The 115,343-nt window shown below is 54.2% G+C and carries 100 protein-coding genes, 1 tRNA gene, 3 rRNA genes and 2 pseudogenes (2 of these 106 only partly in view); 44 read left to right on the top strand and 62 right to left on the bottom strand.

All coding sequences use genetic code 11. The features are described from left to right. A protein-coding gene (locus tag ACMYSL_RS25510; protein WP_434660345.1) for a histidine phosphatase family protein crosses the window boundary here: on the bottom strand, positions 1-763 show its 5' portion. Its footprint begins 17 nt before the window's first position; only the first 763 of its 780 coding nucleotides appear in the window; its start codon is at positions 761-763; its stop codon lies off the left edge, out of view. A 493-nt stretch (positions 764-1,256) separates the two neighbouring features. Between ACMYSL_RS25510 and surE the strand changes: the two genes are divergently transcribed. Then, complete coding sequence (gene surE / locus ACMYSL_RS25505; RefSeq protein ID WP_434660344.1) at positions 1,257-2,132, top strand: 5'/3'-nucleotidase SurE; 876 nt, start codon at positions 1,257-1,259, stop codon at positions 2,130-2,132. Positions 2,133-2,325: 193 nt separating this feature from the next. Here surE and ACMYSL_RS25500 read toward each other — a convergent pair whose 3' ends face one another. After that, positions 2,326-3,450, bottom strand: a complete 1,125-nt coding sequence (locus tag ACMYSL_RS25500) for a cupin domain-containing protein (RefSeq protein WP_182235961.1) — start codon at positions 3,448-3,450, stop codon at positions 2,326-2,328. 614 nt (positions 3,451-4,064) lie between these two features. On the opposite strand from ACMYSL_RS25500, the gene ACMYSL_RS25495 reads away from it, so the two are divergent. From ACMYSL_RS25495 to ACMYSL_RS25470, 6 genes are all read left to right on the top strand, one after another. Then, positions 4,065-5,604 (top strand): 16S ribosomal RNA (locus ACMYSL_RS25495). An 87-nt stretch (positions 5,605-5,691) separates the two neighbouring features. Continuing rightward, positions 5,692-5,766 (top strand) — tRNA-Glu (locus ACMYSL_RS25490). Positions 5,767-5,983: 217 nt separating this feature from the next. Next, positions 5,984-8,889: ribosomal RNA gene (locus ACMYSL_RS25485) — 23S ribosomal RNA — on the top strand. Between the two features lie 65 nt (positions 8,890-8,954). Beyond that, positions 8,955-9,070, top strand: a 5S ribosomal RNA gene (gene rrf, locus ACMYSL_RS25480). Together the 16S, 23S and 5S rRNA genes with 1 tRNA gene alongside form the textbook arrangement of a ribosomal RNA operon. A 193-nt stretch (positions 9,071-9,263) precedes the next feature. Continuing rightward, entirely contained in the window at positions 9,264-9,539 is a 276-nt protein-coding gene (locus ACMYSL_RS25475; RefSeq protein ID WP_182235963.1) for a DUF2574 family protein, read from the top strand. 436 nt (positions 9,540-9,975) lie between these two features. Next, positions 9,976-10,293 (top strand): hypothetical protein, encoded by a 318-nt coding sequence (locus ACMYSL_RS25470; protein WP_181483803.1) that lies wholly within the window; start codon positions 9,976-9,978, stop codon positions 10,291-10,293. Between the two features lie 34 nt (positions 10,294-10,327). Here the strand turns inward: ACMYSL_RS25470 and ACMYSL_RS25465 are convergent, their stop codons facing one another. From ACMYSL_RS25465 to ACMYSL_RS25455, 3 genes are read right to left on the bottom strand one after another with little or no spacing between them, the layout of a single operon-like run. Further along, on the bottom strand, positions 10,328-11,452 hold the full coding sequence (locus ACMYSL_RS25465) for an ABC transporter permease (protein ID WP_181483802.1): 1,125 nt from the start codon (positions 11,450-11,452) through the stop codon (positions 10,328-10,330). Then, on the bottom strand, positions 11,452-14,181 hold the full coding sequence (gene rbbA / locus ACMYSL_RS25460) for a ribosome-associated ATPase/putative transporter RbbA (protein ID WP_434660341.1): 2,730 nt from the start codon (positions 14,179-14,181) through the stop codon (positions 11,452-11,454). The genes ACMYSL_RS25465 and rbbA overlap by 1 nt, the downstream gene beginning before the upstream one ends. Next, positions 14,178-15,245 (bottom strand): HlyD family secretion protein, encoded by a 1,068-nt coding sequence (locus tag ACMYSL_RS25455; RefSeq protein ID WP_304255609.1) that lies wholly within the window; start codon positions 15,243-15,245, stop codon positions 14,178-14,180. The genes rbbA and ACMYSL_RS25455 overlap by 4 nt, the downstream gene beginning before the upstream one ends. A gap of 536 nt (positions 15,246-15,781) precedes the next feature. Here ACMYSL_RS25455 and ACMYSL_RS25450 point away from each other — a divergent pair. Further along, positions 15,782-17,179 (top strand): diguanylate cyclase, encoded by a 1,398-nt coding sequence (locus ACMYSL_RS25450; protein WP_434664264.1) that lies wholly within the window; start codon positions 15,782-15,784, stop codon positions 17,177-17,179. 158 nt (positions 17,180-17,337) lie between these two features. Here the strand turns inward: ACMYSL_RS25450 and trpS are convergent, their stop codons facing one another. The 21 genes and pseudogenes from trpS to ACMYSL_RS25345 form a co-directional block, all read right to left on the bottom strand. Continuing rightward, entirely contained in the window at positions 17,338-18,345 is a 1,008-nt protein-coding gene (gene trpS / locus ACMYSL_RS25445) for a tryptophan--tRNA ligase (RefSeq protein WP_434660338.1), read from the bottom strand. Positions 18,346-18,551: 206 nt separating this feature from the next. Continuing rightward, positions 18,552-19,808, bottom strand: coding sequence for a tryptophan permease (gene mtr, locus ACMYSL_RS25440; RefSeq protein ID WP_434660337.1), 1,257 nt, complete (start codon positions 19,806-19,808; stop codon positions 18,552-18,554). Positions 19,809-20,096: 288 nt separating this feature from the next. Further along, the gene (gene tnaA, locus ACMYSL_RS25435) at positions 20,097-21,485 is read right to left on the bottom strand and encodes a tryptophanase (protein WP_434660335.1); all 1,389 of its coding nucleotides are present in this window, start codon (positions 21,483-21,485) and stop codon (positions 20,097-20,099) included. 123 nt (positions 21,486-21,608) lie between these two features. Next, positions 21,609-21,704 (bottom strand): tryptophanase leader peptide, encoded by a 96-nt coding sequence (tnaC, locus tag ACMYSL_RS25430; protein WP_004098218.1) that lies wholly within the window; start codon positions 21,702-21,704, stop codon positions 21,609-21,611. Between the two features lie 207 nt (positions 21,705-21,911). Further along, positions 21,912-24,281: pseudogene (cutC, locus tag ACMYSL_RS25425) on the bottom strand (choline trimethylamine-lyase); the annotation flags it as partial. Positions 24,282-24,398: 117 nt separating this feature from the next. Beyond that, on the bottom strand, positions 24,399-24,728 hold the full coding sequence (locus ACMYSL_RS25420) for a DMT family transporter (protein WP_102804055.1): 330 nt from the start codon (positions 24,726-24,728) through the stop codon (positions 24,399-24,401). A gap of 17 nt (positions 24,729-24,745) precedes the next feature. Then, positions 24,746-25,159 (bottom strand): DMT family transporter, encoded by a 414-nt coding sequence (locus ACMYSL_RS25415; RefSeq protein ID WP_110277410.1) that lies wholly within the window; start codon positions 25,157-25,159, stop codon positions 24,746-24,748. Between the two features lie 19 nt (positions 25,160-25,178). After that, positions 25,179-25,865, bottom strand: coding sequence for a hypothetical protein (locus ACMYSL_RS25410; protein ID WP_434660332.1), 687 nt, complete (start codon positions 25,863-25,865; stop codon positions 25,179-25,181). A 12-nt stretch (positions 25,866-25,877) separates the two neighbouring features. Further along, the gene (locus tag ACMYSL_RS25405; RefSeq protein WP_434660331.1) at positions 25,878-26,498 is read right to left on the bottom strand and encodes a phosphate propanoyltransferase; all 621 of its coding nucleotides are present in this window, start codon (positions 26,496-26,498) and stop codon (positions 25,878-25,880) included. Then, a complete protein-coding gene (locus ACMYSL_RS25400) occupies positions 26,495-26,953 on the bottom strand; it encodes a BMC domain-containing protein (protein ID WP_434660329.1) in 459 nt (152 codons plus the stop codon). The genes ACMYSL_RS25405 and ACMYSL_RS25400 overlap by 4 nt, the downstream gene beginning before the upstream one ends. A gap of 11 nt (positions 26,954-26,964) precedes the next feature. Then, positions 26,965-27,912: a choline TMA-lyase-activating enzyme gene (gene cutD / locus ACMYSL_RS25395; RefSeq protein ID WP_434660327.1), complete on the bottom strand. Its 948-nt coding sequence runs from the start codon at positions 27,910-27,912 to the stop codon at positions 26,965-26,967. A 57-nt stretch (positions 27,913-27,969) separates the two neighbouring features. Further along, positions 27,970-31,356, bottom strand: coding sequence for a choline trimethylamine-lyase (cutC, locus tag ACMYSL_RS25390; protein WP_434660325.1), 3,387 nt, complete (start codon positions 31,354-31,356; stop codon positions 27,970-27,972). Positions 31,357-31,381: 25 nt separating this feature from the next. Then, positions 31,382-32,536 (bottom strand): 1-propanol dehydrogenase PduQ, encoded by a 1,155-nt coding sequence (locus tag ACMYSL_RS25385; RefSeq protein WP_434660323.1) that lies wholly within the window; start codon positions 32,534-32,536, stop codon positions 31,382-31,384. 15 nt (positions 32,537-32,551) lie between these two features. Continuing rightward, positions 32,552-32,809 (bottom strand): EutN/CcmL family microcompartment protein, encoded by a 258-nt coding sequence (locus ACMYSL_RS25380; RefSeq protein ID WP_110277403.1) that lies wholly within the window; start codon positions 32,807-32,809, stop codon positions 32,552-32,554. Between the two features lie 26 nt (positions 32,810-32,835). Next, positions 32,836-34,443 carry an acetaldehyde dehydrogenase (acetylating) gene (locus ACMYSL_RS25375; RefSeq protein WP_434660321.1) on the bottom strand — a complete coding sequence of 536 codons (1,608 nt, stop codon included), beginning with the start codon at positions 34,441-34,443 and terminating at the stop codon, positions 32,836-32,838. Positions 34,444-34,496: 53 nt separating this feature from the next. After that, positions 34,497-34,775, bottom strand: a complete 279-nt coding sequence (locus ACMYSL_RS25370) for a BMC domain-containing protein (protein WP_015585230.1) — start codon at positions 34,773-34,775, stop codon at positions 34,497-34,499. 14 nt (positions 34,776-34,789) lie between these two features. Continuing rightward, on the bottom strand, positions 34,790-35,074 hold the full coding sequence (locus ACMYSL_RS25365; RefSeq protein ID WP_112215164.1) for a BMC domain-containing protein: 285 nt from the start codon (positions 35,072-35,074) through the stop codon (positions 34,790-34,792). A gap of 16 nt (positions 35,075-35,090) precedes the next feature. Then, positions 35,091-35,369 carry a BMC domain-containing protein gene (locus ACMYSL_RS25360; protein WP_110277400.1) on the bottom strand — a complete coding sequence of 93 codons (279 nt, stop codon included), beginning with the start codon at positions 35,367-35,369 and terminating at the stop codon, positions 35,091-35,093. A gap of 406 nt (positions 35,370-35,775) precedes the next feature. Further along, positions 35,776-36,294: a FidL-like protein gene (locus tag ACMYSL_RS25355; RefSeq protein WP_182235992.1), complete on the bottom strand. Its 519-nt coding sequence runs from the start codon at positions 36,292-36,294 to the stop codon at positions 35,776-35,778. Beyond that, positions 36,291-37,094 carry a winged helix-turn-helix domain-containing protein gene (locus ACMYSL_RS25350; RefSeq protein ID WP_434660319.1) on the bottom strand — a complete coding sequence of 268 codons (804 nt, stop codon included), beginning with the start codon at positions 37,092-37,094 and terminating at the stop codon, positions 36,291-36,293. Before ACMYSL_RS25350 ends, ACMYSL_RS25355 begins: the two co-directional genes overlap by 4 nt. Before the next feature lie 145 nt (positions 37,095-37,239). Further along, positions 37,240-37,824, bottom strand: coding sequence for a TetR/AcrR family transcriptional regulator (locus ACMYSL_RS25345; RefSeq protein WP_434660317.1), 585 nt, complete (start codon positions 37,822-37,824; stop codon positions 37,240-37,242). A 262-nt stretch (positions 37,825-38,086) separates the two neighbouring features. Here ACMYSL_RS25345 and ACMYSL_RS25340 point away from each other — a divergent pair, with 262 nt between their 5' ends. Genes ACMYSL_RS25340 through ACMYSL_RS25330 form a run of 3 tightly spaced genes read left to right on the top strand, consistent with a single transcriptional unit; the run spans position 38,087 to position 41,459 of the window. After that, positions 38,087-38,746 (top strand): vWA domain-containing protein, encoded by a 660-nt coding sequence (locus tag ACMYSL_RS25340; protein ID WP_112215159.1) that lies wholly within the window; start codon positions 38,087-38,089, stop codon positions 38,744-38,746. Next, positions 38,743-39,504: a PP2C family serine/threonine-protein phosphatase gene (locus tag ACMYSL_RS25335; RefSeq protein ID WP_434660315.1), complete on the top strand. Its 762-nt coding sequence runs from the start codon at positions 38,743-38,745 to the stop codon at positions 39,502-39,504. The genes ACMYSL_RS25340 and ACMYSL_RS25335 overlap by 4 nt, the downstream gene beginning before the upstream one ends. After that, positions 39,501-41,459, top strand: coding sequence for a helix-hairpin-helix domain-containing protein (locus ACMYSL_RS25330; RefSeq protein WP_434660314.1), 1,959 nt, complete (start codon positions 39,501-39,503; stop codon positions 41,457-41,459). Before ACMYSL_RS25335 ends, ACMYSL_RS25330 begins: the two co-directional genes overlap by 4 nt. Before the next feature lie 61 nt (positions 41,460-41,520). Here ACMYSL_RS25330 and ACMYSL_RS25325 read toward each other — a convergent pair whose 3' ends face one another. After that, positions 41,521-42,303, bottom strand: a complete 783-nt coding sequence (locus ACMYSL_RS25325; protein ID WP_434660312.1) for an NAD(P)H-dependent oxidoreductase — start codon at positions 42,301-42,303, stop codon at positions 41,521-41,523. Between the two features lie 87 nt (positions 42,304-42,390). Between ACMYSL_RS25325 and ACMYSL_RS25320 the strand changes: the two genes are divergently transcribed. From ACMYSL_RS25320 to ACMYSL_RS25305, 4 genes and pseudogenes are all read left to right on the top strand, one after another. Next, positions 42,391-43,299, top strand: coding sequence for a LysR family transcriptional regulator (locus ACMYSL_RS25320; RefSeq protein ID WP_434660310.1), 909 nt, complete (start codon positions 42,391-42,393; stop codon positions 43,297-43,299). Then, positions 43,293-43,715, top strand: a complete 423-nt coding sequence (locus ACMYSL_RS25315) for a FosA family fosfomycin resistance glutathione transferase (RefSeq protein WP_434660308.1) — start codon at positions 43,293-43,295, stop codon at positions 43,713-43,715. Before ACMYSL_RS25320 ends, ACMYSL_RS25315 begins: the two co-directional genes overlap by 7 nt. 219 nt (positions 43,716-43,934) lie before the next feature. Further along, positions 43,935-44,030 (top strand): annotated as a pseudogene (locus ACMYSL_RS25310) (BrnT family toxin); the annotation flags it as partial. Beyond that, positions 44,017-44,319, top strand: a complete 303-nt coding sequence (locus tag ACMYSL_RS25305; RefSeq protein ID WP_434660306.1) for a BrnA antitoxin family protein — start codon at positions 44,017-44,019, stop codon at positions 44,317-44,319. The pseudogene ACMYSL_RS25310 and the gene ACMYSL_RS25305, both read left to right, overlap by 14 nt. A gap of 232 nt (positions 44,320-44,551) precedes the next feature. Here ACMYSL_RS25305 and ACMYSL_RS25300 read toward each other — a convergent pair whose 3' ends face one another. Together ACMYSL_RS25300 and ACMYSL_RS25295 are read right to left on the bottom strand one after the other, a co-directional pair. After that, complete coding sequence (locus tag ACMYSL_RS25300; RefSeq protein WP_181483779.1) at positions 44,552-45,895, bottom strand: APC family permease; 1,344 nt, start codon at positions 45,893-45,895, stop codon at positions 44,552-44,554. After that, positions 45,892-46,803, bottom strand: coding sequence for an acetamidase/formamidase family protein (locus tag ACMYSL_RS25295; RefSeq protein ID WP_434660304.1), 912 nt, complete (start codon positions 46,801-46,803; stop codon positions 45,892-45,894). The genes ACMYSL_RS25300 and ACMYSL_RS25295 overlap by 4 nt, the downstream gene beginning before the upstream one ends. A 64-nt stretch (positions 46,804-46,867) precedes the next feature. Here ACMYSL_RS25295 and ACMYSL_RS25290 point away from each other — a divergent pair, with 64 nt between their 5' ends. Both ACMYSL_RS25290 and ACMYSL_RS25285 read left to right on the top strand, forming a co-directional pair. Continuing rightward, positions 46,868-47,116 (top strand): hypothetical protein, encoded by a 249-nt coding sequence (locus ACMYSL_RS25290; RefSeq protein ID WP_434660303.1) that lies wholly within the window; start codon positions 46,868-46,870, stop codon positions 47,114-47,116. Positions 47,117-47,373: 257 nt separating this feature from the next. Beyond that, positions 47,374-49,473, top strand: coding sequence for a GmrSD restriction endonuclease domain-containing protein (locus ACMYSL_RS25285; RefSeq protein ID WP_434660301.1), 2,100 nt, complete (start codon positions 47,374-47,376; stop codon positions 49,471-49,473). Positions 49,474-49,519: 46 nt separating this feature from the next. Here ACMYSL_RS25285 and symE read toward each other — a convergent pair whose 3' ends face one another. The 4 genes from symE to hsdR form a co-directional block, all read right to left on the bottom strand. Then, a complete protein-coding gene (symE, locus tag ACMYSL_RS25280) occupies positions 49,520-49,867 on the bottom strand; it encodes an endoribonuclease SymE (protein WP_434660300.1) in 348 nt (115 codons plus the stop codon). Positions 49,868-50,082: 215 nt separating this feature from the next. Continuing rightward, positions 50,083-51,846 (bottom strand): restriction endonuclease subunit S, encoded by a 1,764-nt coding sequence (locus ACMYSL_RS25275; RefSeq protein ID WP_434660298.1) that lies wholly within the window; start codon positions 51,844-51,846, stop codon positions 50,083-50,085. Continuing rightward, complete coding sequence (locus ACMYSL_RS25270; RefSeq protein ID WP_434660297.1) at positions 51,846-53,315, bottom strand: N-6 DNA methylase; 1,470 nt, start codon at positions 53,313-53,315, stop codon at positions 51,846-51,848. The genes ACMYSL_RS25275 and ACMYSL_RS25270 overlap by 1 nt, the downstream gene beginning before the upstream one ends. A gap of 74 nt (positions 53,316-53,389) precedes the next feature. Beyond that, positions 53,390-55,819, bottom strand: a complete 2,430-nt coding sequence (gene hsdR / locus ACMYSL_RS25265) for an EcoAI/FtnUII family type I restriction enzme subunit R (RefSeq protein ID WP_434660295.1) — start codon at positions 55,817-55,819, stop codon at positions 53,390-53,392. Positions 55,820-55,961: 142 nt separating this feature from the next. On the opposite strand from hsdR, the gene ACMYSL_RS25260 reads away from it, so the two are divergent. Beyond that, positions 55,962-56,930, top strand: coding sequence for a hypothetical protein (locus tag ACMYSL_RS25260; protein ID WP_434660294.1), 969 nt, complete (start codon positions 55,962-55,964; stop codon positions 56,928-56,930). A 95-nt stretch (positions 56,931-57,025) separates the two neighbouring features. Here the strand turns inward: ACMYSL_RS25260 and ACMYSL_RS25255 are convergent, their stop codons facing one another. After that, entirely contained in the window at positions 57,026-58,450 is a 1,425-nt protein-coding gene (locus tag ACMYSL_RS25255) for a PLP-dependent aminotransferase family protein (RefSeq protein WP_434660292.1), read from the bottom strand. Between the two features lie 177 nt (positions 58,451-58,627). Between ACMYSL_RS25255 and ACMYSL_RS25250 the strand changes: the two genes are divergently transcribed. The 9 genes from ACMYSL_RS25250 (at position 58,628) to ACMYSL_RS25210 (ending at position 67,855) form a co-directional block, all read left to right on the top strand. Further along, positions 58,628-58,792 carry a DUF1127 domain-containing protein gene (locus tag ACMYSL_RS25250; protein ID WP_182236013.1) on the top strand — a complete coding sequence of 55 codons (165 nt, stop codon included), beginning with the start codon at positions 58,628-58,630 and terminating at the stop codon, positions 58,790-58,792. A 226-nt stretch (positions 58,793-59,018) separates the two neighbouring features. Next, complete coding sequence (locus ACMYSL_RS25245; RefSeq protein ID WP_434660290.1) at positions 59,019-59,483, top strand: MarR family winged helix-turn-helix transcriptional regulator; 465 nt, start codon at positions 59,019-59,021, stop codon at positions 59,481-59,483. A gap of 6 nt (positions 59,484-59,489) precedes the next feature. Beyond that, positions 59,490-60,557, top strand: coding sequence for an HlyD family secretion protein (locus ACMYSL_RS25240; protein WP_434660289.1), 1,068 nt, complete (start codon positions 59,490-59,492; stop codon positions 60,555-60,557). Continuing rightward, the gene (locus tag ACMYSL_RS25235; protein ID WP_434660287.1) at positions 60,547-61,611 is read left to right on the top strand and encodes a DUF2955 domain-containing protein; all 1,065 of its coding nucleotides are present in this window, start codon (positions 60,547-60,549) and stop codon (positions 61,609-61,611) included. The genes ACMYSL_RS25240 and ACMYSL_RS25235 overlap by 11 nt, the downstream gene beginning before the upstream one ends. 562 nt (positions 61,612-62,173) lie before the next feature. After that, positions 62,174-62,542, top strand: a complete 369-nt coding sequence (locus ACMYSL_RS25230) for a winged helix-turn-helix domain-containing protein (RefSeq protein ID WP_434660286.1) — start codon at positions 62,174-62,176, stop codon at positions 62,540-62,542. A gap of 196 nt (positions 62,543-62,738) precedes the next feature. After that, the gene (locus tag ACMYSL_RS25225; protein ID WP_434660285.1) at positions 62,739-63,299 is read left to right on the top strand and encodes a fimbrial protein; all 561 of its coding nucleotides are present in this window, start codon (positions 62,739-62,741) and stop codon (positions 63,297-63,299) included. Positions 63,300-63,371: 72 nt separating this feature from the next. Then, on the top strand, positions 63,372-64,067 hold the full coding sequence (locus ACMYSL_RS25220; protein WP_434660283.1) for a fimbrial biogenesis chaperone: 696 nt from the start codon (positions 63,372-63,374) through the stop codon (positions 64,065-64,067). Positions 64,068-64,131: 64 nt separating this feature from the next. After that, a complete protein-coding gene (locus tag ACMYSL_RS25215; RefSeq protein ID WP_434660281.1) occupies positions 64,132-66,648 on the top strand; it encodes a fimbria/pilus outer membrane usher protein in 2,517 nt (838 codons plus the stop codon). A 19-nt stretch (positions 66,649-66,667) separates the two neighbouring features. After that, on the top strand, positions 66,668-67,855 hold the full coding sequence (locus ACMYSL_RS25210) for a fimbrial protein (RefSeq protein WP_434660279.1): 1,188 nt from the start codon (positions 66,668-66,670) through the stop codon (positions 67,853-67,855). Here ACMYSL_RS25210 and ACMYSL_RS25205 read toward each other — a convergent pair. From ACMYSL_RS25205 to ACMYSL_RS25190, 4 genes are all read right to left on the bottom strand, one after another. Beyond that, positions 67,842-68,108 (bottom strand): DUF3343 domain-containing protein, encoded by a 267-nt coding sequence (locus ACMYSL_RS25205; protein ID WP_182236032.1) that lies wholly within the window; start codon positions 68,106-68,108, stop codon positions 67,842-67,844. The two genes, ACMYSL_RS25210 and ACMYSL_RS25205, sit on opposite strands and share 14 nt — an antisense overlap. Then, the gene (gene yjiL, locus ACMYSL_RS25200; RefSeq protein WP_142462172.1) at positions 68,105-68,872 is read right to left on the bottom strand and encodes a putative 2-hydroxyacyl-CoA dehydratase activator YjiL; all 768 of its coding nucleotides are present in this window, start codon (positions 68,870-68,872) and stop codon (positions 68,105-68,107) included. The genes ACMYSL_RS25205 and yjiL overlap by 4 nt, the downstream gene beginning before the upstream one ends. 9 nt (positions 68,873-68,881) lie before the next feature. Then, on the bottom strand, positions 68,882-70,033 hold the full coding sequence (locus tag ACMYSL_RS25195) for a double-cubane-cluster-containing anaerobic reductase (protein WP_304255668.1): 1,152 nt from the start codon (positions 70,031-70,033) through the stop codon (positions 68,882-68,884). Between the two features lie 110 nt (positions 70,034-70,143). Beyond that, on the bottom strand, positions 70,144-70,383 hold the full coding sequence (locus ACMYSL_RS25190; RefSeq protein WP_304255670.1) for a DUF2164 domain-containing protein: 240 nt from the start codon (positions 70,381-70,383) through the stop codon (positions 70,144-70,146). A gap of 373 nt (positions 70,384-70,756) precedes the next feature. On the opposite strand from ACMYSL_RS25190, the gene ACMYSL_RS25185 reads away from it, so the two are divergent. Both ACMYSL_RS25185 and ACMYSL_RS25180 read left to right on the top strand, forming a co-directional pair. Beyond that, positions 70,757-71,968 (top strand): phosphoadenosine phosphosulfate reductase, encoded by a 1,212-nt coding sequence (locus tag ACMYSL_RS25185; RefSeq protein ID WP_434660277.1) that lies wholly within the window; start codon positions 70,757-70,759, stop codon positions 71,966-71,968. Then, positions 71,968-72,594, top strand: coding sequence for an IbrB-like domain-containing protein (locus tag ACMYSL_RS25180; RefSeq protein WP_112215137.1), 627 nt, complete (start codon positions 71,968-71,970; stop codon positions 72,592-72,594). Before ACMYSL_RS25185 ends, ACMYSL_RS25180 begins: the two co-directional genes overlap by 1 nt. A gap of 148 nt (positions 72,595-72,742) precedes the next feature. On the opposite strand, the gene ACMYSL_RS25175 is transcribed toward ACMYSL_RS25180, so the two are convergent. Next, positions 72,743-73,669, bottom strand: a complete 927-nt coding sequence (locus tag ACMYSL_RS25175; protein WP_287855513.1) for a LysR family transcriptional regulator — start codon at positions 73,667-73,669, stop codon at positions 72,743-72,745. A gap of 224 nt (positions 73,670-73,893) precedes the next feature. On the opposite strand from ACMYSL_RS25175, the gene ACMYSL_RS25170 reads away from it, so the two are divergent. After that, positions 73,894-75,126, top strand: a complete 1,233-nt coding sequence (locus ACMYSL_RS25170) for a dicarboxylate/amino acid:cation symporter (protein ID WP_142512599.1) — start codon at positions 73,894-73,896, stop codon at positions 75,124-75,126. A gap of 37 nt (positions 75,127-75,163) precedes the next feature. After that, entirely contained in the window at positions 75,164-76,354 is a 1,191-nt protein-coding gene (gene metC, locus ACMYSL_RS25165) for a cystathionine beta-lyase (protein ID WP_434660276.1), read from the top strand. A gap of 86 nt (positions 76,355-76,440) precedes the next feature. Here metC and mdtM read toward each other — a convergent pair whose 3' ends face one another. Both mdtM and ACMYSL_RS25155 read right to left on the bottom strand, forming a co-directional pair. Next, positions 76,441-77,685 (bottom strand): multidrug efflux MFS transporter MdtM, encoded by a 1,245-nt coding sequence (mdtM, locus tag ACMYSL_RS25160; RefSeq protein WP_434660275.1) that lies wholly within the window; start codon positions 77,683-77,685, stop codon positions 76,441-76,443. Positions 77,686-77,844: 159 nt separating this feature from the next. Beyond that, positions 77,845-79,134, bottom strand: coding sequence for a DUF445 domain-containing protein (locus tag ACMYSL_RS25155; protein ID WP_434660273.1), 1,290 nt, complete (start codon positions 79,132-79,134; stop codon positions 77,845-77,847). Positions 79,135-79,446: 312 nt separating this feature from the next. Between ACMYSL_RS25155 and ACMYSL_RS25150 the strand changes: the two genes are divergently transcribed. Next, positions 79,447-79,881 carry an RICIN domain-containing protein gene (locus tag ACMYSL_RS25150; protein WP_182236049.1) on the top strand — a complete coding sequence of 145 codons (435 nt, stop codon included), beginning with the start codon at positions 79,447-79,449 and terminating at the stop codon, positions 79,879-79,881. 90 nt (positions 79,882-79,971) lie between these two features. Here the strand turns inward: ACMYSL_RS25150 and ACMYSL_RS25145 are convergent, their stop codons facing one another. Then, complete coding sequence (locus tag ACMYSL_RS25145) at positions 79,972-80,613, bottom strand: LysE family translocator (RefSeq protein ID WP_434660271.1); 642 nt, start codon at positions 80,611-80,613, stop codon at positions 79,972-79,974. A 46-nt stretch (positions 80,614-80,659) separates the two neighbouring features. After that, on the bottom strand, positions 80,660-81,475 hold the full coding sequence (locus ACMYSL_RS25140) for an AraC family transcriptional regulator (protein WP_434660269.1): 816 nt from the start codon (positions 81,473-81,475) through the stop codon (positions 80,660-80,662). Positions 81,476-81,680: 205 nt separating this feature from the next. Between ACMYSL_RS25140 and ACMYSL_RS25135 the strand changes: the two genes are divergently transcribed. Continuing rightward, entirely contained in the window at positions 81,681-82,619 is a 939-nt protein-coding gene (locus tag ACMYSL_RS25135; RefSeq protein WP_434660267.1) for an Rpn family recombination-promoting nuclease/putative transposase, read from the top strand. A 179-nt stretch (positions 82,620-82,798) separates the two neighbouring features. Then, positions 82,799-84,169: an NAD-dependent succinate-semialdehyde dehydrogenase gene (locus ACMYSL_RS25130; protein ID WP_434660265.1), complete on the top strand. Its 1,371-nt coding sequence runs from the start codon at positions 82,799-82,801 to the stop codon at positions 84,167-84,169. 190 nt (positions 84,170-84,359) lie between these two features. On the opposite strand, the gene yjiA is transcribed toward ACMYSL_RS25130, so the two are convergent. From yjiA to ACMYSL_RS25060, 14 genes are all read right to left on the bottom strand, one after another. Continuing rightward, positions 84,360-85,316, bottom strand: a complete 957-nt coding sequence (gene yjiA, locus ACMYSL_RS25125; protein ID WP_181483754.1) for a GTPase — start codon at positions 85,314-85,316, stop codon at positions 84,360-84,362. An 11-nt stretch (positions 85,317-85,327) separates the two neighbouring features. Next, on the bottom strand, positions 85,328-85,531 hold the full coding sequence (locus tag ACMYSL_RS25120; protein ID WP_112215127.1) for a YbdD/YjiX family protein: 204 nt from the start codon (positions 85,529-85,531) through the stop codon (positions 85,328-85,330). 108 nt (positions 85,532-85,639) lie between these two features. Next, the gene (btsT, locus tag ACMYSL_RS25115) at positions 85,640-87,790 is read right to left on the bottom strand and encodes a pyruvate/proton symporter BtsT (RefSeq protein WP_110272745.1); all 2,151 of its coding nucleotides are present in this window, start codon (positions 87,788-87,790) and stop codon (positions 85,640-85,642) included. Between the two features lie 298 nt (positions 87,791-88,088). Next, a complete protein-coding gene (locus ACMYSL_RS25110; protein ID WP_434660264.1) occupies positions 88,089-88,601 on the bottom strand; it encodes a 4-hydroxyphenylacetate 3-monooxygenase reductase subunit in 513 nt (170 codons plus the stop codon). A 19-nt stretch (positions 88,602-88,620) separates the two neighbouring features. Then, entirely contained in the window at positions 88,621-90,183 is a 1,563-nt protein-coding gene (gene hpaB / locus ACMYSL_RS25105; RefSeq protein ID WP_181483750.1) for a 4-hydroxyphenylacetate 3-monooxygenase, oxygenase component, read from the bottom strand. A gap of 298 nt (positions 90,184-90,481) precedes the next feature. Continuing rightward, positions 90,482-91,372 (bottom strand): 4-hydroxyphenylacetate catabolism regulatory protein HpaA, encoded by an 891-nt coding sequence (hpaA, locus tag ACMYSL_RS25100; RefSeq protein ID WP_434660262.1) that lies wholly within the window; start codon positions 91,370-91,372, stop codon positions 90,482-90,484. A 9-nt stretch (positions 91,373-91,381) separates the two neighbouring features. Beyond that, positions 91,382-92,758 carry a 4-hydroxyphenylacetate permease gene (gene hpaX, locus ACMYSL_RS25095; RefSeq protein ID WP_182236071.1) on the bottom strand — a complete coding sequence of 459 codons (1,377 nt, stop codon included), beginning with the start codon at positions 92,756-92,758 and terminating at the stop codon, positions 91,382-91,384. Positions 92,759-92,868: 110 nt separating this feature from the next. Then, the gene (gene hpaI, locus ACMYSL_RS25090; protein ID WP_434664262.1) at positions 92,869-93,660 is read right to left on the bottom strand and encodes a 4-hydroxy-2-oxoheptanedioate aldolase; all 792 of its coding nucleotides are present in this window, start codon (positions 93,658-93,660) and stop codon (positions 92,869-92,871) included. A gap of 10 nt (positions 93,661-93,670) precedes the next feature. Beyond that, on the bottom strand, positions 93,671-94,474 hold the full coding sequence (gene hpaH / locus ACMYSL_RS25085) for a 2-oxo-hept-4-ene-1,7-dioate hydratase (protein WP_182236073.1): 804 nt from the start codon (positions 94,472-94,474) through the stop codon (positions 93,671-93,673). A 224-nt stretch (positions 94,475-94,698) separates the two neighbouring features. Further along, entirely contained in the window at positions 94,699-95,079 is a 381-nt protein-coding gene (locus ACMYSL_RS25080; RefSeq protein ID WP_434660259.1) for a 5-carboxymethyl-2-hydroxymuconate Delta-isomerase, read from the bottom strand. 12 nt (positions 95,080-95,091) lie between these two features. Next, entirely contained in the window at positions 95,092-95,949 is an 858-nt protein-coding gene (gene hpaD / locus ACMYSL_RS25075) for a 3,4-dihydroxyphenylacetate 2,3-dioxygenase (protein WP_110272737.1), read from the bottom strand. Between the two features lies 1 nt (position 95,950). Further along, positions 95,951-97,417, bottom strand: coding sequence for a 5-carboxymethyl-2-hydroxymuconate semialdehyde dehydrogenase (gene hpaE, locus ACMYSL_RS25070; RefSeq protein ID WP_434660257.1), 1,467 nt, complete (start codon positions 97,415-97,417; stop codon positions 95,951-95,953). Then, complete coding sequence (locus ACMYSL_RS25065; RefSeq protein WP_434660255.1) at positions 97,417-98,178, bottom strand: fumarylacetoacetate hydrolase family protein; 762 nt, start codon at positions 98,176-98,178, stop codon at positions 97,417-97,419. The genes hpaE and ACMYSL_RS25065 overlap by 1 nt, the downstream gene beginning before the upstream one ends. After that, on the bottom strand, positions 98,175-98,807 hold the full coding sequence (locus ACMYSL_RS25060) for a fumarylacetoacetate hydrolase family protein (RefSeq protein WP_304255706.1): 633 nt from the start codon (positions 98,805-98,807) through the stop codon (positions 98,175-98,177). Before ACMYSL_RS25060 ends, ACMYSL_RS25065 begins: the two co-directional genes overlap by 4 nt. A 287-nt stretch (positions 98,808-99,094) precedes the next feature. Between ACMYSL_RS25060 and hpaR the strand changes: the two genes are divergently transcribed. Continuing rightward, complete coding sequence (gene hpaR, locus ACMYSL_RS25055; protein WP_434660253.1) at positions 99,095-99,535, top strand: homoprotocatechuate degradation operon regulator HpaR; 441 nt, start codon at positions 99,095-99,097, stop codon at positions 99,533-99,535. Between the two features lie 294 nt (positions 99,536-99,829). Here the strand turns inward: hpaR and ACMYSL_RS25050 are convergent, their stop codons facing one another. Then, positions 99,830-101,044: an amino acid deaminase gene (locus tag ACMYSL_RS25050; protein ID WP_434660252.1), complete on the bottom strand. Its 1,215-nt coding sequence runs from the start codon at positions 101,042-101,044 to the stop codon at positions 99,830-99,832. Positions 101,045-101,245: 201 nt separating this feature from the next. Here ACMYSL_RS25050 and ACMYSL_RS25045 point away from each other — a divergent pair, with 201 nt between their 5' ends. The 5 genes from ACMYSL_RS25045 to ACMYSL_RS25025 all read left to right on the top strand — a co-directional run bounded on the left by ACMYSL_RS25045 (position 101,246) and on the right by ACMYSL_RS25025 (position 106,232). Then, complete coding sequence (locus ACMYSL_RS25045) at positions 101,246-102,685, top strand: N-acyl-D-amino-acid deacylase family protein (RefSeq protein WP_434660250.1); 1,440 nt, start codon at positions 101,246-101,248, stop codon at positions 102,683-102,685. 10 nt (positions 102,686-102,695) lie between these two features. After that, complete coding sequence (locus ACMYSL_RS25040; protein WP_139539310.1) at positions 102,696-103,088, top strand: RidA family protein; 393 nt, start codon at positions 102,696-102,698, stop codon at positions 103,086-103,088. A 187-nt stretch (positions 103,089-103,275) separates the two neighbouring features. Continuing rightward, positions 103,276-104,763, top strand: a complete 1,488-nt coding sequence (locus tag ACMYSL_RS25035) for a sodium:solute symporter family protein (RefSeq protein WP_434660249.1) — start codon at positions 103,276-103,278, stop codon at positions 104,761-104,763. Positions 104,764-104,773: 10 nt separating this feature from the next. Next, positions 104,774-105,646 (top strand): 2-dehydro-3-deoxygalactonokinase, encoded by an 873-nt coding sequence (locus tag ACMYSL_RS25030; protein ID WP_434664261.1) that lies wholly within the window; start codon positions 104,774-104,776, stop codon positions 105,644-105,646. Beyond that, positions 105,633-106,232, top strand: a complete 600-nt coding sequence (locus tag ACMYSL_RS25025; protein ID WP_434660248.1) for a 2-dehydro-3-deoxy-6-phosphogalactonate aldolase — start codon at positions 105,633-105,635, stop codon at positions 106,230-106,232. The genes ACMYSL_RS25030 and ACMYSL_RS25025 overlap by 14 nt, the downstream gene beginning before the upstream one ends. Here the strand turns inward: ACMYSL_RS25025 and ACMYSL_RS25020 are convergent. Both ACMYSL_RS25020 and ACMYSL_RS25015 read right to left on the bottom strand, forming a co-directional pair. Beyond that, the gene (locus ACMYSL_RS25020) at positions 106,229-107,092 is read right to left on the bottom strand and encodes a MurR/RpiR family transcriptional regulator (RefSeq protein WP_110272796.1); all 864 of its coding nucleotides are present in this window, start codon (positions 107,090-107,092) and stop codon (positions 106,229-106,231) included. The two genes, ACMYSL_RS25025 and ACMYSL_RS25020, sit on opposite strands and share 4 nt — an antisense overlap. 70 nt (positions 107,093-107,162) lie before the next feature. Beyond that, positions 107,163-107,696, bottom strand: coding sequence for a GNAT family N-acetyltransferase (locus tag ACMYSL_RS25015; RefSeq protein ID WP_434660246.1), 534 nt, complete (start codon positions 107,694-107,696; stop codon positions 107,163-107,165). A gap of 32 nt (positions 107,697-107,728) precedes the next feature. Between ACMYSL_RS25015 and ACMYSL_RS25010 the strand changes: the two genes are divergently transcribed. Continuing rightward, positions 107,729-108,565, top strand: a complete 837-nt coding sequence (locus tag ACMYSL_RS25010; RefSeq protein ID WP_434660245.1) for a GNAT family N-acetyltransferase — start codon at positions 107,729-107,731, stop codon at positions 108,563-108,565. A gap of 3 nt (positions 108,566-108,568) precedes the next feature. On the opposite strand, the gene ACMYSL_RS25005 is transcribed toward ACMYSL_RS25010, so the two are convergent. Further along, positions 108,569-109,930: an MFS transporter gene (locus ACMYSL_RS25005; protein WP_304255723.1), complete on the bottom strand. Its 1,362-nt coding sequence runs from the start codon at positions 109,928-109,930 to the stop codon at positions 108,569-108,571. Between the two features lie 180 nt (positions 109,931-110,110). Continuing rightward, a complete protein-coding gene (locus ACMYSL_RS25000; protein ID WP_112215104.1) occupies positions 110,111-111,025 on the bottom strand; it encodes a GntR family transcriptional regulator in 915 nt (304 codons plus the stop codon). 140 nt (positions 111,026-111,165) lie between these two features. Between ACMYSL_RS25000 and ACMYSL_RS24995 the strand changes: the two genes are divergently transcribed. The 3 genes from ACMYSL_RS24995 to ACMYSL_RS24985 all read left to right on the top strand — a co-directional run. Further along, positions 111,166-112,188 (top strand): zinc-binding alcohol dehydrogenase family protein, encoded by a 1,023-nt coding sequence (locus ACMYSL_RS24995; protein ID WP_304255725.1) that lies wholly within the window; start codon positions 111,166-111,168, stop codon positions 112,186-112,188. A gap of 11 nt (positions 112,189-112,199) precedes the next feature. Then, entirely contained in the window at positions 112,200-113,645 is a 1,446-nt protein-coding gene (locus ACMYSL_RS24990; RefSeq protein ID WP_434660243.1) for a tagaturonate reductase, read from the top strand. A 284-nt stretch (positions 113,646-113,929) separates the two neighbouring features. Next, positions 113,930-115,343: the 5' portion of a sigma 54-interacting transcriptional regulator gene (locus ACMYSL_RS24985; RefSeq protein ID WP_434660241.1), read on the top strand. 1,352 nt of this gene lie beyond the right edge of the window; only the first 1,414 of its 2,766 coding nucleotides appear in the window; it begins with the start codon at positions 113,930-113,932; the stop codon falls past the right edge of the window.

Below are 115,343 nucleotides of genomic sequence, written 5' to 3'. Positions count from 1 at the left end.
ATTGTTTTCCGGCTTCGACATATTTCATGGTGCCGATTTCAGGAACGGTATATTTCCCGTTTTTATAAACAATTTTAACCACTGCAGCATTGGCGAGTGGTTTGTTTTTCGCGCTATCGTCCGTTAAATCTGAAATCATTATCTGCATTGCAGTGCCGGATGAAATCGCCAGCACGTTTTTATCACCGCGGGCCTGCGCGTTTTCAACGATTGTATGCAGGGCTGCCTGAGTACGCGTTTTGACCTGCTGATAATCTTCCGCCATCCCTTTAGGGTCGGCAGCCGCTAGTGCATTCTGGTTGGTATCAACAGATAGAGTGCCGGCCTTCATTTGGCTGAAAAGCGCGGCGCCATCTTTAAGACCCAACTGTTTTGCCCCTGCGTCGGCCATATCTTTGTTATAGCCACCTTCGAAACCGCCGAAGAACGCTTCGCGCAGGCCGCTTAGTTCAGTAAGTTGGTAATTGCTCACTCCGGCTTGCTTAAGGATTACCTGCATGGTCTCACGCTGGCGTCCGGCATCGCTGGAATAGAAGCTATCAAATGGAATGTCTTTTAACCCTTCGCCAAGATAGCGTGCGACGCGGATACCGTCTTCGGTAAGCGGTGAATCTACCCAACCCTGAACGCGATCGAAAGTATTCAGCAGCGTTTTGCCATGGCGGGCAAAATAGATATTTACTCCGTCATCATTTTTGACCTCAGCGGCGGAACAGGTTGCCGCTCCTGCCGTCATCATTAATGCGATTAGCCACTTCTTCATATTATTCTCCATTTGCATGGTCTTTTTATAAGCAAAAAAAAACCTACCTCAGATATCCGATGCGAAGCATAAATAACATCATGCGTGCTCGAACTTTCTGACGTAGGTTTCGCCTGTTCTTTAACAGTAACAATCCAACATCGACTACGGTATCACCAAATATTCTAAAAAACATCCCTTGTGATTATTGATGTCAATAAATGTGATCATCTTCATGGAGTTGATTTTGTGATTGAGAAGTTTCTCATGATTAAATTTCGGATTAATTGGTGGTTTTTTATTGAAATAACATTCAGTGCTTGAAGTCTGTCACAAAATACAGCGTCATACGCTGGACTCTTCACTCATCAGGCGTTATTTTTCCTTCACTTTGGGATTGTTACTGACCACAGGCAAAACCTAAGCCCCCTGTACGCCAATTTGGCTTGCGGCAGGGGGCTTAGGTTTTTTTTTGCGCCTAAGAAATATCTCTGCTACCCAATAAGGAATGAATATGAGAACGAAAATCCTGACTGCCGCCATTCTGGCGCTATCCGCCGCCTCAGTTCAGGCTGCTGAAAAACCGCTGAAAATACTGCTGGTTAATGACGATGGTTGTCAGTCTGTTGGCACCACTTCGTTGCAGGAAAAATTGGCGGCAAAAGGGTATGACGTCTGGATGGTGGCCCCGGCAACCAACCAGAGCGGTATCGGTTCGGCAATCACCTTTAAGACGGGGAAAGTTTTTGACGTTAAAAAAACTGCTGACAAGCGCTACTGCTTCCCCGGAACACCCGCTGATGCGCTGGATTTTGGCCTGTGGGGCGTGCTGAAAGACGCGCCGCCGGATCTGGTGATTTCGGGCGTCAATGATGGCCCTAATACCGGCATGGCACAGGTTAACTCCGGTACTGTGAGCGCGGCGGTTCGCGCCTTGCGCTACGGTTTCCCGGCGATTGCCGCCAGCATCGGCTATCGTTTCACAGAAGAAGAGATGAAAAACAAGTGGCCGAGTACTCATAAATATTGGCCTGACTCGGTGGATTATGTCGTTACGCTGGTGGATAAACTTAATGCCGCCCATAAACCGGGTAGTCCAATTTTGCCGCAGGGATCGGGGTTGAGTATCAACTATCCGCCGCTGCCGTCGGCTGAAATCAAAGGTGTTCATTATATTGAGAATGAACAATACCCTGCGCCGCAGATTGGCTATGAACTGCTGGCGGACGGAACGGCAAAACAGACGATGAACCCGGAAGCGATGAAACCAGCAGAAGGGGATAATGACTCGGGCTGGTTGAATAAAGGATATATCACATACACCCTGTTTGATGGTTCATGGAACGCGCCGCAGTTCCAGGCTCAGTACGAGACTTTGCTTGGAAAATGATGCTATAGCGATATAAAAGAAGAAGGCGCTTTATTCGCGCCTTCTATACCCGTCATACTTCAAGTTGCATGTGCGTTGGCTACGTTCGCTCACCCCAGTCATTTACTTAAGTAAGCTCCCGGGGATTCACTTACTTGCCGCCTTCCCGCAACCCGAATTATTTAGGGTATATATATGAACTGATGTTGAAATGCTATTCGTCGAAGAACCAGTAGCCCTGGTTAATCAAACGGGTCAGGTCGGCAGTGAAGGCAGGATTTTTCAGCGCAGCTTCACCCAGTTCATCTTTGCCCAAAAGGGTATAGCGGCAAAGCGCATCCAGGGCATTGGGTTCTGTAGGCTCCAGTTGCTCACTATTCACAAAGAAGCTCTCGCCGATGTGCAATACGCGCAGGCCGCTCAGGCGAGTGAGCATTTCACCGCCCATTAACGCATCGACAATCTCTTCTTCTTCAAAAGGCGGTTCAGCAGGCGCAATATCCAGTTCGTGACGCGGTGTGGTGGCAAAGCGCCCAAACCACTGCCTGAAGTCCTCCGGCTGGCTAATCATCTCGATCATCATGTCGCGCAGACGTTCGAGCTCATACTCTTCTACCCGGCCCGGATGCTCACGGCAGGTTAAATCAGGATCGCTGTAGTGCTCGCCGCCAAGATCGTTCTCTAGCGCATAATCGGCAAAGCTGCTGATCAGATCGCGGCCATTAGGGCCACGGAAGCCGACGGAGTAGTTCAGCGCCGTTTCATGGGTAATACCGTCGTGCGGGAATCCCGGTGGAATATACAGAATATCGCCAGGCTCCAGATCCTCATCAATAATCGGTGCGAACGGATCAACATGCAGCAGCGCGGGATGCGGACAGAACTGACGCATCGGCAGTTTGTCGCCCACGCGCCAGCGCCGGCTACCCATACCCTGAATAATAAAGACATCGTACTGGTCGATATGCGGGCCAACGCCGCCGCCCGGTACGGAAAAAGAGATCATAAGATCGTCTAAGCGCCAATCCGGCAGCACGCGGAAAGGACGAACCAGTTCAGCAGCAGGCATGTGCCAGTGATTTACGGCCTGCGCCAGCAATGACCAGCCCGTTTCGCCGAGACCATCAAAATGTTCAAATGGACCGTTGCTGGCCTGCCATTGCCCGTTCGTCAGGCTCACCAGTCGGCTATCGACTTCCGGCTCCATGGCCAACCCTGCCAGCTCATCTGGCGTAATCGGATCGATGAAGTCTGTGAAAGCCTTCTTTAATACTACCGGCTGCTTTTGCCAGTACTTTTCTAAAAACTCGGGCCAGTTAATGTTGAGTTGATAAGCCATAGGTTCACACCAATAAGAAGAAACGGGCCTGATTATAGAAAGCCGCGACCTCGCGCTGCCTTGTCATGGGTCAAGGGTGTTGCTTAATTCATCACTTGAGGTAGCTACATAAGAAAAGAAAAGGGAGGTCTGGAGGGGGGGGGCGAGATTAGCGTTAATTTTCGCGAAAATTCATGTTTGACGATGAATCTCTCCAGACCGCATGGAGCCTGGGTTTTCTTTGCTTTTATCGATATGGCTTCACTCTGAAAGTTCAAATTATGAACGCTTGATAAGTTTTTTGTATTTTAAGGGTTGCTATATCCGGGGAGCTCCCTATAATGCGCTCCCACTGACACGGCGGATGTGAATCACTTCACACAAACAGCCGGGTTGGTTGAAGAGAAAAACCTGAAAATAAGAGGTTGACTCTGAAAGAGGAAAGCGTAATATACGCCACCTCGCAACGGTGAGCGAAAGCCGCGTTGCACTGCTCTTTAACAATTTATCAGACAATCTGTGTGGGCACTCAAAGTGACATGGATTCTTAACGTCGCAAGACGAAAAATGAATACCAAGTCTCTGAGTGAACATACGTAATTCATTACGAAGTTTAATTCACGAGCATCAAACTTAAATTGAAGAGTTTGATCATGGCTCAGATTGAACGCTGGCGGCAGGCCTAACACATGCAAGTCGAGCGGTAGCACAGAGAGCTTGCTCTCGGGTGACGAGCGGCGGACGGGTGAGTAATGTCTGGGAAACTGCCTGATGGAGGGGGATAACTACTGGAAACGGTAGCTAATACCGCATAACGTCGCAAGACCAAAGTGGGGGACCTTCGGGCCTCATGCCATCAGATGTGCCCAGATGGGATTAGCTTGTTGGTGAGGTAACGGCTCACCAAGGCGACGATCCCTAGCTGGTCTGAGAGGATGACCAGCCACACTGGAACTGAGACACGGTCCAGACTCCTACGGGAGGCAGCAGTGGGGAATATTGCACAATGGGCGCAAGCCTGATGCAGCCATGCCGCGTGTATGAAGAAGGCCTTCGGGTTGTAAAGTACTTTCAGCGAGGAGGAAGGGGATGTGGTTAATAACCGCATTCATTGACGTTACTCGCAGAAGAAGCACCGGCTAACTCCGTGCCAGCAGCCGCGGTAATACGGAGGGTGCAAGCGTTAATCGGAATTACTGGGCGTAAAGCGCACGCAGGCGGTCTGTCAAGTCGGATGTGAAATCCCCGGGCTCAACCTGGGAACTGCATTCGAAACTGGCAGGCTAGAGTCTTGTAGAGGGGGGTAGAATTCCAGGTGTAGCGGTGAAATGCGTAGAGATCTGGAGGAATACCGGTGGCGAAGGCGGCCCCCTGGACAAAGACTGACGCTCAGGTGCGAAAGCGTGGGGAGCAAACAGGATTAGATACCCTGGTAGTCCACGCTGTAAACGATGTCGACTTGGAGGTTGTTCCCTTGAGGAGTGGCTTCCGGAGCTAACGCGTTAAGTCGACCGCCTGGGGAGTACGGCCGCAAGGTTAAAACTCAAATGAATTGACGGGGGCCCGCACAAGCGGTGGAGCATGTGGTTTAATTCGATGCAACGCGAAGAACCTTACCTACTCTTGACATCCAGAGAACTTTCCAGAGATGGATTGGTGCCTTCGGGAACTCTGAGACAGGTGCTGCATGGCTGTCGTCAGCTCGTGTTGTGAAATGTTGGGTTAAGTCCCGCAACGAGCGCAACCCTTATCCTTTGTTGCCAGCGGTTCGGCCGGGAACTCAAAGGAGACTGCCAGTGATAAACTGGAGGAAGGTGGGGATGACGTCAAGTCATCATGGCCCTTACGAGTAGGGCTACACACGTGCTACAATGGCATATACAAAGAGAAGCGACCTCGCGAGAGCAAGCGGACCTCATAAAGTATGTCGTAGTCCGGATCGGAGTCTGCAACTCGACTCCGTGAAGTCGGAATCGCTAGTAATCGTGGATCAGAATGCCACGGTGAATACGTTCCCGGGCCTTGTACACACCGCCCGTCACACCATGGGAGTGGGTTGCAAAAGAAGTAGGTAGCTTAACCTTCGGGAGGGCGCTTACCACTTTGTGATTCATGACTGGGGTGAAGTCGTAACAAGGTAACCGTAGGGGAACCTGCGGTTGGATCACCTCCTTACCTTAAAGAACCTGCCTTTGTAGTGCTCACACAGATTGTCTGATGAATGTAAAGAAGCAAGACGGCTGCGAAGTCGCGACACCTCGTGTCCCCTTCGTCTAGCGGTTAGGACTCCGCCCTTTCACGGCGGCAACAGGGGTTCGAATCCCCTAGGGGACGCCACTTGCTGGCTGTGAGTGAAAGACACAACCCACCGATATCTCAAAACTAACTCAGTGAGTTACGTTTGAGATATTTGCTCTTTAAAAATCTGGATCAAGCTGAAAATTGAAACGACACGCTGCGTCTGTTCTCCGTAATAAGAACAGCATGACGGTGTGTTCGAGTCTCTCAAATTTTTGCAGCACGAAGTGTTTTACGAAACATCTTCGGGTTGTGAGGTTAAGCGACTAAGCGTACACGGTGGATGCCCTGGCAGTCAGAGGCGATGAAGGACGTGCTAATCTGCGATAAGCGTCGGTAAGGTGATATGAACCGTTATAACCGACGATTTCCGAATGGGGAAACCCAGTGTGATCCGTCACACTATCGTTAAGTGAATACATAGCTTAACGAAGCGAACCGGGGGAACTGAAACATCTAAGTACCCCGAGGAAAAGAAATCAACCGAGATTCCCCCAGTAGCGGCGAGCGAACGGGGAGGAGCCCAGAGTCTGAATCAGTTTGTGTGTTAGTGGAAGCGTCTGGAAAGTCGCAGGGTACAGGGTGATACTCCCGTACACAAAAACGCACAGGCTGTGAACTCGAAGAGTAGGGCGGGACACGTGGTATCCTGTCTGAATATGGGGGACCATCCTCCAAGGCTAAATACTCCTGACTGACCGATAGTGAACCAGTACCGTGAGGGAAAGGCGAAAAGAACCCCGGCGAGGGGAGTGAAACAGAACCTGAAACCGTGTACGTACAAGCAGTAGGAGCCCACTTGTTGGGTGACTGCGTACCTTTTGTATAATGGGTCAGCGACTTATATTCTGTAGCAAGGTTAACCGTATAGGGGAGCCGCAGGGAAACCGAGTCTTAACTGGGCGTTAAGTTGCAGGGTATAGACCCGAAACCCGGTGATCTAGCCATGGGCAGGTTGAAGGTTGGGTAACACTAACTGGAGGACCGAACCGACTAATGTTGAAAAATTAGCGGATGACTTGTGGCTGGGGGTGAAAGGCCAATCAAACCGGGAGATAGCTGGTTCTCCCCGAAAGCTATTTAGGTAGCGCCTCGTGAACTCATCTTCGGGGGTAGAGCACTGTTTCGGCTAGGGGGTCATCCCGACTTACCAACCCGATGCAAACTACGAATACCGAAGAATGTTATCACGGGAGACACACGGCGGGTGCTAACGTCCGTCGTGAAGAGGGAAACAACCCAGACCGCCAGCTAAGGTCCCAAAGTCATGGTTAAGTGGGAAACGATGTGGGAAGGCACAGACAGCCAGGATGTTGGCTTAGAAGCAGCCATCATTTAAAGAAAGCGTAATAGCTCACTGGTCGAGTCGGCCTGCGCGGAAGATGTAACGGGGCTAAACCATGCACCGAAGCTGCGGCAGCGACGCTTATGCGTTGTTGGGTAGGGGAGCGTTCTGTAAGCCGTTGAAGGTGGCCTGTGAGGGTTGCTGGAGGTATCAGAAGTGCGAATGCTGACATAAGTAACGATAAAGCGGGTGAAAAGCCCGCTCGCCGGAAGACCAAGGGTTCCTGTCCAACGTTAATCGGGGCAGGGTGAGTCGACCCCTAAGGCGAGGCCGAAAGGCGTAGTCGATGGGAAACAGGTTAATATTCCTGTACTCGGTGTTACTGCGAAGGGGGGACGGAGAAGGCTATGTTAGCCGGGCGACGGTTGTCCCGGTTTAAGCATGTAGGCGGATGTTCCAGGTAAATCCGGAACGTTATTCAACGCTGAGGTGTGATGACGAGGCACTACGGTGCTGAAGTAACAAATGCCCTGCTTCCAGGAAAAGCCTCTAAGCATCAGGTAACATCAAATCGTACCCCAAACCGACACAGGTGGTCAGGTAGAGAATACCAAGGCGCTTGAGAGAACTCGGGTGAAGGAACTAGGCAAAATGGTGCCGTAACTTCGGGAGAAGGCACGCTGATGGTAGGTGAAGTGACTTGCTCATGGAGCTGAAATCAGTCGAAGATACCAGCTGGCTGCAACTGTTTATTAAAAACACAGCACTGTGCAAACACGAAAGTGGACGTATACGGTGTGACGCCTGCCCGGTGCCGGAAGGTTAATTGATGGGGTTATCCTCGCGGAGAAGCTCTTGATCGAAGCCCCGGTAAACGGCGGCCGTAACTATAACGGTCCTAAGGTAGCGAAATTCCTTGTCGGGTAAGTTCCGACCTGCACGAATGGCGTAATGATGGCCAGGCTGTCTCCACCCGAGACTCAGTGAAATTGAACTCGCTGTGAAGATGCAGTGTACCCGCGGCAAGACGGAAAGACCCCGTGAACCTTTACTATAGCTTGACACTGAACACTGGTCCTTGATGTGTAGGATAGGTGGGAGGCTTTGAAGTGTGGACGCCAGTCTGCATGGAGCCATCCTTGAAATACCACCCTTTAATGGCTGGTGTTCTAACGTGGACCCGTAATCCGGGTTGCGGACAGTGTCTGGTGGGTAGTTTGACTGGGGCGGTCTCCTCCTAAAGAGTAACGGAGGAGCACGAAGGTTAGCTAATCCTGGTCGGACATCAGGAGGTTAGTGCAATGGCATAAGCTAGCTTGACTGCGAGCGTGACGGCGCGAGCAGGTGCGAAAGCAGGTCATAGTGATCCGGTGGTTCTGAATGGAAGGGCCATCGCTCAACGGATAAAAGGTACTCCGGGGATAACAGGCTGATACCGCCCAAGAGTTCATATCGACGGCGGTGTTTGGCACCTCGATGTCGGCTCATCACATCCTGGGGCTGAAGTAGGTCCCAAGGGTATGGCTGTTCGCCATTTAAAGTGGTACGCGAGCTGGGTTTAGAACGTCGTGAGACAGTTCGGTCCCTATCTGCCGTGGGCGCTGGAGAATTGAGGGGGCTGCTCCTAGTACGAGAGGACCGGAGTGGACGCATCACTGGTGTTCGGGTTGTCATGCCAATGGCATTGCCCGGTAGCTAAATGCGGAAGAGATAAGTGCTGAAAGCATCTAAGCACGAAACTTGCCCCGAGATGAGTTCTCCCTGACTCCTTGAGAGTCCTGAAGGAACGTTGAAGACGACGACGTTGATAGGCCGGGTGTGTAAGCGTAGCGATACGTTGAGCTAACCGGTACTAATGAACCGTGAGGCTTAACCTTACAACGCCGAAGATGTTTTGGCGGAATTGAGAGAATTTCAGCTTGATACAGATAAACAGAATTTGCCTGGCGGCGACAGCGCGGTGGTCCCACCTGACCCCATGCCGAACTCAGAAGTGAAACGCCGTAGCGCCGATGGTAGTGTGGGGTCTCCCCATGTGAGAGTAGGGAACTGCCAGGCATTAATTAAGTGAAGAGCCCATCCTGACGGATGGGCTTTTTGCGTTTTTATGGTATGAGGAATCTTCAAGCCAGTTGGTGGCATGAATGTTTTATCTGGCACTACAGCACGACTATATTCCTTATAACGTCTGGTTTTATCATCACTTTACTTCTATCTTTCTATTACTATCCTGTTACGAGCTACAAAACCAATGAAAATGGCGCTGATTGGGATTTTGACTTTAGCTCATGGAGTGAGTTCAGCAACTTTTGCTGCTGATACCGCAACACTCACCATCACTGGGCAAGTTGTATCACTTACCTGTCATACTGATATTGTTGCCGGGCAACTGCGACAGTTATGCGGTCATGACTTGTATCCTGTTGATGCGAAATATGTTTCTTCTATTTCACGTGGTGTAGTCACCAAAACAGTTAATGTTCCAGGAGATTTAACTCGAAAGGTTATCGTTAGTAGTTACGATTAAGGGAAATTTTTACTTCAACATCATTTTTATCGGAAAATAATCGCCCAATAAGTAATGAAATGAATAAACTCATTGAGCGAGGACTGTTTTATTTATTATTTTAATTTTATTAATATAATTTAAATAAATATAAACCCATTCCTTAATGTTTTGTTTAAATTAAATAGACCGTAAGTTTTATTAAAATATTCAGTTGCGTTAATGTAATTATATTAACAAACTGATGCGATATTCTCATTCTATACCTGGTAATGGCTATAATGGCTGGACTTTTTCAGGCAAATGACTTAGTGTTCTTAACACTTTGTTAACTCGATCTGGTTTAAGTTAATTCAAATTTGATAAAAATATAGGGTGCATTGCCTGTATGGAAGCTAACCCGGTAACGTCTTCAGACGAATAATGCATGTTACCGGCTGGCAATATGAGAATATAAATGAAAATTCTGATCAACTGGCCTCCTTTGCGCCAACTTATAAAATATATACAAGAGCGCTTCACCTTTCTGGTTTTGCTCTGTTGGCCAGCTATCATCTGGTTGGTTTGTCGGGCGCTTGTCTGGTTAGCTGATGGGATAATGATGCTGCTGGGAAAACCTGTTGAGCACTCATTTACCGTGTATCTTCAGCCATTTATGACGATGAGTACGTTACTGCGAATCTCGGTCTGCTGGGTGCTGCTGCTGGTCATTCTGTTCAGCATGGCTATGGGGTTTACCTGGCTACTGCGTCGCTTTATGAACCGCAATAAATAAATCGATAGCCGCTACCAGCGGTAGCGGCATAAACTCAGGCCATCTCGCCGATAGTCTTACGAAAACGCAGCAGTGCAATCGTAAAAAATACGCCACCGATAGCCAGCAGCGTCAGAAACTGCGGCCAGACAATCGCAAAATCTGCGCCTCGATATAGAATTGCCTGCGCCAGGCTGACGAAATGAGTTGTCGGCATGGTGAGCATGATGTCCTGCACCGCCTGCGGCATACTTTCTCGTGGCGTTGATCCCCCGGATAGCATCTGAAGTGGTAGCAGCACCAGAATCATCAACAGTCCTAACTGCGGCATCGAGCGGGCCACTGTTCCCATAAATATTCCAATTGAGGTAGTAGCAAACAGGCTCAGAGCTACTCCAAGCATAAACAGCGGTATAGAGCCTTCAATCGGTACCTGCAACACTCCCTGGACCATCAATATAAGCGATAATCCAGAAACGACCAGCACCACCAAACCCATTGACCAGATCTTTGCCATCATAATTTCAAACGGCGTCACCGGCATCACCAGCAGGTGCTCCACGGTTCCATGCTCTCGTTCACGTATCAACGCCGAACCGGTAAGCACGATGGCCAGCATAGTAATATTGTTTATAATCGCCATTACGGCCCCGAAACGTTCCTGTTCCAGATTCGGGTTAAAACGCATCCTGACGGCTAGCTCGACTGGCAACGTGCTGTTATCCCGATAGCGGGCGACAAAGCTATTCACCTCACCAGTTACGATATTCTGGATATAGCTATTGCCGGTAAACGCCTGGCTCATTCGCGTCGCGTCAACGTTTACCTGCAGTTCCGGCTGGCGTCCGGCTAAAACATCACGCTGAAAATTAGGGGGAATATTAATCGCGAATGTATATCGCCCGGCATCCAGCCCAGCGTCCATTTCATCAGCGGTAATCAGCTCAGGGGGTAAAAACCAGGGACGATAAAAACCGTTGATAATGCGCGATGAGAGCTGTGATTTATCCATATCCGCAATAGCGATAGGGGCTAAATGTAACGACCCCGGCATAACGGTAGCGGAGGAGTAAACCGAGACGGTAAAGGCGAAGACAATTAATGTCAGCATCGCCTTATCGCCAAGCAGGCTGCGTAGCTCTTTCATGCCTAAATTATAAATATTGCGTAATCCGCGCATTATCCCTCCTGTTTTTTCAGCAGCCACACGCTCAGGCCCAGCACCAGCGGAACCGCAATAAGCAGTGGTATGAAGGATGCCCACAGGTCCGTCAGATTTAGCGCTTTGGAAAACGTTCCTCGCGCAATGGTCAGAAAGTGGCTGGTTGGATAAATCTGGCCAATCCAGCGGCCCGGTCCTTCCAGAGACGCGACGGGATCGATCATCCCCGAGAACTGCGTCGCCGGGATAAGCGTAATAATCGCGGTACCGAAAATCGCCGCAATCTGGCTTTTCATAAAGGTTGAGATCAGTAGGCCAAGCCCGGTGGCAATAGTGACATAGAGTAGTGCGGCCAGCGTAAGCGTCAGGAAGCTCCCTTTATGCGGTACGCCAAAGACAAACACCGACAGTGCACATAGTAGAAAGAAGTTAAACATCCCCAGCACGATATACGGCACCTGTTTGCCCAGAAGAAATTCACTGCGGGTGGTCGGCGTCACGTACAGATTGATGATCGAGCCCAGCTCTTTCTCACGCACTACGCTGAGCGCGCTGAGCATCGCCGGGATCATCATCAACAGCAGCGGAATAACCGCTGGAACAATCGCCGGCAGACTCTTCACGTCCGGGTTATAGCGATAGCGGGTTTCAATAGAAATCAGCGAGGTATCGCGATTGGGGCTGGCCTGGCGACCGGCCATCTCCTGAAGCCAGGCCAAATGCATCGCCTGCACGTAGCCGCGCACCGTTTCCGCCCGGTTTGGCATTGCGCCATCAACCCACACGCCGATTTGCACTGGCGTTCCCCGAGCGATGTCGCGGCCAAAATTAGGCGGAATTTCGATAGCCACCGCTAGCTCGCCGTTGCGCATCCGCCGATCCAGTTCACTGTAGCTTTGCAGCGGCGGCTGTTCGATAAAATAGCGTGAACCGGCGATATTCTGCGACCAGCCCTGGCTGCTGACGGTTTGATCGCGGTCGAGTACCGCAAATCGCAGATCCTCGACATCCATACTGATCCCATAGCCCATAATAAACATCAGGATCACCGTGCCCAGCAATGCCAGAGTCGATCGTACCGGATCGCGACGTAGCTCCAGCGCTTCGCGACGGCTGTAGCTAAACAGGCGGCGCAAGCTAAACGCCTGACGCGGAGCAATGGTTTCGGTTTTGTGTTCAATCATGGGAATCGGCGCAGCCTCAGCAGTTGGCGGCTGTGCGGCATCTGCTGCCTCCTGTAGCCAGGCGATAAAGGCCTCTTCGAGACTGGCCGACCCGCGCTGTTCGACCAGCGCCTGCGGCGTATCGCTGGCCAGCACTTTGCCAGCATGCATCAGCGAAATGCGATCGCAGCGCTCGGCTTCATTCATAAAGTGGGTGGAGATAAAGATTGTCACCCGATCCTGACGGGCCAGATCGACCATCAGCTGCCAGAACATATCTCGGGCCACGGGATCGACGCCAGAGGTGGGTTCATCAAGAATTAACATTTCCGGACGGTGAATTACCGCGACCGCCAGCGATAGCCGCTGCCGAATACCTAACGGCAGCGAGGCGGGCAGGGTGTCTTCAACGTCTTGCAGCATAAAACGCTGGCTCATTTCGGCGACCCGGCCGGGGATCTCCGCATCCGGAATATGGAACAGCCGGGCATGTAGCTCGAGGTTTTGCCTAACGGTCAGTTCACTGTAGAGGGAAAAGGCCTGCGACATATAGCCGACGCGGCGGCGGGTTTCAATATCCTTCGGGTCGACCGGCTGGCCAAATAGCCAGGCCTCGCCCTCGCTGGCCGGCAGCAGCCCGGTCAGCATTTTCATGGTTGTTGATTTACCGCAGCCGTTGGAGCCGAGGAAACCGAAGATTTCGCCGCGGGCGATACGAAAGTTCACGTGATCAACGGCGACAAAATTGCCAAAGCGCATCGTCAGGCCGCGAGCTTCAATGGCGATTTCGCTCTCCTCTGCGTTGCGCGGTGGAATGATCACCTCTTTATGCGCCAGGCGCTGGGCTTCGGGAAGCAGGGCGATGAATGCCTGCTCCAGCGTCTGGCTCGCCGTTTGCACTTTTAGCTCTTCTGCGCTGCCGGTCGCCAGAACTTCTCCCGCATTCATGGCGACCAGCCAGTCAAAACGTTCAGCCTCTTCCATATAGGCGGTGGCGACCAGCACGCTCATCTCCGGCTGGCGCTGGCGAATGCTGTCGATCAGATCCCAAAACTGCGCGCGGGAGAGGGGATCGACGCCGGTGGTTGGTTCATCAAGGATCAGCAACTGTGGGTCGTGAATGAGCGCGCAGCACAGGCCAAGCTTTTGCTTCATTCCGCCGGAGAGCTTCCCCGCTGGACGGTCGCGAAACGGTGCCAGACCGGTACTTTGCAAAAGCTCATTGATTCGGTTTTCGCGCTCGGCTTTATCATGACCAAACAGGCGAGCGAAGAAGTCGACGTTTTCATAGACCGACAGGGTGTGGTAGAGGTTTTTCCCCAACCCCTGCGGCATCCAGGCGATTTTCGGGCACACGTCCTGGCGGTGACGCACATCGCTCATGTCGCCGCCGAGCACCATCACGTTACCGTGCTCAATGACTCGCGCGCCGGAAATCAGCGAGAGCAGGCTGGACTTGCCGACGCCGTCTGGCCCGATCAGGCCCACCATACAGCGGGCGGGAATGTTCAGCGTAATATCCTTTAGCGCGGTGGTCGTGCCAAAGTGCTGGCTCACGTTTTCCAGACGGGCGACGGTTTTCATTGCGGCAACCTCACCATCAGCGCTTCAGGCCACGCCTTCTGGCTATCCAGACGCACCCAGGCCATGCCGGGAAGGCCGGTTTTCACATACTCAAGATGCTGTTCCAGCAGCTCCGGCGGAATGCGGGCTTTGACGCGGAACATCAGCTTCAGCCGTTCGTCGCTGGTTTCCACCGTTTTGGGGGTAAATTGCGCCACGCTAGCGACAAAACTGATATTGGCAGGAATAACCAGATTCGGCGCGGCATCGAGGATAATGCGTGCTTCGCTGCCGAGCGCCAAAAGGCCCGCCTGTTCGGTCGGCAGGAAGAAGGTCATATAGACATCAGATAGGTCGACCATATTCAGCACCCGACCGCCCGCCGCCAGCACTTCTCCCGGTTCGGCAACACGATACTGAATGCGGCCATCACGTGGCGCTTTCAGTTCGCTATCGTCGATATCGGCGATAATCCGCCGCTCGGTAGCCTGAGCTGCCTCAACGCGGGTTTGCGCCTGAATAATACTGGTGCGGGCTGCCTCAATGGCTGCTCTGGCCGCAGAGACCTGCGCTTTCGCTGATTCCAGAGCAGCCCTGGCGCTTTCCGCCGCCGCCTGGTCATCATCAAGCTGTTGAGCGGAGACCGCGCCACGCTGCGACAGGGTGTTGGAACGGACATGGCGTTTGGCGGCGGAATTGAGTTCAGCCTGCCGCTGCTTCACGACCGCCTCGGCAGCGCGCATTTCGCTTTGACGCTGATCGAGCAGCGCTTTTGCTGCGGCAATCGAACTTTCCGCTTCCTTAATTTGCGCGGCGGCCTCCAGTCGTTGTTCATTGAGAACGCGGATGTCCATGCGGGCTAAGACTTCGCCCTGACGCACAAACTGTCCCTCTTTGACCAGAATCGAGTCGATACGACCGGCGGTTTTGGTGGCTATATCGACTTCGGTCGCCTCGATTCTACCGTTGCTGTTGGCAAAGCCTGCCGGAAGCCCTGGTGGGCGCAACATCCACCATGCCGCGGCGGCAATGACCACCAGTAAACCAATAACGTATCCTGTCCAACGCCGTTTGATTTTGTCCATACGCGACTCGCTTTGCTCCGTTTGCTGAGTGGTGCGCGTTTCTCCTCCGCGTAGCGAAGTATCGTCTTTCCAGGAAAAGAAGGGATGGGGGAAAAGGCCAACCGGCGCATGACGTCGTGTGACGCTGCTGGCCAGTCAGAAAGAGGTGCGATTAATGTGGTCATCATCAGCAATCCTCGCCTTAAATGAAACACGCATATCTATTGCTACCGTCAATGCAATACTAACACCCGCAATGAATATGTCCATATACAAAACATGGACTTGTCGCAGAGTTAACATAAAAAAAACAGCTGAGGCGCGGTGAGGCAATATTACCCATGATGCTTATTGGGTTTAATGCTCTGGGCCTTGCTCATACAATCTTCATCGTTCTTCATTAAATCATCATACTTATAAGCCATTTCTCAATGCTAATAACCAGAGGGTATTATTGGTGGGGGGCTGTCGCATTTTTAATCTGGTTGCTCCCGGAGAACTGTTGTATGATCTTCGGCCCTGAAAATACACTAACGCCAGGCGAGCGCTTTATTCAAATGAAAGATGAAAGCCAGAAATATATCTCCATTATTTTTAAGGAATGGTTGCCGCTGTACGACAGCCTGACGCCGGAAGTGAAGGCTGTTCTTAAAAATATTGCTGAGCAGCAGGCGGAGGCGTTAGCGACCCGTTTTTATGACTTTATTTTTCAGGACCCGGATATCGCCAGGCATCTCACCTATGATTTAGTCCAGGAGCGGCTAAGTAGCTCGCTCGCTGGGTGGGTGAGAGATATCCTGATGAGCGAGAAGGAAAATCTGCAGGCGCTGGCGGAGCGGCAGTACCTGATCGGCAGCATCCATTCGCGAATTGGCATTCCGGCTGAGGCCGTCCTGCGCGGCGCGCGGCAGCTTAAGGCCGGGCTGATTGAAAATATCCGCGATAGCGAGATTGACCGTGATACCAGCGTCGCCGCCATCTACTACGCCATCATGGCTATTAATATGGCGGTCGAGATGATGTGCCACGCCTATACCCTATCGCACTACCGTGCGACGAAAAATGAAGAGGCTTATCGCCTGTATAGCCTGATGGATAATGTGCCATTGGAATATGGTAAGCAGCAGGCTTCGCTCTCTGGGTGGGAAAATACCGCAATTTTTAATATCGTCAGCGATAATAAGACAGATATTAACGGAGCGTTATTATCTGAGTCAGAATTTGGCCTGTGGTTCCGCCATAAATGCGTGCGTTATTTTAATAAAAATCCGCAAATGCAGGAAATCGCCGACTTAATTAGCAAGGTGGATGCCCTGTTATCCGCCTGGAAATCTTCGGTAGACGATTCAGAGTACAAAAATACGCAAAGTCTGCTACAGGGTATCCATATCCATTGTCAGCAGATTGGTAGCCAGCTTGGGGTTCTGTTTAGCAGCCTGTCGCAGATGCAAAGCGGCAAAGATACGCTGACCAGCCTGTTGAATCGCCGCTACCTGCCGGTAGTCCTTAAGCATGAAGTGACGCTGGCGATGGAGTATGAGCTGCCGATGACGGTGGCGATCATTGATATCGACCACTTTAAAGAAATTAACGACAGCTGGGGTCATATGGTCGGTGACCGGGCGATCAAGCACGTTGCGGAGCTGCTCAGCGATAACATTCGTTCCAGTGACTACATTTTCCGCTACGGCGGTGAGGAGTTTCTGCTGGTGCTGGTGGAAACCGGCGCGGCGGAAGCCTTTACTATCCTCGAGCGGCTGCGTAAAAAAATCAGCCAACTGGCGTTTAGCGTCGGTGCTGAGACCGAAATTTCGATCACCGCCAGCATTGGCTACGCCGTCCACACCGGTCATCCGGATTACAACCTGCTGCTGCGCGACGCCGACAGCGCGCTGTATGTCGCCAAACGTGATGGGCGAAATTGTGTGAAGATGCATGAAGGCGACGGCAATTAAGCGGCTGAGTTCTTCCCGGAGGCGGCGCGTTGCGCCTGTCCGGGCTATCAGTCCGCAGACAGCTAGGAACCCGTAGCCCGGTAAGGCGTCAGCCGCCACCGGGGAGATAGCCGCATCAGGCTGCGAGCTCGTGGAGCCTGCGAAGATATCTCTGACTCTCAAAACAGCACCGGCAGCCCCAGACCTCGTTTTACCTCATGCAACGTTTGTTGAGTCAACTGGTGTGCCCGTTCGCTTCCCCGGCGCAGTAGTTCCAGCAGCATGCCTTTATCCTGAATATAGGTCGCCCGGCGTTCGCGTATCGGTGCCAGCAGCTCCTGTAAACAGGACTCCAGCTCATTCTTGCACTGTCGGTCCCCAAGACCACCACGCTGATAGTGTGCTTTCATATCCGCAACCAACGTTTTATCGGGATGAAAGGCGTCGAGATAAGTAAAGACCACGTTACCTTCAATCTGGCCCGGATCGGCAACTCGCAGGTGATTCGGATCGGTGTACATGGCGCTGACCGCGCGGTGGATCTCCTCTTTGCTGGCTGAAAGCGTGAGCGTATTTCCCAGCGATTTCGACATTTTTGCATTGCCGTCGATGCCCGGCAGGCGGCTGACATCGCTGAGTAGCGCTTTGCAGTGCTGTAAGATCGGCGTCGTCGTCAGGCTATTCATTTTGTGCACGATCTCGTTGGTCTGTTCAATCATCGGTAGCTGATCGTCGCCAACCGGCACCAGTTCGGCTTTAAAGGCGCTGATATCGGCAGCCTGGCTGATGGGATAGGCCAAAAAGCCCACCGGTAGCGAGCGGGAAAATCCCTTCTGGGCGATTTCGTTTTTGACCGTCGGATTACGCTCAACGCGGGCGACGGTGACGATATTCATATATAGCGCGCTGAGCTCCGCCAGCGCCGGTAGGGCCGATTGCAGACAGATGGTCGTCTTTTGTGGGTCGATGCCGACGGCCAGATAATCCGCCATCACTTCAAAGATGTTACTGCTGATTTTTTGCGGATTGCTGCCGTTATCGGTCAGCCCCTGCAGATCAGCAACAAGGATAAATTGCTGGTGATCATGTTGGAGCTGCACGCGCTGGCGCAGGGAACCGACGTAGTGGCCGAGGTGCAGCTGGCCGGTTGGACGGTCGCCGGTCAGAATAGTTTGTGTCGTACTCATGAGTGACTCCTTATGCTGTGATTAAGCCGAAAGGCGCCACTCAGAAACAACAAAGCCGCCTTCCGGCGGCTCTGAATATGGGAAACGTTAAATCATGCCGCCTGTTATGCAGGCAGCCACCAACGACAAGGGTGAGTTACGACAACGTTTCTGTTCATCTTTTTATCCTGCCACGAAAAGCAGTAGCAGTAAAAGCGGTTTTTTATTTAGCGATAAACCGGCAGCAGGTTAAAACTGGATAAGATATGAATTATCGCGTTAGCGCCTCCGAAGCATAAAATCAGGATAATCATGGCATTGCCACCCCATACCCGATAGTTTGGGCTACCAAACCGTTTTCGTGAGGCTCGTGCCAGAAGAGCGGGAACGATAGCAGCCCACACGGTGGCGGCGAGACCAGCGAAGCCGATGGCGTAAATAAAGCCGTTTGGCCACAGCAGCCCACCGACAATCGGCGGCACAAAGGTAACCAGCGCGGTTTTAAAACGCCCCTTAGGGCTGTCGTCGAACTTAAACAGATCCGCCAGGTAATCGAACAGGCCGAGAGTCACGCCCAGAAACGAACTGGCGACGGCGAAGTTGGAAAAGACGGTCAGTAGTAAGTCCAGCGTGGAGCTGTTCAGCAGGCCGCTTAAGGTCTGCACCAGTACGTCAATATTGCCGCCTTTCTCGGCGATATCGATAAACGCCGGGCGCGGAATATTGCCCATGGTACCGACCAACCAGATGATATACAGCACTAGCGCCATCAGTGTGCCAAGCAGCAGGCAGCGACGAATGATTAGCGGATCTTTACCGTAATACTTCATCAGGCTGGGGACGTTACCGTGATAGCCAAATGAAGCCAGGCAGAACGGCAGCGTCATCAGCACGTAGGGCAAATATGACGCATTGGCTTCCGAGCGGTTAAACAGAATCGCGGGCTCGACGTGCCACATCAGCCCGCCGAAGGTCATAAAGAAGGTGAGGATTTTGGCGCCCAGCACGATAGTGGTCATCCGGCTTACCGCTTTGGTGCTCAGCCAGACAATAAAGGCGACCACCAGTGCGAACGCCAGGCCGCCTAAGCGCGCCGGTACCGCGAGATTCATTTGTGCAAAAGTATGCTGGATAACCGAACCGCTGGCGGATATATAGGCGTAGGTCAGAATATATAATACGAAGGCGACGGTGAGACCATTAATAATATTCCAGCCGTTACCCAGTAAATCTTTAGTGATAGTATCGAAGCTGGCGCCAATATGATAATTCAGGTTTGCTTCCAGAATCATTAATCCGGAGTGCAGCATACAAAACCAGGTAAATATAAGCGCCAGCAGCGACCAGAAAAACCAGGAGCCAGACATGACGACCGGTAAAGAGAACATACCTGCGCCAATAATGGTACCACCGATAATCATCGCCCCGCCAATCAGCGATGGTGTATTTTTTGAGACCGCTTTTGAGACCGATAATGTAGCCATAAGGTTATTCCTCACGTGGCTATCTATTAAGAGCCTATCCCATTAGGGCTATTTTGCTTGCCATTTTGAACCTGGGCAGTGCTCAGAATCCTCACGTACTACGTGTACGCTCCGGTTCTTGCGCGCTGGCCGTGTTCAAACTGTCGGCGCCAATTACGCCTACTGGGATAGGCTCTAAGTAACGGGCTGCGGGCAAACGGCTACCCAAGCGCAACCCGAGTGATTGAGCTAATTAGTCGTTATTTGAAGTTTAAGGCGCTCCCGTTGCGAGAGCGCCGAGGGCTTGGGTTATTTCACCGGTTTCAGTCTGGCGACGAAGTGGCGCAGCACAGGCGGTTCATAGGTAAAGGTCAGACCCTTAATATTTGCGGCGCGGGACTTAACGGCAATCAGCGCATCAGCGATATAGTCCATATGATCGTTGGTATAAACGCGGCGCGGAATGGTCAGACGCAACAGCTCCATCGGCGACGCTTTCTGCTTACCGGTTTCCGGGTCGCGGCCCAGTAGCAGCGAGCCGATTTCCACGCTGCGAATACCCGCTTCCAGGTACAGCTCGTTATTCAACGCGTGGGCCGGGAACTGCTCTGCCGGGATATGCGGCAGCAGCAGTTTGGCATCGACGAATACCGCATGGCCGCCGGTCGGATACTGAATCGGAATGCCGCCTTCGCGCAGGCGTTCGCCGAGGTACTCCACCTGATTGATGCGATAAGCAAGGTAATCCTCATTGGTCCCTTCTTCCAGACCGATAGCCAGTGCTTCCATATCGCGTCCCGCCAGACCGCCGTAGGTGACGAAGCCTTCCATCGGCACGCAGCGGATGCGCACTTCGTTAAATAAGTCTTCATCATCGCGGAAGCAGCACAGCCCGCCAATATTGACCATCGGGTCTTTCTTAGCGGACATCGTCAGCATATCGCCGTATTCGTACATCTCGAGAATAATCTCTTTCACCGATTTATCCGCGTAGCCCTCTTCGCGCTGTTTAATAAACCAGGCGTTTTCGCAGAAGCGGGCGGAGTCGATCACCACTGGAATATTATTTTGGCGGGCAATTTGATACACCTCGCGCATATTGGCCAGCGATACCGGCTGTCCGCCGGAGCTATTACAGGTAACAGTAGTAATAATCGCCGCGACGTTTTCCGCGCCGTGTTCGGCAATGGTCGCCTTCAGCAAATCAATATCGAAATTACCTTTCCAGTCGTACCACGAGGTGGTATCGAAGGCTTTTGGCGTCACTACGTTAATCGCTTTCGCGCCGTTAAGCTCGACGTGGGCGGCGGTGGTGTCGAAGTGGAAGTTGGAAATAAATACCGGATGCGCCGACTTGCGGCGGGCAATCAAGCTCGGAAACAGGATCTGCTCCGCGCCGCGCCCCTGGTGGGTCGGAATGGTATACGGATAGCCAATGATCTCTTTGACTTTTTCGCACAGGTGCTGATAGTTGCGCGACCCGGCATAAGCCTCGTCGCCCATCATCAGGCCAGCCCACTGATGGTCGCTCATTGCTCCGGTACCGGAGTCGGTCAGCAGGTCGATATAAACATCCTGGCTATTGAGTAAAAACGGGTTATATCCCGCTTCTTCCAGGGCTTTGACGCGATCGTCAAAGGTGGTCATGCGAATGTTTTCGACCATTTTAATACGGAACGGTTCAGGAATACGTTTCATTTATTTTCTCCATGGGGATGCTGTGCCGCGTTTGGCTATTCGGCGACAAATGACAGGCGCAACAAATAGCGAATAAACGCAGTGTTGATATAAATTTTTTAGGGAGCAGGCAGCAGCGGAGAATTAACGAGGGAAGTCGTTGGAGATACGATGATCCAAATTATACCAGTCGTCCAGGCCACCCTGGGCAATGAGGCGATAAATCGATTTTTGCGTCATTACATCGTCCTCTGTGTGTGATGGGGTGTGATAAAAATAAAGAAAAATGAGAAAATAACCACGATTAAAATCACAAAATATTATTTATGGATAAGCGTATTCTTAAACTTTGACGCTGGTCTTGTTTTTTTAAATAGCAGGCTTTGTTATAACATTTTGTGTTTTTAAATCCATCGTGGTTATTGAGGATCAATTCCCATTGAGTTTTTAATGATTTACGGTACGGCTAATAATCTCATCCTGAACGTCTTTGCAAAGCTCAACAAAAAACGCGCTATAGCCCGCGACGCGAACGATAAGGTCACGATATTGTTCCGGACATTTCTGTGCTTTAACCAGAGTTGCGTTATCAATACAGTTAAACTGCATCTGCCCATTTCCCATCACCGAGGCCGTCCGCAGCAGAGTAATAATGCCATTGCGACTTTCCGGAGTATCCAGCGCGCTTTGGCTGAGCTTAAAGTTATGCGCCATCCCCAGGCTCATGGATTCGACGTTGATTCTGGAGACGGATTTGATGACCGCCGTAGGGCCTTGGGTATCGGCTCCCTGGGTTGGGCTCATGGCATCAGAGAGCGGCGCAAAAGCCTCTCGACCATCCGGCGTTGCGCCGATCATGCCACCCAGCGGCGTATTAAACGATTGTGACAGCGTTCCGTGGATATGTCTGGCATAAAGGGAGCGATGCTGATTCATTCTCTTTTCAGTGTAATCAACAATATCTACGGCAATATCATCGGCATAGCTATCATCATTGCCATATTTAGGCGCATGTTTACAATCGCGTCGGATATGTTCATATCCTTCCCAATTTGCATCGAGCGCTTTCCTGAGTTCGGTCAGGGTATATTTTTTGTCGTCATACACCAGTTTCTTAATGGCCGCCATGCTGTCCACAAAAGTGCCCAGACCAGCGAAAATCGTTCCTGGCCCGTCATACAACACTGCGCCTCCGGCGGTGACATCCTGCCCATTTTGCATACAGCCATCAACGAAGAGAGACATATACGGCGTAGGGGTGATATCGCGGAAGACGCGCTGAATAATATTGGTGCCTTTTGCATTCATCTCGATCAGGTAATCAAGCTGGCGCTTGACCACGGCTGCAAATTCGTCCCAGGTCGCCAGGGCATCGACATCACCGGTATCCAGCCAGCGCTTGTCACTATAAGATTTGAGTACGCCGCGGTTGAGCGCCATTTCAAGGGTAATAGGCCACTGGGTAAAACCGCCAGCAGTCCATTGGTGGATGCGCCCCGATCTTTGCGGTTCCACGCAGCCCATCAGGCAGTAGTCGCGGGCATCTTCAAAATCGAAGCCTTTTCTGAGCATGATTTTTATATGCGCATCGTCAAAATGACACGCGGGCATGCCGATGCCGGTTTTAATAATATCGACAATCTTATCTAAATAACGTTGCGGAGATTGATTATGGATCCGACAGGCGAGGGATGGCTGATAAACCTTCACTTTTTCAACCGCTTCCATAATAAGATATGTCAGGTCGTTAGTGCCGTCACCGCCTTCTCTTTTCAGACCGCCAACGGTCATATTAATGAATGGCATATAACCCGCGAAATACTTGGCTGTCGCACCTGGAGTATACCAAATCATTTCGGAGCACTTGATAATGAAACAGCCCATTAATTCCAGCGCCTGCTGGTTATCCATTTTGCCTGAGGCTATTCCTGCGGCAAAGTACGGATAAACATACTGGTCAATGCGTCCGAGTGAGGTGCTGCACTGGTTCTCTTCCAGTAAAAAGAGCGATTGAATCGTCCATATTGCCTGCAATGCCTCATGGAATGTTTCAGGAGGATGCGCGGGCACGCGGGCATTCACCGCCGCAATCGATTTTAATTCGTCTTTTCTCTTTGGGTCGGTTTCTTTTGCTGCGAGTTCAAGGGCATGGGCTGAGAGCCTGGCAGCATAGGTTAAAATGCCTTCGCAGCACTCTATCGCCGCCTGGTAGAAAGCGATTTTATCCTGGTGTTGTTTATTCTCTGGGGATAATTCAGCGAGAGAGAGCTCCGCTTCTCTTTTTAAGCCGTAAATCCCTTTTGGGAATAAGATATTGTCATAACCTGGGCTGGTGTCGCCGCCGCCGCTGGTAATATGGTAAGTCAGGTCGCTAATGGTTGCCTGTGCGCCAAATTCCCATAACTCTTCATTCTCTTTGCGTATTATTTTTTCGCACTCTTCGGCCAGAGATTTACCCTGCCAGAAAGGGAATAGCTCCTCCCGCATCATCCGTTTATCTTCTTCACTGATAAAATAAGGATCCTGCGGCCGGGTACCGATAGTTTCTAATTCATCCGCGACCCATTGCCACGCTGTATCCGGCGAAAAGGAGCCTGCGCGCGGTTTACCACAGGGGTGACCGACAATCAGCTCGCGATCCTGAATAAGCAGCGGTGCGGTTTCGCAGGCGCGGCGAAAACCTTTTGCCCGCAGTAAATTCCTCGGCAGTTCGGGATGGCTCTTGAATACTTCGGTATAGGCCAGCGCTCTGTTGATCGTAATGCTGGGTTTTGCCGACAGGTACGCATCCTTAAGGATTTGCAGCCGCTGTGGCAGGAGGGAGTTTGTACCAATCATAAGGAGAATTTCCGAAGCGTTAACGACTATTTGACGACGTTGCAGGCGTTTTCGGACTGCTTCTTTGCATGTTCGCTCAAAGCAGCCCGAATCTCGTTACATACTGGAGAAGACGTTCATAATGATGCCGCCGGAAATAATCAGCACCATGGCGAGGATTGCCGGGATATCCGGTTTTTGTTTATAGAGGATCATTGAGCAAATCGTGACGCCGACGATGCCAAAGCCGCACCACAGCGAGTAGGCGACGCCCACCGGAATGGTGCTCATCGCGCGGGTGAGGGCGAAATAGCATAGCCCATAGGCGCAAATCACCAGCACCGACGGGGCCAGCTTGCTAAAGCCATTGGTCTTTTTGATCATTGACGTACCGGTGATTTCGGAGCCGATAGACAGCGCCAGCCATAAAAATCCGAGATTAAACATATGCTTTTCCTTTCCTGTTAGTTGGCGACTTTTTTGTCCATAGATGAAGCGACCGGCTCAGCAGGCGCTTCCGCGCTCTCTTCGCTGCCCATTTTGGAAAACAGGTTCATGATCACGATGCCGCTGGCGATGATTGCCATGCCGATAATGGCGGCGGTGTCCGGATGCTGACCGTAGAAAGCCATACCCAGGGTGGAGACGACCAGAATGCCGGTGCCGGACCAGGTGGCGTAGGCCAGGCCAACAGGGATATCTTTGACCGCCCGTGATAGCGAGTAGTAGCAGGTGCAATAGAGAACAATCAGCAGCCCGAGCAACAGTATTTTGGTGGTACCTTCGCTGCTACCGAACATTTTGAGCGTGGATGTGGCTGAGGTTTCGGAAACAATAACCAACAGCATCCATAGCCAACACTTTGTTTTTGAAGACATAAGTTAAACTCCGGGTTTACTATTTAAGGTAAGGTTCTTTTTTTCTGTTTTTTAAAAAATCGATCGCGGCATCGGTCAGCTGAGCTTCGGGTGCGCAGGCCAGCGCCGGATTATTCACCACGTCTGTGACAGTGAGATAACGCCGCGTGGTACTCGTCAGTACCGGTGCTGCTTCGCTACCTGACGCCAGTCTTTCCAGCAGCTCATTCATGGTACACAGCGTGACGCCGCAGTCCGCCAGGCGGGCCAGCGTGGCCTGCATATGCCCGGCGTAAGCGGAGTTCGGCTGCGCGCCCAGAAGTTGGTTCAGTTCGCTGGCAGGGTCGCAATGGTAGCGCAGGGCCAGCACCGGCAGGCCGCTCAGCAGGGCGTCATGCACGCGCCGGGCAAGCGGGCTGCGCAGGGAGCCATTCACCAGATCTGCTGCCAGCGGATAATCGAGAAACGGCAGCAGCAGCGCTTTGTATGGGACCAAGGGTAGCGTATCTTGCCAGTCGGCCGCAGGCAGCGTTTTACCCAGAGCCTGCCACTGCTCACCGTCTTCAATTCCACTATCCAGCGCCAGATGCAGACTTTCGCCGCAGCTCGCCAGCCGCTGGCGAATGGCATGCCGATATCCCGTTGCGGCGGCCACCATTACCAGTACCGGCGGTTTCAGGCGCTGGAGTATGCGTTCAACCAGGCATTCAATCTGTTGGTCAGTCATGGCGGGCCTCCGTTAACCGATGAGCGTGACCTGCGCGCCGTTTTTCAATCCGGCGGCGTTGGCCTCTTCGGTATCAATATGAAACTCCAGCGCAAAGTCTTCGCGCACCCGCACCACCACTTCATCGAAAGTCAGCTGGCGCTCGCCGTCGCTGCGCACGCTGACCTTTTGACCGTTAGCAACGTTCAACTGGCGGGCGTCCTGCGGTGACATATGAATATGCCGCCAGGCGCAGATCACCTGAGAGCGCAGTTCGACGTGGCCAGCGGGGCCTATCAGCAATGCGCTACCCGCGTTCTCCAGTTGACCCGATTCGCGAACCGGCGCTTTGACGCCGAGGGTAAAGCAGTCTGCACGAGAGATTTCCAGCTGCGAAACCGGGCGCGTCGGGCCGAGGACGCGAACGTTAGTCAGCGAGCCTTTCGGACCAACCACAGTGACGCACTCCTGGGCGGCGAACTGCCCCGGTTGGCGCAGCGGCTTAAACGGCGTCAGGGCATAACCCTTACCGAACAGGGCTTCGACGTCCTGCTGCGCCAGATGCACGTGGCGATTAGAGATGCCGACCGGGATAGCCGGAGAAACATGGCTCAGGCGGGCGGCGATTTTTTCATGTAGCAGAGTATCGATCATGCCTTCTTCCCTTTCCTCATCGCCGGGTTTTTATCTTCCGACGGGACCGGTGCGGGCTGCGCTGTGGGCGGGGCGACGGGTTCTTCCGCATCCTTTTTTTCTGCCGGGAGCGGCTCAGCAGTTCCGACTTCATCTTTCATTTCAACCGGCGCGTCGACTTTGACCTCAGCGCGCGGCGGGTGGCCTTTTAAACTGCTCAGGGCTTCGACCACGCTGCGCTCAGGGCGGGCGATCACCAGCGAGCGGGCCTGCGGATCGATAGCGATAGAGACGGCCACGCCGCGCTCGATGGCGGTGTGAATCGCGCTGATTTCCCCTTCAAAGCAGACGCTCACCAGCCCTGAACCGACTTTACGGTAGCCGATGCAGGCCACGCCTGCGCTTTTACAGGCGGCGTCCACGGCCTGAACGGCGGCAACTAACCCTCGCGTTTCAATTACGCCTAAACTTTTCATTATCGGCTCCTTTAGTGACGAACTAAGCGAATATCAAAATCAAACTGCGTGAAGAACGTTTCCAGCCGGTTCAACTCATCGGCGGAATAAGTCGGGTCCTGGGTAATGGGATAGGGCATCTCCAGGCGCTCATATTTTTTGCGCCCGAGCTGGTGGTACGGCAGCATGTCGATGCGGCGGATATTGCCGCGCTTCGCCAGCTTCTGCACATAATCAATTGCTCCGGTAATGGCTTCCCATGAGTCGTTATAACCGCGCACCAGCGGCATCCGCACAATCACGTTAGCGCCCGAATCAACCAACCATTCCAGATTGCGGCGAATCCCTTCGTTGCCAATGCCAAATAAGGCTTTATGGTGCTCGCTGTTAATTTGCTTAATATCGAACAGGAAGGTATCGGTTACCGGCGCCAGCTTTTGATAATTAGCCAGTGGGGTTGTACCCTGGGTTTCAACAGCGGTATTGAGCATCATCTTTTTGCATTCGCTAAATAGCGCGACGGCAAAATCGGTTTGCAGGCTCATCTCGCCGCCGCCGATGGTGACGCCGCCGCCGGAAGCGATATAAAAATCATAATCCTGCATGATTATCTCCATCAGCTCGCTGACGGTGACATCTTTGCCCATAATATCCAGCGCGCTCTGGGTGCAAATTTCTTCGCACTTGCGACAGCCGATGCAATCTTTATTGCGGTTGACGAAGTGCTTCATTTCGCCATTATCTTCTGCCCGATAATGAATACCCGCCGGACAGACGTTGACGCAGTCGCCGCAGTTAATGCATTTATCCTGCGAAAACATCACCTGAAACTGGCTATTAAGCCCTTCCGGGTTGGCGCACCACGGGCAGCGTATATTGCAGCCTTTAAAAAAAACCAGCGTGCGAATTCCATCACCGTCATAAATCGAATATTTCTGAATATTGAAAATTCGCCCGGTTAATTCTTGTTTTGCGCTCACATTTACCTCCAGAAATACGATCGGGACATCCGTGTCCAAAAACGTCCGTGTTTTTTATCAGAACTTCTCAATTACCGTACGGCTGATAATCTCGTCCTGAACTTCTTTGCACAGTTCCACGAAGTAGGCGCTATAGCCCGCTACGCGGACGATCAGGTCACGGTATTTTTCCGGCTCCTGCTGCGCTTTTTTCAGCACTTCGTTGTCGACATAGCTGAACTGCATCTGGCCGTTGCCAAGAATCGACGCGGTGCGCAGCAGCGTAATCAAGCCATGGCGTCCTTCTGGAGTATCCAGCAGCCCTTTGAGGAACTTGAAGTTGTGCACCATGCCGATGTTCATGGTCTCCACGTTCATCTTGCTTACTGACTTAATGACCGCTGTCGGGCCTTGCTTATCCGCGCCCTGAGTCGGGCTGATACCATCGGAGAGCGGCATCCACGCCAGGCGGCCGTTCGGTGTGGCGTTGGTCAGCTCGCCAATTGGCGTATTGTTGGAGATAGACAACGTGCCGTGGCTCAGGGTCGAGTAGAGCATCTGGTACTTGCGGCACTCGCGCTCGGTCCACTCGGTGATGTCCAGCGCGTACTGGTCAACGTAGTTATCATCGTTGCCATATTTCGGCGCGTTCAGGCAGTCGCGGCGCAAGTCTTCATAGCCTTCAAAATTCGCCAGCATCGCGTCGCGCATCTGCTCAAGGGTGTATTTTTTATCTTCATACACCAGCTTGCGGATCGCGGCGAGGGAGTCGACGTAGGTCGCCAGACCGGAGAAGATCAGCCCCGGACCGTGGTTGACCATCGCGCCGCCGGCGGCGACGTCTTTACCTTGCTCCATGCAACCTTCCACCAGCAGCGACATCAGCGGCTTCGGTGCCACGTCGCGGTGTACACGTTGGCTGATAACCGTACCGATAGCCGACAGGCGCACGATGTGGGCAATCTGCTTTTTCACCGCTGCATCGAACTCTTCGAAGGTGTGCAGGTCGCGCAGATCGCCGGTATCCAGGCCCTGATAGCTATCAAACAACACCATGCGACCACGGTTTAAGACGAACTCGATGGCAATCGGCCACTGGGTATAACCGGTTGATGTCCACTGGTAGATGCGGCCGGATTTCTGCGGTTCCACGCAGCCCATCAGGCAGTAGTCGCGCGCGTCTTCGAAATCAAAGCCTTTGCGCAGCATCATCTTGATATGCGAGTCATCGAAGTGACAGGCCGGGAAGCCCATACCCGCTTTCACCACATCGACGATTTTTTCCATGTACTTCTGCGGCGACTGGTTGTGAATACGGCAGGCCAGCGACGGCTGGTAAACCTTCACAAAGCGCACGGCGTCCATAATCAGGTACGTCAGGTCGTTACAGGCATCGCCGCCGGAACGTTTTTGACCGCCGACGGTCAGGTTGATAAATGGCTGATAACCGGCGAAGTATTTCGCGCCCAGCTCGCTGGACATCCACATCAGCTCGGCGCACTTGATGATAAACGCCTGCATCATCTCCAGCGCGCTATCGTGAGTCAGGCGGCCTTCACGGATATCGGCTTCGAACATCGGATAGCAGTACTGGTCGACGCGACCCAGCGACAGGCCGGTCTGGTTCTCTTCGATTTCAAACAGTGATTCCACGGTCCAGATACTTTGCAGCGCTTCCTGCAAAGTTTTCGGCGGGTTAGCCGGAACGTTCTGGTTCACTTCGGCGATGGTCAGCAGTTCGGCGCGACGCTGGGCGTTCTGCTCGATAGCTGCCAGTTCACGGGCGCGCGCGGCGATGCGGTGAGAGTAGTTAATGACCCCCTCGCAGGTTTCAATCGCCGCCTTGTAGTAGTAAATGCGGTCGATATCTTCCGGGTTCTCCATGCTCAGGCTGGCGAGATGCGCCTCGGCATCGGCTTTAATGCCGTTCATCCCTTTGGTGAACAGCAGCACGTCGTAGCCTGGGCAGGTGTCGCCGCCGCCGTTGATCTGATGATAGGAGAGGTCGCTGACGAAGGTTTCGCCGCTGAACGCCCACACGCCCGCTTCACGGTACTGTGCTTCACAGATCTCATCCAGCGAGCGGCCTTCCCAGAACGGCACGATCTCTTCGCGGATGGTCTTTTTGTCTGCTTCACTGATCTCAAACGGATCCTGCGGACGGGTGCTCATGGTATCGAGCTCGTCGCGTACCCAGCGCCAGGCGATATCCGGCGAGAACGCGCCCGCACGCGGCTTGCCGCATGGATGGCCGACGATCAGTTCGTCGTCCTGAATCAGAATTGGCGCGGTTTCACAGGCGTGGCGGAAGGCTTTGGCGCGCAGCAGAATGGTTGGCATCCCTGGGTTGGCTTTCACCACTTCGGTAAAGGCCAGCGCGCGGTAGATGGAGACGCTTGGGCGCACGGTCAGGTAGTGGTTGCGCAGGCGCTGCATACGCGGGGTTAAACCTTCAGCCGTCGACGTTTCGCTACAGGCAGCGAACGGTGCGGCGGAAACTGGGTTCGCGCCGTTGAACAGACGTACCGGCAGATGCAGGGCGCTGAGATTTTGCTGGGCGCTCTGGAACATGTCAGAGAGTTCGTTGATGCGCGCATTCTCAAGGCTTGCGCCGTGCAGCATGGCATCGAACATCGGGTAGCCGTCGATAGCGCAGGCGGCGCGGACTTCACTCAGTTCAGCCAATTTGAACCACAAAGACTCGACGATTTCATACGCCTGCTGCTGAGACAGCGCACCGCTGTTGATATCGTGTTGGTAGTAAGGATGCAGGGCTTTATCGGCCCCTTCCGGGTTGACCGCGTAGCTGCCGTTGTCCAACTGGAGCGCCAGCTGGAACAGGTAGAATGCCTGGCAGGCTTCTTTGAAACTGCGCGCCGGGTGAGCCGGAACGTGGTGCAAAATGGCGGCGCTCTCTAATAACTCCGCCTTGCGGTAAGCGTTGGTTTCGCCAGCAGCGAGCGTTTCGGCACTGTTAGCCAGGTTTTGCGCCAGCGCCATCAGCGCGTCGCAGGCGTAAATCGCTGCACGACATCCGTTAACTTCGTCCATGCCGCTGCGGCTGACGGCGCTGCCCAGCGCGCGGGTTTTCTCTTCCAGTTGGTGTTTAATCGCCAGCACGCCTTTTTCGACCACCAGTTTGTAGTCCGGTGAATCCAGGTCGTTACTAAGATTAAGGAACTGGAATGCTGAAGGGCGCTGGGCGGCGCTTTCGTCGTGGAAAATCGCCCCGTGCGGCTTGCGGGTCTGGTTGCCGACGATCAGTTCGTCGGCGCTGATGCACAGTGGTAATTGGCGCATCAGCTCATAGAAACGGCGCGCCGGTTTGACGGCGGCGGGAATGCCCGCGATATCGCCATCAAGGGCGCTCAGCGTGGTGGCATGTTCGGTGCACAGGGTGCTTTTTTGTGAGAGTAAACGTTCTGCCAACACTTTGACGCGCGGCGTTAAGCTGTAGTGTGCCATGGGTAAGGTTCTCCAAATCTTGTTATCAGTGGCCCTGAACGGCGTTGCCGGTCCACGCCCGGCGATAGAGTTCGGTAAGTGCGTGAGCGTCCGGCGCGCGTGGGTTCGTCGGCGTACAGCTGTCGCGCAGTGCCTGGCCGACCATCTCTGCCAGACGACGGTCAAAATCAGCCGCATCAACACCGGTATCACCAATGCCGACCGGCATGGTCATTTCGTCTTTTAGCGCCTGAATGGCGACCAGCAGGCTGCCGACGCCCTGGCGGGTCGTGGCCGCAGGCAGGTCCAGCAGATGGGCTAGTCGGGCGTATTTGCGGGCGGCATCGGTATCGCACAGCCCGTGATAATCCGCATTCCAGGCCACCACTTCCGCCATCAGCAACGCGTTGGCACGGCCATGCGGTACGCGGAAAACACCGCCGAGCGCGTGGGCCAGGCTGTGGGTAATACCGAGTGATGCGTTGGTGAAGGCCATGCCCGCCATGCAGGAGGCGTTGTGCATTTTTTCTCGCGCCAGCAGATCGTGACCGTTACGCCAGCAGGTCGGCAGGTAGCGAAACACCTGCTGCACCACTTTCTCTGCCAGCGCATCGGAAAAGTCGCTGGCGGCGCGGGAGACATAGGCCTCCAGCGCATGGCACAGCACGTCCATTCCGGTATCGGCGGTGATTGCGGGCGGCACCGAGGCCACCAGCGCCGGGTCGAGAATAGCGATATCCGGCAGCAACGACGGGTCCACCAGCACCAGCTTCTCGGCGTGGGCCTTCACTACCGAAAAGGCGGTGACTTCCGAGCCAGTGCCGCTGGTGGTGGGGATCGCCACGAAGCAAGGCGGCTCGCGGTGAGCGTCCGGACGGGTTTGCGCCAGGGCGAAAATAACCGCTTTGGCTGCATCAATCACCGAACCGCCGCCCAGCGCGATAACCAGATCCGGATAGCTGTTATCCATCCGTTTCATCCCGCGCACCACGGTGGCGATATCCGGGTCGGCGACCACGTCGTCCCAGACCTGGAAGGCGATGCCGCGCGCATTGAGGATCTGCGTGACGTGATCGGCGAGGCCAAATTTGACCATCGCCTGGTCAGTGACCAGCAGCACGTTGCGGGCGGGCAGCTCGTTCAGGATGGAAAGCGCGTCCTGACCAAAGCGGATCCGGGGTTTCAGCAAAAATTCACTCATTGGGTTATTGACTCCTTAAGCGTCCCGAAACACGTTCTCGACAATGGCGACCACCGACATGGCCTTGTAGCGGTCTTTGTTGAGCGCCAGATACTCTTCCGCCAGCACGATGTCGTGCATACCGGCACCGACGCTATCAACGGCAACCCAGGTCTGGTCTTTCATCGGCTGCTGGTCATCATCTAATTTGCTGATCAGCAGCAGGTTGCTTCCGCGTAGCTCATCGCACTTCTGCGTGGCGACGACATGTCCAACTACCTTTGCGAGAATCATTGTTTTTATCGCCTTATATCAATGTGTTACTTACCGAGGCGCTCCAGCACCTGGCGAATGACTCGCTCCACGTTTTGCTCGTTGATCTCGCTTTCTGCGCCAGCGGTCGCTGCGGTAGCAAAACGGTCATCCGCGCTGCTGGCGGCGTGAGCCACTGGCGCTACAGCTGCCGGGGAGTTAAAGCGATCGTCGTCAAAGATGCTGCGGTTCGGGTTATCTGCCGGACTGACGATGGTGGGCTGCGGTTCCGGGCGGCTGCTCGGGGCGCGCAGTTCATCAATGGAGCGCACGCCGTAGCCCACTTTGCGAATATTGAGCAGATTCATCGGCCCGACGTTATCGGAGCTGGAACCGCCGCCTACCGCGCCGCAGCCCAGAGTCAGGGCCGGAGTAATATTGGTGGTCGCGCCGATACCGCCGAGGGCCGCCGGAGTGTTGATCAGGATGCGGTTAACCGGTTTTTCGAGGCAGAACTGGCGGATAACGTCCTGGTTGCGGGTGTGGATCACCAGCGTGTGGCCGAGGCCTTCGTTGGTCAGCAATTCCACCACGCGGTGACAGGCCGCTTTCCAGTCTTCTTCCACGTACAGGCCGAGGACCGGGCACAGTTTTTCGCGCGAATAGGGGTTGGAGTGCGATACCGTGGTCTGCTCGGCAATCAGCACGCGGGTGCTGGCCGGAACGCAGAATCCGGCCATCTGGCTCAGATACAGCGCGGTTTTACCGACTGTTTTCGGGTTGATCGCGCCGTTCGGACGCAGCAGCAGGGCCGCCATTTTTGCCGCTTCGCTTTCGTTCATAAAGTACGCGCCCTGGGCTTCCAGCTCGCGGTGAACGTCGTCGTAAATGCAGCGTTCGACGATGATTGACTGCTCGGAGGCGCAGATCACGCCGTTATCGAAGGTTTTGCTGGTGATGATATCTTTCACCGCATGGTGAATATCGGCGCTGCGCTCGATAAATGCAGGGCCGTTACCCGGACCGCCGCTGATGGTTGGGGTGCCGGAGGCGTAGGCTGCGCGCACCATGCCTTCACCGCCGGTGGCCAGAATTAGCGACACGTCTTTGCTGTGCATCAGTTCTGAAGTGGCTTCGAGGGTCAGCTGACTAATTGCGTCGACGCTGCCTGCCGGAGCGCCTGCCGCTTCGGCTGCGCGTTTGACGATTTCAATCGCTTTCCAGCTGCACTGACGTGCGCCCGGATGCGGGGAGAAGATAATCGCGTTACCAGCTTTCAGGGCGATCAGTGTTTTGTAGATAACAGTGGATGTCGGGTTGGTGGACGGCACCAGTGCACAAATCACCCCCAGCGGCACGCCCACGTCCATCACCTTTTGCACCTGATCGTCATGAATGATGCCGACGGTCTTCATATCTTTGATGGCGTCGTAAACGCGCAGCGAGGCGAAGCGGTTCTTCAGCACTTTGTCCTGCCAGTTGCCAAAACCGGTCTCTTCCGCGGCCATTTTCGCCAGCGCTTCGGCATGATGCGCCGCTTCCTGGGCCACGTTCTTCACGATGGCGTCGATTTGCTGCTGCGAAAAGGTGGCCAGAATCGCCTGCGCCTTTTTGGCATTGCGCACCAGCTCCCGGGCGTTTTGCCGGGACTGCAAATCGTTATCCAGTTCAATCATGAGTCTATCCTTCATCAGACTAAAAGAGTGGAGACGGGGCGCGCCCTGTCAGGTCATGCTTTGTGCTGCGACGCGATTTTTTCGATATCGTTATGCGGTCGCGCGATGACGCGAGAGGTGACGACTTCGCCAATGCGTTTTGCCGCTTCCACACCGGAATCCACGGCGGCATTCACCGCACCGACGTCGCCTTTCACCATCGCGGTGACGAGGCCTGAGCCGACGTTTTCATAGCCAATCAGCTCGACGTTGGCGGCTTTGCACATCGCATCTGCCGCTTCGATACAGGCCACCAGACCTTTGGTTTCGATAAGCCCTAGTGCTTCTTTCATCAGGTTTTCTCCGGTTATTCGGCCATTTTGTAATGCGAGACGATTTTGTTGATGTCGTTATGTGGGCGGGCGATAACCAGTGAGGTCACCACTTCGCCGATGCGCTGCGCAGATTCCACGCCGGAATCAACCGCCGCCTTCACCGCGCCGACGTCGCCTTTCACCATCGCGGTGACGAGGCCGGAGCCGACGTTTTCATAACCAATCAGCTCAACGTTGGCGGCTTTGCACATCGCATCTGCCGCTTCAATGCAGGCCACCAGACCTTTGGTTTCAATCAAACCTAATGCATCACCCATTTGCGTTCTCCTGGCCTTAAGCCCTGTGTTTAATGACAATTTTGTTGATGTCGTTATGTGGACGCGCAATCACCAGCGACGTCACCACTTCCCCTATGCGCTGCGCGGATTCCACACCGGAATCTATTGCTGCTTTCACCGCGCCGACGTCGCCCTTCACCATCACGGTGACCAGACCGGAGCCGATGTTTTCATAGCTAATCAGCTCGACGTTGGCGGATTTGCACATGGCATCCGCTGCGGCAATACAGGCCACCAGACCTTTGGTTTCGATAAGCCCTAATGCATCACCCATGTTTTCTCCTCCAGAACAGGTTTTGTGATTCGGGAAAACCGTCCGCGTAACGGCGTCAGGACGCGGAAGCGGTGTTCGGGGTTCACTATAGGGCGTGGGCGGTGAAGTGAAATTTAAATCCGTGAGGCGGGTATTTTTAGTTTTTTACTCTGTGATTTAGGTTGTATGAGGTTGGTATTTATCTGTTTGTGCTGCAGTTGAGGGGAAGATTTGGCGACGGTTATGGCGTTTTTTTCACCATTTAGTCGGAAGCCGATAGATGTTAACAGGTTGCTAATTTATTGCAGGAGAGGGGTAATTTAACCCTTCGTGAAGTGCGGGAAAGATCGTGTTTTGGCGGTGAGGCTAAATGCAAAAAGTGCGGTTTTAGTGGGAGAGGCGGAGCAGGAAAAAAGACACTGTGAGCTTAATCAAGTTTACTGCCGGACTTCAGCGTGCAGACGTAGAGCGGCGAGTTAATAGAACTGAGCAGAATCGCTTTCTCATTGAGCTTCTGGGCGTTGAGGAACAGACCATCGTGGCTGTCGGACATCTCACGCATAAAGTAGTCGAAGATAACGTCCGGTGACTCATCGATGGATGAGGCGCTGGATTCCCATTTGCTGATGCGGTAGTGGCGCTCGGTGGTGGAGATGCGCTTGCTGGTGTAGCTGAATTTGACGTAGCGTTGCAGATAAAGCCAACCGGCGGCGGAGTCGGTATAGCCTTCAACCACCATCGAGCCTTTACCGTTGGCGGCAAAATTGAAATGGATATTGCCGTTCACGTTCTCTTTTTCCATGTTTTCAAAGCGCATAATCGCCTTCGTGGAACAGCTCATGATCCCGCCATTGTCTACGGGCAGCAGCTTCCAGGCACAGAACCCAGTGGCGGCAATAAACACCAGGCTGGAAAGAGCGAAAAAAGGGCGAGGGGCGAGTCTCATTGCGGCTTCCATGAATAGTAAAAATAGTTATCGCAGTAGCTGAACGGGTTATCTTCGTGCATCGCGCAGTGGGCGAGGAATACGCGACCCAGGCCGTTGGTTTCCAGCCGGTCGCCATAGAAGAAGACGAAGCGTTCGCCGGGTTTGCACTCCAGCTTCAGGCGCTGGCGTACGGCATCAAAATTCTTGCCATAGGCGGTTCCGGCAACGGAGCGCAGCATCTCATCGCTGGCCAGCAGCTCGCACTGGCTGTGGCTCATTTGCGTTAGCATGATGGGGCGCGACTCGCTGGTGCCAAGAAAGCTACACACCACCAGCAGCAGGGCGATGGTCAGCAGGCAGCCTCCGGCGAGATACCAGCAGGTGCCGCGCGCGTGCCGCGTGGAAACAGGCTTTTGTTCTGGCGGCGCGGCGGTTTGGTCTGGCTCAGGATCGATAGCGGGCTGCGGCGGTGCTGGTTCAGGGATAGCGTCCAGCATCTCGATGGTGAGATCCGGATTGAGCTGCAGCAGGCCGCGCGACACGGTGACAATAATGTTATCGATATCGTAGTGGCGAAAGGTTTTGCGCAGCATGCTCAGATACTGATTGAGATTGCTGTTCGACGAAGTTAACCCGTTATCATCCCAGACCTTTTTAAGCACCTCATCACGGCTAACCACGGCGGTATGGCGCAGGAAAAACCACAGCAGCGCGTTGGCGGTAATTGACAGCTGGCTGTCCGCCTCATCGCTTCCCGGTAGAGTTAGTGTGCCGTCCGTTGCATCATAAATAAGACGGCCATGGATGTTATAACGCATCGCGGCCTCAATCTATCACGTCATACTTCACGTTGCAGGTGCGTTGGCTGCGCTCGCTCACCTTGGTCACATAGTTATCTATGCTCCCAGGGATTCGCTCCCTTGCCGCCTTCCTGCAACGCGAATTATTTAGTGTATATATGCTTCACGCAGGAAGCGTCATCTTCGTCAGATCGCTGACCAGCGACTGCCGGTGCCCGGCGCTCATCGTGCGCCCCTCAGTTAACTCCGATAGCCAGATGCCGTCCGCCGCATAGCGCACCAGAGTGCCGGTATGGCTATTGTCCAGCTCATCGCCCTTCGCCAGATGGTCAAGCATCCAGTCGCGCCAGCATTTTCGCAGTACCGGTTCATCCGGCATTGCCAGCGACAGCACCATTAACTGGCGGCTCTCCTGGGTGTCCGTCAGCTCAGGGGCCGACAGATAGCGCAGATACGCGCGGGTAAAGCGGCCATAAGAGATATTATCCGCAGCCATCAGCTCGGCGATCGCCTCTTCCATAATCGCCAGCAGACGAGCAAATAGGGCAAAAATCAGCGCCTGTTTGTTGGGAAAATGGTGCAGTAGACCGCCTTTACTCACTCCAGCCTCGCGCGCAACGGCGTTCAGCGAGAGAGCGGCGATGCCGTCACGACCGGCAATGGTGGCCGCTGATTCCAGCAACTGCTTGTATAAACGAACGGGGTCTTTCTTTCGATGTTGGGCTTCTGTATTCATGGCCCGAATCATACCGACCAGACGGTATGATTATTCTTGATCGCTATCAATATGCGAAGAGGCGCACCGGGACGGGATTCGGTTATTGCGTGGAGGCTCACAATTCACCTTATTAATTGTGGTGGTATTCTTCGCCGCCTGCTCTGCGCTAACCCATTTATTATTTACTGTTTTTTTAATTTCCCAGGTTATTATCACCTCTGCCAACGTTAGGTATGGGATGGATTATCCACCTCGTTGTGATGACACCACTCAAATAAAGAAAGGAATTCTCATGAGCGAACAAATTACCTTTGGTACCAGTGATTTTGCCAGTAATCCAGAGCCACGCTGCCCTTGCGTACTGCTGCTGGATGTCTCAGGGTCGATGATCGGCCGCCCTATCAATGAACTCAATGCCGGTCTGATGACCTTTCGCGATGAACTGCTTTCAGATGCGCTGGCGATGAAGCGTGTGGATTTAAGCATCGTGACGTTTGGCCCGGTAAAAGTGGAACAACCGTTCACTAGCGCGGAAAGCTTCTTCCCGCCAATTCTCTACGCGCAGGGAGATACGCCAATGGGGGCGGCTATCACTCAGGCGCTCAACATGGTTGAAGAGCGCAAGCGCGAATATCGTGCCAACGGTATTTCATATTATCGCCCGTGGGTCTTTCTGATCACCGACGGCGGGCCGACGGATAGCTGGCAGTCGGCGGCGGCCATGGTCAGCGAAGGCGAAGCCGCCAAAAAGTTCGCCTTTTTCTCCATTGGCGTACAAAGCGCGGATATGAACACGCTGGCGAAAATTAGCGTACGGCAGCCGCTATCGTTACAGGGACTGCAGTTCCGTGAACTGTTTAGCTGGCTTTCCAGCTCGCTGCGTTCCGTTTCCCGCTCCACGCCGGGAACCGAAGTCGCGCTTGAATCGCCAAAAGGTTGGGCGTCAGTGTGACCTGGTGTCTGGTTTATGGTTCCAACGTCGGTACGTCTCATCTCAGCACCCAAACCCCTTGCCAGGACCGCAGCCTGGCAAGGGTTGATATGCTCAACGATGGGCAGCCGCTGCTTTCAATGTTTGTCTCCGACGGCGCAGGCAGCGCGCAGCGGGGCGGTGAAGGGGCGGAACTGGCCGTTGAAGCTGCATCGGCCTGGCTGACTAACCGAGTACGTCAGGGCGCGTTTGAGCTTAATGAAGCGTTAGCAGTTGATATCGTACTGGTCATAAAGGAACGAATTCTGGCGGTGGCCGCCGCCCACTCACTGATAGCGCGCGATTATGCCTGCACTTTTTTAGGCGTACTTTCTATGGAAAACGCGACGCTTATCATGCAGATTGGCGACGGCGGCGTAGCCGTGGATTGCGGCGAAGGGCTGGAGGTTCCGCTGGTACCGATGACCGGCGAGTATGCCAATATGACCTGGTTTGTGACGGATGAAGACGCGGTGAACGTACTGGAGACGCATTTCATGCCAGCGCGGGCGCTGAAGGTCGCGGCGTTTACCGACGGTATCCAGCGGCTGGCGCTTAATCTTACGGACAATACTCCTCATGAGCCTTTTTTTACGCCATTTTTCAACGTGATGGCCAGCGTTTCACCGCAGCAAGCGGCAATGTTACCGGACCTGTTGGTCGAATTTTTGGGCAGCCCGTCGGTTAATGAACGCACGGATGATGATAAAACGCTGGCGCTGGCGTTGTGGGTGCCATGAAAGGACATTTATATACATCCACCGGCGATGCGGTGACGCTGGGGAGGAAGTTAGGCAAGGGTGGTGAAGGCTCGGTATTTGAGGTTAAGGATTTTCGCGACAGCGTTGCCAAGATTTATCACACGCCGCCGGATAACCTGAAGCAGGCTAAGCTGAGCTTTATGGCGGCAACAGCAGACGAGCAGCTATTTAGTTATATTGCCTGGCCGCAGACGACCTTGCACGCCGGGCACGGAGGTAAGGTGGTGGGCTTCCTGATGCCTAAAGTCACAGGAAAAGAGCCGATCCATATGGTCTATAGCCCCGCGCATCGGCGGCAGCATTACCCTGATTCAGCATGGGATTTTTTGCTGTATGTTGCTCGCAATATCGCCGCCTCTTTCGAAACTGTCCACGCTCACGGGCATATTGTCGGTGATGTGAATCAGAACAGCTTTATGGTGGGGAAAGACAGCAAAGTTGTTCTGATAGACAGTGATTCGTTCCAGATTAATGAACAGGGCACGCTGCACCTTTGCGAGGTCGGCGTGGCGCATTTTACTCCGCCGGAGCTGCAATCATTACCTTCCTTCTCCGGTTTTAGCCGTACGCCAAATCATGATAACTTCGGTCTCGCGCTGCTTATTTTTCATGTTTTGTTTGGCGGTCGGCACCCTTATTCCGGTATCCCGTTGTTAAAAAAGGCGGGTAATGCGCTGGAATCGGATATTGCGCATTTTCGTTACGCTTACGCCAGCGATAATCAGCAGCGCGGCTTTCGGCCGCCTCCGCGCTCTATTCCCATATCGATACTTCCCCATTCGCTGGCCTCTATGTTTCATCTGGCGTTCACCGAACAAGGGGTTGAAAAAGGGCGCCCGACGGCGCGGCAGTGGGTTAGCGCGCTGGATGAGCTGCGCCAGCAATTAAGAAAATGCGCCGCGTCCGCAATGCATGTTTTCCCCCGCCATTTAACCCACTGCCCCTGGTGCGAGCTTGAAGATCAGGGAATAAGCTATTTTATCGATTTGAATGTTACCGTTAGAACGTCAGCGGGTAATTTTGTTATGGCCAGGGTGATGGGCGCGATCGCGGCAACATCGCCGCCGCGGCCGTTGAATCTTCCCTCCGCTTTACATTATCAGGTCACGCCTCGCCCGTTACCGCAGAATATCCCAGGGAAAAAAGCGGTTACCGTCGCTCAATTCGTGGTGGCGTTTATTGCCATCGTGATAATGGTTGTGACGATGAAAGTTTTCTATATGTCGCAGGGATGGCTCTGGTCGCTGATTGGCGGCGCTCTGGCGGTCTGGGGGGTAAAAAATATCGGTGAGCTGATGCGCAAAGAGGAAGTACGGCAGCGCCGTACGGCGATGGATCTTGCTGAAAATGAGTATCGGCAGCTCGTCAATCAGGCGCAGCACTCTTGCGGGCCCGAAGGTTTTATGGCCAAACGCGCGGCGCTGATGCTGCGCAAAGAAGAACTTGATGGTCTGCCGGCAGCGGAAAAGGCAGAGCTCGACGATCTGCAAAAAACGGCGCGGGAACGCCAACGGAATAAATTTCTCGCAACATGCCTGATTGCCTCTGCGTCGATCCACGGCGTCGGCCCTACACGCAAGGCGGCGCTGCTTTCGTCCGGTATTAAAACTGCGGCAGATGTCAGCAAACGAAAGTTAATAACAGTTAAAGGTTTTGGAAATCATCTGGCCCAGGCGGTTCTGGAGTGGAAGGCCAGTTGCGAACGGCGCTTTTTCTTCAACGCGGCCGAAGCGGTACCGCTCAGCGACACCAACGCGGTGAAGGCGAAGTTCGCCGCACGGCGGGTGGCGCTGGAGGCTGTCTTAACTCAAGGTGCGTTAGAGCTGCAGCGTTTTAGCCTAGAGTCTGAGCGGCAGATGTCGATGCTGCGCGAGCCTTTGCAAGAGGCCGCGAAAAAGCTGGCGCAGGCGCAGGCCGATTTTAGCTTATGCTAACTTCCCACCTCGTGAGTTGGCCTGCGGGGGTTAGCGCAGGCCGAATTATTTCGCGTATAGATCAATTATGGTGTAGATGAACCCCTAAGCCGCTTTCACCCGGAGCTAGCTCCGGGCGCAGAGCCAAAGAGGGGATCAGATAGTCGCCGTGGTTTTGACGGCGAAAGGGAATTGGCGCGGTTTCGGTGAGTGTATCCAGCCGCTGAGCCAGTTCGTCGCGCAGCGTATTAAAGCGATGTTCATCGAGTTTGTCGGTACGGTAAAACACCAGCGGCGGCAGCACGTCAAAACCGGGGTAGAACAGCATCCCGTGCTGAATAGGGAACAGTATATCGTCGATAGGACCGTTAATCCCGCGCGGTGCGTAGTGTTCCGCCCATCCTCCGGCGGTGACGATCAGCATCGCCCGTTTGCCCGCGAACGTCCCTTCGCCGTAGCGATCGCCCCAGTGCGTTTCGCTATGTTCGCCGACGCCGTAGGCAAACCCATAAGCGTAAACCCGGTCAATCCAGCCTTTCATAATGGCGGGCATGGAAAACCACCACAGCGGGAACTGAAAAATCACCGTATCGGCCCACAGCAGCTTCTCCTGTTCGCCAGTGATATCCGCGCTTTGCGTGCCGTGGGCAAAGGCATATTGTGAATCCCGCGTTGCCCGCCAGGCATCTCCGACCGGCAAAGCGCTGCTGTCATCGGCATCAAATCCCGCCTTCCAGCGCATGGCGTAAAGATCGGAAACCTGTACTTCGTGACCGGCATTTTGCAGATGCTGGACGGCAAAATCTTTCAGCGCGCCGTTAAGCGAATGCGGTTCGGGATGGGCATAAATCAGTAACACTTTCATTGAGATCACCTCTGAGTCATGGAGAGCTGCAGAGTAGAGGGCACGGCGTTATAGTAGAAATGAATTACCTCAATGACAGGTATAGTGATGATTAATATTCAGCGTCTGGACCTCAATCTGCTGCGCACTCTCGACGTTCTGCTCAGCGAACATAACGTCACCCGAGCGGCGCAGCGTCTTAATTTGTCGCAGCCCTCGGTCAGCGTTCAGCTGGCGAGGTTGCGGGAGATTTTTGCCGATCCGCTGCTGCTGCCGGGGCCGCGTGGGATGCAGCCTACCGCCCGCGCTGATGAACTGCGCGGACCGCTGCGCGATGCGCTGCTGGCGCTGGAGCTGGCGGTCGCGCCAGTTCAGACTTTTGACCCGGCGACGGCGGCGCAGACCTGGCGGGTGGCGGCAACGGACTATATGGCCTCGGCGATCCTGCTGCCAGCGCTCAACGCGCTGCGTACTGCTTCTCCAGCCAGCCGCCTGGCGGTGTTTGAACTACAACCCTCGCGGTTGATTCAGCAGGCGGATCGCGATGAAGTAGATCTGTTTTTCCATACTCACGATGGTGCGCCGCCGGGGTTGCATCAGCGTCTGCTGTTCCGCGAACGCTACGTGCTGGCGGGCAGAGCGGGGCATCCGGCGTTGCAATCCGCGTTAAGCCTGGAGCAGTTCTGCCAGTTGGATCAGGTGATCGTCTCGCCGGACGGCGGGGGATTCAGCGCGGCAACCGATACCGCGCTGGCGAACCTCGGTCTGGCGCGGCGGGTTGTCCTTTCGGTGCCACATTTCCTGTTTATGCTGGAGACGCTGCGCAATAGCGAGCTGGTGGCGGTGCTGCCGGAGCGCCTGGTGCGTGGAGCAGGCGGCCTGACGGTGGTTGAACTGCCGCTGGCGGTGGCCGGGTTTGATATGCTGATGCTGTGGCACGAGCGCTGGCACCGCGACCCGGCGCATCGGTGGCTGCGTCAGCAAATCGTCATGTCATTAGAGGATAAGCCATGTTAAGCGGATTAAATCACCTGACCCTGGCGGTCAGCGAGCTGGCGCCGAGCGTGGCGTTTTATCAGCAGCTTTTGGGGATGACGCTGCACGCGCGTTGGGACACCGGCGCGTATCTCTCCTGCGGCGATCTGTGGCTGTGCCTGTCGCTGGACCCGCAGCGGCGCGTTATCCCGCCCGAGGAGAGCGATTACACCCATTACGCGTTTAGTATTGCGCAAGAAGACTTTGTGGCGTTTTCCGAGCGTTTGAATGCGGCTGGCGTCCCGGTATGGAAGGTGAATAAAAGCGAAGGCGCATCGCACTATTTCCTCGACCCGGACGGCCACAAGCTGGAGCTGCACGTCGGCAGCCTCGCCCAGCGCCTGACCGCCTGCCGGGAGAAACCCTATAAAGGCATGGTGTTTTTTGGCGAGGACTAACAGTAGCGCCTTCCTGAAGCTGCATTGCGCATTGTTTCCCCGGAGGCGGCGCTCAACGCGCCTGTCCGGGCTACCTGTCCGCAGACGGCTGGGAACCTATAGTCCGGCTAAGCGCAGTGCCACCGGGGAGAGAATCTTTACAAACTTGCCTCTGAATATGTGAAGTTTTTTCCAACGTTGAGAGTGTTATCTCCAGATAATTGTATGTACTTTTTTGTATATACAATCCGTTTTGAAAGTGGAACAGAGGTCGTTCGTATTATCAGTGCCCGGAAGGCGAGCAGCAAAGAGAGGAGTCGTTATGAACATGGTTAAACATAAACGCGATAACCCGGTTGCGCTTACAGCCGAGCGAGATGCTGAACTTAAAGCGCTGGCGAAGAAAACGGATGATGAAATTGATTACAGTGATATCCCGGCAACGGAGGATGAACAGTGGTCAGATGCGGTACGCGGCAAATTTTATCGACCGCTAAAAACGCAGACTTCCGTGCGCATTGATGCCGATGTCATGGAGTGGCTTAAACGCCCTGGGAAAGGCTACCAAACCCGCTTGAATACAATCTTAAGAGAAGCGATGATTCGCGATCTTAATAAGAAATAACCTGCCTTATGTTTCCCCGGAGGCGGCGCTTGACGCGCCTGTCCGGGCTACCGTTTTGCAGACGGCTGGGAACCCGTAGCCCGGTCAGCGCAGCGCCATCGGGAAGATAATCTGAAGCTGCATTGCGCGTTGTTTCCCCGGAGGCGGCGCTTGACGCGCCTGTCCGGGCTACCGGTCCGCAGACGGCTGGGAACCCGTAGCCCGGCTAAGCGCAGCGCGAGCCGGGGAGAGGCTACCCTTCCAGATTTAGTTCGATATTACGTTTGAGCACCAGGCGCATCATGACGTAATAGACGACGCCCACTGCCAGCCAGCTCAGCCCGAGCACCTTCGCCTGAGCGTCCATCTCATAGATAACAAAGCCGATGATACACAGACCCACCACCGGGAACAGCAGATGCATCACCAGATTGCGTGACTTATTGCGAATGATGTAATGGTTGATCACGGCGATATGCAGCACCAGGAAACCCATCAATGCGCCGAAGTTCACCAGGCGGCTAAGATTATCGATATCACCATAGAACCAAAGGCCGGAAACCAGGGAAATCAGCGCCACAAACAGGGTGCTGACGTAAGGCGTTTTCAGCCGCGGATGTACTTTCGCCAGCAGTTTCGGCAGCTGCTTATCACGCGCCATCGCAAACAGAATGCGCGACACGGCAGCCTGCGCCACCAGCGCGTTGGCAATCCCCCAGGAGATCACCGTTGACCACATAGTGACGTACTTCAGCCAGTTGCCTCCCGCCAGATTCGCGGTGTCGTAAAAAGCTGTATCGAGGCTGCTGAACGTCATCCCCTGCGCCAGATCGGCGGCAATCCAGGTTTGCAGGATAAACAGCGAACCCACCAGCATTAATGCGCCCAGCGAAGCCTTGCCCACGGTATCGACGCCGCCTTTCGTTTCTTCCGAAAGCGTGGAGATCCCGTCGAAACCCAGGAACGAGAGGACGGCGATAGAGACCGCGCCCATCACCAGCGGCAGGCTGAACTTATCGGCGTTATACAGCGGGTCGAGCGTCAAATGGCCTGCGCCCGCGCCGGAATAGAGCGCGATCAGCCCCAGCACGACGAACACCGACAGCACCACGATTTCGGCGATCAAAATCGTGTTATTGGCGCGCGCGGTAAAGGTAATGCCGCGCAGGTTAATCAGGCTGTTGATGGCGATAAAACCGACGATCCACAGCCAGCCCGGAACGCCAGGCAGCATGGGCGCAAGGGCGGCTGCGCTGACGATATAGAGCAGCGACGGCACCAGAATATAGTCTAGCAGGATCAGCCAACCGGCAAAAAAGCCGACAATGGGATGAATGCCGCGCTGGGCATACGCGTATACCGAACCGGAAACCGGGAAGGCGCGCGACATCGACCAGTAGCTCATGGCGGTAAAGAACATTGCCACCATGCCGATGAGGTAGGCCAGCGCCACCATTCCCTGCGCGCCGTCCCAGACGTAGCCAAAGACGCCAAACGGCGCGATGGGCACCATAAAAATCATGCCGTAGACCAGCAGGTCGCGGAACGTCAGCGCTCGGTGCAGCTCCTGCTTATAGCCAAACTGTTCGACGCTCATGCCTGCTCCCCTTCAATACGCAGGGAGAGCTGTTCAGCCACTGATTTCGGTAAGGCATAACGACAGGTTTTCAGCGGGTCGACCACCTGACAGATTTGCAGATCGCCTGCGATGCTCAGGATGCTGATGGCTTCCGCCAGCGTCAGGGATGTGTTATCCGCGATAAAGTGCGCCATATGGCGAGTCGCCATCGCGGCGGCCTCATCAAGCGTCAGGGCGGAGGCAAGGGTGAAAAGCGTCTCGCTGTTTTCGAGCATCGGCAGCGGCAGCTTGCGGTTTTTGACCACCGTCAGCTCCACCAGCACTTCACCGGGGATTTCCAGACCGCAGACCGAGACTTCGCCATCGCCCATGGCGGCGTGTAAATCTCCCAGTCCGAACAGCGCGCCGGGCACGTTGACCGGCAACCACAGCGTGCTGCCTGCGGTAATCATTTTGCAGTCCATATTGCCGCCGTGGCTATCCGGCGTGCCGCAGGAGAGGGCTTCACCAGCCGGGGCGACACCGATCACGCCAACCATCGGATTGAGCGGAACGCGCACGTTACCGGGCAGTACGGCATGGTCGTTTTCAATGGGGACGATAGTGACCTTCGGGGCATCGAGTTCGTCGCCAATCACGCCCAGCTGCGGCGCGGTGACCATCACCGCTTGCTGACCTGTCAGGGTAATACGCTTGATCGTAACCTTAAGCGCATCGCCCGGCTCGGCACCCTCAACGTACACCGGCCCGGTCGCCGGGTTAATACGCTGCCAGTCCAGCTCGTTGAATACGGCATCGGCAGAGGTGATTTGATCAGAGAAGCAGTCGCAGGTTTCGAACAGCACCTCACTACCGCTACTTACGGAGGCGACAGGGGCGTTATCCCGCGACATGGCGTAAACCACCTGGTCTTTGGTTATTTTCATGACATTCATCCCGATTATATTGTTGTGTTTTTATATTTAGAATTCCCTTGCAGGGAGAAGGTGAATGTATCGGGATTATGATGGGAAGGCAATTACGCAAGATTTTATAAACACAAATGATATGTATTTTATGATAAATCATATATTTAAGTATATTGGCGGTGGTGATGATTTATATGCTGATTATTTTAATTTTGGTTGTCATTTGTTAATTGTTTACTGCGATGAATTGATTATTCAGCATATTGCTCTGCTGACACACTGTAAGGATTTTTGTTCTCAGGGAAGGGAAAATCCCGGAGGCGGTGCTTGACGCACCTTTTCCGGGCTACCGGTCCGCAGATGGTTGGATACCTGTAGCCCGGTCAGCGCAGCGCCACCGGGAAGGAAACCTGAAGCTGCATTGTGCGTTGTTCCCTTGAGGTGGCGATTAACGTCCAGACCTGCAGACAGCTGAAATGCTCTGTGCCGGTTCACAATCCTGCCCTGTATTCAGTATTTACATTTAACTTATTAATGGGCGTGGTTATTATTGTTGTACTTAATGCTTCACGGAAGAGAATGCTAAAAATGAAAGCCACAGAAGCCCGATTACTTGATTTTCTCAAACGCTCACAGCAATTTGTTATCCCGATCTATCAACGCACCTATTCATGGTCTGAGCAGCAATGCCGCCAGCTTTGGGACGATATTCTTCGTGCCGGGCAGCGTGATGATATTTCGGCCCATTTTATTGGCTCCGTTGTTTATATTGAGCAGGGGCTGTATCAGGTTTCGGGGATTTCTCCGTTGCTGGTTATTGATGGTCAGCAGCGTCTGACCACCGCAATGCTGCTGCTCGAAGCGCTATCCCGCCACCTTGGTGATGAAGAGTTAATTGATGGCTTCTCCGCCATGAAATTACGTAATTACTATTTGCTCAACCCTTATGAATCCGGGGAGAGAGGCTATAAGCTGCTGCTGACGGAGACCGATAAAGACAGCCTGCTGGCGCTGATTAAGCAAAAACCGCTGCCTGAAAACGGTTCGCAGCGTATCGCGGCCAATTTTGAATTCTTCGATGAGCAAATCAGTAAATTAGGCGATGACCTGATTTCGCTGTGTCGCGGGTTATCAAAGCTATTGATTGTCGACGTGGCGCTCAATCGTGGGCAGGACAATCCGCAGCTGATCTTTGAAAGCATGAACTCCACAGGGAAAGCGCTCAGCCAGGCCGATTTAGTGCGTAACTTTATTCTGATGGGGCTGGAGCCGGAGCATCAGGCGCGGCTGTATGATGACCACTGGCGGCCGATGGAAATTGCCTTCGGGCAGAAAGGCTACAGTGAATATTTCGATAGCTTTATGCGCCATTATCTGACGGTCAAAACAGGGGATATTCCCCGTACTGATGAAGTTTATGACGCCTTTAAACTGCATGCGCGTAGCCAGGCTATCGCCGAAGCGGGTGTCGATGCGCTGGTGGCGGATATTCAACGCTATGCGGAATATTTTTGTGCGATGGCGCTGGGCAAAGAAAGCGATAAACTACTCGCGATTGCGTTTCAGGATTTGCGGGAATTAAAAGTGGATGTTGCCTATCCGTTCCTGCTGGTGCTGTATCACGATTACCGTGAGGATGATTTATCGCGCGATGATTTCCTGGATGCAATAAGACTGATTGAGTCGTATGTTTTCCGCCGCGCGGTGTGCGCCATTCCCACTAACTCGCTAAATAAAACCTTCGCCACGTTTTATCGGGTACTGGATAAAGAAAACTATCTGGAAAGTATTCAGGCGCATTTAATGGAACTGCCGAGCTACCGACGATTTCCGGATGATGATGAATTCAGTCTTAAATTAAAAGAGCGCGATCTGTATAACTTCCGCAGCCGCAGTTACTGGCTACGTCGCCTGGAAAATTATCAGCGTAAAGAGCGCGTAGCGGTGGATGAATATACGATTGAACACATTATGCCTCAGAATGAAAATCTGCCGGCAAAATGGCGTGAAGAATTGGGCAGCGACTGGCAGCGGATACATAAAGAACGGCTGCATACGCTGGGGAATCTGACGTTAACCGGCTATAACTCGCGTTACAGTGATAAAGCCTTTGTGGAAAAACGCGATATTGAGGGTGGCTTTAAACAAAGTCCGTTGCATTTAAACGCCGGATTGGGGCTGTGCGAGAAATGGGATGAAGCAGCGATGGATGCGCGGGCTGAGCGTCTGGCGAAGCGTGCCGTTCAGGTCTGGTGCGCGCCTGCGCTGAGTGAAGAGGTGCTGAGCCAGTATCGCCAGCAGCCAGAAAAAACCATGAACTACAGCCTGACGGACTTCCATCAACTGGAAGTAGGTTCGCACAGCCGGATGCTGTTTGACCAGCTGGCGCCGGAAATTTTAAAGCTGGATGCAAGCATCACCCAGGACGTGCTGAAGCTGTATATTGCTTTCAAGGCAGAGACCAATTTTGTCGACGTGGTACCGCAGAAAAGCCGACTGCGCCTGTCGCTGAATATGCCATTCCATGAGCTGGTTGACCCGAAAGGGATGGCAAAAGATGTAACGGATCTTGGTCGCTGGGGCAATGGTGATGTAGAGGTCGGTTTCAGCGATATTGCCCAGTTGCCGTATGTTATGGGGCTGATTCGCCAGGCGTTTGAAAAACAGATGGATAGCGCGGCGGCGTAGCCTCGAGCGTCAACCCGGCAGCGCGGAGGTTGCCGGATGGCTGATTTTATGGTTTCCGCTTGCAGGGCTTATCGGCAATGACGGCGATAAACTCCTGCACCTGACGCTGCTTACGCGCGGATAATTTAGACACCCGGCGCAGCGACTGTAGCAATGCGGGCTCTTCCGGCTCCGGCTGCTTTGCCGTCAGTACGATACAGCCGTCCATCACTTTGATATCAATTTTGGTGCCGGTGGCAAAACCGGCGGCTTCCAGCCACTGGCCTTTCATGATAATCGCCGGGATACGCTGATGATCTTCAAAGCGGCTCGCGTAACTGACGGTACCTTTACGGTTATTTTCCGGGGAGACTTCTGGATCGGTGAATTCTGCAATAGAATGCGGGGTAGTCATGGTCTCTATTCCTTTTCAATAGGGATTGTGATTAGCGAGGCGCTCGTGTTGCAGCACGGGCGTCTTGCGAAAAATACCTGTACATATCATCAGGGAATAGAAGGAAAGTCCAGCTGAAAATGAATGAAAATAAGGGCGTGGATGCGGGGATGGATTATTTCTGGTGATGGGAATAAAGCGGCTATTTAGCCGCTTTATTGGTTTCTGGGGGCGGGTTAATTTATGGCGGCGTCGGTGAGAGCGTCGGCCAGGTGGAGCTGGGTTTGTTGGGCAGATTGAATTTTTAATTTAAGTTTTTCACATAATTCATTAAAATCATTCAATTTGAGCATGATTTTATCTGCTTCACTACTTGGAGGGATCGCTACAGGGCAACCTCTTAACTGAGTCTTATTAATAGATGCTAAGTTGGTTGTTTGCTTGCTTGCACTAGCAAAATAATCTCTTGAATAAGGACTATTCATGTATGTCTCAAGCCAGTAAGGATCAATGTCTTGTCCTATAATTCTTCCTTTGAAAACATGGTTTTGATTTGCTATATACCAATCATGGCACCACACAGTTGTTCTACCAACAGTATCCCAGTCACCACCTTCTGTTATTAAAAGGTCTCCTTTAATAACATGATATTTATCCTTCTCTTCCTCAGGGATATCAATCTCTTTAACTTCTGAAAGGTCAAGATAACCACGCTGAACGTTAGCCACACGTAGATAAGGGATTGAAATCAGCTTTCGGTTGGCTAAATTTCTTCCTTTAGTTATACCACTTTGGATATCAACGACGTCTTCGAATAGGCACCATCCCCATCCATCTGGCAATTCAAATGGTTTTTCCTCATCACTAATCGGTGGCAACGGTTTTTGTTTTTTAATTTTCCCGTCTTTCACCAGTTGCGCTTTTTCCTGCGCAATACGTTTGAGCAGTTCAGAGACCGGTTCGTCGTTCGGATCCTGCGGCACCAGTTTGCCCATCACCGCCAGTTGCAGAATGGTCTGTTTTAAGGCGTCAATGCTGGCTTCGGTGGTAAACAGCGTGTCGAAATGCTCGCTGATACGCGCCCAGCTTTCGGCCAGTTCATCGGCGTTCTGGCTGTCGGTTAGTGTGGTTAGCAGGGTTTCAACCAGCTGTTGATGGGCGTCCAGGCTAGCTAGGGATGATTGCTCCAATTGATTGCAGAGGGAAATAAGTGATTTAACTCTGGCGGTTATTTTAATTTGTTCATTTGATGGGGGTATTGGAATAATAATACTATTTATTTGTGCTGTGCTAATATTTGGTATTGCACTGCCTAAAGAAATAGATAGATTCGCTTCAATTCTTGTAGATAAATAGTGATAAATGAACTCTTTATCAACTGAGTAAGGCGCAATTTTACCGACTCGTTGGTTTAGAAGGAACGTGTTTTTTGTTTTATTAAACCCTAGCTTCCCTGTTGTCGCTCCAGACATAGCAATAACCATATCGCCAGGATTAACCCTCATTTCTTCCGGTAATACATTTATATTTTTTTCACTAACATATGACATGCCTCCAGTAGAAATAAATCCTGAAATGTCAATATCACCTATTTTGACTATACCAACTCCAGAATCTTGAAACTCACTACTCTTAAATGCATATCCATTTGTAAATAAAGCAATATCATTGATTCTTGCCCAGTCCCACCCCTCCGGTAGCTCAAATGGTTTCTCCTCTTCGCTAATCTCCGGCAGCGGCTTCTGCTTCTTAATTTTCCCCTGCTTCACCAGCTCGGATTTTTCCTCCGCAATACGCTCCAGCAGCACCGACGCCGGTTCGTCGTTCGAGTCCTGCGGCACCAGTTTCCCGCGCACTGCCAGCTCCAGAATCAGCTCGCGCAGCTTCTTAATGCCGTACAGGTCGATCTTACCCGAGTTGCCGCGCCCCGCCGTGGAGCGGGTTTGCAGCGCCGTGGTCCAGGTGTCGATATGGTCGACAATCAGTTTTTCCACCGCCATCAGTTGGCCTCCTTACCGGAGAGCGCCGCGCCGAGGATATCGCGCAGCTGGTGGCGCAGGGTCTGGATTTCATCCTGCTGCTTGGCGTACTGCGCCAGTAGTTCGTCGGGATCGTGGCTGACAGTTTCCGCCTGGTGCGGGTTCTTGATATCGAGATTGAAGTTGCGGGCAATCACCTCGTCGATGCTGACCTTCCACGCCTGCTCGTTCTCGACGCGGCTGGCGAAGCCGTCAGCCTCGTTGCCCCACCAGTCGATCTCGGCCTGGAATTCTTCAAACTTCATCGGCTTGGTTTTGCTGTAGTTCTTCACCCCCGCCGGGTACGGGTGCTCGTAGAACCAGATCGCTTTGGTCGGCTGGCCTTTGGTAAAGAACAGCAGGTTGGTTTTGATCCCGGTGTACGGGTTAAACACGCCGTTCGGCAGACGCACGATGGTGTGCAGGTTGCACTCCTCGGTGAGCAGCTTTTTAATCTTGGTTTTCACGCCTTCGCCAAACAGCGTGCCGTCCGGCAGTACCACCGCCGCGCGGCCGTTTTTCGCCAGCACTTCAATAATCAGTTGCAGGAACAAGTCCGCCGTTTCGCGGGTCTGCATTTCTGCCGGGAAGTTCTTCTCGATGCCGTCTTCTTCGGTGCCGCCGAACGGCGGGTTGGTGACGATCACATCCAGCTGTTCATCCCACGACGACAGCGGCTTGTTGAGGGTGTTGTCGTGACGAATTTGCACCGGCACTTCGATGCCGTGCAGCAACATATTGGTGGTCGCCAGCAGGTGCGGAAGCTGTTTTTTCTCCACGCCGTGGATCTGCTGTTGCAGCGTCTGGTGATCGGCCACGCTCTGCACGTAGTTGTTTTTTACGTGATCGAACGCGCAGGCGAGGAAGCCGCCGGTGCCGCAGGCCGGGTCCATAATCGACTCGCCGAGCTTCGGATCGACACGATCGACCATAAAGCGGGTGACGGCGCGCGGGGTATAAAACTCACCGGCATTGCCCGCCGATTGCAGATCTTTGAGGATCTGTTCGTAAATGTCGCCGAACAGGTGGCGCTCGCTGGCGCTGGTGAAGTCGATTTCGTTGAGCTTGTTGATCACCTGACGCAGCAGGGTGCCGTTTTTCATGTAGTTATAGGCATCGCTGAACGCCTGTCTGACCACAAAGCCGCGCGGGTTTTTATCGATAGGCGCGGTGAGGTTTTTCAGCGCCGGGAACAGGTCGTCGTTGACGAATTCCAGCAGGGAATCGCCGGTAATGCCCTCGGCGTTTGCCGCCCAGGTGCGCCACAGGTAGCGCTGCGGGATCGGGTACTGATAGTTATCCTGCTCCAGTTCCAGCGCCTCTTCCTGGGCGTCAAAGATTTTCAGAAACAGCAGCCAGGAGAGCTGGCCGAGACGCTGCGCATCGCCGTCCACGCCAGCGTCTTTGCGCATAATGTCTTGTAAGGATTTGATAACCGAGCTGATTGACATGATGTGTTCCATGTTTCATTAACAATAAGGCCTTCTGCTACGCGGTGGCAGCAGAAGGCACAAAAGGGGAGTGGTTACGCGGAGCGGGGCGGTAAGTGGTAGATTTCGCTCTCCAGCTCGCTGATGGCCTGATTATACCCGTTACGGTCGCCGAATCCGCTTTTAATGATCTCCGGCAGCGTACCCATGCTGTCGAACGGCTTGAGCTTCAGCACCTGAATACTCTCTATTTCCTGCACGCCCGCGTCGGCGTATTTATCCAGCAGCGTATTCAGCACCGTCTGCGCGGCGTCGGAGTATTTGGTGAAGTAGTTGCGCTTACGCACGTTCTCCGCCCGCTCTTTGCGGGTTAACGGCGGCTGACCATACACCACGTGGCACAGCATGTCGAACGGGTCGAGCTCTTTACCGACCTCTTCCGCCAGCACTTCCCAGATGATCCCCTGCTGCTCCAGTTCCTTGATGATGGCCTCTTTGCGCTCGGCGTTCTGCCACTTGCGGGTGAAATCATCCAGCGAGGCGTACTCTTTGAGCAGCGTTTTGCGGGTGTAGTCTTTGAAGGATTCGGTGACCAGCTTGCCGTCGGCATCGTAATACTGCACGCGCTGGGCAATCACGCCGACGGCGACGCCGTTGACGTGAAACTTGCGCACTTTGTTCTCGTCATCTTCCGGCAGCGGGCCGACATCGTCTGAACCGGTGACGGTATACGGCGCGGGATCTTCATCGGCACCGGTGATGTCATCTTCAGTCTCTTCTTCGTGCTCGTCGAACTGCTCTTCAAAATCAGACTCCGGGTCGGCGATATCTTCCGGCGTGGTGTCCATCACCTTTTCCGGGATACCGTCGAAGCGCTCATCGGCGAACAGTTCGGTAGCCTTTTTGAAGTCGAGGATGGTGAACCATAGCTTGCCGTAGCGTTCATCGATGCGGGTGCCGCGGCCGATGATCTGCTTGAACTTGGTCATCGACTGAATGTTTTGGTCCAGTACCACCAGTTTGCAGGTTTTGGCATCGACGCCGGTGGTCATCAGCTCGGAGGTGGTGGCGATAACCGGATAGGCCTTTTTGGGGTTAATAAAGTTATCCAGTTGGGCTTTGCCAATGTCGTCATCGCCGGTGATTTTCATCACGTACTTGTCGTTCTTCTTGACCTGTTCCGGGTTGAGATTGACCAGCGCGCGGCGCATCCGCTCCGCGTGATCGATGTCGTTACAGAAGATGATGGTTTTATCCATCGGGTTGGTGCGCTTGAGGTAATCGGTGATGGTTTTCGCCACCAGTTCGGTACGCTCATCAATCACCATCGTGCGATCAAAATCTTTCTGGTTGTAAATACGGTCGTCGATCAGCTCGCCGTTTTTATCCGTCTGGCCTTTGGTGGGACGCCAGCCCTGGAGGTCGACGTCGATATCGACGCGCACCACTTTATAAGGGGCAAGGAAGCCGTCTTCGATACCTTCTTTCAGCGAGTAGATATAGACCGGGTCGCCGAAGTAATCGGTGCTGGAGACTTCATGGGTCTCTTTCGGCGTGGCGGTTAAGCCAATCTGCGTGGCGGCGCTGAAATAGTCGAGGATTTCGCGCCACGCGCTGTCTTCCGAGGCACTGCCGCGATGGCATTCGTCGATCACAATCAGGTCGAAGAAATCCGGCGCAACTTGCTTAAAGGCTTTCTGCTCTTCTTCCGTGCCGGTAATGGCCTGATACAGCGCGAGATGGATTTCAAATGCCGGGTCGATGGTGCGCCCGGTGACCTTGGTCATCGCCGTGCCAAAGGGCAGGAAATCGTTGTTTTTGGTCTGATCGACCAGAATGTTGCGATCGGCGAGGAACAGGATCCGCTTCTTACTTTTCGCTTTCCATAAGCGCCAGATAATCTGGAAGGCGGTGTAGGTTTTCCCCGTTCCGGTCGCCATTACCAGCAGAACGCGGTTCTGCCCGGCGGAAACGGCTTCAATGGTTTTATTGATGGCCTGTAGCTGGTAATAACGCGGCGCTTTGCCGCTGCCGTCGTCGTAGTAGTCCTGAGTAATCACCGGGAGCTGGGCTTCGGTGTAGCCTTTCCAGACGCAGAGCTTGTGCCAAAGTTCGGCTGGGGATGGAAACTCATCCAGGGTAATGTGTTTTTCGAGCAGCTCGCCTTCAGTTGCCGTGGCATCACGGAAAATAAAACCGTCGCCGTTAGTGGCGAAGACGAAAGGAACGTCCAACAGGCGCGCGTACTCGATGCCTTGCTGCATCCCTTTGCCGATTTCGTGTTTGTTGGCTTTGGCTTCAATGACCGCCAGTGGAATCCCCGGCTTGTGATACAGCACGATATCGGCGGATTTCACCGTTCTACGCGCCGCGACTTTGCCGCGCACGATGACCTTACCGTCCCGGAGTTTGACCTCTTGTCTGATTTGCGTTGTGTCGTTCCAGCCAGCATCAAGGATGGCGGGCATAACGCGTTTGGTGATGATGTCTGCTTCCGTCAGGGTACTCAGGTTCAGGTCAGCCATTGGGTTGTCTCATCAAATAGCAATGGACAAATTCTACACAGAAAATTAGGAGAAATCATTACGGTCTGTGTGCATTATTGGTGTTAACTCACTGTTTTAGAAACATTCGTGAATGTTATGTTCAAATAAATGAGGTTTTAATATGGAAATTATTCAAGTATGGAGGATGTTTTTTCAGCATTTTAAACGGAAAAAATTGGATGCTGCGGTGGTTGTTTACGGCATGATCGCAATCTATTTAATTCCCTATAAGTTTCCTTTAAAAAGTTACCTGGTTGCATTTCTTTTTATATCTATTTTAATATTCTCTTGCACTCAAGAAATTCGAATCAGGGAATATATCAGTTTCTTTGTACGCACAGGCAATGACCATTTATTGACTCGGTTTGCTGGTATTCTATCGCTAACTGCATGGTCAATTTTTTTGCTTTTATTGTTGTCTGCTAATGTGTTTGTCAACACCATAACGTATTGGTTAGCAATTTTATTTTCAGTCTCTATCCTCATTAGCAGCATTTTGACGGTTTTAGATCTTGCTAGAAATAATACAGCAAAAACCCTTAAAATTATCGGCTTGGCAGTTACCGTGTTTTCAGGTGTTTTTACATTTACCAGTAGTTATTCAGCCAGTATTTTCTGGCAAATCAGCAATCTGGCGCTATCTTCCTCGCCATGGTTAGAATATTGCTGGAAAGCCACGGCGTTCCTTATGTTCTTCTTATGGCTATCACAACCAATTTGTTATGGATTATTTATCACTTACGGTGATAAAGCGAAAGGGTATCGAATATTTACATTAACGGGTGCCTTTATTATGTCAGTTTTTTTGTTTCTACTCGTTCCTAAGTTGATTGGTGATGTTGCTTACTATGTGTTAAACAGAACCATCAACTATGAATGGCATGATGAAGCAAAATGCGGTGATCTAAAAGTGAATAATAAAAATGAAAAATACTTTGGATTTAATTCTGATAAATATACCGTTTTTTATTCAGATAAAAATGATAAATGGGGTTTCTATGAGCTTACTTGCCAAAAAGGTAGCAACAGGAAAGATTCTTATGCAGTCGAATACTTACCTGAATATAATATTCCTGCGTGGTTAAAATAATAGAAACATCTTCCCCGGAGGCGGCGCTTGACGCGCCTTGTCCGGGCTACCGGCCCGCAGACGACGGGGAAGCTGTAGCCTCCGTCTGCGCAGTCTCACTCCGCTTCCCACTCCATCGCCACCTTCACCGCCATGCCCAGCTGCACCATCACCTCCCGGTGCTTCTCAATCGGCGGCAGGGCGCAGTTGATCCTTAAGCAGTTACGATACTTCCCCGATGCCGAAAATAGCGATCCCGGCGCGACCTGGATCTTCATGCGGCACAGCTGTTTGGCGACGCAGACCATATCCACCTGCTCGGGCAGTTCGACCCACAGCATAAAGCCGCCGGTTGGACGGGTGACGCAGATGCCGCAGGGAAAATATTCTCGCAGCCAGCAGGTGTAGATCTCCATATTGCGCTGGTAGATCTGCCGCATTCGCCGCACGTGGCGGTGATAGTGGCCTTCGCGAATAAAGATGGAGGCCGCCAACTGAGTCGAGGGAACGTTAGTGCCGCTGGCGGCGTATTTCATCTGTAAAAGCCGGTCATAGTAGCGGCCCGGGGCGACCCAGCCGATGCGCAGGCCGGGCGCGATGGTTTTGGTAAACGAGCTACAGAGTATGACCCTGCCGTCGATATCCCACGAGTGGATGGTGCGCGGGCGCGGGTAGTCGGTCGCCAGCTCGCCGTAAATATCATCCTCAAAAATCACGATATCGTGGCGCTGGGCGAGGCACAGCACGGCGCGTTTGCGGGCGTCCGGCATGATAAATCCCAGCGGGTTGTTGCAGTTCGGCACCAGAATGACCCCTTTGATCGGCCACTGCTCCAGCGCCAGCTCCAGGGCTTCGACGCTGATCCCGCTATTCGGATCGGTGGGGATCTCAATGGCTTTTAGCCCTAAGCCGCGCAGCATCTGCATGGTGCCGTAATAGCAAGGGGATTCGACGGCAACGATATCGCCGGGCTGGCACACCGCGAGCAGGGCTAGCGACAGCGCGCTGTGGCAGCCACTGGTGATCACCAGCTCGTCGGCGGTGACGACTGAACCGCCATCGAGCATCAGGCGGGCGATCTGCTCGCGCAGTTCGCGGCGTCCGGCCAGCTCATCGTAGCTCAGCACGTCGATAATATTATGCTGGATCACCCGGCTGAGCTCGCGCCATAGCGGTTTTAAACTTGGCTGAGATACGTCCGGGGAGCCGCCGCCGAACGGGATAATGGTTTTGTCATTGCGGGCGTCAAGCATGTTCAGCACCTGATCCCACTGGGTTATTTCCACCGGGCGTTGTACCGGGCGTGACATCGGCGGTACCGGCGGCTGGGCTTTTTGCGGGGCAACAAAATAGCCGGATCGCGGCTGCGGGGTGATGAGCTGGCGCTGCTCCAGCGTCTGATACGCCTGCTGGACGGTGCTGATGCTGACGCCGTGCTCCTGGCTCAGGCTGCGCACGGAGGGCAGCTTCTCGCCGTGGCGATACAGACCTTGTTCAATACGTTCAGCCAGCAAATTGGCCAGATGTTGGTAGCGAGTCATGCTGTATCCCTTTTTGTTGCCATACAGATGGATAAACCAGTACAGATAGGCGGTGAAAACCGCACGCAGATATCGTTTTAATCAATCTGTATGTTAAAGAAAAGTGTTTTGTGAATCTGTATTGTCTGGCCCCGGATCCGCGAAGATAAAGCCTCTGGCAAGGCGAGGAGGCAGAGGATGGAATTTCACGAGAACCGGGCAAAACAGCCGTTTATCGGCTTGGTATTTTTAGGGCGGGCGATCAGAAAATGGTGGCTTCGGATGCAAACGCGACGGATCTTGCGGCGAATGAGCGATGAACAGTTGAGAGACGTCGGATTGCGCCGGGATCAGATCAATTAAAACGTGCGGTTTTTCACCCAGCGCGCGTTCGTAGCCCCGGTAAGCGTCAGCGCGACCGGGGTTTTCCCGGAGGCGGCGCTTGACGCGCCTGTCCGGGTTACCAAACCGATACTCTATCGGGAATTTACATTCACATAATTTATCATTTCATGCTTCTCTATCCTTCGTTTCTTGATACTTACCATGATAAGTATTATTTTCCTTATCGTTAAATGAGGAAAAGAAGATGACCGAAGACGACCTGTTTGCCCGCCGCCCGATGGGGATGCGCATGGCGATGGTGGTGCGCCAGTGGCGCGCGATTATCGATTCTGCCATTACCGATACCGGCCTGACCCAGTCAAGCTGGACGGTGCTGATGCAGCTGCATCAGCTGGGGGATAACGTCTCGGTCAGCGAACTGGCGGAGGTGCAGGGCATTGAACTGCCGCCGCTGATGCGCACCCTCACGCAGCTGGAAAAGCAGGGCTATCTGCTGCGTTCTACATCGCCCTATGACAAACGCATACGCCTGCTGACGCTGACGGCGGAAGGCCGCTCGAGGCTGGACGAGCTGAACCGCGTGATTGAGACTTATCAAAATCGCGTCACCCGAACCATTCCCGAGGCGGAACTCGCCACCTTCAGCGCCACGTTAAATCACATCGCCTGCAATCTGCGGACTATCCGCGAAGAAGATAATAAGATCTAAAAAACTATGATGACCCCTGAACAGAAGTTTGCCCGTTGGGTAAGGGTGAGTATTGCCGCGTTCCTGGCGATATTCGCCTGGTTTATCGTTGCCGATATCTGGATCCCGCTCACCCCGGACTCCACCGTGATGCGCGTGGTCACGCCGGTATCATCGCGCGTCTCCGGCTATGTCTCCCATGTCTATGTCCATAACAACAGCCAGGTGAAGAAGGGCGATCTGCTCTATGAGCTGGACCCGACGCCGTTTATCAACAAAGTAGAGGCCGCGCAAATCGCTCTTGAGCAGGCGAAGCTGAGCAACCAGCAGCTGGACGCGCAGATCGCCTCTGCCCGCGCCAACCTGCGCACCGCCCAGTACACCGCCCGCAACGACAAGGTTACGCTTGACCGCTATCAGCGGCTGAGCACCATGCAGAACGTCTCCCAGTCGGACCTGGATAAGGTGCGCACCACCTGGCAGACCAGCGAACAGTCGGTCAGCGCGCTCAGCGCCAGCATCCAGAATCTGCTGATCCAGCGCGGCGAACGCGATGATGCGCGTAACGTGACGCTGCAAAAGTATCGCAACGCGCTGGAAGAGGCGCAGCTTAACCTCGGCTGGACGCAGGTTCGCGCTGAAACTGACGGCATGGTAAGCAACCTTCAGCTCAATCCCGGACTGTACGCCACTGCCGCCACCCCGCTGCTGGCGCTGGTGAGCAATCACACCGATATTGTTGCCGATTTCCGCGAGAAGAGCCTGCGCCACACCGGCGTGAATACCGATGCGGCGGTGGTATTTGATGCGCTGCCGGGTAAAGTCTTTAAAGCGCGCGTTACCAGCAGCGATGCCGGGATTCTGGCCGGGCAGGAAGAAGTCAACGGCCAGCTGTCGCAGCCTGAGCAGTCCACCCGTTGGGTGCGCGATGCCCAGCGCATGCGTATCCACGTGGCGCTGGAGGAGCCGCTGGACAAGCCGCTGCCCACCGGCGCGCGCGCCACGGTGCAGCTCTATAATAGCGATGGCCCGTTTGCCCGCACCTTTGCTGGGGCGCAGATCCATCTGGTGAGCCTGCTGCATTATGTCTATTAATACTCTGGCGCGGGTCTTTACCCCGCATGGCAATATCGTCTACACGGCGAATGATTTTCGCCAGACGCTGCGCATCGCCGTCGCCGGAACTATCGCGCTGAGCATTTCGACTTTCTACGACGTGCAGTACGGCGTCTTTTTCGTGGTTTACCCGCTGATGCTGCTGTCGCTGGTGCCGGTATTTAACCGTCATGTGGCGCGGCAGTTTGTATTTAGCGCAGCGGTGAACTGCGTCGAAATGGTGCTGATCGTCGGCTATCTTTCGCAGTGGCCAGTGATTATGACCCTGGTCGTGTTTGGCCTGTATGTGATGCGTTTTCGCTTTATGAGCCAGGGGCCGTTGTTTCTGCTGGGTTCGATGGGCGTGGTGTGTCAGAGCACGATGCTCAACTTTATGAGCTATCCCACCAGCAACTGGCACACGCTGATGTTCTCCAACATGGAGGCCTGCGTGATGGCGGTGGCCCTCAGCGCGCTGCTGAACTACTTTATCCCGGACGTGGAACCGCGCAAGCCACCGCCGCGCATTGAAAAAGATGCCGCGCGTATTCGCCATGAATCGCTGCTCTCCGGCACCGTGGCGACGATGATCTTTGTTATCTTCCAGGTCTGCGATTTGAGTGATTCCCTGTCGGCGCTGATGGCGGGGATTTTAATTCTCTTCCCGATGCACTATCGCGGCGCGGTGATCAGCTCGATCTGGCGCGTGGTGGGGGTGGTGCTCGCCTGTCTCTATATTCTGCTGGTGCAGTTGGTTATCTATGATTTCAGCAACCATATGGTGCTGATGATGCCGCTGATTGGCCTCGGCCTGGCCTTTAGCGCTCGCCTGCATGTGATGGAGAAAGTCGGCGCGGGAGTGGGCTTTGCCAGCATAACCACCATCGGCATTATGTTCGGCCAGAACCTGCATCCGGACCAGGATCTGATATTCAGCGATCTGTACCGCATCACCTCCGTAACCGTCGCGCTGGTGGCAACGCTGACGATGGTTTTTCTGGTGCATCGAATCCTGAACTGTTTTACGCCGACGCGGTTTGTGATGACGGAGTAATCCGTATTTTGGCTTAGGAATAATAATTTTGGTTTAACGTTTCGTTGAAAATGAAAGGGGGAGGTCTTTTTTATTCCCCCTAAAATAATATCGAATAAGAGCGAGCTTATTTTAAATAAATAAAAAGAATATTTGGTTGGTAAACAATCATAAATACGAATGCTTTTGGTTTTTGTTACATAAAATGAATTTAGTTCATACTTTTATCCGGGCATTTCATGTGTTTGTAATTTGTTGATTTTTAAATTACATTCTTCTGCAATGGTTTTTTATCCTGATTTTTTGCTAAATAAAGTTTTATGTTTTTAATATTTTGCATTATCTCATTGAGATTATTCTTTAAGTGTTTTGGTTTTTTACTTCACAATTCTGAATTTCATCAGTTTTTTACTCTTGATTTTTTGGTTTCAATAGTGTTTTACTCTAAAAGTAATGAATCTTGAGGTTTTTTTAATATTGGGATTATAATCATTTCAGGAAATAAGATTATTATTAGGCTGCGCCGGGAAAAAATTATATTCACTTGATATATAATTATGGATAATTATATGAGGATATGTGAATGTCATTCTCTGTTTTTGGTTTTCTGATTGATGATGCAATTTTCTGTTTCGATAGCCCACTTAAAATTGTTAGTGTTTCTAGTCAGTTGCATGGGGATAGTCCTATTGCTTTACGTAGTACTATGTCTAATCTTTTATTCTTTCTTCTAATGCAACATCAAAAGGAAGTTATTACCGATAATGAAATCATGCATCATGTCTGGGATAAAAATGGGTTGAGTTCGTCACATTCCAGATTAGTGCAGGTGATATCAGCCTTAAAGCAAAACCTGATGTTAGCTGGCGTTGACGAGAATATGATTGAGCGAATCCCTGGGAAAGGGTACAGAATTACCTCTGATAATATAAAAATACTCTACCAATCTTGATTGTTGGTTGTGCAGATATTTATTTTGTAAATATATAAACCAGGTGGCAACTTTATCAGTACTAATATTACTATATCAGTGCTAATAAATAATTGACTGCTATGGGACCGTGTATGTTGGCGTTTAAATTCCAACGGAAGTGTTTTTTATAAATGACATCCCCTTATCCAGGGACTTTTTTAACATGGAGTTAAATATGAAGCGTTTATTATTATCTACCGCTGTGGTTTCCTGCCTGGTTGCTGCGGGCGCTCAGGCCTCTGATGGGCAAATCAATTTCAAGGGTAGTTTAACTGATTCTACCTGCCAGATTGCTATTGATGGTTCAGCATCTCCGGCTACGGTCGTATTACCGACACTTTCAACCGCGTCTTTGGCGACTTCGGGCACCACTGGTGGTCGTACTCAATTTAATATCGAGCTTTCTGGTTGTACCGGCCTGGTAACCACGTCTACGGCGGCCGCTTACTTTGAAGGTGGCGCAACTGTAGACAGCGTTACCAATAACCTGGTGAATACCACTTCAACCGGTGCTGGCAACGTCCAACTGCAGTTGGTTGATGTTCAAAGCGATAGCGCTATTAAGGTGGGCCATAACTCGCAAAGTTCAACCAACACGCCGGTTGTTATTCCGAATACTGCCGGGGCGAGTACTGGTACCACCATTCTGCCTTATGCCGTTCAGTACTATGCGACCGGTGCAACGACTCCAGGTCTTGTAACCAGCAACGTCAGCTTCAGCATTAACTATCAGTAAATTCATCGTCATTGGATGACATGTGAAACACCGATGGAAGGAATTCCATCGGTTAACAGGAAGGATTCCGTAATGAAAAAAAGCATTCTTACTATGCTGTTTGCGATAACTGCGGTCTTTCCTGCCTGGGGCTCAGTGGTTATCTCCGGAACGCGTGTTATTTACCCGGCAACCGAGCGGGAAGTCACCGTGATGATGGAAAATAAAGGCAGTATGCCGGTACTTATCCAGTCCTGGGTGGATAATGGCGATCCAACTTCAACCCCGGATACGGCAACCGCGCCGTTTGTATTAACCCCGCCGATTAATCGCGTTAATGCCGGGAAAGGGCAAACGCTACGTATTCGCTATACAGGTGAAGTATTGCCGCAGGATAAAGAATCTATTTTTTATCTTAATGTTCTTGAAATTCCGCCAACGGTGAAAGGTGAGCTAGCAGAGAAAAATATGCTATCGATGGCCTTTCGCTCTCGGCTGAAACTCTTTTATCGCCCACAAAAATTAATTAAAAATGCGAGTGAAGCACCGGAAAAAGTTGTCTGGAAGCGCCAGGGAAATAAAGTTACCGCGCACAATGCTACGCCGTACCATGTGACGGTGGCCTACTTTTCGGAAGATGAAAAGGGGGAGAAAAGATTAGGGGCAGGCAGCATGTTAACACCAGGTGAAACTCATACCTGGACATTGGAGCGCGTGACCCCTAGCTGGTACCCCATGATTATCAATGACTACGGTGCATTGCGCCCGGTGAGTCCCGATACGAAATAAATTGCTGCGGTATTTATTGACGTCGCCGCCCTGTAAACAGTAATGGAATAGAACGGGGTTTTTGATGATTCGTTCCTGCTATTTTAAACCGACGCCGTTGGCCATGGCGATTACTCTGAGTTTTAGCCCTTTTGCCGTCGCGCAGGACGCAGATGAAGTGCAGTTTAATAGCACGTTTATGAGCCAGGGTAGCCAGAAAAAAATAAATCTGACCCATTACGAACGTAACAGGGCCGTACCCGGTAAATACCGCATAGAACTGCGAATTAATAATCAATATCAGGGTTTTCAGGATATTACGGTGAGCGAAAGTTCGCCGCCTGCTAATTCGGGCGCTATTTGCCTGACGACCGGGGCGTGGCGCACGCTACCGCTGAATGTTGAGAAGCTTAGTGATGACGCGCAGAGGCTTTTAGCCGATAGCGCTGATGACGATTGCCTATCGGTGACGGTGATGATTCCGCAGGTAAAGATGGAGTTTGATACCGGCAACCAGACGCTGGATTTAGAGATCCCGACGCTTTATCTGATGCGCAATCCACGCGGTTATGTCAGCCCGGCGTTATGGAACAACGGTGTAACCGCAGGGCTGCTAACTTACAACGCAAACTATTATCACCAGCAAAATCGGGGAACGGAAAACGACAGTGCCTATACGGGGATCACGACGGGTTTTAACCTGGGTAACTGGTATTTTCGTCACAATGGCAACTGGAGCTGGCAGGATGATGTGGGAAGTCACTACCAGGCGCTAAACACCTACGTTCAGCGCGATATTCCGGCGATAAAAGGACGCCTGTCGATAGGTGACCGCAATACCCGGGGTGAGCTGTTTGATACCCTTGCATTTCGCGGCATCCAACTGGCGAATGAGGAGCAGATGCTACCCGATTCCCAGCGTGGCTATGCGCCAGTTGTGCGTGGAACCGCTCGCACATCAGCGAAGGTGCAAATTTTTCAGCAGGGACGTTTGTTGTACGAAACGGCCGTTTCGCCCGGTCCGTTTGAAATTAACGACCTCTATCCTACGGGCTACGGCGGCGACCTGCAGCTGGTGATTAAGGAAGCGGATGGCTCCGAGCAGCAGCAGATAATCCCCTACGCGGCGACCAGTAATTTGCTGCGTTCTGGCACTAACCACTACAGCGCGACGATGGGCAAACTGCGCAAAGATCAGGTGGAAAGTGAGCCAGCTTTCGGTGAACTGACGTGGAGCCGCGGGCTGAACAATTTTTTTACCGGCTATGCGGGGCTTCAGGGGAATGAAGATTATCAGGCCGGTATCCTGGGTATGTCACTGGGTACGCCTGTGGGGACATTCTCTCTTGACGCCACTCAGGCGCAAACTCAGCTGGATAAGCCTTTGCTGGGCTATGGCAAACGCATGTCAGGGCAAAGTTATCAGTTGAAGTACAGCCAGTTTATTATGTCGACGGGCAGTAATTTTAACGTCGCGGCGTACCGTTATTCGACCGAAGAATACCTGGACTTTATGACGGCGATGCAGATCCGCGATGCGCAGAAATATGGCGAGAGTACGTGGGATATTCACCGTCCAAAAAGCCGCCTGAGCATCAGCGCCAGCCAGAACCTGCCTGAGGGATGGGGAAATTTTTATCTCAATGCCTGGCAGCAGGATTACTGGGACAACAATCAAGGCACCGATCGCCAGTACCAGTTTGGCTATAACAACAGCCTGGGACGGGTGAGTTACGGGCTAAGCGTCAGCCGTAACCGTAATGGCGATGGTGATTATGAAAACCACTATCAGCTGACGTTGAGCATCCCGCTCGGCAGTTCAACGCCGTTCAGCCAGATGTCGCTGAACCTGAATCACGATCCCGGCGGCGTAGTGCGCGAGCAGCTTGGGGTGAGCGGCACGGCGCTGGAAGATAATTCGCTGAGCTATGGCCTTTCAGCATCAAATACCAATAACGGTGGCTCAACGAGCGGTTCGCTGAATACCTCGTTACGCAGTTCGCTGGCGATGCTCCAGGCGCAGGCGGGAACAGGTAAACACTACAGCAACTACTCTTTTGGCATGAGCGGCGGTGCGGTTGTGCACAGCGGCGGCGTGACGTTGACCCCTTATACCGCTGACACCATGGCGCTGGTCGAGGCTAAAGGCGCTCAGGGGGCAAAAGTGAGTGGTTATCCTGGCGTCACGGTCGACCGCTTTGGCTACGCTATCGTTCCTTACCTGAATGCCTATCAAAACAATCTGATTGAGATTGATCCAAAAGGTATTTCGGAGAACGTTGAGCTGGAAAACACCAGTCAGAAAATCGCGCCTTATAGCGGGGCGGTGGTCAAGCTGCGTTTTGATACCGTACAAGGGCAGGCGGCGATGATTCGACTGACTAACGCTCAGGCAATTCCGTTTGGCGCCGATGTGCTGGATGCGGAGCAAAACGTGGTTGGCGTGGTCGGTCAGGGGCAACGTATTTTTGCCCGGCTTTCTCATGCTTCAGGCCAACTGCGCGTGCGCTGGGGAACGGAGAAAGAGGATTCCTGCGCCATCAACTACTCGCTTCCGGCATCGTCGTCGGAGATCGTAAACATTAATGCTGAATGCCGCTAATTTCCAGGGAGGACTAAGTATGCCAACTAAAAGCTGGCTACGATGGGGGCTGGCAGGGTTATTACTGCTGCCGTTTGTTTCATTCGCGTCCATTACCTGTACGAAAAACTATTCTGGTCGTACGTCTTACGTTGAGCAAAATGTCTCGGTTTTAGGCAAAGCCCTGATGGTTTCGGCATTACGTGATTTACCCGTGGGGTCTGTACTTTACAGACAGTATATTTTTGATGCCGATACGCAGGTCATCGGTGTTGATGACTGTATTTCGAACGTGGCCGGTGGGGAGTTAATTCAACTTGTCCATTCATTAAATATTGAGGGCGCACTGCCTGCTGTTGTCGGGCAGTACCAGGGGCTCAATGTTTACAGTTCAGGGGTTTCCGGGATTGGTGTGGTTGTCGCTGTTACCTACAATAATAATTCAACATCGTTATATGGGTTGCCGGATTCCTCTACCACTCGAACGAACATTCCTGACACCGAATCGAGGCGCTTTGGCACGGTTTTCTCCGATCAGGCTTTTGAACTTCTGCTGGTGAAAGTCGGGGATATATCTCCAGGCGTTTGGATGGTGGCATTTAACTACCCAGCGATTACTCGTTCTGCTCAGGCCACGAATGCCACCGGTGTGACCCAGGACTATGGCTACCGCTGGAACATCTCAGGTAGTGTGAATGTTGTTGCCGGTACCTGCCAGACGCCGGATGTGACGGTGCCAATGGGGGAACATTCGATTGCGCAATCAACGACCACCGAGTGGGTAGATTTCAACATTAACCTCCTGAACTGTCCGCCGATGTACGGGCGCTACAACCGCAACGCGTCCGACTCGTCGTCGACGGCGGTGATCCGCTGGCGAAGCGCCACTGACTACACGATTGCCGGGCCAGATATGGCCAATAGCATTGGTTTTTTGCTTAATCCGGTGAGTGGTTATCAAACGCTGGCTGCGGGCGGCGAGTGTGCAGCGTTGACTGATGATACTGATATGGCAAAAGGTATGTGTCTGGAGATCCAAAATCGCGATAACGTGAATGTGTTAACCAATTCTAAAGCCAATACGCTAACCGACTCTGGCCTGACGCTGCTGCAAACCACCGCCAGCTACGCGATACCGCTCAGAGCGCGCTATGCCCGCAACAATGAAAGTACGCTGCGGGCAGGTAAGGCTGATACGGCGGTAGAGTTCACCATCAACTATCAGTAATGTGCTGAGCAGGGAACGAGTGCAATGGTTGGAATTCCTGGTCCTCGACGCGAAATATTGCTTCCGTCTGGCCGGGAATAACCCACCGCTGCTCCTCTCCCTCTTCACAGCTCAGGTAAATGCACAGCCCGCAGCCGCCGCGCAGCTGGCGCGGAATGTCCTTCACCCGGAAGGTCATTCCCGCTGCCTGCAAGGCTTTGCGGGTGCGCACCACGCCCACCGTCGAGTGAAATAAAAACAGATATTCCGTCATCTGCGGCTCCTTTGACGTAAACCGATCAGCGCCGCGCCGATTGCCCCGGCAAACTGGGCGTCGGGATGGGTATGCACCGCCATGCCGACGTGGCCTTCCAGCATTCGCGCGAACGCTGCGCAGTGGCTGACGCCGCCGGTAAACAGCAGCGGGCCCTGTGCCGACAGGCGGCCAATAAAATTGGCGCTGCGCCGGGCCATGGCGTTGATCACCCCGGCGAGGATCGCTTCCGGCGGCACCCCGGCTGAACGCAGGCTGATCACCTCGGATTCGGCAAACACCGTGCACATGCTGGTGATCGCATGCGGCTCGACGCCTTCAGTGATGCTGTCGAGCTGTTCGACGCTAGCGCCAAGCGTGCGCGAGATAACCTCCAGAAAGCGTCCTGTGCCCGCCGCGCATTTGTCATTCATCAGAAAGTCGGTGAGATTGCCGTCGTCATCCAACTGGATAACCTTGCTGTCCTGGCCGCCGATGTCGATAACCGTGCGGGTCTCTGGAGCGAGCAAGCGCGCGCCGAGACCGTGGCAGGAGATCTCAGTCACCTGTTTATCGGCAAAATCCACCAGCTGGCGACCGTAGCCAGTTAAGGTTAAAAACGGGCGTTCATCCAGCCCGGCGCAGAGCGTTTCCCACGCTTCAACGATGGCATCGGCGGGGCGAAACGGCGTCGGGCAGAGAAAACGGCGTTGGATCGCGCCGTCCTGAAGCAGGATGCCTTTGGTGGCGGTAGAGCCGGAATCAATCCCTACGGTAAACGTCACTCATGCCCCCTACAGCATTTCAATAAAGGCCGCGACGCGGGTGCTGAGCTGACCGATATCCGCTGTTGAATAGTCGGTCTCAATGGCGATATAGGGAATGTTGTGCTGGTTACGCACGTGGCGTTTAATCGCCAGCGATTCCACTGCATAGGTGTGGCAGGCCTGCAAAATGACATCCACCACGCCGTCGGCCTGGTACTCTTCTACCATCTGGCTGAGCAGGGTTAAGCGCTGGTCGTTAGGTGAGATGCAGGAGCAGCCGATGGCGAGGTATTTGTCAGTCAGGGCATCGTAGACGTCGCCGGTTTCGTCGACGCAGTGCTCGGTGGCTTTGGCGCCGGTGCAGTTTTCAAAGCCGACGACCCAGCCGCCGTTGTCTTCAATCGCCTTCACCACTTTTTCCGCCGCGCCGCCAATCGGGCAGCCGGTGATGAGAATGCGCGGTCGCGCTTCCAGCCGTTTGCCCTCTTGCCATTCCTGGCGAACCCGCTCGGCCATGCTGTTGAGTTCGTTAATCAGAGCCTCTTTGTCGAAGCGGAAAGTCGCGCCGTAGACCACTTTTAAAATATCGCTGCCGCTGAGCGCAGGTGGGTTGAGCTGCCCGACGCGGTAGAAGTTCGCCAGCGCCCGGCGTTCGCGGTTCTTAAGGATAATGGCTTCGCGCAGCGCGGCTTCGGTAATCGGCGCGCCGAAGCGGTCTTCTACCGCCCGTTGCAGGCGCAGGATTTCTGCTTTCCACAGCGCGCGGGAGGCGTCGTCGTTGGCGCTATTCGGCAACTGCATGACGTGCACGGCTTTGAATTCGGCCATGTATTCATACATTTTCTTTTTGCCGTCGCAGGTGGTTTCACCGACGACGAGGTCGGCAAAGTAGAAGTAGGGGCATTTGTCGGTTTTGCCAAAGCCGTAGCTGCTTTTAATCAGCGGACAGAGGTTGCGCGGCAGGTCTTTCTCCGCCTCTTCAATCGTTTCGTCAGAGGTGGAGCACAGTGAAACCACCACTGCGCCCACGGCCATCGGGATCTCCTGCGGCATAAAGGTGCAGTAGGTGCCGACCAGAGGAATGTTCTGTTCTTTAAGATCCATGACCGTGAGAAAGCCCTTCTGGCGAGCTTCGGAGAATTGGTCAAAAATGGCGGGTAGATCGGTGATAAGCGACATGGTTTTCCTTCCCCGTACACGGGAGATGATGAAAGAACCCGCATTATAACCATATTAATAGTAAGTCTTTATTGATCTCCCACTCATGTCGAGCTATTGGACGGTTGGCGCTAATAGACTTTTTTCAGATCCATCTCTTCCTGAATTCGATCGCTCCAGGCGACGTGGGTGCTAATTGCCGTATCAATCCCGGCGTTAAAAAACATCGGCCCTAGCTCTTTGGCGATAAAATCGACGAAAAACTCGGCGTCAAACTGCTCCAGCTCTAGTTCAAAATTCTCTTCGCAGTATTTACATAGCTTCTCGCGCAGAAGATCGCGTTGTGCCGGGCTGAGATCGATATCGCTCATAGCATTCCTTTATAAATATCGCTAGCGTTAAACAGGGTCGGGATTATATCCGATATTGGCGATGCAGTTGCGCTAAGGTGTGATGTTTTTCTCCCTGCAAGGGATGATATCGATACAATATCCCAAGGGGTAAATGTGATAGAGATCACATCTTTGCGGGTTAAATGAAGATAATAAGGGGTGTTATCGTAACTTTATGAATTTAAATGGGATAATATCTTTTTTCGATGTGAATAACATTTAGTTGCGCTCGCTTTTTTTCAGCATGTGGATATCTATTTGAATAATCTATGGACCTGATTTAAGGTCATCTGGCTTACGGAATTTATCTATAAGTATATTCTGACAGCGATTCATTTATCAGGGGCGAAGGATGAAACGCGTAAAACTGAATATGAATGTTTTTGACGCTGCTCTGATGCGCCTGGATTGGGTATTTGATACTTTCGAGCAGGTTTGTTTATCTTTTTCCGGCGGTAAAGACTCAACGGTATTATTTCATCTGGCGGCGGTCGTCGCGCGTCAAAAAGGGAAAAAGTTTGCGGTATTGTTCGTGGATTGGGAAGCGCAGTATTTATTAACTATCCAGCACGTGCAAAATATGAAAGATCGCTATCAGGACGTGGTGAGCCAGTTCTACTGGGTGGCGCTGCCCATGACGACGGTGAGCGGCGTATCGCAGCATGAGCCGGAATGGGTTGCCTGGCGGGCCGGCGTTGAATGGGTGAGGCAACCGCCCGATGACGCGATCACCGATGCCGGTTTTTTCCCTTTTTATCAGCCCGAAATGACCTTTGAAGCTTTTGTTCCAGCGTTCTCGCACTGGCTGGCAGCGGGCCGGAGCCTCGCTTCGCTAATCGGCATTCGTACCGATGAGTCGCTGCATCGCTATATGGCGCTGACCTCGCCAACTAAACTGCGTTTTGAGGACGATAAGCCCTGGACGACCGCCTCGCCTGAGGGGTTCAGCTATACCTGCTATCCGCTCTATGACTGGCGTACTCGCGATATCTGGATTTTTAACCACAAGTCGAGGCTGCCCTACAACCCGCTTTATGACCTGATGCATCGCGCCGGAGTACCGCTAAAGAATATGCGCGTCTGCGAGCCTTTTGGCCCTGAGCAGCGGCGCGGTCTATGGCTGTATCACATTCTGGAGCCGGAGACGTGGGAGCGCATGTGCCGACGAGTATGCGGCGCGCATAGCGGCGCGATTTACGCCAACGCCAGCGGCGACTACTTTGCTCTGAAGACGAAAATCCGCAAGCCCGCGCACTTTAGCTGGCGCGAATATGCGCTCTTCCTGCTCGACAGCATGCCGGAAAAAACCGCTGAACATTACCGCAATAAAATCGCTATCTATCTGCACTGGTACCAGACCCGTGGTTTCCCCGACGATATCCCCGATGAGCAGGAAAAAGACCTCGGCTATCGCGATGTTCCCTCATGGCGGCGGATTTGCAAAACGTTACTGAAAAACGATTTCTGGTGCCGGATGCTGTCATTCAGCCCGACGCAGCCTAAGCACTATGAACGATACTGTCGGCTTATGAGCAATAAACGTAAAGAGTGGAGGACGCTCTGATGTCACCGGATGTGGCTAAAACAGTGATCGAATATCTCGAGTCGTTTGACGATCTTGACCTGAAAATCAAAGCGATTAATGAGCTGAAGAGCCTGATTCATCAGCACAGCCCGTTTTGCCGCGAACCGGTTGACTGCGTACTGTGGGTCGAGTCCAAAACGGTAGAGGCAAATGACTATAATCCTAACGTGATGGCGACGGTAGAAAAGAAACTTCTGGAGCGATCCATCGAACTGGATGGTTTCACCCAACCGGTGGTGGTGGCCCGCCAGCAGCGGCGGCATCTGGTCGTGGATGGTTTTCATCGCCACCTGATTGGTAAGACGCGTCCGGAGCTGAGTCGACGCCTGCATGGCTATCTTCCGGTGACCCTGATTAATGCTGAACGTGAGGGGCAGAAAGAGCGTATTGCCGCCACTATTCGTCATAATCGCGCCAGAGGAAAGCACCAGATCGCGGCGATGTCGGATATCGTCCGCGATTTGCACCGTCAGGGATGGGACGATCGGCGCATTGGCGAAGAGCTCGGTATGGATGCCGATGAGGTACTGCGCCTTAAACAGATCAGCGGCCTGACGGAGCTGTTCGCCGACGAGAGCTTTAGCGAAGCCTGGACCGTGGAGTAGCGCGCCTCCAGGAGGTCGCGAGACGCTTTTCCTGTCCAAAGTGCACCGCCCCAACGCGATGGCCAACAGCAGTAGCTGGAGCGCCGGTAGTCCGGCGCGTTTGGTGTTTATCAGGTAAGGGTCGAAGACTGACGGGGAGCGCAAACGTTCATCCGGGGATCCAGTTATCCCATGTGGGCAGCGTTCCCAATTCCGCAACCAGAAAATCGATAAATGAACGCACCTTCGGATTACTGTATTTGCTGGGAAAATAGAGTGCATACAGGGCGTGCGTTTCACACGTAATCGTGCCATCAAGCAGCAGCGGCGTGATTTCCTCTTTTTGAATATGCCCGCCAATCAAATAAGTTGGCAGGTATGCGACGCCTTGATCCTCTAACACGGACTTCAACAGCACCAGGCTGCTGTTCGCTTGAATAGGCATATGAAGTTTCAATTGATGCATGCGATCCTGCTCGTCAGCTATTTTCAGCACTGGCGTGAGGCCGGGGTACACCAGGCAATCGTGGCCTGCCAAATCAATTCGGCGTTGGGGAATCCCTTTTTTAGCGAGATAACCCGGAGAAGCGCAGTATGCCCAGCGGATCGGTACCAGCTTGCGCATGGCGTAGTTTTGCGGCGGTGCGGTCGAGATACGCAGAGCGATATCGAAATCAGTTTCATTCAGATTGATAAAATTATCATTCAGGTCGATATAAAGATTCACATCCGGAAATTTCGTGCGGTATTTATCAACCAGGTTGACCAGGTGGGAATAACCAAATGCAATTGAACATGTGACACGTAATTCCCCTTGCGGATTTTGGTCATAGCTGGAAGTGGTATTGAGCGTTTCATCGAACTCCTGCAGTAATTTATTAGCGCGGTTAAACAAATATTGCCCTGCATCGGTCAGAGTAATACTGCGGGTCGTACGTTTAATTAAGGTGGTTCCTAGCGAGTTTTCCATTGCCGCCAGGCTTTTACTGACTGCCGAAGGCGACACGTTGAGCTGTGCCGCGGCCTCAGATAATCCTCCACAGTCTACGATTTTGATAAAAAATTCTAAATTTTTTAGGGATATTTGTGCGCTCATTTTTTCCTTTTATTCACAAGTGATTTGCAAAAACGGTACGAATAGGCGGTTACATTGGCAATTTAAACATGTAATTATTGATTAATAGGAAATAAAACGCGTTTAAAGTGAATAAATAACAACTTAAGTGAGTTGCATCACAAAATGAAGGGAGGAAAGACAAAAAATCATCAAATTGTGAATTTAATCTCATTTAATATAATTTAAATTAAAAGGTGCCGGTTATGTGGACACGACTCGAACCCTACAAATCTTCTATTATTCTTTTATCCGCTCTGGTTGCTGGTGGGCTGTTAGGTATTTACGCTCCAGCATTAGCAAGCAAATTGCAGCCAGTCGGTCAGATATTTCTAAACCTGTTATTTATGATTATCGTTCCGCTGGTCGGTATCAGCGTGATGTCCTCTATTGCCAGTATGACCGACCTGAAAAGGCTGGGGCGTATTATGGCAATTATCTTTATTGTTTCTATCGCGATGGCGTTTATTCCCGCTGCCGGGATTGTGGCGCTCGCGCTTTGGTATAACCCGGCGCAAGGCGTCACTATCGATCTCTCTCAGTCTGTACAGGCAGGGAGCGGAAAGATGGACTTTGTCAGCATGATCACCACTAGCGATTTTATCGGGCTGTTCTCTAAGTCCAATATTCTTGCGCTGATCGTGATGGCGATTATCGCCGGTATTGCCATTGGGCAATCGGAGCAGGCGGGTAAACGCATCGCGTCGCTGTTGGAAGATATCAACACCGTCATTATGAAGATTGTTTCCATCATCATGAAGGTCGCGCCAGTGGGTCTCGGCTGTTATTTCGCGGCGACCATGGCAAGTCAGGACTCCGCGCTGTTGTTGACCTTTGCCCGCGCTATCGGCCTGTTTATGGCAGCCACGCTGGTCTATTACATCTTTGGCTCGATTTTTTATTCGTACATTGGCGGCGGTATTCCAGCGGTGAAGGCTTTCTGGCGTAACGCTATCGAGCCATCGGTTACCGCACTGGGAACCTGTTCTTCATTAGGAACCTTACCCGTCACGCTACGTGCCGGTAAAGCGATGGGGATTAACCCGGAAATCGTCGACGTCTCAATTCCGCTGCTGGTCAACCTGAATAAAGGCGGCGTGGCGATGATTGCGGCGTTGAAAATTGTCTTTATTTACTCGGTGTTGGGAATGGAATTCACCGCTGAGACGTTCTTCCTGACGATGTTGATCGCCGTGCTTTCCGCCATCATCGTCGGCGGCGTACCGGGTGGCGCATTTCTTGGGGAAATCTTTATTGTCACTACGCTGGGGCTACCAATGGAAGCTATCCCAATGCTGGTGGTGCTGGGGGCGATAACGGACGCTCCGGCGACGCTTATCAACGTGATCCACGATTTAAACGCGGCGCAGATAGTGGAGAGGTTTGCCGGGAAAAAGCAGGTGATTGCTGAGGCGAACTCGCCGGTCGCGGCGGTGTAGGTTTTCCATACGGATTAAGCAGTTAACAGGAGATATTATGAACGATTCTATCAAGCTCGAAACGCAACTGATCGTCGCTGGACGTGACAAACGTTACACTCAGGGGGCGGTAAACCCGGTCATTCAGCGCGCCTCTTCGCTGGTATTTGATACCGTGAAGGACAAAAAATTTGCCACTGCGAATCGCGCTAATGGAGAACTGTTTTACGGTCGTCGTGGGACTTATACCCACTTTGCGTTTCAGAAAGCGATGAGTGATTTAGAAGGTGGTGTGGGCTGCGCGCTCTATCCTTGCGGCGCTGCGGCGGTGACTAACGCGATTCTGGCGTTCGTCGAGAGTGGCGACCATATCCTGATGACCGGGGCTGCCTATGAGCCGACCCAGGATTTCTGCAATAAGATTCTGAGCAAATTCAATGTTGAGACCACGTATTACGATCCGATGATTGGCGCGGGTATTGTGGACCTTCTGCGCCCTGAAACCCGGGTGGTTTTTCTTGAATCTCCCAGTTCCATCACCATGGAAGTGCAGGATGTGCCAGGCATGGTGAAAGCTATTCGCGCGGTTAACCCTGAAATTATCATCATGATCGACAATACCTGGGCGGCGGGCGTGCTGTTTAAAGCTCTGAATTATGGCGTCGATATTTCCATACAGGCTGGAACAAAGTACACCATTGGTCATTCCGATGGGATGCTGGGCACCGCGGTTTCCAACGCTCGCTGCTGGGATCGTCTGCGTGAGAATTCATATCTCATGGGGCAAACGCTGGATGCCGACACCGCTTACAACGGCAGCCGTGGGCTGCGTACGCTGGCCGTTCGCCTTAAGCAGCATCAGGAGAGCAGTATTCATATTGCTCGCTGGCTGTCGGCAAGGCCGGAAGTGGCGCGAGTCAACCATCCGGCGTTACCGGAATGCCCGGGCCATGAATATTTCCAGCGTGATTTTACCGGAAGCTCTGGTCTTTTTTCCTTTGTGCTGAAAAACAGACTGACCGACGAGCAGATGGCGAATTTCCTCGATAATTTCTCTCTGTTTCATATGGCCTATTCCTGGGGTGGGTTTGAGTCGTTAATTTTGGCAAACCAGCCGGAGGAACTGAACAGCATTCGCCCGGCGGGGGATGTCGACTTCAGCGGGACGCTGGTGAGGGTGCATATCGGGCTGGAGGATGTGGGGGATTTGATTGCCGATCTGGAAGCCGGATTTACCCGTATTGCTTGATAAATAACGCCCCACAGTATTTTGTAGGCCGGGTAAGGCGCTAGCCGCCACCCGGCAAAAATGCGAGCACCATAGCTAAAACAGGTTTATTTCTCTGTCGCCAGCGACGAAGGCTGATGCTGGCGAAGGCGATTTAATAATCCCGCCAGGCAGCAGGCGGCTGCGATCCCCGCCGCCACACCCAGCAGGTGAAAAGGCAGCTTGCCGCCGTTAAACCACAGCCAGCGCGCCGCTTCGATGGAGAGGGCGCTGACGCTGAGGATCACAATGTTTAGCGAGGCCGAGACGGTCCCTTTTGGCAAATCGTTGGAAAATAGCGTAAAGCGGAACAGCGTCGGGAAGATAAGCCCGATGCCGAAGGCGTATAAACTGGTCCCTATTACCGACCACAGCCAGACGTGCGGCCACAGCAGGTTACCGAGGATCAGCACGGCCAGCCCGGTCATCTGGATGGGCACCGCGCGCCAGATAAAGCGCGGGCGGGTCGGGTCTTTCACCCAGCGCGCCACCGACAAGTTAGCGACGATCACCGCGCTGAAGACCGGAACCTGGGTCCAGGCGAACTCTGAGGTGGTCAATCCGCCATCGTCAATCAGGATCACCGGCGAGACCGCAACCCAGCTCATCAGCGGGATGTAGTTTAGCGAGAGCGCGGCAGCGCCGAACAGAAAAATTCGGTTGCGAAAAACATCGCGGAAATCGCGGAGCACGCCGCTGGCGCTAAAGGGAAGGTCACCGCGCTGCACGGTTTCCGGCATATTCAGTAGTAGCCCCAGCCAGGCAATAAACCCCATTGCCGCGATAATACCGAACAGCACTTTCCAGTGAACGAAATGCATCAGCGCAGCACCTGAGAGCGGGCCGATAATCGGCGCAATCAGTACGATCGAAGTAATAATCGCCATCAGCTTAATGGCTTTGGTCTGACCGAATGCTTCCTGCACGGTGACGTAGCCAACCGTAGCGATAAAACAGATGCTGGTGCCCTGAATAAAGCGCGCGGCGAGGAACTGCTCCATCGAGGTGGTGAACATGGTCGCAAAGCAGGCAAGGGTAAAGATCAGCGCGCCGGTCAACAGCACCGGACGACGACCGATCCGATCCGAGAGCGGCCCGAGCAGCCACTGTAACGCCATGCCACCGGCCATATACAGGCTGATCGACGCGGGAGCCAGCGCCACATCTGCGTCGAAATCGCGCACCACGTGGATGATACCCGGCTGGATAAGATCGGTGGTCAGGTAAGCCGCGAAATCATACAAGATCAGCGCTGCCGGGAAGAACAGCGTGGTGGAATGGCGGGCAAAAAAGCGGGTCATCCATTGCAACATCAGGGAGCTCCTTGTTGAGTTTTGCGATGCACGCTTAACAGGCGCACACTATTCCAGCACTTCACACTGCAATAAATTTAGGGTCAACAGAAATATCCATGCCTTTTCAGGTGTTAATTTGTATTTATGATAAATATGTATTTGAAACAATCATTTCCATTAAATATGAAGATGCAGCAGTGACGGGATTTGTGAAAACAACCACAGCACCAGGCCAATCGTGCCGCCCACCAGCGTCCCGTTGATGCGGATAAACTGTAGATCCTTACCAATGTTCAGCTCGATTTGCCGCGACATATCGCGTGAGTCCCAACTTTTGACCGTATCGCTGATATGGCGGGTCAGGAAGGCGGCAAACTCCGGGGCCACCCGATGGGCCGCTTGCTCAAGATGCTCGTTCAGCGACTCGCGCAGCGCCTCATCGTGGAGCAGCGTTTCGCCAAACCACTGCCCGGCTTCGGCAATACGCTGCTTGATGCGTGAATCTTCGCTATTGACGTCATTTTTAATCCAGCCGCGCAGGTCGGCCCATACTTCGCCAAGATAACGATTAAAGGTCTCATCGTTCTTCAGATACGCTTTAATGCTCTCCGCTTTTTCTGCCATCTGCGGATCGGACTTCAGGTTGTCGATCAATTTTAGCGTCGCGCGATCGAAGGCCTGGCGAATCTGATGCGTGCGATCCTGACTGACCTCATCAAGCAGCGTGTTGACCGCATCGGTGACCATTTCCGCGCTGTGCTCGCCCAGCCACTCGGTAGGCAGAATTTTCGCTTTTAGCGGATGCTCGGTCTCCAGCCAGCGGATAATGCCGCGAGCAATAAACGCCCGCGAGCTGTCGCGCTGTAGCAGGGTGATCAGCTGGCTAATCAGTGAGTCCAGCAGCTTCTGGTGACGGTTATCGCGGGTCAGCCCCTCCAGCATCATGGCGCTGGTTTGGGTTAAATCGACCTTATCGATGGCTTTGTGCACCGCCCGGCGCAGCAGGCGCTGAATGCGCGCATCGTCGGTCAGCTCGAGAAAACCGCTCATCACCTGCAGCAGGTGCTGGCCCACCCGGCGAGCGTTTTCCGGTTGGCTGAACCAGTTACCCAGCATCAGCGCTGGTTCGTAACGGCGAATCAACGCCACCAGTGACGGGGTATCGAGAAATTTTTCCTGCACGAAATAGCCGAGATTATCGGCAATCCGGTCTTTATTGCGCGGGATAATTGCCGTATGCCGCGAAACGAACGGCAGCGGAATGCGGCGAAATAGCGCCACCACCGCGAACCAGTCCGCCAGCGCGCCAACCATCGCCGCTTCGGAGATAGCCTTCAGCGCACCGACCCACGGCGTCGGCGGCAGCACGAGGGTAGTGATAAAAATAGCCACTGCAATCAGCAGCAGCGAGAGCGCCAGTAGTTTGGCGCGTTTCAGTTCAGCGATTTTTTCCATAAGCTTAAGCATATAACCTGACGGCGCATGCGTAAAATATGCCCCTTTGGTTCTGCCACTATTCAGAGGATGATAAATTTTTCGGCTGAGTGGGGAGATATGAGCGTTAATTTAATATACATAGATTAAATCCTTTTTATAAATAATTAATGTTAAATTCATTTATTGCATGAATGTATAATGAGATTTTTCTTAGGTTAATTATGGAACGGTGATCCTAATCACATTATATATGAAGATAAATGGTGCATTGTTTATTTCAAGGGAGATGGTTAATAAGTTTATTTTCTTCAGTCACTGATCTTTTTATAAAAGGAGTTGAACATGATTGGTATACTCAAATATGCAGCGAAGAAAGAGATGGTGTTAGGTATTAGCGACCAGCAAAGCGGGGCTCAGGTCGTTATATTACCAGCGGCCTCACCGCTAAATAAAATCTTGTGGTCGGTTGATGACAAAACTGGTGAGATCTCGCTGGTCGCCAGTGATGAGCTGTTATTAGGCATTCGCAGGGAGCAAATGGGCTCCGGTGCTGCCATCGAGCTACAGGTTCGGGCAAATAAAATGACGCAGCGGTGGGATCTAGTCAGCACTCGCCGCTTTATCAGAAGTAAACAAAACCTGAACTTTGTTATTGATAGTAATAACCGAGGTACTGCACCGGGCAATCCCATTATTCTGTATGAGTATAATGGTTCGGAAGCTCAGCAATGGATATTTGTACCGATGGATATGATGACAGCAAATAGTCCAGAATAATAACCATTTCAGATGGTGATAGATTCAAGCCTCGTTAGTTTTCTAATCGAGAACGGCGAGGCTTTGTAATTATCCAATGGCGGCGAAATTCTAATTAAAAATAAACTGCCACACGATCCAGCAGCCAAACGCCATTAATATCCCGCCCGCGACCCGCTCTACTCGCCAGACGACGGCGGAAAGGCGACGCTGTACCGACGGGAGTGCAATCAACGAGACCAGTAAGACATCCCACAGCAGCACCATGCTGGTCATCCAGATTCCGCTGGTGGTCTGCTGTACCAGGGTCACGTTCGGACCCAGCAGCGAGGTCATCAGCGCCAGATAAAACAGGGCGTTCTTCGGGTTGAGCAACGATGAACCGAGCCCCAGCATAAGCTGTTTTGTCAGCGACGGGCGAGATGCTGCGGCGCTGTGTAAATCCAGCGTCGCCGGACGACTTCTTAGCAGCAGGCTGCCAATCCACAGTAAATATGCCGCGCCCAGCAATTCAATGATCGTAAACAGCAGCGGCGCGTGGCGCAGGATCCCCCATCCGATAATCGCCAGCACAATATATAGCCCGTTACCGGCGGCGATCCCGATACACAGGCCGATGCTGCCGCGCAGGTGATAGCGGATGGCGTAGCCTACCAGCAGGAAAAAATCCGGACCGGGGCTCAGCAGGGCGACGAAATGGGAGAGCGCCAGCGCGGGGAAGGCGGGAGGGAAGAGCGTAGCGAGTATGTCCATAGCAACCTCAGTAATAACCTGAGATCACCCTACGCCAGCGCGGAGGCTAATTATTGTCTGATATTGATCGGCCCTGCGCATACTGGCGCGGCGTGGCGGCGGTGTAGCTGACAAAAGTCTTATGAAAGTGGCTCTGGTCAGCAAATCCGGCCTGATAGCCAACGTCGGCAATATTATCCCCGGCGCGCAGGCGCGTTTTGGCGAACTCGATGCGCGCCATATTGATAAAACTGGCGGGCGTCAGGCCGGTATCGTGCTTGAAGGCGCGGATCAGCGTCTCTTTACGCAAGGCGAACTCGTTGGCGAGGCTATCCAGCGTCGGCGGTTCTTGCAGATTGGTTGCCAGGCGGCTGAATAGCTGTGAGCTGGTTTTGCTTAACGCCTGCGGTACGGCAGGGTGTAGGGGCAGAGCCTGGAGCAATCGCGCGATGCTGGTGGACAGCGCCGTTGTTTGCTGTTGGCACATAATCGCGACAATCTGCTGATACTGGGAGAAGAGCCCAGCGTCGCGAATGACTAACTGCGGTGTTGTCAATTGGGCCGGGTGAGGAATGTTTCCCAACTGTAGTCGACACCAAGAGATATCAAGGTAAAGCATATGATAGCTGCGCGGCTGGCCGTTAAGCGGATTACAGCTATGAGGCGCCTGCGCGGGGATAATAATCAGCTCACCTGGGCGCAGAAGATACTCTCGTCCGTTGCAGATACAGCGCGTTTCCCCGTCGATAATCGCTCCCACCGAGAGCTGCGGATGGCGATGACGTTTATAGGCCTGACGGCTGCGCCAGGTGCTGCGCAGCTCAAGCCAGGGAAACTGCTCGTCACGCCAGAAGGTTTGCGGGATATCACGCGTATGGCTCACGGAGGGCTCCTTGGTAGAGGGATACTCGTTTATAACACGCCTGTAGGCCGAGGAAGAAATGCGAGCCGCCTTCGATAAAAATGCCGCGTTTGCAGCCGGGAGAAGATATCTTTCGCCGCGGCTCCTAAACGTCGAAATCAGGGCGTGTTGTGAGAAAAATGGCGCAGTAGAGTGGCGACAGAATTTCTCACGCAGGCGGATAACCATGGAAAAGGGTACTACGTCGACACTGCATGATGCGGTCTTCAGACAGTTTTTACGTCATGCCGATACCGCGCGGGATTTTCTTGATATCCATTTGCCGCCCGCATTAAGAAAGCTTTGCGACCTGGATTCGTTAACGCTGGAATCCAGCAGCTTTATTGAGGAGAGCCTGCGGGCTTACTACTCTGACGTTCTTTGGCGGCTGAAAACCGCATCGGGCGAGGGCTATATCTACGTCGTCATAGAGCATCAAAGCTCACCCGATGCGCATATGGCGTTCAGGCTGATGCGCTACGCTATCGCCGCCATGCAGCGTCATCTGGATAACGGGCATAAAACGCTGCCGCTGGTGGTGCCGATTCTTTTTTATCACGGCGTGGTGACGCCCTATCCTTATTCGCTATCCTGGCTCGATAAATTTGCCGACCCGGCGCTGGCGAAGCAGCTGTATGTTGCGCCATTTCCGCTGGTGGACATTACGGTTGTACCTGATGATGAAATTGTGCAGCATCGACGAATCGCGTTGCTGGAGCTGATGCAAAAGCATATTCGCCAGCGCGATCTGCTGGGTATTGTTGAATATCTGACGACCATTTTGCTTAGCGGATACGCTAATGACAGGCAGTTAAAAACGCTGTTTAATTATCTTATTCACTCAAGCAAAGCGCTTCGTTTGGGTAGGTTTATCCGCGAAGTGGCCCAGCGGGTGCCGCAGCACAAGGAGAAGTTAATGACTATCGCCGAAAGATTACGTGAAGTGGGGCGCAGGCAGGGCAAGCGGGAAGGTCGGCTTGAGGGCCGCCTTGAAGGGGTTGAAGAAGGCCAGCGCGCCGAAGCGTTACGCATTGCCCGAACCATGCTTGCTGATGGCATGGCGCTGGACACGGTGCTGAGAATTACCGGTCTGCCGGAAGCGGATATCACGGTCAATAATCACTAATCCATTACTGTTCTGTTGAGTTCCCCGGAGAAAGTCTGTCCGGTGATTATCGTTATTCTTTTCCTGGAAAATTCCGGATATACCTGAGTTTACACTCATCCCTGGCCATCTCGACTACCCTTAATATCCAGTGCAGCATTTATGACTGTATTAATAGCGATAACAAGGAGACATACGATATGGCTTACCAGACGGTGAATCCTGCGAACAACCAACTCATCAAAGAGTATCCCGCTCACAGCGATGCGGACGTGGAGGCGGCGCTGCAAAAAGCAGATGCGCTTTATCATTCCGAATGGGCGAAAGGGGATATTGATCAGCGGCTGCCGGTGCTGCGTAAGCTGGCTGATCTGATTGACAGCAGGGTGGACGAACTGGCCAAAATCGCCAGCCAGGAGATGGGGAAGCTCATCGAGCAAAGCCGCGGCGAGGTTAAGCTGTGCGCGCAAATTGCCCGCTACTACGCCGACAACGCGAAACAGTTTCTGGCCCCGGTGAAGTATCAGTCAGAGCTGGGCGAGGCGTGGGTCGAACACCATCCTGTCGGCGTGCTGATGGCCGTAGAGCCGTGGAACTTCCCTTATTACCAGCTAATGCGCGTACTGGCACCAAATCTGGCGGCGGGGAATCCGGTGATCGCCAAGCATGCCAGCATCGTTCCGCACTGTGCGGAAACTTTTGCTCATCTGGTGCGTGAAGCCGGTGCGCCAGAAGGGGCATGGACCAATCTGTTTATTTCTCAGGATCAGGTGGCGAAGATTATCGCCGACGATCGGGTACAGGGCGCGGCGCTGACCGGCTCGGAAAAAGCCGGGAGCGTGGTAGCAGCGCAGGCGGCTAAATACATCAAGAAAGCGACGCTTGAACTGGGCGGTAACGATGTGTTTGTGGTACTCGACGACGCAAGTCTGGAGAAAGCGGTGAAGATTGGTGTTCAGGCCCGACTCAACAACGCCGGACAGGTCTGTACTGCCGCAAAACGCTTTATTCTTCATGAAAAAATTGCTGACCAGTTCCTCAGTAAATTTGCCGATGCGTTCCGTCAGGTGAAGATGGGCGATCCGCTAGACGAGAGCACGACGCTGGGTCCGCTCTCCTCAAAAGACGCGCTGGAAACCCTGACCAAACAGGTGGATGAGGCGGTGAAAAAAGGCGCCAAACTGCACCTGGGCGGCAAACCCGCGCAGCGGGAAGGTAGCTTTTTCGAGCCGACTATTCTGACCGGCATCACCCGCGATAATCCGGCATATTTTGAAGAGTTTTTTGGCCCGGTGGCGCAAATTTACGTGGTGAAAGATGACGATGAGGCGGTGAAACTGGCTAACGATTCGCACTATGGCCTGGGGGGCGCAGTGTTCAGTCAGGATATCGAACGGGCGAAACGGATGGCGTCGCGAATCGAAACCGGGATGGTCTATATCAACTGGTTAACCGATACCGCGCCGGAGCTGCCGTTTGGCGGCGTCAAACGCTCCGGATTTGGCCGTGAGCTTTCCGATCTGGGGATTAAAGAGTTTGTGAATCAGAAGCTGGTAGTGGTGCATAAATAACTGTGTGAATACAAAACCTGCCATCAGGCAGGTTTTCCATAGTGCTCACATTTCTGCCGGGCGGCGGCTAGCGCCTTGCCCGGCCTATAAAAATCACAATATCATCAGGTTATGATTTTTTGTCGGCCCGCGCCAGCGAAGCGCCGCCGGGTGATTCCAATAGTGCTGCACTCTGTCAGCAATCAAAGGGTTACTTACGCAATCCTGCAAACGCCGTACGAATTTGCTTTTCCGGCAGATTGATACCGATAAACACCAGCGTACTGTGCGGCGGCTCATCGCCCCACGGACGGTCCCAGTCGGCGCTATATAGCCGCTGGACGCCCTGAAACAGCAGGCGGTTTGGTTCGCCATCAATCCACAGCATCCCTTTGTAGCGCATCAGCTGTTCGGCAAAGTCGAGCAACAGGTTTTCCATCACTCGCGACACTTCGCTGATATCCACCGGGTAATCCAGCTCCACCACAATCGACGAAACATCGTTTTGCTTGTCGGCCATAAAGTGGAAGCGCGGTTTGCTGCTTACCACGTTCTCTTCCAGCATAAAACCGCTGGTGTTAAACAGCAGATTCAGGTCGATGTCGCCGTGAGTCACGGTGTAAATGGGCGCGCGGGCGTTAATGCGCGTCAGCCGTTCGCGGAGCTTGTCGCTGTCGCCTGCCACGTCAGTTTTGGTGAGCAGGATGCGATCGGCATAGCCCACCTGCGACTGGGCGATGGTGAACTGATTCATCTGCTGATCGGCATGCACCGCGTCAACCAGCGCAATCACCCCATCCAGCAGATAGCGTTCGCACAGCACATCGTGGGAGAAAAAGGTCTGAATAATCGGGCCGGGGTCGGCCATGCCGGTGCACTCAATCACCAGACGGTCAAAATCAGTTTCCCCGCGATCGCGACTGTCGAGCAGATCGAGCAGGGTATCTTCCAGTTCATTCGAACGCGTACAGCAAATACAGCCGTTAGTCAGGGTTTTAATCTGCGTCGCGCGATCGCCAATCAACTGATCGTCAACGGCAACTTCGCCAAATTCGTTTTCGATAACGGCGATTTTAAAACCGTGCTCTTCGTTGAGAATATGGCGCAGCAGGGTGGTTTTGCCTGCGCCAAGAAAGCCGGTCAGCAGGGTAACTGCAATCGGTGCCATTGTTGCCTCCATTAACAGCAGCGTACGCCGCCTTTGCCATCGCCGCCGTAGCGGGCCTGCTGGCGTTCGCGAAAGAATTCTTCGTAGGTCATGTATGGTTTATCCGGATGGTTGGTCTGCATATGCTCAACGTAGTTGTCATAGTCCGGAATGCCAATCAGCATTTTTGCCGCCTGACCGAGGTACTTTTTAGCCTGACCTAAGTTACCAAACATATAGGTTCCATGTAACGAATAAAGCCGGATGGCGGCTTACGCCTTATCCGGCCTACGTTAATGCTCGTTCTGTAGGCCGGATAGGCGTTGCGCTATCCGGCATCAGGTTTAGTGATGTGAAGAGGTCTTCACGCCACCTTCCGGTACCGGCACATACGGAGTCTCTTTGTCGGTGCGCACTTTATTGTTGCGCACGTTGAGCCAGGTTTTGACGCCGTAGAAGATGATGCTGTAGACCACCACCAGGAACAGAATGCTCAGACCCGCGTTGGTGTAGTTGTTCACCACGATATGGTTCATGTTAGCAATCTGCTGCGCGGTCAGTTCGCCGCCGGAAGCAATCTTCTCTTTATACTGCTGAGCCATAAAGAAGAAGCCTTCCATCTGCGGGTTGGTGCTGAACAGTTTCAGACCCAGCGCCCAGGTGGTGCACAGCAGCAGCCATGCGGCCGGGATCACGGTGACCCAGATATATTTGGTGCGCTGCATTTTGACCAGTACCACGGTGCCAAGGACTAGCGCCACGGCGGCCAGCATCTGGTTAGAGATACCGAACAGCGGCCACAGGCTCTTCACGCCGCCCAGCGGATCAACTACGCCCTGATACAGCAGGTAGCCCCACAGCCCGACGCAGCCCGCAGTGCCGATAATGCCCGCCACCAGCGAGTCGGTTTTCTTGAGGAACGGTACGAAGTTGCCCAGCAGATCCTGCAGCATAAAGCGGCCTGCACGAGTACCGGCATCCAGCGCGGTGAGGATAAACAGCGCTTCAAACAGAATACCGAAGTGGTACCAGAAGCCCATATCCGCCATCGGCATGATTTTGTGGAATACGTGAGCGATACCGACCGCCAGCGTCGGCGCGCCGCCTGCGCGGTTCAGTACCGACGGTTCGCCGATATCTTTCGCCGTTTGCAGGATCTGCTCAGGTGAAATCACAAAGCCCCAGGAGCTAACGGTCGCCGCTGCGTGAGCGGTCACGTCGCGGAGCTGTGCGGCAATCAGTGCGGCGTTCTCGCCGCCCATTTCGTGCAGGTTCGGCATGGTGATGCCAAGGCCTGCTGGCGGGGTGTTCATCGCAAAGTAGAGGCCAGGTTCGATAATTGATGCTGCTACCAGCGCCATCACCGCCACGAAGGACTCCATCAGCATCGCGCCGTAGCCGATAAACCGGGCGTCGGTTTCGTTAGCCAGCAGCTTCGGCGTGGTGCCGGAAGCGATCAGCGCGTGGAAGCCAGAGACCGCGCCACAGGCAATGGTGATAAACAGGAACGGGAACAGCGCGCCTTTCCACAACGGACCAGTACCATCAATGTACTGAGTCACTGCCGGCATTTTCAGGTCCGGGTTGAGGATAACGATACCCAGCGCCAGGCCGACGATAACGCCGATTTTGAGGAAGGTGGCGAGGTAGTCACGTGGTGCCAGAATCAGCCACACCGGCAGCAGCGCGGAAATAAACGCGTAGCCGATCAGGGTAAAGGTGATAGTGGTGTCTTTAAAGGTCAGCGCCGGGCCCCAGTACGGGTCGTGAGCAATCACGCCGCCGAAGTAAATGGAAGCCACCAGCAGGACGATACCGATAACCGATATTTCCCCCACGCGCCCTGGACGCAGGAAGCGCATGTAGATCCCCATAAACAGCGCGATCGGTACGGTTGAGCAGACGGTGAACACGCCCCACGGGCTTTCTGCCAGCGCTTTTACTACGATCAGCGCCAGTACCGCGAGGATGATGATCATAATCAGGAAGCAACCGAACAGCGCGATTGAGCCAGGTACCGGCCCCATCTCTTGCTTGATCATCTCACCCAGTGAAGCACCGTTACGGCGCGAGGAGATAAACAGCACCATAAAGTCCTGCACCGCCCCTGCCAACACCACGCCTGCCAGCAGCCACAAGGTACCCGGCAGGTAGCCCATCTGCGCCGCGAGCACCGGGCCCACCAGCGGACCGGCACCGGCGATAGCGGCAAAGTGGTGGCCGAACAGCACGTAACGGTTAGTCGGGACGTAGTTCAGACCATCATTGTTAATCACCGCCGGTGTGGAGCGCGTAGGGTCGAGCTTCATTACCTTTTGCGCGATGTACAGGCTGTAATAACGGTAGGCGACAAGGTAGACGGAAACCGACGCCACTACGATCCACAGCGCACTTACGTGCTCGCCACGACGCAGGGCGACAACCGAGAGGCAAAATGCCCCGATGATTCCAAGAATCACCCAGGGTATGTGCTTGAATAACTTTTTAGTATCCATAGTAAAACCTGGCTTATTGAGATGAATAATGGGCCGAAGCCGTTTGGGTTTAAGTTAGGGTTTGAGGAGGTATTGATTCGCTATGCTGGGGACGATCTTGCCAGATCTTTGCGCGCGTAAAGTTGGGTAAATCTGTGAGTGGTTGTATGTGGGGTTAAGCGGTCACTTGCGGGGGTAAGCGGTTGGGCATAAAGCCATGCGGGCGTGAATATGTGATTGAGATCACAAGGATAATATTCATAAAAGAGGGGGTAATCATCTCCCTCTCTGCGTGAGAGAGGGAGAGTACGAGGAAAAACTACGCCACCACTTCCATCTCCATCATTACCGGATGGAAACGGCGCTTGAAGTAAATCAGCCCGTGGCCCTGCTGGCTGAGGGTAATGTTGCGGATTTCCACCAGATAAACCAGATGACTGCCGATGGTCTGCACCTGGCTAATCTCGCCTTCGAGACTTGCCAGTGAGCCTTTCAGGACCGGCTGACCCAGCGTCCCTTTCTGCCAGCAGGAGAGGCCGAAGCGGTCATCCATCGACATTCCGGTCATTCCGGCGAAGTGGCGAGCCATCTCCTCTTGCTCGTGGTTGAGTACGTTGATGCACAGCTTGCCGTTGCCCTGGAACACCGGGTTCATCGCGCTATTGGCGTTGATACAGACCATCACCGACGGCGGCGTATCGGTCACCGAACAGACCGCCGTGGCGGTGATCCCGCAGCGGCCTTCCTCGCCTTCGGTAGTGATGACGTTAACTGCGGCCGACAGGCTGGCCATGGCATCGCGAAAACGCAGACGTTGTTCATCTAATTGCATTGTGACCTCCTGCTGCGAATTACTTCAGCAGCTTATCCAGCATGTTGATATCGGTATTGTTGTGCAGATGCGGCACCGTCCAGCCGTGCTGGTCGTACTCAGACAGGCAGCGGTCGACCATCGCCATCATTTTGTCCATGTTGCCGGAGCTTTGCGCCTGGCGCAGGCACTGCAGGCGAATTTCATCCTGGCTGCCGGAGTAGTTGATCTCATACAGCTCATGGCGGCCGCCAAATTCGCTGCCGATGGCGTCCCACATCAGTTTGAGGATCTTGATGCGCTCGACGTGATCCATGCCGTTCGATCCGCGCACATATTTAGCCAGGTATTCGTTGATCTGCGGGTTGTTGAGATCGCGGGCGCTGGACGGCAGATAGATCAGGCCGCTGGTGACGCTGCGTTCGATAATGTTTTTGATTTTGGCGTAGGCCATCGGCGCCATCACGCGATAGGTTTGCAGCGCGGCGTGATCCGGCAGATACGCGCCGTTGACCCACGGCGTCGCTTCGGCGCACATCGAGTCGCTCAGCGCCCAGAACATATTGCGCCAGGCCACGACTTCGCCAAGCTCTGCCTGCACGCCACGGAACTCCAGGGTGCCGGTGCACTCCAGCGAGCGTTTCAGCAGGGCGGTGATAAAGTCGAGTTTTACCGCCAGACGTACGCAGGCCTGGAGCGGATACATGCGGGCGAAACCGCCTTCCATGGTCCAGCGACGGCAGCGATCGAAATCGCGATAAATCAGCACGTTTTCCCATGGGATCAGCACGTTATCCAGCACCAGGATCGCATCGTTCTCGTCGAAGCGGCTGGAGAGCGGATAATCGTATGGCGATCCGGTGGCTCCGGCCACCAGCTCATAGGAGGCGCGGGAGATAAGTTTGACCCCTTCGGCGTCCATTGGCGCGACGAACATCAGTGCGAAATCCGGGTTTTCACCCATCACCTGCGCCGAGCCGAAGCCAATCATGTTGTAGTGGGTTAGCGCCGAGTTGGTGGCGACGACTTTCGCACCGCTGACGATGATCCCGGCATCGGTCTCTTTCTCCAGCTTGATATAGACGTCTTTCACTTCGTCTGCTGGCTTATGACGATCGATCGGCGGGTTAACAATGGCGTGGTTAAAGTACAGGCCGGTTTCCTGAATGCGGGTGTACCAGTTGCGGGCGTTTTGTTCGAACTGGCCGTAAAACGCCGGATTCGCGCCTAATGCGCAGCCGAAGGCAGCTTTGTAGTCCGGGGTACGGCCCATCCAGCCATAGCTCAGGCGCGACCATTCGGCGATGGCGTCGCGCTGCTGGCGCAGGTCGTCGGCGCTTTTCGCCACGCGGAAGAATTTATGAGTGTAGCCGCCGCTGCCGGTGTCGGTGCCCCAGCACAAGGTGTCCTGTAGTTCGGGCTTGTGCAGTGCGTCGTACATTTGCGCGACGGAGGCGGCGGCGTTACGAAAAGCCGGATGCGTAGTCACATCTTTAACGCGCTCTCCGTAGATATAAATCTCGCGGCCGTCCTGTAAGCTCTTCAGGTACTCTTCACCGGTTAACGGGCGTTTAGCGTCTGCACGGAAATTTTCAGGTTTCATAGGGATGACCTCTTCAGTATTAATCGGAAAGTGATGTTAAATTTATGTTTTGTTTTTGTTGTTCAATTGAAGCGGTTAACGCGGCTTTCGTGAAGAGACTTTTAGGTCAACGGTGGGTACTTTTCGGGCGGGGTTGAGTTATGTGATCCGAGTGCCGTTTGGTTTGTTATAGCGTACGATTGCCCCTCACCCTGGCCCTCTCCCATAGGGAGAGGGGACCGATCGATACAGCATTTAATACAGCGCCGATCTGGTTTTCTCCCTCGCCCCTTTGGGGAGAGGGTCGGGGTGAGGGGGATCATGACACCGGCACTTTTTGCGTTCTGAACGCGCTCGGCGAGCAGCCCACTAAGCGGTTAAAAAAGCGGGCGAAATAGGCCGGGTCTTTAAAGCCCAACTGCCAGGCTATCTCGTTGACTGCGCTATCAGAGAACAGCAGCAGCCGCTTGGCTTCGCGCAGCTGCCGGTCGAAAATCAGTCGCTTTGGCGGGCGGTTGGCGAAGCGGCGGCATATATCGGTCAGCCTGGATTCGGTCAGATGCAGCTCGCTGGCGTAATCCGGTACCGTCCAGTGCAGGTGGTAGTGGCTATCGATCAGCTGGTTAAAACGCTGGAACAGCTTTAGCTCGCCGCGCATCCCGTTGGCGGCATGATCGTCAAGCTTTGCGTTGCGCAGCAGCAGAGTGAACACTGCCTGCGCCAGCAGCATCAGGGTGTGTTCGCGCCCCGGCAACTGCGCGGTCGATTCGCGTTCAATCAGCCGCCAGTAGTGCGCCAACGCCGCCAGCTCTTCGGGCTTGTCGGCCAGCGACAGGCAGATGCCCGGCAGGCCGAAGGCTTCCCGCGTGCCGGGGTAGAGCACTTCCAGCAGCGGCCAGACCAGATCCTCTCGTATTGTCAGCACGTGGCCGTCGCTATCGGACTCGGTGATAAACGCGTGCGGCACCGAGGGCGGCGTCAGGACAAACAGCGGCGCCTGCACCGAGTAGCGACTCTCGTCGAGCTGCAGCTCAATCTGCCCGGTATCAAGAAAGTGCATCTGAAAATACTGGTCGTGACGGTGCGCCTGCATATCGCGGCCAAAGAACTCCGCCATGCGGGCAAACGACTGATAATGCACATCTTCCGTCCCCAGACTCTCATCGTACTCTTTGTTGATATCGATATTGGTGACAGGGCTCTGGCACATAGTGGCTCCTTACGGCGTCGCGCGAGGACGCGATCCTTTCATCGGAATAGCCCAGATAATCACCGCGCCAATCACCAGCAGGGCGGCGACGAACCACAGACCGCTGCTAAAGCTGCCGGTAACATCTTTCAGCCAGCCGATCATTAGCGGACTGATGGCCGATCCGATATTGCCGGTGGCGTTGATCACCGCGATACCGATCGCTCTGGCGCGCAGGCTGATCGACTGATCTGGGGTAGTCCAGAAAATGGCCATCGCGCTAAACGATCCGGTGGAGGCCATCACGATCCCCAGCAGCTGGATCAGGCTGTGATCGGTGGCCGACGCCAGCAGCCAGCCCGCAGCGGCGAACAGGAACGGCAGGGCGGTGTGATGTTTTCGTTCCTGGTGTCTATCTGAGTGGCGGCTCCAGTAGATCATCCCCAGAATGGTACAAATCTGCGGGATCGCCGCCAGCAGGCCAATAGTGATATTGCTACTGCCTTCGTTAAAGCTTTTGAGGATCTGCGGCGTCCAGATGCTGATCGCGCTGAGGGTGTTGGTCAGGCAGAAGTAGGCCAGGGTGTACATCAGCACGATGGGCGTAAACACTTCGCGCCACAGGCTGCGTTTCTGCATGGCGTGATGGCTGATCGCCCCTTCCGGCTGTACTAGCGTGAGCCGATCGTTATCCATCATCTCCTGTAGGCATTTTTTGTCCTCCGCTGTCAGCCATTTAGCCTTCGACGGTGAATCATCGAGCCAGAACCAGACCATAATGCCGAGCAGCACCGACGGGAAGCCTTCCAGCAGGAACAGCCACTGCCAGCCGTGCAGATTGAGCAGGCCGTCCATCGACAGAATATAGCCGGAGACGATAGAGCCCAGTGCGGTGGTTACCGGCATCGCTATCATAAACAGCGCGTTGGCGCGGGCGCGGAAAAAGGCCGGAAACCAGAAGGTCAGATACAGCAGGATGCCGGGCAGGAAACCGGCCTCGGTGATCCCCACCAGCATCCGCAAGATGTAGAGGCTGTTTGGCCCGGTAGCGAACATGGTGGCGGTAGAGGCGATGCCCCACAGCACCATGATGGTGGCAATCCAGCGGCGAGCGCCGACGATGCTGAGCATCACGTTGCTGGGGATGCCGAAAATCACGTAGGTGGCGTAAAACAGGGTGGTGGCAAGGCCGAACATGGTGGCGTTGAGGCCCAGATCCTGCCCCATGGTCAGCCCGGCAAAGCCGATATTGATCCTGTCTAAAAACGAGAAGATAAACAGCACGAACAAAAATACGATCAGGCGGCGGAACAGCTTGTTGATAACCGACTGCTGCTGCGCCGTTAGCTGTTTATGCTGATTGGCAGGATCTTGCGCTTCCGGGAGTGCTGATGATGTGTCGCTCATTGTCTTTTCCTCTAATGGGAATTTTGTAGGGTACTGCTGTTTGCCCGGCGGCGCTGCGCTTACCGGGCCTACGGTTCGATGTTGTTGTAGGAGCGTAGCGCCACCCGGCGTTAGTAGACGCCTGACGAACCGTTGGTCGTTTTTTCCGCGCCAAATCGTGCCGCCAGCGCTTCGGCACCACGCGCCAGTAGGGTGGTATCGACGCCGACGGCGACAAACAGCGCGCCAAGTTCCAGATAACGCTTTGCCAGTTGTTCGTTAGCCATCAGGATCCCCGGCGCTTTGCCCGCTGCGCGAATCTGCGCGATAGCCTGTTCGATGGCGGCCTGCACTTCCGGGTGCTGCGGATTGCCGCCAAAGCCCATGTCGGCGCTAAGATCCGCCGGGCCGATAAACACGCCGTCCACGCCTTCAACGTCGAGAATTTGCGCCAGGTTTTTCAAGGCTTCGCGAGTTTCGATTTGCACCAGCACGCACATCGCGTCGTTGGCCTGATGGAGGTAATCGGGGATGCGGTTCCAGCGCGAGGCGCGGGCGAGGGCGCTGCCGACGCCGCGAATGCCTGCAGGTGGATAGCGAGTAGCCTTCACCGCCAGCCGCGCTTCGTCGGCGTTCTGCACCATCGGCACCAGCAGGGTTTGTGCGCCAACGTCCAGTAGCTGTTTAATCTGTACCGGGTCGTTCCACGACGGACGCACCACCGGCTGGCTGGGGTAGGGGGCGATCGCCTGGAGCTGGGTCAGTACCGTTTGCACGTTATTCGGCGCATGCTCGCCATCGATCAGCAGCCAGTCGAACCCGGCCCCGGCCAGCAGCTCGGCGCTGTAGCTACTGGTGAGCCCCAGCCACAGGCCAATCTGCGGGCGACCGGCTTTTAAGGCGTCTTTAAAGGCGTTATTCATCATGTTCCCCTTAAACAAAGCGGCAGCTAATCGAGCCCATGTTGCCGTAGTCGACGTGGAAGGTGTCGCCCTTGCGCGCCGGAACCGGGCGAGTAAAGGAGCCGCCGAGAATAATCTGTCCGGCTTCCAGCTGGACGTCGTATGGTGCGAGCTTGTTTGCCAGCCAGGCCACGCCGTTGGCCGGATGATTGAGCACCCCTGCGGCGACGCCGGTCTCTTCAATCACGCCGTTGCGATAGAGCAGGGCGGAGATCCAGCGCAGATCCAGCTCGTCGGGTTTAATGGGCCGACCGCCGAGGATCACCCCGGCGTTGGCGGCGTTATCGGAGATGGTGTCAAAAACCTTGCGCGGGCGTTGGGTCTCCGGGTCGATGTTGTGGCAGCGGGCGTCGATCAGCTCCAGCGCCGGGATCACGTAGTCGGTCGCGTTATAAACATCGAACAGGGTGCAGTTGGGGCCGCGCAGCGGTTTGGCCAGCACGAAGGCCAGCTCCACTTCGATGCGCGGGACGATAAAGCGGTCGGTAGGAATATCGCCGCCGTCGTGGAAAAACATATCGTCGAGCAGCGCGCCGTAGTCCGGTTCGCTAATTTGCGAGCTGGCCTGCATTGCTTTTGAGGTCAGGCCGATTTTGTGACCCTTCAGCACGCGCCCTTCGGCGATTTTCAGGTTGACCCATTCGCGCTGTACGGCGTAGGCGTCTTCGATGGTGATCGTTGGGTAATCCAGCGAAATAGCGCGGATCTGTTCGCGCTGTTTTTCCGCCTGGTTCAGCCGCTGGGCGATCAGAGTATGGGTCTGTTTATCGAGCATAGTTGCTTCCTGTTACGTCGTTCGGTGCTGCTGCGCCGGGTGGCGACGCGAGTGCGTCTTACCCGGCCTACGGTTCGTGTCGCTTTGTGTTATGTGCCGGAAGCCGGGGTGGTTTTCCCCCTCTCCCTGTGGGAGAGGGCCGGGGTGAGGGCATCAGGCCGCAGAGAGCCCCCCTCACCCTAACCCTCTCCCCCAAAGGGGTGAGGGGACTGACCGAGCGCGCCTTATTTAAACAGTGCGTGCACGTTGTTCTGTTTGTAATTCAACGTCGGATGCAGCTCGGTGATTTCAAACGACAGCGCCAGATAGCGGCTCTCCATCAGCGCGGAGAAATGGGCTTTAATCAGCGCGAACAGCATATCGCCCACGTCCTGACGGCTCTCCTGACTGCGTCCGGAGCCAATCTTCAGCGTCATATGCACGAAGGCGTAATCGTGCTGACCGTCGGCCATCTGCCAGGTATCCAGCCAGATGGCGCGACTGCGAATGCCGCCGATGGGAAAGATGCCGGTCGCCGCCAGCGCTTCGCTCGCTTTGCTGAACAGACCCGGTAAATCGGCCTGTTCGCGGATGTTATCGGTACATTCGGCGATAAAATGCGGCATTCTGTGTTCTCCTTAGGCGTGTTCCGGCAGCGGGAACACGGCGTTGACCTGGCCGGTACCGGAGCTGGCGAACAGTTCGGTAATAAACTCCACCTTGCCGTCATACTTATCCCAGCCCAGCAGGCCGAGCAGCATCACCGTGTCGTGCATATTGCCTTCGCCGTAGCAGTAGTCGGCGTACTCCGGCAGCATGGTGCAGAACTCTTTGAACTTACCTTCACGCCACAGCTTCACGACGCGCTCGTCCATCTGATGGTCGAACTCGCGGGTGTAGCTGTTCATACCTTCTTCCGCACGCTGATCGTCGATAAAGCGATGCGACAACGAACCGCTGGCCAGAACCGCCACGGTGCCGTCATATTTCTCGATAGCCTTAAGAATGGCCTCGCCCAGCTTGCGGCTGTCGGCAAAATCGTGAACGGTGCAGAACGCCGAGATAGAGACCACTTTGAAATGCTTATCGGCGTTCATGTAGCGCATCGGTACCAGCGTGCCGTACTCTAGCTTCAGGCTCGGGATGTTGTGCGCTTTGGCGCGCACGCCCAGCTTGACCGCTTCGTCGGCGATAAGCTGGCCCAGCTCCGGGTTGCCGTCGTAGTCGTAGGTCATGTCGCGGATAAAATGTGGAAGCTCGTTGCTGGTATAGACGCCCTGAAAATGATCAGCGCAGTTAATGTGATAGGCGCTATTTACCAGCCAGTGAGTATCAAAAACGATAATCGTATCGACGCCCAGTTCACGACAGCGCTTGCTGATTTCTTTATGCCCATCAATGGCTCCCTGACGGCAGCCATGATTTTTACCCGGCAGTTCAGAAAGATACATTGACGGTACGTGAGTGGTTTTTGCTGCTAACGCTAACTTTCCCATATCAGACTCCCCATTTTGGGATCGGATGGTCGCCCATCGAGATGCAGACGTTTTTCATTTCAGCGAATACTTCAAAGCTGTATTCGCCGCCTTCGCGGCCGGTGCCGGAGGCCTTCACGCCGCCGAATGGCTGACGCAGGTCGCGGACGTTCTGGGTGTTGACGAACACCATTCCGGCTTCGATGCCGCGCGCCAGACGCAGCACTTTGCTGACGTCCTGGGTCCAGATATAAGAGGCGAGGCCGTATTCCACATCGTTGGCCAGGCGCAGACCATCCGCCTCGTCTTTAAACGGCAGCAGACAGGCTACCGGGCCAAAAATCTCTTCCTGGGCGACGCGCATGCGGTTGTCGACGTCCGCCAGCACCGTCGGGCGCAGGAAGTTACCGCTTTGCAGATGCGCAGGCAGATCGGTCGGTTTATCCGGGCCGCCTGCCAACAGGGTTGCCCCCTCTTCAATACCGAGGCGGATATAGCCGGAAACCTTCTCCCAGTGCTGCTGGCTGATCAGGGCTCCCACCTGAGTGTTCGGATCGGCCGGATCGCCGACGCGCAGGCGGTTCGCGCGTTCGGCAAAACGTTTGACGAATTCGGGATAGATGCTCTGCTGAATAAAGATGCGCGAGCCGGCGGTGCAGCGTTCGCCGTTGATCGAGAAGATGGTGAACAGCGCGGCGTCGAGTGCGCGCTCGATATCGGCATCTTCAAAAATCAGCACCGGTGATTTGCCGCCGAGCTCCATGGAGTACTTTTTCAGCCCGGCGTTTTTCATGATATTGCGCCCGGTGGCGGTACCGCCGGTAAACGACACCGCGCGGATGTCGTGGTGGCGCACCAGCGCATCGCCCGCCGTCGCGCCGTAGCCCTGAACCACGTTCAGTACGCCCGCCGGAATGCCCGCTTCCAGCGCCAGTTCGCCCAGACGATCAGCGGTCAGCGGCGACAGCTCGGACATTTTCAGCACCGCGGTGTTGCCCAGCGCCAGGCACGGCGCAACCTTCCAGGTGGCGGTCATAAACGGCACGTTCCACGGCGATACCAGCGCGCACACGCCGACCGGCTGTACGAGGGTGTAGTTGAGCATCTTGTCGTCAACGGGGTAGGTCTTGCCGTTCATCTGTTGGCACACTTCGGCGAAAAATTCGAAGTTATGCGACGCTCGTGGGATCAGCACGTTTTTGGTCTGGTGGATCGGCAGGCCGGTGTCGGCGGTCTCCATGGCGGCGATCTCCGGCACGTTCTGATCGATCAGATCGCCCAGGCGACGCATCAGACGTGCGCGCTCTTTCATCGGCAGATTGGCCCATTTCGGGAACGCCTCTTTCGCTGCCGCCACCGCCTGATTGACTTCGGCTTCGCCGCCGGAGGCGACTTCCGCCAGAACCTCGCTGGTTGCCGGGTTGGTGGTATGAAAATACTCGGCGCCAGCGACGTTTTTGCCGTTGATCCAGTGGTTTATCTTTTTCATTACAGCTTCTCCTCATACGCTTGCTGGCTGATGATGCGGTTGACCAGGCGGCCGACGCCTTCCACTTCGACGATCACCTCATCGCCCGGCACCACGTCCGACAGCCCTTTCGGCGTACCGGTGGCGATCATGTCGCCCGGTTGCAGGGTCATAAACTCGCTGAGATAAGCGATCAGGAACGGAATGCTGAAGATCAGATCGGCGGTGGTGCCCTGCTGGCGCAGCTCGCCGTTGACCCAGGTGCGCAGCGCCAGGTTATGTGGATCCGGGATCGACTCTTTCGCGACGATCCATGGGCCGATCGGCGTCAGGGTATCGCGGCTTTTCACCCGCAGGTTCGGGCGATAGTAGTTTTCCAGATAGTCGCGAATGGCGTAGTCGTTGCAGACGGTATACCCGACGACGTACTCCATGGCATCGGCTTCGGCGACTTTACGCGCGGTTTTGCCGATCACCACCACCAGTTCGGCTTCGTAGTGCATGTACTCGACGTTATCCGGGCGTACCGATTCCTGCTGGTGGCCGATAAAGGTGTTCGGCGCTTTGATAAACACCAGCGGTTCGGTGGGCGGCTTAAACTCCAGCTCGCTGGCGTGATCGGCGTAGTTCAGGCCCAGCGCGAACAGCGTGCCGTCGGCGGGCGGCAACCAGCGGAATTCGCCCTCGTTTAGCAGCCTGCCGTCAGCCAGGCGAACCTGGTCGCGTTCATCAACCTGAACATCGTGCTGCTGTCCCTGCCATTCAATGCGTGCTTGTTTCATGCCAGCTCTCCTTCTGCGACCACCGGGTTCTCCAGCGCCGGGAAGCCCTCGGCGAGAATGCGCACGCGATCGCCGGGTTGCAGCGTGACGCGGTTATGCGGGGTACCGATCAGAATGGCGTCGCCAGGGTTGAGCGTGGCGAATTCGCTCAGGGCGCTCAGCAGCTCGGCGGCGGAGCGCTGGAGGTCAGCGGTGTTCCAGCTGTCCGCTTCGCGACCGTTGATTTCGGTGATGATATTTAGATTATCGACGTTGTTGACCGGCGCGAGTTCGCCAATCGGACAAAAGCCGTCGCGGCATTTGGCCTTGATTGCCGGACGATAGAAGCTCTCTTCCGGCAGGCTGACGTCGTTAGCCAGCGCGTACCCAGCAATATAAGCGGCGGCTTCTTCTGCGGCCACTTTGCGCGCGGTTCTGCCGACGATCAGCGCCACGGTCGCGCCGCTCTGTACGGTTTCGCCCTGCGGGTGAGGTATGTTCTCGCCGTTGCCGATCACGGTATTGCGCGGTTTGATAAACCAGACCGCGGTTTTCGGCGGCGTTTTGTAGGGGGCCTGTTGGAACGCTTCGCGCCAGGCATCAAGCTGGCTGCGATGGTTAAGCGCTACGGCGAAGATGGTACCTTTCATTCACCACTCCTTTGCTGCTGATTTCGGAATCGAAGATATTTCATTAATATGTTAATGATCATCTTTTATGCTTTGCAGAAACGTTTGGCAAACAGAAGTGAATATTTTGTGATGCGATTAACAATAAATTTACACTTATAATTTTTTATTCTTTGTAAATCAATGGATAATGATTTCATCCTGTACCATCTGGTACTTTTCAGAGGCAGAAACCGGTTGCGTTATGAGGCAATTAACGCTAATTATTAACTTATTAACAGAATGGTAGTTTTATTTAGAGGTATGTGATGCATGATTCGTTAACCATCGCGCTATTGCAGGCGCGGGAAGCGGCGATGGCCCATTTCAGGCCGATCGTTAAACGCCATAATCTTACCGAGCAGCAGTGGCGCATCGTGCGTATCCTTGCCGAAAATACGTCGATGGATTTTCACGATCTGGCTTTTCGCGCCTGTATTTTACGTCCGAGCCTGACCGGCATCCTCACCCGCATGGAACGCGATGGCCTGGTGCTGCGCTTAAAGCCGATTAACGATCAGCGCAAACTGTACGTTTCGCTGACGCCAGCGGGTTTGAAGCTATATGACAGTGCGCAGACCCAGGTAGAAGAGGCTTATCGCCTGATTGAAGCCGAGTTCACCGCAGAGAAAATGCAGCAACTGACCGCGCTGCTGGAGGAGTTTATTGCGCTGGGTAACGGGGCGAGAGGAGAGGAAGAGGCGTCGTAAGATGGCCCGGAGCCGTGAAAACGTGAAAATCCCCGGAGGCGGTGCTGGCGCACCTGTCCGGGCTACGATCCACAGCCGCTTACGGGCTGGTAGCCCGGAGCCGTGAAAATCCCCGGAGGCGGTGCTGGCGCACCTGTCCGGGCTACGGTTCACAGCCGCTTACGGGCTGGTAGCCCGGAGCTGTGAAAATCCCCGGAGGCGGTGCTGGCGCACCTGCCCGGGCTACGGTTCACAGCCGCTTATGGGCTGGTAGCCCGGACAGGCGCAGCGCGCCGCCTCCGGGAAAGGCACCATTTAGAACAGCGTATCCAGTTCTTCCAGCAGGTTGTATTGGTCATCCACCAGCAGCAGCGTTTTCCATTTATCAAACGTCAGGCACGGGTGCGAGGTACCAAACACTAGAATATCGCCAACCTGCACGTCGCTGCCCGGTGCAAGGTGCAGCATGCAGTGCTGATCCATAATCCCCACGCTCGCGATCCCCTCGGCGGATAGCTGCGCACCGTGACGATAGAGGGCGATGGGCTGCGGCAGTCCGGCGTCGAAGGCGCAGTCGCGCTTGCCGAAGTTAACCACCGCGCGATCCGCTTCCGGCACCGACTGGACCATCGCCATCAGCTCCAGCGCCGAGGCTAAGTCGCCGCCCAGATCGCAGGCGATCGGATCCCGCGACACCAGCTCCTGCTGCGCGATATCGTAGATCCCCCGGTCGTGGGTGATATAGCAGCCGGGGCGGATAACGATCCGGCAGTTTGCCGGTTTCTCCGCCGCCAGCCAGATGTTACACACCACGTCGTACCAAACGGTACCGGCGCCGGTCAGCACAAACTCGCCCTCAACCAGCGGCGCCATTCGACAGGCCAGTTCGGCGGCCTGGCGCAGCAGGGCTTCAACCTGCGGCTGCGGATCGTCGCCGTGCAAAACCCCTTCATACAGCTCAAGACCGCGCAGCTTCAGGCCCGGCAGCTCCGCCACCGCCTGTGCCAGCGCCAGCGCGTCCTCAACGCTGCGACAGCCGCAGCGCCCGCCCTGCACGCCCAACTCAATCAGCACATCCAGCGTTTGCCGCCGCTCGTTGAAAAACGCCGACAGCGTGCGGGCATTGGCAAGGCTATCCACGCAGCAGATAAAATCCGCCGCCCGATAATGCCCTTTCAGGCGCGATACCACCTGCATATTGGCCTTGCCGACCAGTTGGTTGACCATCAAAACGCGCTGCACGCCGCTGGCCATCGCCGCGCTGGCTTGCCAGGCGCTACCCACGCCGATCCCCCATGCGCCCGCCTGCTGCTGCGCCTGAAAAATCCACGGTGTCATCGTCGTTTTACCGTGCGGTGCCAGCGAGACGCCGCGCGCATCGGCGTAGCGCTGCATCCAGGCGATGTTATTTTCCAGCGCCGTTTTTTTCAGCAGCGCGGCGGGGAGGCAGATATCCTCTGCCAGCAGATTTGCCGGGGCGGACATCACGGCGGCTTTGTGCGGGACAAGCGTATCGGAATGGTATTTCATAACACTATCCTTTCAGGGTTTATGCTCGGATAAAAGTTGGGTATCAATTTTAATTTATTGATAAATATAAATTTAATATGTGATCGTTATGTTTAATGAATAAAAGTATCATAAATTGATCTGGTTTTTGCGTAGTTTTCCACTGTTTTTCCGCCTTGTAAATGGTTAACTTGTCGGCAGAGTTGAAAGGGAGTAATTGCGATGAAAGTTAACTGGCTTTTCAAAAACGTCACCGTCATCGACGGCAGCGGCGGGCCGCAGTTTCGTGGTGACGTAGCGGTGAAGGGCGATCGGATTGTGGATATGGCCCCGGCGTTGAATCTGGCGGCGGAGCAGGTGGTTGAGGGGCTGGGGCGTGTACTGGCCCCCGGGTTTATCGATGTGCATACCCATGACGATATCAACGTCATCCGTATGCCGGAGTATTTGCCCAAGCTGAGCCAGGGGGTGACGACGGTGATCGTTGGCAACTGCGGGATCAGCGCGGCGACGGCAACCATGCGCGACGGCGTGCCGGACCCGATGAACTTGCTGGGCGAGCAGGAGCAATTTATTTATCCCACCGTTGAGGCTTACGCCCACGCGGTGGAGGCGGCGAAGCCGTCACTGAACGTTGGCACGCTGATTGGCCATACCGCGCTGCGCAACAATCATATGGATGATTTGTTCCGCCCGGCGACGGAAAGCGAAATCGCCGGGATGCGTGTTCAGCTGCGCGATGCCCTGCGTCAGGGGGCGCTGGGCCTGAGTACCGGTCTGGCCTACGCCAGCGCGTTCCAGTCCACCACTGAAGAGGTGATGGCGCTGGCGGAAGAGCTGGCGGCGGAGAAGGGAATTTACACGACCCATCTGCGCTCGGAGTTTGAACCTATTCTGGAAGCGCTCGACGAAGCGTTTCGCATTGGTCGCCACGGTAACGTGCCGGTGGTGGTTTCGCACCACAAGTGCGCCGGGGCGAAAAACTGGGGTCGTACGAAGGAGACGCTGGCTTTCTTCGATGAGATGCGCCAGCGCCAGGAGATCGCCTGCGACTGCTACCCCTATTCCGCCAGTTCGTCGACGCTGGATATGAAGCAGGTGACCGATGAGTTCGACATCGTTATCACCTGGTCGGAAGCGCAGCCAGAACAGGCCGGTAAAACCCTCAAGCAAATTGCCGATGGCTGGCAGGTGAGCCTCCATGATGCGGCGGCGCGGCTAATGCCCGCAGGTGCAATCTATTACAACATGGACGAGCAGGACGTGCGGCGGGTGCTGCGTTATCCGGTCACCATGATCGGCTCCGATGGCCTGCCGAACGACCCGATGCCGCATCCACGGCTGTGGGGGGCTTTCCCTCGGGTACTGGGCCACTACAGTCGCGATGAACAGCTGTTTCCGCTGACCACCGCCATTCACAAAATGACCGGCCTCTCGGCGGCACGCTTTCAGCTTGCGGATCGTGGGCTGGTGAAAGTGGGCTACTTCGCCGATCTGGTGCTATTTGACCCGCAAACGGTGCGCGATGTCGCCAGCTTCTCCGACCCGAAACAACCGGCGGACGGCATAGAAGCGGTGATGGTTAACGGCGTGATGAGCTACGGCAGCGATAAAAAGATTACCGGGCGCGCAGGGCGTTTCCTGCGCCGCCGAATGAGCTAAGGAGTGAAAGATGAGTATTAAACGTTATGGCGTGGAAGGCGGAACCGGCACCGGCGGGCAGCATCTGCCGTTCGCCCGCGCGGTGGAAGCGGGTGGCTGGCTGTACGTCTCCGGTCAGACGCCGATGAAAGATGGCGAAGTGGTGGAAGGGGGGATTGTCGACCAGGCGCGTCTGGCGATTCAGAACTGCGTGGATATCATGACCGAAGCGGGCTATACCCTCGCCGACGTCGTACACGTCAAAGTGATCCTCACCGATTCGCGCTATTTCCAGTCCTTCAACAAAGTGTTCCGCGAGTTCTTTGGCGATAACCCGCCAGCCCGTATCTGCTGCGTGGCGGATCTGGTGGTGGATTGCAAAGTCGAAGTAGATGTGACCTGTTATAACGCGGCGCGCGTGTAAAACCGCGCGCGAAAAATAGCATTCTTCTCCGCTCGGGGAGGAATAAGCAAAAAAGTGTGATATTGGCGCCAGACTGAATAAACAGGCTGGCACCAGCGGTGTCGCTTTGCCTTTTTTCAGGCATTGTTTCTATCAACTTATAATATTCAGCAGTACGAGTATTATTTATTACGTCTGGATGTGAGCAATGAATAATATGTCCTTTTTGATTTGGTTCTCGGTCTATGCCTGCGCCATGATTACGTTAGGCTGGTATGTGTCGCGTAAGCAAAAGACGGGTGAAGATTTTTTACTGGGCGGCCGTTCTCTGCCGATGATCCTGACTCTGGGTTCAACCGTCGGTACCATGGTCGGTACCGGATCAAGCGTTGGTGCGGTGGGCTTTGGCTACACTAACGGCTGGGCGGGGATGCTGTATGGTCTTGGCGGCGCGATAGGGATCCTGCTGGTGGCGTGGCTATTTGCTCCGGTACGTAAATTTCGCTTTATGACCATGAGCGAAGAGATGTCTTATTACACCGGCGGCAGCAAAATAATTAAAAACCTGGTCGCTATCCTTATTTTTATTGCCTCAATTGGCTGGCTTGGTGCACATATTTTAGGGGGCGGTCTGTATCTTGCCTGGGCCAGTGGTATCGATATTAACGTTGCCAAAATCATTATCGCCCTGGCCTTTGTGGTGTATGTCGGTATCGGCGGTTACTCGGCGGTAGTCTGGATCGATACCATTCAATCCATCGTGCTGTTTGTCGGTTTTATTCTGATGGCGATTCTGGCGGTGCATCACGTTGGCGGCTGGAGCCATATTCAGCAAGCGGTTGACCCGGCGGCGCAAAGTTTATTTGCCGTGGATAAACTGGGTATTCTGCCTGCGTTCTCTTTGGCGATAGTCATCGGCGTTGGCGTGCTGGCGACACCTTCTTACCGTCAGCGAATCTATTCGGCGAAGACGGTCTCCTCGGTACGTCAGTCTTTCACCATCACGGGTCTGCTGTACCTTGGCTTCTCCTTCCTGCCAGCGATTATCGGTATGGCGGTGTGGACCATGAATGCGAACCTGGAAAACAGCGGTTTCGCCTTCCTGTTTGCCACGCAGGTATTGCCGCCGGTGCTGGCGATGGCAATTCTGATTGCCGGGATGTCGGCCAATATGTCGTCAGGCAGCTCCGACGCGATTGCCGCGGTGTCCATCATGTTGCGCGATCTCTATACCCTCGTCACCGGTCATATGCCTGCGCCGGAAAAAGCGATTCGCCTGTCACGGATGTTCCTCGTGCTGGTTATCGCGTTGGCGTTGCTGTTCGCGCTTACCTCTAACGACATCATCAGCTATATCACCAAAATGATCTCAATGATTATGTCCGGGATGTTTATCTGCACCATGCTTGGCCGCTTCTGGAATCGCTTTAACTGGCAGGGCGCGGTTGCCGCGCTGGCAGGCGGCGCAGGGGCATCGGTGGTGGTACTGATGGACAGCGACTGGATGGCTTTCTGGGGCAACCCATGTATTCCGTCGGTGCTGACCAGCCTGGTGGCCTCAGTGGTGGTCACACTGCTTACGCCTGCCAGCAAGATGAGCCGCGAAGAAGCGCTGGAGATGATCACTCAGGAGCGTGAAAGCCGCCCATCTGCGCCGCCGCTGCCGATTGGCAAACGCAATACGTCGCGGGGCTAAGGAAATGGGGATAAATAACTATATTGCCGTCGACTGGGGTTCCACCCAGCTGCGCGGCTGGTTGATTCGCAACGGCCAGTGCGTTGAGACGAAGCAGCTGCCGCTGGGCGTGACTCGCCTCAACGGACAGCTGCCTGAGGAGGTATTCCAGCAGCACCTGGCTCCCTGGCGCGGCGCAGAGAAGCTTCCGGTGCTGATGGCCGGGATGATCGGTAGTGACGCGGGCTGGCAGTCAGTGCCGTACTTGCCTTGTCCGGCGGCGATTGATGCCCCAGGGCAACAGCTGTTTGCCGTTGCCGAAGGCGTGTGGATTATTCCCGGCCTCAAGATTGAACAGGTCGGGGAGTACAACGTGATGCGCGGGGAAGAGACGCAGCTGCTGGGCGCGTGGCAACTGGCCCCGGCGGAGTGCTACGTGATGCCGGGCACCCACTGTAAATGGGTGCAAGTAGAGCGCGGCGTGGTGCGCCACTTTGCTACCGCGATGACCGGTGAGCTGCATCATCTGCTGATGACGCAATCGCTGCTTGGCAAGGGGCTTACGGCCCAGTTGCCGGACGAAGCTGCTTTTGAACTGGGGCTGGAAAAGGGGCTGGCGCAGCCCTCGTTAATTAGCGAACTGTTTGTCGCCAGGGCGGCGCGGGTATTGGGGGCGCTGGCGGCGACATCGGTCAGCGACTATCTCTCCGGGCTGCTGATTGGCGCTGAGGTCGCAACCCTGGGTCAGCGTTACCGTATATCAACCGTCAGCCTGGTGGGGGACCCGGCGCTGAATGCCCGCTATCGTCGGGCGATGATGGCGTGCGGGATGACGGTCAACAGCTGTAGCGGCGACGAGGCATTGCTGAGCGGCATGGCGAGGATAATGAATGGACAAGCTTAAACTGGTGGCGATTTTGCGCGGCATTCGCCCCGCAGAAGCGGCAGAGCATATTGATACGCTGATTGGCGCAGGGTTTCGCTATATTGAAATCCCGCTCAATTCGCCGGACTGGCAGCAAAGTATCCCGCAGATGGTGGCGCAGTTTGGCGAGCAGGCGGTGATTGGCGCAGGGACGGTACTGAAGGTTGAGCAGGTCGATTTTCTGGCCGACGCCGGGGCAAAGCTTATCGTCACGCCGAATACCCAGCCTGCGGTTATCCGCCAGGCGGTGGCGCGCGGGATGCTGGTCTGCGCCGGGTGCGCGACGGCGACGGAGGCGTTTAGCGCGCTGGATGCCGGGGCGCAGTGGCTGAAGATTTTTCCCTCTTCCGCTTTTGGCCCGGACTATATTCGCGCGCTGAAAGCGGTGCTGCCGCCGGAAGTGCCGGTGCTGGCGGTAGGCGGCGTGACGCCGGAGAATCTGACGACCTGGGTGCAGGCCGGGTGTGCCGGAGCCGGGTTGGGGAGCGATCTTTATCGCGCCGGACAAGCGGTGGAACGCACCCGCCAGCAGGCGGGGAGGTTTATTGCCGCTAGCGCGGTTTAGTCACCCAGCGGCTGGCGGTCGACGCCGCCGCGGTGGCTGTCGAGCGCCAGCTTAATACGCCGCAGCCGGCCTTTGGCCTGGGTTTTGTTGGCCATCGCCAGTTCGGTGGCCAGCACATCAACCATCGCCAGCATCGCATAGCGCGAAGTGCTGGGCTTGAAGATATAGTCGTTTTCGCGCACCAGCAGCGGCAGCACCAGATCCGCCTGCTCCGCCAGCGGCGTTCCGGCTGGGGTAATCGCGATTACCTTCGCACCGTACTGGCTGGCAATCGCCGCGCTTTCAATGATTTCCTGGGTATAACCGCCTAATGACAGCACGATAACCACATCCTTTGGCGTCACCGCCGAGCTCATCATGCGCACCAGCAGGCCGTCGTTCTGGCTGACTACCGGCAGGCCGAGGCGAAACAGACGATACTGAATTTCCTGGGCGCAGATGGTGGAGCCGCCGCCCATGCCGAGGGCCAGAATCTGCCGCGCATCGCTCAGCCAGCTGACCGCGCGCTTCAGTGCTTCGATATCCAGCGCCCGACGATTGGTCTCCAGCACGCCGATGATCGACTCATAGATCCCCTGCACGCCTTCGAGGTCCGGGACATCGAGAATAAAGCGCTGGCCGACCGCCAGAGATTGCGCCAGCTTCATCTTCAGTTCGCGAACATCTTTGCAACCCAGCGCCCGCGCGAAGCGGGTGACCGAGGCCTGGCTGGTGTTGGTCAGCCGCGCCATTTCGGCGATAGGCAGTTCCGCCGCCGCCGCGACATCATCGAGAATAAACTGCGCGATGCGCTTTTCGGTCGCCGTCAGTTCAACAAAGCGATCGGTAATGCAGGAAATGATATCGATTGACCAGGACATACGGGTATCAGCGGGTAAGTTTTGAATGATACTTTGTACCATATTCAGGCGATGAAAGCAGCGCCGGAGGTCACAGCGCCAGCCGCATGGTGCAACGCGTTTCTGGTGCCAGTCCATGTTCCGTTTCCAGCTCCCTTTTTGCCGCCAGCCCTGACGGCAGCGTCAGCTCGTCCAGCATCGAAAAGCCCAGGCGGGTATAAAACGGCGCGTTCCACGGCACTTCGCGAAAAGTGGTGAGCGTGACCGCTGGATATTCCGCTCTTCGGGCATTCTCAATCACCTGCTCCAGCATCATGCGGCCAATGCCTCGTCCTTGCCACGCCTGATGGACGGCAATCTCGACGATAAACAGCGCATCATCCAGTGGTTCGGTGAGCAGAAAGCCTATCGGTTGCTCATCGGCCACGGCCAACAGGCTGTGTTCGGTTTCAAGAAACAGCCGGTGGCGATCGGCGCTTATCACCTCGCTTTGCGCCAGCCAGGCCAGCGCCGGGATTTGGCGAAAAGCCTGGGCGGCAGAGCGTTCAATAGCGGGCAGGAGAGGGATATCGTTCTCCTGAGTCAGGCGTAATGTGGTGGTGGCGGTTATAGTGGTAGTTTTCATCACCTCAGCATAGCAGCCTTCGGGAGAAAAACATGGAGCTTACCGCCGTTCCGGCTACCCAGTTCAGTATCGAGCAACTGGCGACTATCCTTAGCGACTGTTTTGAGGATTACCTGGTTCCCGTCGTGCTGTCGGTAGAAGTTTTTGTCCAGCGCTTCAGCGCCGAAGGGCTGAGCCTGCTGGATTCATGCGTCTGGCTGGATGGCGATGTACCCGCAGCGATGGCCGTTGTCGCCCGACGCGGTGATGAAGCCCGGTTAGCGGCTTTCGGGATGCGGTCCGGGTATCGCGGTAAAGGGCTTGGGCGTCGGTTAATGACGCCGCTGATTGCCTCTTTGCAGGTTCAGGGAGTGCGGCGGATGTGGCTGGAGGTGATCCGCGAAAATCACGCTGCGATGGCGCTGTATCAATCGCTCGGCTTCAAGGTGCGGCACGGGCTGTGTGGCTATTTAAGTTCACAGGTCGGAAGTGATGAGCCGCCCGTGTTGCAAGATTGTGATGTGCTGGCCCTGACGCGCAGGGCCGGTGCCGAGGTCAACGGCCAGCTGCCGTGGCTGATGGACCCGCTCACCTTCAGCACCCTGCCATGCCGGGCGTTCACCCTCAATCAGCGGGCCTTTGCCGTGCTGGCGACGTTAACCAGCAGGCCGCAGCTCCAGTTTTTGTGGGTTGAACCCGCCGCCCGCGGGCGCGGGCTGGGACGGGAAATGCTGATTGCTCTTGCCCGCCAGTTTCCGGGGCTCGGCACGTCGGTGACCATCCCGGAAACCTTTACCCCGCTGTTTAAAGCCGCAGGCTATGCGCCATTGGCCTTAAAGCAGTATGAGATGAGCGTGGAATTTAGCGCCCCATCGTCAGCAGGGCGGTAAGGTTTAGCCGTTACGCGGGTCGCTAATCGGCTGGCGAACCAGGAAAATATAGGCCAGCGCGCCAAGGGCGGTGACGCAGCCGCAGATAATCAGCGCCAGCTGGAATGAGTGGGTGGTATCGACGATAAATCCGGTCACCACAGGGGCAAAGGACGCGCAGATAAAGCTGGCGAAGTTTTGAATGCTGCCGACGGAAGCGGTCATTCGTGAGGCCACCGCGACGTGAATCAATCCCCAGCAGGAGGTTCCGGCAAAGTGAATACAGAACAACGCCATACCGATTAACAGCACCGCGACGATTGATGTTGTCGCCTGGGGTACGACGAGCGTAAACGCGGCGGAGCAGAACATACCGGCAATGATGCAAATTTTGCGGCTCTTAATCGGGGCCATGCCGCCTTTAACCAGCCAGTCGGTAACATAGCCGTTGATTAACATGCCTGCGGCACCGAACAGGAACGGGATGGCGGCCATAAAACCGGTACTTTTCAGATCAAGATTATAGGCCGTTTGCAGATAGCCCGGTAGCCAGGCCAGATACAGCCACGCGGTATAGTTGATGCCGCTGAAGCCCAGCATCATTCCCCACATGGTTTTGTTTTTGAACAGGCTGCGCCATTCGGCGAAACTTAATGGATCGCGGCGAGCGTTCACGCTTCCGGCATTCAGGTATGCCTGCTCGTCGGCGGTGAGATTGATATCTTCCCGGTTGCGATAGAGCATATACCAGCCGATAGCGACAAAAATCCCCAGCACACCGATGGTAATAAACATCCAACGCCAGCCCATCACCAGCATCATCGCGGCGAGGATCGGCGGGCTAATGGCGACGCCAATAGTTGAGGCGGCGTTAAAGAAGCCCATCGGACGCCCGCGCTCTTTAATATTAAACCAGTCGTTGATCACCTTGACGCCGCAAGGGTTCATCGGCGCTTCGCCAATCCCCATGCCGATGCGCACCAGGACGAACTGGGTAAAGCTGTGCACCATCCCCGAAACGGCCTGAAACAGTGACCAGAAAAACATCCCCAGCCCCAGCATGATGCGCGGACCTTTGCGGTCCAGCAGCGGCCCGCAGGGGAGCTGTGCGATACCGTAGGCCAGAGAGAAGACCGACAGCAGAGCCCCTATTTCGGTGGCGCTTAATCCCAGCTCCTCGCGGATGGTCAGGTTAGCGACGGATAATGAGCTTCGGTCAAGGTAGTTAATAACCGCCGCCAGAAATAACAGAATCATTGCCGTGGTCTGAATTTTCTTAATGCGAGCGCTACGCTGCAATGTATTATTTAACGGAACTGAAATTGTCTCCGCTTTCCCTTTTTCAAAGGTGGTTTGCGGGTCGATAGCTATATTTTTGGGTTCCACGCCGGACTCCTGGCTATTCTATTTGAACGACAAGTGACATTGAGCGGTTTTAAACACCACCCACACATTTAACAGTAAAGTAAGTCGACTTGTTATCAGCATAAATAACCTTTTCCATCTCATTGGATTACATTTTTAGATTTGTGCTCCTGATAATCATTTGCTGTTTTTAATCGGTACTTAATAAAGCAGGGATTCATTCTGCTTGAGGGAGTTAATCATTGATTGTTTCGCGGAGTTCAGGTGGTTACGTAGCGCCAGGTTGGCATCCAGATCGCTGCGGCAGATGAGCGCGCTCAGGATAGTCATGTGTTCATCAATGGCGATGATATTGCGCTGCTTAAGGTCGCTCTCATCCCACTGGTAGTGGAAGTGGAAGATAACGGAAATGATTTCAAGTGATTGATTAAAAAATATATTATCAGCAGCGGAAAGCAGTAGCGTGTGAAAATCTCGATCGAGCTGTGAGAACATGCGAAAGCTGTCGCCGATGCTGTCCCGCAGCGCCCGATGGCGCTCAAGCAGGGTTTTCGCCTGTAGCCAGCGGGCATCGTTATCCGGCAGGTTGAGGAAGTGCTGGAGCGCGTGGGTTTCCAGCATTTCGCGCAGCTCGAACAGCTGCTCCGCCCAGGATTGCTCAAACTTCTTCATATTCCACTGACCGCGTTTTTCGCTTTCAATCAGGTTGTAGCGGCTGAACTTCAATAAAAACTCTCTGACCACCACCGGGCTGACGCCCGCGGCCCGCGCCAGCTGTAGCTCGGAAAACATCTCTCCAGCGCGCAGTTGGCGCTGGTTGATCATGGTGAAAAATGCCTGCTCAAAGAGGCGATTTTGTTCGGCCAGCGAGGCGCTGGAACCGTCGAAGCCGTCCTGCACTTCGGGCAGGCGGAGGATCAGGTAATCCTGATTGACCTGGCTCAGCACGCCGCGCTCGCATAAGTGGCTGAGGATATGGCGCACGGTGGTGCGGCTGATGTTGTACATCTCCGCCAGCGCGCTTTGCGAGGGCAGCGGCGAGGGGATAAAGCCGCGCGCCATATCGTTAATGACCTGGTTAATCACGTTATGACGAAGGTTTTGTGAACGGCTCATACATAGACTCCCTGTTTTTTAGATATTAAAACCGGATTTAAAACGGTTTTGTGCGCGAGGTTTCACAATTTTGGCAATGACTTTATCCTGGATTGTTTTTTTCATCGATATCTAAGCCAACAAATACGGAGGTAATAATTATGACGTCGATGAATGCATTAGTGTGTCAGGAACCCAAAAAACTTAACTGGGAAAAACGCCAGATTCCCATTCCTGGCAATGATGAAGTTCTGATTAAAATAAAAGCGGTGGGGATTTGTGGGACGGATATTCATGCGTGGGGCGGTAATCAACCCTTTTTTAGCTACCCGCGAGTACTTGGCCATGAAATATGCGGCGAGATAATTGGACTCGGTAAAAATATTCTTAATCTGAAGAGCGGACAGCAGGTTGCGGTTATTCCTTACGTGGCCTGTCGTCAGTGTCCGGCCTGCCTGAGCGGGCGGACAAACTGCTGTGAGAAGATTTCGGTGATCGGCGTGCATCGCGACGGCGGATTTAGCGAGTATCTCAGCGTGCCGGTGAAGAACCTTCTGGTGGTTGATGACGTTGATCCTGAGGCGGTGGCGCTGATTGAGCCGTTCGCCATTAGCGCCCATGCGGTGCGTCGCGCAGATATTCAGCCGGGAGAGCAGGTGCTGGTGGTTGGTGCGGGACCGATTGGCCTGGGCGCGGCGGCAATCGCCAAAGCCGACGGTGCGCAGGTCGTGGTGGCGGATACCAGCCCGGCGCGGCGCGATCATGTGGCGCAGCATCTTGGCCTGACTACCCTCGACCCTTCTGACCCGCAGTTTACCGAGCAGTTGTGTGAGACGTTTGGCGGCTCTCTGGCGCAGAAGGTGATCGACGCGACGGGGAACCAGCATGCGATGAATAACACCGTGAATTTAATTCGCCACGGCGGCAGCATTGTTTTCGTCGGCCTGTTTAAAGGCGAACTGCAGTTCTCGGACCCGGAGTTTCATAAGAAAGAGACGACCATGATGGGGAGTCGCAATGCGACAGAAGAGGATTTTGCCAAAGTCGGGCGGCTGATGGCTGAGGGGAAAGTGACTGCCAGTATGATGCTGACCCACCGTTACGATTTCAAATCGTTGGCTGAAATCTATGAAAGCGAAGTGATTAACAATCGCCAGCTGATCAAAGGCGTCATTCATTTTTAGCAGGGAAGGCCATGAAAACATTAAACAGAAAAGAGTTTCCGGGGGCTCAGTACCCGACGCGGGTGATTCAGTTCGGCGAGGGCAATTTCCTGCGGGCGTTCATCGACTGGCAACTGGATCTGCTGAATGAGCAAACCGATCTGGCCGCCGGGGTGACCATCGTTCGCCCGATCAACACCGAGTTCCCGCCGTCGCTCAATACCCAGGACGGGCTTTACACCACGGTGATCCGCGGACTGGATGAACGCGGCGAGGCGGTGAGCGAGGCGCGGGTTATTCGCTCCGTTAATAACGAGATCAACCCCTGGCAGGATTTTGCCGACTATCTCGCGCTGGCCCGTAATCCGGAAATTGAGTTCGTGTTTTCGAACACCACCGAAGCGGGTATTAGTTACCATGCCGGAGACCGGCCTGACGATATGCCGCCGGTGAGCTTCCCGGCGAAGCTGACCCAGCTCCTGCTCGAACGGTTCCGCCATTTCGACGGCGCAGCAGATAAGGGCTGGATGATTATTCCCTGCGAGCTGATTGATTATAACGGCGAGGCGCTGAAGGCGCTGGTACTGCGCTATGCCCAAGAGTGGCAGTTGCCTGCGGCTTTTAGCGACTGGATTGAAACGGCCAATACCTTCTGTTCCACGCTGGTTGACCGTATCGTGACCGGCTACCCGCGCGATGAAGCGCAAAAGCTGGAAGCGGAGCTGGGCTATCACGATGCGTTCCTTGATACCGCCGAATACTTCTGGCTGTTTGTGATTCAGGGGCCGCAGGCGCTGGCGAAGAAACTGCGCCTTGATCGCTGCCCGCTCAATATTCGCATCGTCGACGATATTCGCCCCTACAAAGAGCGCAAAGTCGCCATTCTCAACGGTGCGCATACCGCGCTGGTTCCCGTGGCGTGGCTATGTGGCGTGGATACCGTTGGCGAAGCGATGCAGGACGAAGCCATTCGCCATTATGTGCAACAAACCATCGGCGAAGAGATTATTCCGGCGCTCGATTTACCTGCCGACGAGTTACGGCAGTTTGCCGATGCCGTGACCGGGCGCTTTCTTAATCCGTATATCCGCCATCAGCTTTTGTCGATTGCGCTTAACGGTATGACCAAATTCCGTACCCGGATCCTGCCGCAGCTGCTGACGAATATTCGCCAGCATGGTGCGATTCCGCCGCGCCTGACGTTCGCTCTGGCGGCGCTGATTGCCTTCTATCGCGGCCAGCGTGACGGGCAGACGTATCCGCTACAGGATGATGACGTCTGGTTAACCCGCTTTGCTGAAGGCTGGACGCAGGTGGCGAACGGTCGTGCTCTGCATGAACTGGTGGTGGAGGTGTTACAGGATAAAAAGCACTGGGGCGAGGATTTAACGGTGATTCCCGGACTGGCTGAACAAGTCACGCGGTATCTGGAAGTGATGTTGAGCGCAGGAATGCGCGAGGCCCTGGCGCGGCTGTAGTCGGTTTGTTGTGCGGCGTCCGCGGATTTGGACGCCGTTTTTTTTTGTGCTCTGAACCGCAAAAAATGAATTAAGCGCCAATGGTTGGTGGATTTCCCGCATCATAAGAGCCTATCCCATTAGGGCTATTTTGCTTGCCATTTTGAACCTGGGCAGTGCTCAGAATCCTCACGTACTACGTGTACGCTCCGGTTCTTCCGCGCTGGCCGTGTTCAAACTGCCTGCGCCAATAACGCCTACTGGGGGAGGCTCTAAGTGCCTGCGATGGCGATGATGGGGGATGCATGCGTAAAACAGAACTGTTGGCTTTTCTGCAAAATCAGACGGATTTTTTTGATCCGGATAACCTGAGCGAAGTCTTCACGGCCAGCTATCTGGCCCAGCGTTTTGCGATGCAAAGAAATACCGCCAGCCACTATCTGAACCAGCTGGTTACCCAGGATGTGCTGGTGAAGATCAACACTCGCCCGGTCTATTTTCTGCATAAAAAAGCCTTTCGCCAGCAGTTCTTCCCCCTTTCCCGCTGCGAGTACGCCAGCATGGCGGAGCTGCTTGCTGAAAGCGACCGGCAGCCGGAGCAGGCGGATCATTTTTCACTACTGACCGGCCATGATGGCAGCCTGCGTAAGCCCATTGAGCAGATGAAAACCGCGCTGTTTTATCCCAACGGCGGGCTACCGCTGCTGATTACCGGCGACAGCGGCACCGGCAAAAGCTATATGGCGGAGCTGATGCACGAGTTCGCTATCGCTCAGGGATTGCTGGAGCCGGATGCGCCGTTTATCAGCTTTAACTGCGCCCAGTATGCCAGCAACCCGGAGCTGCTGGCCGCCAACCTGTTTGGTTATGTCAAAGGCGCGTTTACCGGCGCGCAGAGCGATAAAGCCGGGGCGTTTGAGGCGGCAAACGGCGGTATGCTGTTTCTTGATGAAGTCCATCGCCTGGATGCGCAGGGGCAGGAAAAGCTTTTCACCTGGCTGGACCGCAAGGAGATCTATCGGGTGGGGGAAACGGCGCAGGGACTGCCGATTTCGCTGCGGCTGGTGTTTGCCACTACCGAAGATATTCACAGCACTTTTCTGACCACTTTTATTCGCCGCATTCCAATCCTCGTCAGCCTGCCGGATTTGCAAAACCGCAGTCGTCACGAGAAAGAGGCGTTAACGTTGCAGTTTTTCTGGCAGGAGGCGCGCACGCTCGCCGCCCGGCTCCAGCTGACGCCGCGGCTTTTACAGGTGCTGGCTCACTATGTTTATCGCGGCAACGTGGGTGAACTGAAGAACGTGATTAAGTACGCGGTGGCGTCGGCATGGGCTAAATGCCCCGGTAGCGAGGTGCTTAACGTCACTTTGCATGACCTGCCGGAAAATATCATGGCCGCAACGCCTGCGCTGAGTGAACCGATGGGCCAGGAGGAGCCGCTGCTCGTCGAACCGCAGACCAGCCTGGTCTGGCTGCTGCGCGCGCGCGACCCGGTGCAGGGGCTGATTTACGATACTCAATGCCGCGTTCTGGCGCTGTACGAGGCGGTGCTGAGTAAAAAAATGCACTGGGAAGAGGCGCAAAAAAGCATGGGCGAGGAGATTGAAACCCTCTTTGACCGGCTAATTTTTGATAATCACGATGCCAACAGCTCGCATATGCTGTTGCTGATCACCCACCAGGTGCGGGAAGAGTTTTATCGCCTTGAAAAGCGTT

Origin of the sequence: Klebsiella sp. MISC125 (assembly GCF_051131775.1) — a bacterium.
In the GTDB taxonomy this organism is placed as follows: domain Bacteria; phylum Pseudomonadota; class Gammaproteobacteria; order Enterobacterales; family Enterobacteriaceae; genus Klebsiella.
This window is presented reverse-complemented; position numbering and strand designations above follow the sequence as displayed.

Coding starts and splice junctions, on each gene's coding strand:
- surE (WP_434660344.1), top strand. CDS start 1,257: ATGAGAACGAAAATCCTGACTGCCGCCATTCTGGCGCTATCCGCCGCC.
- ACMYSL_RS25500 (WP_182235961.1), bottom strand. CDS start 3,450: ATGGCTTATCAACTCAACATTAACTGGCCCGAGTTTTTAGAAAAGTAC.
- ACMYSL_RS25475 (WP_182235963.1), top strand. CDS start 9,264: ATGAAAATGGCGCTGATTGGGATTTTGACTTTAGCTCATGGAGTGAGT.
- ACMYSL_RS25470 (WP_181483803.1), top strand. CDS start 9,976: ATGAAAATTCTGATCAACTGGCCTCCTTTGCGCCAACTTATAAAATAT.
- ACMYSL_RS25465 (WP_181483802.1), bottom strand. CDS start 11,452: ATGCGCGGATTACGCAATATTTATAATTTAGGCATGAAAGAGCTACGC.
- rbbA (WP_434660341.1), bottom strand. CDS start 14,181: ATGAAAACCGTCGCCCGTCTGGAAAACGTGAGCCAGCACTTTGGCACG.
- ACMYSL_RS25455 (WP_304255609.1), bottom strand. CDS start 15,245: ATGGACAAAATCAAACGGCGTTGGACAGGATACGTTATTGGTTTACTG.
- ACMYSL_RS25450 (WP_434664264.1), top strand. CDS start 15,782: ATGAAAGATGAAAGCCAGAAATATATCTCCATTATTTTTAAGGAATGG.
- trpS (WP_434660338.1), bottom strand. CDS start 18,345: ATGAGTACGACACAAACTATTCTGACCGGCGACCGTCCAACCGGCCAG.
- mtr (WP_434660337.1), bottom strand. CDS start 19,808: ATGGCTACATTATCGGTCTCAAAAGCGGTCTCAAAAAATACACCATCG.
- tnaA (WP_434660335.1), bottom strand. CDS start 21,485: ATGAAACGTATTCCTGAACCGTTCCGTATTAAAATGGTCGAAAACATT.
- tnaC (WP_004098218.1), bottom strand. CDS start 21,704: ATGACGCAAAAATCGATTTATCGCCTCATTGCCCAGGGTGGCCTGGAC.
- ACMYSL_RS25420 (WP_102804055.1), bottom strand. CDS start 24,728: ATGTTTAATCTCGGATTTTTATGGCTGGCGCTGTCTATCGGCTCCGAA.
- ACMYSL_RS25415 (WP_110277410.1), bottom strand. CDS start 25,159: ATGTCTTCAAAAACAAAGTGTTGGCTATGGATGCTGTTGGTTATTGTT.
- ACMYSL_RS25410 (WP_434660332.1), bottom strand. CDS start 25,865: ATGACTGACCAACAGATTGAATGCCTGGTTGAACGCATACTCCAGCGC.
- ACMYSL_RS25405 (WP_434660331.1), bottom strand. CDS start 26,498: ATGATCGATACTCTGCTACATGAAAAAATCGCCGCCCGCCTGAGCCAT.
- ACMYSL_RS25400 (WP_434660329.1), bottom strand. CDS start 26,953: ATGAAAAGTTTAGGCGTAATTGAAACGCGAGGGTTAGTTGCCGCCGTT.
- cutC (WP_434660325.1), bottom strand. CDS start 31,356: ATGGCACACTACAGCTTAACGCCGCGCGTCAAAGTGTTGGCAGAACGT.
- ACMYSL_RS25385 (WP_434660323.1), bottom strand. CDS start 32,536: ATGAGTGAATTTTTGCTGAAACCCCGGATCCGCTTTGGTCAGGACGCG.
- ACMYSL_RS25380 (WP_110277403.1), bottom strand. CDS start 32,809: ATGATTCTCGCAAAGGTAGTTGGACATGTCGTCGCCACGCAGAAGTGC.
- ACMYSL_RS25375 (WP_434660321.1), bottom strand. CDS start 34,443: ATGATTGAACTGGATAACGATTTGCAGTCCCGGCAAAACGCCCGGGAG.
- ACMYSL_RS25370 (WP_015585230.1), bottom strand. CDS start 34,775: ATGAAAGAAGCACTAGGGCTTATCGAAACCAAAGGTCTGGTGGCCTGT.
- ACMYSL_RS25365 (WP_112215164.1), bottom strand. CDS start 35,074: ATGGGTGATGCATTAGGTTTGATTGAAACCAAAGGTCTGGTGGCCTGC.
- ACMYSL_RS25360 (WP_110277400.1), bottom strand. CDS start 35,369: ATGGGTGATGCATTAGGGCTTATCGAAACCAAAGGTCTGGTGGCCTGT.
- ACMYSL_RS25355 (WP_182235992.1), bottom strand. CDS start 36,294: ATGAGACTCGCCCCTCGCCCTTTTTTCGCTCTTTCCAGCCTGGTGTTT.
- ACMYSL_RS25350 (WP_434660319.1), bottom strand. CDS start 37,094: ATGCGTTATAACATCCATGGCCGTCTTATTTATGATGCAACGGACGGC.
- ACMYSL_RS25345 (WP_434660317.1), bottom strand. CDS start 37,824: ATGATTCGGGCCATGAATACAGAAGCCCAACATCGAAAGAAAGACCCC.
- ACMYSL_RS25340 (WP_112215159.1), top strand. CDS start 38,087: ATGAGCGAACAAATTACCTTTGGTACCAGTGATTTTGCCAGTAATCCA.
- ACMYSL_RS25330 (WP_434660314.1), top strand. CDS start 39,501: ATGAAAGGACATTTATATACATCCACCGGCGATGCGGTGACGCTGGGG.
- ACMYSL_RS25325 (WP_434660312.1), bottom strand. CDS start 42,303: ATGAAAGTGTTACTGATTTATGCCCATCCCGAACCGCATTCGCTTAAC.
- ACMYSL_RS25320 (WP_434660310.1), top strand. CDS start 42,391: ATGATTAATATTCAGCGTCTGGACCTCAATCTGCTGCGCACTCTCGAC.
- ACMYSL_RS25315 (WP_434660308.1), top strand. CDS start 43,293: ATGTTAAGCGGATTAAATCACCTGACCCTGGCGGTCAGCGAGCTGGCG.
- ACMYSL_RS25305 (WP_434660306.1), top strand. CDS start 44,017: ATGAACATGGTTAAACATAAACGCGATAACCCGGTTGCGCTTACAGCC.
- ACMYSL_RS25300 (WP_181483779.1), bottom strand. CDS start 45,895: ATGAGCGTCGAACAGTTTGGCTATAAGCAGGAGCTGCACCGAGCGCTG.
- ACMYSL_RS25295 (WP_434660304.1), bottom strand. CDS start 46,803: ATGAAAATAACCAAAGACCAGGTGGTTTACGCCATGTCGCGGGATAAC.
- ACMYSL_RS25290 (WP_434660303.1), top strand. CDS start 46,868: ATGTATCGGGATTATGATGGGAAGGCAATTACGCAAGATTTTATAAAC.
- ACMYSL_RS25285 (WP_434660301.1), top strand. CDS start 47,374: ATGAAAGCCACAGAAGCCCGATTACTTGATTTTCTCAAACGCTCACAG.
- symE (WP_434660300.1), bottom strand. CDS start 49,867: ATGACTACCCCGCATTCTATTGCAGAATTCACCGATCCAGAAGTCTCC.
- ACMYSL_RS25275 (WP_434660298.1), bottom strand. CDS start 51,846: ATGGCGGTGGAAAAACTGATTGTCGACCATATCGACACCTGGACCACG.
- ACMYSL_RS25270 (WP_434660297.1), bottom strand. CDS start 53,315: ATGTCAATCAGCTCGGTTATCAAATCCTTACAAGACATTATGCGCAAA.
- hsdR (WP_434660295.1), bottom strand. CDS start 55,819: ATGGCTGACCTGAACCTGAGTACCCTGACGGAAGCAGACATCATCACC.
- ACMYSL_RS25260 (WP_434660294.1), top strand. CDS start 55,962: ATGGAAATTATTCAAGTATGGAGGATGTTTTTTCAGCATTTTAAACGG.
- ACMYSL_RS25255 (WP_434660292.1), bottom strand. CDS start 58,450: ATGACTCGCTACCAACATCTGGCCAATTTGCTGGCTGAACGTATTGAA.
- ACMYSL_RS25250 (WP_182236013.1), top strand. CDS start 58,628: ATGGAATTTCACGAGAACCGGGCAAAACAGCCGTTTATCGGCTTGGTA.
- ACMYSL_RS25245 (WP_434660290.1), top strand. CDS start 59,019: ATGACCGAAGACGACCTGTTTGCCCGCCGCCCGATGGGGATGCGCATG.
- ACMYSL_RS25240 (WP_434660289.1), top strand. CDS start 59,490: ATGATGACCCCTGAACAGAAGTTTGCCCGTTGGGTAAGGGTGAGTATT.
- ACMYSL_RS25235 (WP_434660287.1), top strand. CDS start 60,547: ATGTCTATTAATACTCTGGCGCGGGTCTTTACCCCGCATGGCAATATC.
- ACMYSL_RS25230 (WP_434660286.1), top strand. CDS start 62,174: ATGTCATTCTCTGTTTTTGGTTTTCTGATTGATGATGCAATTTTCTGT.
- ACMYSL_RS25225 (WP_434660285.1), top strand. CDS start 62,739: ATGAAGCGTTTATTATTATCTACCGCTGTGGTTTCCTGCCTGGTTGCT.
- ACMYSL_RS25220 (WP_434660283.1), top strand. CDS start 63,372: ATGAAAAAAAGCATTCTTACTATGCTGTTTGCGATAACTGCGGTCTTT.
- ACMYSL_RS25215 (WP_434660281.1), top strand. CDS start 64,132: ATGATTCGTTCCTGCTATTTTAAACCGACGCCGTTGGCCATGGCGATT.
- ACMYSL_RS25210 (WP_434660279.1), top strand. CDS start 66,668: ATGCCAACTAAAAGCTGGCTACGATGGGGGCTGGCAGGGTTATTACTG.
- ACMYSL_RS25205 (WP_182236032.1), bottom strand. CDS start 68,108: ATGACGGAATATCTGTTTTTATTTCACTCGACGGTGGGCGTGGTGCGC.
- ACMYSL_RS25195 (WP_304255668.1), bottom strand. CDS start 70,033: ATGTCGCTTATCACCGATCTACCCGCCATTTTTGACCAATTCTCCGAA.
- ACMYSL_RS25190 (WP_304255670.1), bottom strand. CDS start 70,383: ATGAGCGATATCGATCTCAGCCCGGCACAACGCGATCTTCTGCGCGAG.
- ACMYSL_RS25185 (WP_434660277.1), top strand. CDS start 70,757: ATGAAACGCGTAAAACTGAATATGAATGTTTTTGACGCTGCTCTGATG.
- ACMYSL_RS25180 (WP_112215137.1), top strand. CDS start 71,968: ATGTCACCGGATGTGGCTAAAACAGTGATCGAATATCTCGAGTCGTTT.
- ACMYSL_RS25175 (WP_287855513.1), bottom strand. CDS start 73,669: ATGAGCGCACAAATATCCCTAAAAAATTTAGAATTTTTTATCAAAATC.
- ACMYSL_RS25170 (WP_142512599.1), top strand. CDS start 73,894: ATGTGGACACGACTCGAACCCTACAAATCTTCTATTATTCTTTTATCC.
- metC (WP_434660276.1), top strand. CDS start 75,164: ATGAACGATTCTATCAAGCTCGAAACGCAACTGATCGTCGCTGGACGT.
- mdtM (WP_434660275.1), bottom strand. CDS start 77,685: ATGTTGCAATGGATGACCCGCTTTTTTGCCCGCCATTCCACCACGCTG.
- ACMYSL_RS25155 (WP_434660273.1), bottom strand. CDS start 79,134: ATGCTTAAGCTTATGGAAAAAATCGCTGAACTGAAACGCGCCAAACTA.
- ACMYSL_RS25150 (WP_182236049.1), top strand. CDS start 79,447: ATGATTGGTATACTCAAATATGCAGCGAAGAAAGAGATGGTGTTAGGT.
- ACMYSL_RS25145 (WP_434660271.1), bottom strand. CDS start 80,613: ATGGACATACTCGCTACGCTCTTCCCTCCCGCCTTCCCCGCGCTGGCG.
- ACMYSL_RS25135 (WP_434660267.1), top strand. CDS start 81,681: ATGGAAAAGGGTACTACGTCGACACTGCATGATGCGGTCTTCAGACAG.
- ACMYSL_RS25130 (WP_434660265.1), top strand. CDS start 82,799: ATGGCTTACCAGACGGTGAATCCTGCGAACAACCAACTCATCAAAGAG.
- yjiA (WP_181483754.1), bottom strand. CDS start 85,316: ATGGCACCGATTGCAGTTACCCTGCTGACCGGCTTTCTTGGCGCAGGC.
- ACMYSL_RS25120 (WP_112215127.1), bottom strand. CDS start 85,531: ATGTTTGGTAACTTAGGTCAGGCTAAAAAGTACCTCGGTCAGGCGGCA.
- btsT (WP_110272745.1), bottom strand. CDS start 87,790: ATGGATACTAAAAAGTTATTCAAGCACATACCCTGGGTGATTCTTGGA.
- ACMYSL_RS25110 (WP_434660264.1), bottom strand. CDS start 88,601: ATGCAATTAGATGAACAACGTCTGCGTTTTCGCGATGCCATGGCCAGC.
- hpaB (WP_181483750.1), bottom strand. CDS start 90,183: ATGAAACCTGAAAATTTCCGTGCAGACGCTAAACGCCCGTTAACCGGT.
- hpaA (WP_434660262.1), bottom strand. CDS start 91,372: ATGTGCCAGAGCCCTGTCACCAATATCGATATCAACAAAGAGTACGAT.
- hpaX (WP_182236071.1), bottom strand. CDS start 92,758: ATGAGCGACACATCATCAGCACTCCCGGAAGCGCAAGATCCTGCCAAT.
- hpaI (WP_434664262.1), bottom strand. CDS start 93,660: ATGAATAACGCCTTTAAAGACGCCTTAAAAGCCGGTCGCCCGCAGATT.
- hpaH (WP_182236073.1), bottom strand. CDS start 94,474: ATGCTCGATAAACAGACCCATACTCTGATCGCCCAGCGGCTGAACCAG.
- ACMYSL_RS25080 (WP_434660259.1), bottom strand. CDS start 95,079: ATGCCGCATTTTATCGCCGAATGTACCGATAACATCCGCGAACAGGCC.
- hpaD (WP_110272737.1), bottom strand. CDS start 95,949: ATGGGAAAGTTAGCGTTAGCAGCAAAAACCACTCACGTACCGTCAATG.
- hpaE (WP_434660257.1), bottom strand. CDS start 97,417: ATGAAAAAGATAAACCACTGGATCAACGGCAAAAACGTCGCTGGCGCC.
- ACMYSL_RS25065 (WP_434660255.1), bottom strand. CDS start 98,178: ATGAAACAAGCACGCATTGAATGGCAGGGACAGCAGCACGATGTTCAG.
- ACMYSL_RS25060 (WP_304255706.1), bottom strand. CDS start 98,807: ATGAAAGGTACCATCTTCGCCGTAGCGCTTAACCATCGCAGCCAGCTT.
- hpaR (WP_434660253.1), top strand. CDS start 99,095: ATGCATGATTCGTTAACCATCGCGCTATTGCAGGCGCGGGAAGCGGCG.
- ACMYSL_RS25050 (WP_434660252.1), bottom strand. CDS start 101,044: ATGAAATACCATTCCGATACGCTTGTCCCGCACAAAGCCGCCGTGATG.
- ACMYSL_RS25045 (WP_434660250.1), top strand. CDS start 101,246: ATGAAAGTTAACTGGCTTTTCAAAAACGTCACCGTCATCGACGGCAGC.
- ACMYSL_RS25040 (WP_139539310.1), top strand. CDS start 102,696: ATGAGTATTAAACGTTATGGCGTGGAAGGCGGAACCGGCACCGGCGGG.
- ACMYSL_RS25035 (WP_434660249.1), top strand. CDS start 103,276: ATGAATAATATGTCCTTTTTGATTTGGTTCTCGGTCTATGCCTGCGCC.
- ACMYSL_RS25025 (WP_434660248.1), top strand. CDS start 105,633: ATGGACAAGCTTAAACTGGTGGCGATTTTGCGCGGCATTCGCCCCGCA.
- ACMYSL_RS25020 (WP_110272796.1), bottom strand. CDS start 107,092: ATGTCCTGGTCAATCGATATCATTTCCTGCATTACCGATCGCTTTGTT.
- ACMYSL_RS25015 (WP_434660246.1), bottom strand. CDS start 107,696: ATGAAAACTACCACTATAACCGCCACCACCACATTACGCCTGACTCAG.
- ACMYSL_RS25010 (WP_434660245.1), top strand. CDS start 107,729: ATGGAGCTTACCGCCGTTCCGGCTACCCAGTTCAGTATCGAGCAACTG.
- ACMYSL_RS25000 (WP_112215104.1), bottom strand. CDS start 111,025: ATGAGCCGTTCACAAAACCTTCGTCATAACGTGATTAACCAGGTCATT.
- ACMYSL_RS24995 (WP_304255725.1), top strand. CDS start 111,166: ATGACGTCGATGAATGCATTAGTGTGTCAGGAACCCAAAAAACTTAAC.
- ACMYSL_RS24990 (WP_434660243.1), top strand. CDS start 112,200: ATGAAAACATTAAACAGAAAAGAGTTTCCGGGGGCTCAGTACCCGACG.